A 115,343-nucleotide genomic window follows, 5' to 3' on the forward strand; every position below is an offset into this window, starting at 1 on the left:
AGGCCGGACTGGCCAGGCCGTGGCAGATCGACCTGGGTCACATCACCGGTCACCACGGCGGTGGAGCCGAAGCCCAGCCGGGTCAGAAACATTTTCATCTGCGCCACGGTGGCGTTCTGCGCTTCATCCATGATGATGAAGGATTCGTTCAGCGTGCGGCCACGCATGTACGCCAGCGGCGCCACTTCGATGATGTTGCGCTCGATCAGCCGCCCGACCTTCTCGAAGCCGAGCATTTCATACAGGGCGTCGTAGAGCGGACGCAGATACGGGTCAATCTTCTGGGCCAGATCACCAGGCAGAAAACCCAACCGCTCACCGGCTTCCACCGCCGGGCGCACCAGCATGATGCGGCGCACTTCGTCGCGCTCCAGCGCTTCCACCGCGGCCGCCACGGCGAGATAGGTCTTGCCGGTCCCGGCCGGACCAACCCCGAACACCAGATCATGACGCTGGATGCTGCCGAGATAATGCGCCTGACTGGGATTGCGCGGACGAATCACACCGCGGCGCGTGCGGATGCGCAGAGGCTCGGCGCTGTCTTCGGTGACCTGCTCGCGCGCCGCCATGTGCACGGCCTCGCGGTCCACCGTCGCACCACCATTGCCACCGTACAGGCGACGCACGGTCATGGCCGCCTGCTCAACCGCTTCGGCACTGCCGAGGATTTCGAAGTCATAGGCGCGGTTGCGAATCTCAACATTGAGATCCCGTTCGAGCTGACGCAAATGCTGATCCGCAGGACCACACAACGCAGATAGACGATCCTGCGACTCCGGCTGGAGTCGCAGCTGTTTGGAGGTGTTCACGAGCGCAAGGCAATCATCAGGCGGCGTGGGCTGCCGGGTTGACCAGCACGCCACGCAGGGAATTGGGCAAAGCCTCGGTAATTTCGACGTCAACAAAGCGCCCGATCAATTCCGGCTCGGCCGTGAAATTGACCCAGCGGTTGTTGTCGGTGCGCCCGGCCAGCTGGCCCACATCCTTGCGTGACAGACGCTCGACCAGCACACGTTGGGTGGTGCCGACCATGGCACGCGAGAATTCGTCGCCGCGCGCGCGCACCCGATCCTGGAGGATCTGCAGACGCTGTTTCTTGACCTGCGCATCGACGCCGTCATGCAGCTTGGCCGCCGGCGTGCCCGGACGGGCGCTGTAGACAAACGAGAAGGCGTGATCGAAATCGGCGAAGCCGACCAGTTCCATGGTCGCCTCGAAATCGGCGTCGGTTTCGCTCGGGAACCCGACGATGATGTCGGTGGACAGGCTGATCTCCGGCCGCGCCGCGCGCAAGCGCTGGACTTTGGAAATGTATTCCTGGGCACTGTGGCCACGCTTCATCATCATCAGGATGCGGTCAGAGCCCGACTGCACCGGCAGATGCAGATAACTGGCCAGCTTGGGCACATCGGCGTAGGCCTGAATCAGGCTGTCGGAGAACTCGGCCGGATGCGAGGTGGTGAAACGAATGCGTCCGATGTCTTCAATTTCGGCGATGTAGCGAATCAGCAAGGCCAGATCCGCCGTGGTGCCATCACTCATCTTGCCGTAATAGGCGTTGACGTTCTGACCCAGCAGGGTGATTTCGCGCACGCCCTGAGCGGCCAGCGCCCGGACTTCGGCCATCACGTCATCAAACGGACGGCTGACCTCTTCCCCGCGGGTGTAGGGCACGACACAGAAGGTGCAGTACTTGGAGCACCCCTCCATCACCGAAACGAAAGCGGTCACGCCCTCGGCCTGCGGTTCAGGCAGGGCATCGAACTTCTCGATTTCCGGGAAACTGATGTCCATGGCGGCGCGGCCGCTGCTGGCACGCTGCTCCATCAGCTCGGGCAGACGATGCAGGGTCTGCGGACCAAACACCAGATCGACATACGGTGCCCGCTCAAGAATCGCATCGCCTTCCTGGCTGGCAACGCAGCCGCCCACGCCAATCATCAGATCCGGCTTGGTCTGCTTGCGCTGTTTCCAGCGGCCCAGCTCGGAGAAGACTTTCTCCTGCGCTTTCTCGCGGATCGAACATGTGTTGAGCAGCAGGATATCCGCGTCTTCCGGATTGTCCGTGCGTTCCACCTGGTGTGACTTCTCAAGCACCGCCGCCATCTTGCCCGAATCGTAGTCGTTCATCTGGCAGCCGAATGTCTTGATGTAGAGCTTTGCTCCCACGGTAAAAAATTCAGCCAAAAGGGGTGAAAGTATACGTCAAACAGGCATGCGCCTGCCCCGGATCAGTCAGCCGATGCGCTGCAGCCACTGATCCACGCATTCGTCGAGCTGGGCATAGCAGGCTTCAAAGGCTGCTCGGCCGCGCCGGTAGGGGTCTGGCACGCCATCACGCGCCTGCCATTTGCTCATCAGATGAACGCGCCCACGGGTGGTCGGAAAACGCTGGTTGATCCAGTCCTCATGGTGTTTTTCCATCACCAGCACAAGGTCGTAAGCCTTGAGCAGCTCCGGCTTGATTTGCTGCGCCTGATGGGCCCGCATGTCGATGCCATAGTCATCCATCACCGCAATCGCATCGTCGTCGGCCGGCCAGCCCAGCATCGCACCAACCCCGGCGGAGGCCACACGGGCGCCAGATTTGCGCCAGCGATCGCGCAACAGGAATTCGCCCATCGGGCTGCGACAGATGTTGCCGGTGCATACAACCAGTAACGAAGAAAACATGACTTGTGGCCGGAGTTCTTGGGTGTGTCAGAAAAATGACGCAAAAACGCAGTTCTTCTCAAAAACTTCGCGCCTTAAGCGCGACGCTGCAACTCAAATATGCCCAAAACCGCACCCCGAGCGCCAGGAACCACGACCATGGATGTTGCCAACAAAGCCCCTTCCGCAAACCTCCACGTCCCAACCACACTGGGCATGTGGACATCGGCGCTGAAGATCGCCCTGCTGCCCGGCTTGGCCTTGATGTGCCTGATTGCCGCGCCGCTGGCCGGCTACCAGATTCCCGGCGAGATTCGCGGTGTCTCGGTACACACGGCCATCACGCTGGGTCTCGCCGCGCTGCTTTTCGCGCTGGTGCCAATGATCTGGCGCAGCGGCTATCGTCACGCCGATCATGGTGAAGAGCACGTTGATGCATCCTCGCTGCTGGAAGCCAATAAGCAACTGCACCTGACACGCTATCAACTGCAGAAACGCGGCAAGGAACTGGACGAAGCCATCGGTCAGCTCAAAGCGCAGCGCCAGGATATGTCGCGTATCAGCGTCGCCGCGCGGCGCAGCATGGCGCTGGCCGGCGTGACCATCAATTCCAGTGGCGAAGCGGTGGTCGTCACCGATATTCACGGCGTGATTCGCGGCATCAGCCCGGCCGCGACACAGCTTTGCGGCATCCATCGCGATGATGCCATCGGTAGCGCATTTGACGAAGTCATGCAGCTGTTTGACCCCGGCGCAGCGCGTCCGGAGCAACACCCAGTCAAGCGCATCGCACTGCGCGCCATTGATGCCGCCGACGCCGCACCACATCTGGAGAACTGCGTCCTGCGTGACCGCATCGGCAAAAGCTACTCGGTGCTGGTCACCTCCATGGCTGTCACCGACAAGGAAGGCACAGCTGTAGGCGCTTACATCAAAATGGAACGCGACGATCAGGCTGGGGGCGCGCCGATGCGCATCCCCAGCCAACTCGATCCGATCACCGGCCTGGCCACGCGAGACGCCTTCACCCGTCAGCTTGATGATTTGCTGCGCACCGCGCGTATCAAATCCGGCGAGCACCATCTGATGCTGCTGACACCTGACAACCTTGATTTCATTAGCGACCGTCACGGTTACCAGGCCGCCGAACAAGTGCTGTGGCAAATCGCCGAAACCTGCCGCGCGAGCACCGACGACAACGCCCAGTGCTTCGCCATCTCGGCCGGTCGATTCGCACTGCTGCTGCCCGACAGCCTCGACGGGGATGCCCGCAACTGCGCAGAAAATCTGCGCCAGGAACTGCAGCAGGCGACGTTGACCTGGCGCAACGAAAACCTGGAACTCAACGCCACCATTGCACTGCTTCCGCTCAACGGCGATTCGCCCAGCGTCAATGGCGTGATGGAACTGGCTGAAGCCATGCTGCGAGCCGGGCGGCGTGCCGGCGGCAACCGTGTTCACACCAGCGTCCCTGCACAAACCACCAGCGAATCCCGCTTTGACGATCGCGGCTGGGCCGAATGGCTGCAGCAGCGCCTGGGTGCCGGGCTGGGTCATCTGATGTCCCAGGAAATTCTGCCCGTTGATACGCAGAACCATCGGCGCAGCGTGGAATGCTATATGCGCATTGAAGACGCCGATGGCGTGTGGGTCTCACCGCGCAGCTTCCTGCCCGCACTTGGCCGTATCGGGGAAACCGCCATGATGGATCTGTGGGTGCTCGATCAGGTGCTGGAACAGCTTGCGGACAACCCCAACTTTGCCACCGAGTACGCCAGCTTCTCGATCAACATCGCAGCCGCCTCCCTGCAGGACACCACCTTCGCCCTGCGCGTGAGCGAGCGCCTCAACCGGCATGCCGCACACGCCGCTCAAGTGTGTTTCGAAATTGCCGAGAACACCGCCACCTCGATGTTGCGTGAAGTGGCCCAGTTCGTCGAAACCGTGCAGAACCTGGGCGCCAGGGTGGCCATCGACCAGGCCCGCGGCGTCGGCTTCGCCCAGCTACTGCAGAGCTGTCGTCCCAATGCGGTCAAGGTGGATGCCACCCTGATTTGCAGCGCCACACACGATGACCTGGCCCAGGCTCAGGTGCGCTGGATTGCGCAGAGCGCACATCTGCGTGGTGTGGAGTGCACCGCCTGCGGCATTGAAGATGCCGCCTGGATCGAGGGCATCAAGGCTCTTGGGGTCGATCACCTGCAAGGCTCTGGCCTGAACAAGATGGGCCCCTTGATGGTGTAAACACCTGAGCATCGGCAGGCGATAAAATGCAGCCCCCTTTCGCCTGCCGATGGTCATGCCGCAATCTGACGACTACCCCGCCCTGTGTGATGCCCTGCTCGACACCATCGGGCGGATTGCGGCGCGCCACTGGTGCCCGGCTACCGGCGGCAATTTCTCCGCCCGGATCGATGACCAGCTGCGACTGATCACCCGTTCCGGGCGCGACAAGACACGCCTGAGCCGCGCCGATCTGATGCTCTGCGACGCCCGGGGCAAGGCGCTCAACCCCGCTGACAAGCCCTCCGACGAAACCGCGTTGCATGCGCGCCTGTATCAGCTCGACAGCCGCATCGGTGCGGTGCTGCACACACACTCAAGCACCGCCACCGTGCTGTCACGCCTGTCGCATGGCTCAAGCCTGAGCATTCACGGCTTTGAAATGCAGAAGGCCATACACGGACAAACCAGCCATCTCGACGCCCTGGACGTGCCGATCTTCGACAACACCCAGGACATCGACGCGCTGGCCGAGCGGGTGGCTGAACGCTGGCCGGCAGACGCCACCGTGGTGCCTGCCCTGCTGGTACGCGGACATGGTCTGTATGCCTGGGGCCGCGACCTCAACGAAGCCTACCGCCACGTGGAAGGCCTGGAATTTCTGTTTGAATGCGTGTGGCAGGAGCGTCTGGCCACCCGGGATTTGTCATGAACACCCACAAGATTCGCGCCCTGATCACCGACATCGAGGGCACCACCACCGACATCGCCTTCGTGCACAAGGTGCTGTTTCCCTACGCCCGCGCCGAGCTGCCCACCTTCCTGCGCGCTCAGGCTGAGCAACCCCAGGTGGCCGCCGAGTTGCGCGCCGCCGCAGCCCTGGCCGAACGCCCCGAAGCCACGCTCGAGGAACTCATCGACCTGCTGATCCGCTGGATCGACGAAGACCGCAAAGCCACCCCGCTGAAAAATCTGCAGGGCCAGATCTGGAAAGCCGGCTACGAAAACGGCGACTTTCACGGTCACGTCTACCCCGACGCCCATCAGGGCCTGAGCCGTTGGCATGGGGAGGGAGCGCAGCTGGGCGTCTACTCCAGCGGCTCGATCCCGGCCCAGAAACTGCTGTTCGGTTACTCCGATTTCGGCGACATGCGGCCGCTGTTCCAGGCCTGGTTCGACACCACCACCGGACCCAAGCGCGAAGTCGCCAGCTACCGTTCGATCACCCGGGAGCTGGATCTTTCGCCGGCGGATATTCTGTTCCTGTCCGATGTCACAGCCGAACTCGACGCCGCCCGCGACGCCGGGCTGCAAACCATTCATCTGGTGCGCGATGAGAGCATCACCCGCACCGACCACGAGGCCGTCGCGAGCTTCGACGACATCCACCTGGAGATAGCCGCATGACCCACCTGCGCCACTGCCCTGACGATCAGCCGCACGCTGCGCTGCTCGACACCACCGACTACCCCCGCATTCAGGCTGCGCTGAGCGCTGTCGGCGTCCAGCTTGAGCGCTGGGAAGCGGCCGTCGAGCTGCCGCCTGAAGCCAGCCAGGAAGACATTCTTGCTGCCTACCAAAGCGATATCGATCGTCTGGTGGCCGAAGCGGGCTATCAGAGCTGGGATGTGGTCAGCATGGTGCCCGATCATCCCGACAAGGCAGCCTTTCGCAGCAAGTTTCTGGAAGAGCACACCCACGCCGAAGACGAGGTGCGCTTCTTCGTGCGCGGCCAGGGCCTGTTCACCCTGCACATCAACGGCCAGGTGTTCGAGCTGCTGTGCGAAAAAGGCGATCTGATCCGGGTCCCCGCGGGCACCCGCCACTGGTTCGACATGGGCCCAAACCCGGCATTCACCGCGATTCGTCTGTTCAACAACCCGGAAGGCTGGATTGCCCAGTTCACCGGCGACGACATCGCCCAGCACTTCTCCCGCCTGGACAACTGACACCTTGAACCCGCTCGACCGCCGCGCCACCAGCCTGCGTTTTATCGACCAGCGGCTGGACATCCTGGATCAGCGCCTGCTCCCGCACGAGGAGCGCTGGCACCGCTGCGACACACCCGATGAGCTGATCGGCCACATCCACTCGCTGGCCGTGCGCGGCGCGCCACTGATCGGTATCGCCGCCAGCCTGATGGTGGCCCAGCGGGCCCTGGCCGGCATCCCGGCAAGCCAGCTGCTGGACGAGCTTGAAGCGCTGCGCGCAAGCCGGCCGACCGCGGTCAATCTGATGAATTATCTGGATCGGCTGCGCCCGCTGCTGCAGCAAGGCGCCGACGCCGCCCACATTGCATCCTGCGCGCTGGCCATATTCGATCAGGATCAGGCGCTGTGTCAGGCCATCGGTGAAGCCGGCCTGTCTGTGATCCCGAGTGCAAGCCGGGTACTAACCCACTGCAACACCGGCAGCCTGGCCACCGCCGGCATCGGCACGGCCCTGGGCATCATCACCCTGGCCCACGCACGCGGGCTCAAACCCAATGTGTGGGTGGATGAGACTCGCCCACTACTTCAGGGCAGCCGCCTGACAGCCTGGGAGCTGGCCCGCGCCGATGTGCCGCATCGGCTGATCTGCGACAACATGGCAGCCAGCTTGATGGCCGCCGGCGAGGTCGACCTGGTTCTGGTCGGGGCGGACCGTATCGCCGCCAACGGGGACACGGCCAACAAAATCGGCACCTATGGCCTGGCCGTGCTGGCCCATCACCACAAGATTCCGTTCTACTTTGCTGCGCCGGTGACCACCATCGACCCGGCCTGCCCGAATGGCGCCGCCATCACCATCGAGCAACGCCAGCCGGACGAGGTGCGTGGCGCTAAAACCGCAGGTGGCGAGCTGCTGTTCAGCCCACCCGGCACCGCTGTCAGCAACCCCGCTTTCGATGTCACGCCAGCGTCGCTGATCAGCGCCTGGATAACCGACCGCGGGGTGCACCGCCAGGCCAGCGAACTGCCTGTGGGCGATCCGTACTGAATCCGATTCAGCTTACAGATTGCCGGCGATCAACACGCAGGTGCCGCCAATCTCACCGACGATCAAGAGCAGCATAAAGCCGCGCAGCAGCCACGGTGACAGCGTTCTGGAACCCAGCACATGGGGCTTGCGCAGCTGATTGTCGGTGTCCTGCAAAAACCCGTGGATGGCGTAACTCAGCACCGCCAGGGCAAAGAACACGATGGGGATCACCACCGCCGCGAGGTTGATGTGCGGCGACAAGCTGCTGCTCAAAGCCAGCTGCTGCAGCACCAGACAGGCAAAGGCATAAAGCAACGCCGTGCGATGGCAGATATCAACGTAAACCGGCGCCGTTGCCGACGCCGAGCGCGCCATATGCCAGTACTTCCAGATGCCGGTCAGCATGCCGGTCAGCAAAAACACCCCTGCACTGAGCAGGGCAAAACGTTCCGCACTCATGATTCCCCCTGGGCTGCGCGTCGCGCCGCCTCAACACCGGCCGCACGGGCCGTCTTGCGATAAACCATCTCACTGACCCAGTTCTGCTGGTGCCAGTAAGCCTTCAGAAACAGCGGCAAATGCGGTATCCAGAACCGCTCCAGCGCATCCTCACAAACCGGTGTCTGCGCGCCCAGCGCGACATCGGCATAGACCGTACCCGGCCCCTCCATCACATTGCGACTGGCCAGCACCTGACCGCGGCTGTCGACGATCTGGCTTGCCCCGACGTACTCGGTTTCATACGGCACCTGCAATCCCAGCCCAAGACGAAACTGCCCGCCAATCTGCCCACAATGTGAGGCCTGCACCACCGGCGCGCCCAAGCGACGGGCAAACTCGACCGGGGCCTGTTCGCTCAAATAGCGGTTGTACTGGCCGATCGAAGCCAGCATGCGACGCATGGCGCCCGGCCAGTTGTGCGGCAAGGTCCACCAGTGGGTGCCCGTCATCGCCAGTTCAACACGCCCACGCATGCGTTTCACCGTCTGGCTGCGGATCAGCTCCCAGCACACCGCCGCACCGACGCCGCCAAGCTCGGTTTGCCACACCCCGTCGTCGCTGCCGCCGCGGTAGAACGCACGCTCCCACATGGTCGGCAGATCCTTGTCATGAGCGTGCGTCTCACCTTTGGGCCCGACCAGCACATAACGGTTGTAGATCTCCCCGTCCTGCTCCACCAGCATCGAGCCGCCAACCCAGCCGCCGTGGCGAGCCGCTAGGCGGCTCATCATGTCAATGGCCGCATTGCGCGCCGGCAGCACACAGGCTGCGGTCTGCGCCCGCGGTGCGATGGCGCCGGTAAAGAACTCCGGCAAGGCAACAATCTGAGCCCCCGCCTGGAAGGCCTCTTCGATACGCTGTTCGGCATGCGCGATGTTGGGCGCTGCATCACCGACCACTGCGTGCATCTGTATCGCCGCCACCCGCCGGGTCTGCGACTGATCATCACGCGCTGTGTTCACTGCTTTCTCCGTTCTCAGGACGGCGCTAATATTGGCTGCATTCGATTCCGGGGACTTTCAAGATTCTGCTACCCAACCAGATTCAGGTCGCCGGTCGCACGCTGCTTTATATCGGCCATCTGCCACAAACGCAGTGGCATGCGCACTGTTGTGAAACCTGGCTGTTTGGCCTGGATGGACCGCTTCAGGTTCGAGTGGCCAACAGCAAGCACATCCATCGCGCGCGCAGCGCGGTGATCGCAGCCAACACCCAGCACATTCTGCACGCCCCGGACACCCGCGTGGGCGTGGTCTTGCTCGACCCGGTCATAAGCGCCACCACCCAGCCCGAAGCGGACGCGATCGGCCAACACCGTGATGCCGCACACTGGATCCAGGCCCTGAATCAGGGCGGCACAATCGACGCCGATGATGCCGTGTGGCGGCCCCATACAACAGCATACGCCGCACGTGATCCGCGCGTGCTCGCCGCCGCCGAGCAGGTCGACGCCCGGTTGTTCGAAAATCAGCCGGTCAGTGATGTGGCTAAAAGCGTGGCGCTATCCGAATCACGTTTACAGCATCTGTTCGCCTCGCAAACCGGCCTGCGTCTGCGCCAGTACCGCCTGTGGATGCGTGTACTCAAAACCGCTGGCGATGCCGCCCTGGGTCACAGCATGACCGACGCAGCGCACGCCAACGGCTTCTCAAGCTCGGCGCACTTCTCCAGCTCGTTTCGCAAAAGCTTTGGCCTGGCGCCACGCGAGATACTCAGTAGCAATGCGTTGACAGAAAACCCGAGTCTTATCGGCTCAGCAACCAACAGGTTGCTGGCATAACGTCAACCCGCCCAGGTCTCGTCGAAACACTCAGCCCCTCCCTGCAACGTGGCTAAACAGAGCGCCTGCCAAGCACAAAAGCAGGCGCTGCTTGTCGTTTTAGAAAGGAAACGGAATCTTCCAGATGCCTTCAACAAAACCACGGTTTGAAACGAAGTAGATTGACGCCTGATCATGACTCACAACAGGTAATGCGTCGAGAGAACCATTTGTAGTGAGCTGCCGAAGACCGCGCCCTTCCTTTGAGACCATCCAAATGTCGTAGTTGGAGAAGTTCTCGCTGTCCTTGCCATCTGCGGCTGCAAAAATGATGTACTCGCCATCTGGTGACCAAGTCGCATCCTTCTTCTTCATCAACTGCCCGGTCAGTTTATCCTTCGGTATGGCTGACGAGGTTAGCTGAACCGGATCACGACCATCGGTGCTGATAGTCCAAAGCTGACCATTTACACCAGTGAACACGATTTTTTCACCGTCAGGAGAAAGCGACGGATTAGATCCTTCACGTAGCTGCGTTGGGTATGGGTTACCCCCACCCAAGCTCCACAACTGTGGTTGAGTTTTTGTTAACGACAAGCCACGGCGACGATAATCAGGCAGGAAGGTAAAAACCATTTTTCCACTTGGATGTACCGTGGGATGGTAGTGGTAACCATCGACCGTTTGGCGAATCATTGAAACGCCACCAGCCCGAGAAGCGTCAATACGGAAAATATCAATACCGTCTGGTCTTGTGCGATTGGATGCAAAGGTTATGTGACCGCTCGGCCCATACTCCGGGTACATATCCAGCCAACGCCCAGTGGTCAACTGAGAAATACCTCCGCCATTGGTCGGAACACCACGCAGCGTCGCAGAATACTTACCCACGCTACCGGAAAACCCTGACTGGGTTTGATTTTGGGCTTGCTGCTCTTCAATAAGAGAGAAAACGACTTTGCTGCCGATGGGGTCGATCGTGATCTTGTTGATGCTCTGACCTTCTTCAACTCTGGTAATCAAGGTCGCCGCAGCAACATCACGCTCAATATCTTCGACCCAGGCACGTACTCTTTTGGGTGAAACCGCCAAGCCCTCGTCAGTAAATCCAGTTTCGACACGGTCAACCACTCGAACCATATCTGGTTTCTTATTGAACAACGCGCAACCGCTCATCAGCGGCACAGCCAGAACACCGACCAGAATTTTTTTCAAAGCACCCACCCCAATTGGCAAATCTGCGGTACAAGCAGTACCGCCCAAGAGCCTCCAATAATAGCGCTTTGTATACCGAATTGTCGGATAGGGATGGCCTGAGCCTAGCTTGGTGCTTGCCAGCAACCCTATAGGTGAGTTAATTCAGCGCCCCGACATGCCGCCATCCACCACCAGTTCGCTGCCGGTGACATAGCTGGATGCATCAGAGGCTAAAAAGACCACCGCCAGGGCGACTTCGCGCGGGGTACCGAGACGCCCCACCGAGGTCATGCTGTGGATGGTTTCGCGTGCGGCCGCCTCATCCGGCACGATGCCCAGATCGATCCAGGTTTCCAGCAGATGATCGCCCATCGGGGTTTCGATCAGACCGGGGTGCACCGAATTCACGCGTATGGCGTAGCCCAGGCTGCCGAACTCGGCTGCGGCGTGTTTGCTGTACGAACGTACGGCGCCCTTGGTCGAGCCATAGGCACTGTGAGCCAGGGTGCCGAACAGCCCGGCCACCGAGGACATATTGATGATCGAGCCACCACGCCCGGCCGGGCCATCCGGCTTCATCGCGCGGGCGGCGTATTTCATGCCCAGGAATATGGAATCGATGTTGACCGAATTGATGCGCCGGACCTGCTCCAGCGTGTCGGTTTCGACCAGCGCCCCGGTCAGAATTCCGGCGTTGTTGACCAGCACATCAAAGCCGCCGAGACGGTCGATGGTCTGCGACACCACTTCTTCCCAGGTCGCCTCATCGACCACATCCTGCTGCATGCAGTCAGCGTGACAGCCCTGCTCGCGCAGCCGCGTGACCAACGCCTGGCAGGCCTCCAGATCGATGTCGGTGATCATGACGGCAGCGCCAGCCTGGGCCAGCGCCTCGGCGCAGGCCGCACCGATACCACGGCCGGCTCCTGTGACCAGTGCAACCTTCCCGTCCAACTGATATTCCTGCAGCATGCTGTTCTCCTTATGTGCTGTCGTCGGCGCCGCGCCGTCTCTTCAAAACGCGATGTCCTGAGCTTGAGTGTGGTCCTGCACGGGCACACTGGCACCTAACCGACGATAGGGATTCACCCCTGGATGGTGGCCTGCATGGCCTCAGCCATCGGTTCGATGATGTCGGTAAAGGCCTGATCCAGCGGCGTGCCCTTGAAATCGGGCAGATGCAGGGCATTCCAGTTGGCCCACAACGGCATGCCTTCGGGGCATTCGGTGGCGGCCAGACCAATCGCCATGATGGCCTTGATCAGCGGATTGCTTTCCGCCGCGTGGGCCGCCCGCCAGTCTTCCAGCCCCAGATAGTTGCGTGCCACCTTGCGCCCGAGCGCCGCCTCGCGTGCATCCAGCAGTTCATTCCAGGAGCAGTAGGCGGTGGCTGCCACCGGGCAGACCGCATTGCGCGAAGCCGGATGAGCCAGCACATGCGGAATGATGCGCCCGACATCCTGGCCGCAGGACCAGGAAAATTTGCGCTCGCCATCGCCCATGACGCCGACCGGCTCGACCATGTAGTACTCCGGCCACAACCCGGCCGGAATGATCGTGAAGTCGAGGCCGGCCAGCTCGATCACCCGGCGGATAAAGGCTTTCTGCGCCGCCATCGTGCGGTGCACGCTGGGCGTGGGCCAGAACTGCTCCCATTCGTAGATGTAGCCGTACTCGGATGGCACGAAGCGCTCTACACCGGCCATCTTGGCCGCCCAGATCAGCGGGTACTGCGACTCGGTGGCAAACAGCGGCACACACGAAACCAGATAATCCGTACCTTCCAGCGCGGGGATCAGCTCCGAATGATCGGTGACATCGGCCTCGCGCACCTCCACGCCCTGGCGTGTCCATTCATCCCATAGCGGCTGCTTTTCGGCCACCCCCATGAGCACGCCGGAGGAGGATTTCTCCTGCTGGCCAGGTTTGCGCCGCAGCACCTTGACGTCGAATACGTCCTGCGCGAGCAGCTCGTTGACGCAGGCGCGCCCGGCCGTGCCGGAGGCCGCGAATACGGTGACAGTCTTGCGTGACATGCTTGTCTCCTGGTTTTGCTTTTAGCTATTGATGTGCATGACGTAGCCATCACGCCCATGCAGAAACTCACGTCCCAGCAGCGTCGAGGCGGTGTGATAGCCCGATGCCGGAGTGGCGGTATCAAACTGTTCAGCCGCCGCCACAACGCACTGAGCGGTCAAGAGGTAAACGCTGGGCGCGGTCAGCGTGCCGCTGACTTCCCGCCCTTGCGGATTGGTCACACGCCCCCAGAACTGCGTGCCCGCATTGGTCCGGGTTGCCTGTGAGGGGCCAGTCGGCAGCAACCAGCCCACCAGCTTGAGCAAAGCCTTTTGCATGGGCCGCGTGCCCAGCAGGCCGCGCAGGGGATGGGTCAGCTTCTGCGACCAGCACAGCAAGGCGGGCATGGCAAAGTAAACAATGGTGTTGCCGATACCGGTGGAGTGCTGGGCGGTGAACACATCGCCCCACGGAAAACTGACCGCCGATTGCGTACCGCGCGGAAAGTTCACCTTGCGAATGCGGTAGCCCAGCGGCACCGGGGTCAGCTCGCCCTGTCGCCGCACCATGCCGCCCGCCGGTATGGCCTTGACCGCGGTGCGTGCCGTGCCCTGGCTCGGCAAGGCGCCGAAATCGAAGGCCAGCTCCAGTTCGCTGGCATCCGGCAAGGCATGCGCCAGATTGGCTGCCAGCATGTCGGTGGGCACGATATCGAAGCCCAGCCCCGGGCACAGCACCACACCGGCGCTTGCAGCCTGCGCCGAAAGACTTTGTGCATGCTGGAAAACCGGGATCTCGCCGGTGATATCCAGATAATGTGTCTTGCTCTGCAGGCAGGCCTGCATCATCGGCGCGGCGGTTTCACCGAACGGCCCAGCGCAGTTGATCAGCACGTCGATATCGTCCAGCTGGCCGGCCGCATCCGCCACGCCGAACGCACGCCACTCCAGATTGTGCGATTCGGCCATGCGCTGCGTGCGCGCCGCATTGCGCCCCGCGAGCACCGGCATATGCCCCTTGGCCAGGGCTTCCAGCACGACCAACTCGCCGGTGTAGCCATAACAACCGTAGATCATCCAGCGCTGCGCACTCATGCAGCACTCCCCGCCGGATGGGTTTTGAGAAAGTGTGCAAAGAGCAGCGCAAAGACCAGATCACCCATGGCAACCCAGCCCAGGATGTATCCCTGCCCACCCTGGATGATGACCGGCAATACCACAGCCACCACCGCCAGCTTGCCGATCGTACCCAGCACCGCATACGGGCGGTACTTCACCGGATCCCGGCTGACCATGTAGTAGGCATAGCCGAAGGTCAGCACCAGCACGGCGCAGATGTTCAGAATCATGCGATTGCTGCCTTCGGCCGGGGCCAGCTGCATCAGATTCTGGACCAGCGGAAATGCCACCAGCCAGGACAGCCCTACGGCGACATTAAAAAGTGCCGCGATAACAAACAGGATTTTTGCGTGACCATTCATTGTTGTTCTCCCAGTCCACGTCCCACTCGTGAATAAAAAAAGGCGGCCTCCCTTAAGGGTTGCCGCCAGCATGTGCCGGACCTGCGATGGGGGCAGGTGCGATCGGACAAGAATCTGCCGTAAGGGGGGAGAAAACGGACAGACCTGTGCGCTTGCCCGGCGGAGCGTCTGGAGACCTTGAGGAGACAGCCTGACTGTCGCTCCGCACCCGGCACGAAACCATGAATCAACCCTCGTTGTGCTCGTGCGCCCGAGCACTCAGGGCTTGTTTGATGCTGCGCACCCCGGCGCCCAGATCAGCCCCCGCCCCACGCAGCTTGCGTGAGCCGAAAATCAACCCGACGATGAGTGCGATGAGCAGCAACTGCGGCACACCGATAGCGCCGATTCCCATATCTGAACTCCGAACCTGATGGTGTGATGGCGCGAGCCGGCCCGCGCCGGCTCGCGCCTCTGGGCAGGATCAGGAGGTGACCACACGCCAGGACAGGTAGCCCTGCTCGGCCAGGGTGGAGAGCAGGTTGCGTCCGCCGAAGGCTTCAGCCGGCGAAACAAAACCGGTCTTGTGAATCTTGCCAAGCAGGACGCGGTTGGCGGCATCAGCCTGCAGCGCACCGGTCTGGATGTACGGGCAGTTGCCACGAATGATCACGGTGACCGACTCGGTGTCGCCGCGGCCGTGGCAGGCAATCGTGCAACGGTTCAGGCTGGGGTCTTCGCGGCCCGGCTCGGCCGTGGTCAGATCCAGCGCCCAGCTGTTGGTGGTCGGCTCGTGCTGATCTTCCGGCAGATCACGCACCTCGGCTTCGAATTTCTCAAGCAGGCCGAGCACCGCACCAAACATCTCTTGGTTGCGGAACGACACCAGCACTGAGCAATTGCGCACGCGCTCGTCGGTTTCGTACCAGATCGGCTCGCCACCACCACTCCACGGCAGCGCCATCAAGCTTTGCACTTCGCCGGGCACATTCACGCTGTAGCCCTTGGCATACGGCCACATCACCAGTTCGTTGTGGACCAGCTTGTACTGCGGCTTGGTGCACATGCGCAGGAACGAGGCGGTGGAGGCTTCGGAGACGGCCGAATCGGCGCAGTAGACGATGTCCAGGGTGTCGATTCCGGGTGCTTCCAGCGCCACTTCGGCGGCGATGTTGCCCTCCGCCCACATGTAGGAGAACGCCGGCGAGAGGATCAGATCCTTGGCCTTGAACTTGGCCCCGTACTCCTCACGCAGCATCTTGACCCAGTCCATCTCGCCGGTGGTGTCGAAGTAGTGACAACCGGCTTCGAGGGCGGCTTCAACCACCGGGCGACCCAGCTGCATGAACGGCCCGACGATGTTCAGCACCACCTTCTTGCCACTGAACAGCTTGCTCAGTTCTTCCTTGGTGTTCTGAACTTCAACGATTTGATAATCATGCCCCTTGAGCTCGGGGACCAGGGCCATTTCCTTTTCCAGATTGGCCTGGCTGCGACCCGCCGCGATGAACGGAATGCCCGCTTCGGCCAGCTTCCAGGCGGTCAGTTTGCCGGTGTATCCGCTGGCGCCATACAGCACGACTTCGTAATTTGTACTCATGGGTTATCTCCTCCTAGGGGATTGTCAGAATCAGTGGCGCGCTTCGGTAACAACCTGCGCCTTGTCGTTTTCGAAAGCCTCGACACAGAAACGCTCTTGTGGCTTCTCCGAGGCGGTCTTGGGAATGGCATCCATGATCTGGATGTAACGCGGCACGAAATTGGATTCGAGCTTCTCGCGGCAGGCCCGGAACAGCGCCTGTGGGTCGAGCGAACCGTTGCTGGGCACCACCGCGGCGACCACATCTTTTTCTCCCGGCGCGCCGGACGCCGCGGTGACGCCATAGACGAACACGTCGTCCACCGCATCCTGCTCGGCGATCACTTTCTCGACGAAAGCCGGGTTAACGAAGTCACCGTTACAGCGGATGCCGCCGCCCTTGCGGTATTCGAAATACAGCCAGCCGTTCTCGTCTTCATGCAGCACATCACCCATGCGCAGCCAGCCACCGGCGCACTTGGCCGCCGAGGCTTCCGGCTTGCCGTAGTACTCGACCACAAAGGGCGAACCATCGGCATGCCGCATGAGCAGTTCGCCGGATTCACCCGGGGCCACTTCGTTGTCGTTTTCGTCAACGATCTTGTACTGCAGAATCGGGGCGACCTTGCCCACGCTGCCAACCGGACCAACACCCACCGGATTGACCACCAGACCGCCTTCGGCAGCGCCATAAAACTCCAGGATGCGCACCCCGAAACGTTGCTCGAAGTCCTCCCAGATGGCCTTGGGCATTCCGGCGGAGACGATGAAGCGCACCGGGTTGTCGGCATCATTCGGCCTGCGTGGCTCGGCATAGACCGCGGTGGTCATGCCACCCAGCAAGGTGAAGGTGGTGCAACCGTACTGGCGGGTGATGTCCCACAGGCGGCTCTTGGTGAAACGCCGCGACAGCACGCAGTGCATGTCGAGGATCAGTGTGGCCGCCAATGTCACCAGCTGGGCATTGGCATGGGTCAGTGACAGACCGGAATAAGGACGGTCGTCAGTGGTGTACTTGAACAGCTGACCGGCGGCTGCGGCCGTGCCGCAGAAGCGCGCATGGGTCATGATGATGCCCTTGGGATCACCGGTGGTGCCCGAGGTGTAGATCAGCTGCATGGCGCCCTGCGGATCTTCGATTGCGATGGGCAGCTCGGCGCCATCGAAATCCATCACCTCGGCCAGCGGCGTGATGGCGGGCTCATCCGCCAACGACTTGTCGCTTTCGTCGGTGGGCATCGCTACCACCCAGCGCAAATCCTCAAGCTCGCCACGCACGCCGTTGAGGTTGTCCAGCGCATAGTCAGCCGCGATCACACCAACGCTGCCGGCGGCTTTGAGCATGTAGGCCAGCTTGTCGCCCTTGGTGCGTGGATCGATCGGCACGAACAGGGCATCGAGAATGCCGGCCGCCACCATGGCGTCAACAAACTCCACGTGATTGGCCATCAGCAGGGCGAATTTTTCGCCACGCCCAAGGCCCAGAGATTTGAGGCCTCGCGCCAGCGCCTGGCCGTTGCGCCAGAGCTGGGCAAAGCTGCGGGTTTCGTCGTCCCGCTTGCCACCACCTTCGATGGTGAGCACCGGTTCCGGGTCGTGCCGATCGGCTTTGGCCCGGACCACACCGGCGAGTGTCAGTTCGTCAATGCTCATGACTTAAACCTTCTGCAACATGGAAATCACAATGGCGGCAACGTCATTGCCGATAAATCCGCCGCCGTTCTCGGCCAGCGCCAGCCGTGCGCCATCAACCTGGCGGGCACCGGCTTCGCCGCGCAGCTGGGTCACCAGCTCCACAATCTGTCCCGCACCGGATGCGCCGATGGGGTGCCCCTTGCGCAACAGACCACCCGACGGGTTGACCGGCAGGCGGCCACCCAGGCGAGTCTCGCCATCCTCGATCAGACGCACGGATTCACCCTTGGCGCACAGGCCCAACAATTCGTAATAGATCACCTCGGCCGGCGCCGAAGCATCGTGCAGCTCAACCACGCTGAGCTCATCCGGCCCCAGGCCTGCTTCGGCATAGACCTGATTGACGGTCATCTCCGGCGCATCCGGCTTGCCCGGATCATCGTGTCCGGAAGCCAGCACCGAAGACAGCACCCGAACCATGCGCCCCAGCCCCAGCTGGCGTGCCTTGCGCTCGGACACCAGCACCACTGCCGCGGCCCCATCACCAATCGGCGAGCACATCGGCAAAGTCAGCGGATCAACCACCGGGCGCGCCGCCAGCACGTCCTCGACGCTCAGCTCGTCCTGATACTGGGCCTTGGGATTGAGGCTGCCGTGGAAAGAATTCTTGGCCGAGACCATCGCGAAATGGCGCTGGGTCGAGCCATAGGTTTGCATGTGGGTGCGCGCCATCGAGGCGTAGATGTCCATGAACATGGACCGGGTGCTGCCGGCACCTTCGATATCCGCGGTGGAACCTGTGGCCCTGGCATTTTCCGCCAGGCGCCGCTTGACCCCTTCCATGTCTTCGGTGTCGACCGCACCCTGAAACACCGAGAAGGTGGCCAGCTTGTCTTCGCTGTAGAGTTTTTCGGTCCCGCACACCAGCACCACGTCATAGGCACCGGCACTGACCATGGCCGCCGCCTGCTGGAAAGCGGTGGCGGAGGTGGCGCAGGCGTTCTCTACATTGACCACCGGAATTTCGCCGATGCCCATGCCACGCAGCACGCACTGTCCCGGCACCAGCACCTGGCCGGTGACCACGGCCGCGCCGCCATTGCCCATGTAGGCGGCCTGAATATCGGACTTGTCCAGCCCGGCATCGGTCAGCGCCGCGCTGATGGCTTCCTGGCCGAGCGATTTGAGCCCGCGGTCCAGATATTTGCCAAAGCGCGTCATGCCCACGCCCGCCACGTAAGCGTTCATTTTCATGATGAATCCTTGAAGGTGAGGGGCGCACGCCGGGTGCGCCCCAGGTATCGATCTGAGTCTTAGAGCAGATCCGGATCCATCAGGTAGTAGCCACCCTTGATCGCCAGCACGTCATTGGTGCCGTCTTCGATCAGCGAGGCACGCGAATCACGCATGATCTTTTCCATCGGGTACTCGTGGGTCAGACCGTTGCCGCCGAAGATCCCCAGAGCCTCACTGGACACCTCAAAGGCGGTTTGCGTGCCCAGTGTTTTGGCGCACATGGCGGCCTGCAGGGCCGGCACATCACTGGTCATGTTGTAGTGCACGACACGCCGGGTCAGGCTTGAGGCTGCCTCGACACTGCGGAACATGTGGAACAGCTTGTAGGCCACCAGCTGGTGGTTGAAGATCGGCACCCCGCCTTGCTTGCGCTCGTGGGCGTAAGCATGGGCCAGGTGATAGGCCGAGCGCGCAGCGCCGGTCCAGATTGCGCCCATCAAGGCATTGGCTTCGGAGTGAATGCAGTAAACCGCACGCAGATAGTCCTCGGGGCCGGCGAGCACGTAGTCAAGCGACACTTCCACGTCATTGAAGAAGATTTCGCCTTGAGGGTCGCCACGCTGGCCCAGTTTTTCCAGCGGTTTGCCACGGCTGATGCCCGGCAGATCCAGCGGAATGACCAGCACGCAGCCACCTTCCACGCTCGGGCCATCACCGAAATCAGCCGCGCAGTAGAGAATGCAGTGCTTGGCGCAGGTGCCGTTGGAGACCCAGGCTGACTTCTGCCCGTTGAGGATGATCTTGTCCTTGTAGAAGCGCGCCACGGTGTTGGGCCTGCCGTACTTGGCCCCGGGATGGCGCACCATGCCCTGCGGGTCGATCGAGTCCGACCCGTGATCCGGCTCGGTGATGCCCCAGCAACCCAGTTCGGTTTCCGGAAAGCGCTCCATCAGGAACTGATTGCCGAACAGCATCGACACATAGGTCGGCAGCATGCCCGCGGCGACCGAAATGGCCAGACCGCCGTCGCCATAACCCAATTCTTCAAGCAGCACACAGAACAGATTGGCGCGCGCTTCCGGCTCCATCTGGGCGAGCATGCTCAGCTCCACGCCCAGCTCCTGATAGCGTTTGTGGAAGGTCCAGAACTCCGATCCTTCGGCGATGATCTGGTCGGCCGGCAAGCGGTCCAGGCGTTGACCGATCGGGCGCATGACCTCGACGGCGAACTTGCGCAGCTGCGGCTGGAACTCGCGGGTGATGTCGTCCAGCGGCGGCTGAATGCCAAAGCCATCGATCTTCGACTTGGGATTCTGCGGCCAGCCATGAGCCGGCGACTGACGCGACATCTGCGGGAATTCAGGGGGATTGCTGGTCATGCTGCTTGTCTCCTTCAAATCGGCCTTGGCGACGCGGTGCTCCGCGTTCGTGTGGTAGCTACTATCGCGACCAACCCCCCAGCCTTGGCCCTAACGATCGAAGGGTTTTGCCCCCCCTACCCCACCTCAGCCCCCCATGGCCTCGGCAAACAGTGCAGAATGCCAATCTCACGACAGTCCTTATTTACCGATTGAATCGTTGATCGCAGCCCATGTCGCCCAGCCAGCCCCAAACCCCACTCCTGGAGTCGAAATTCAACCCCGCCATCAGTGCGGCACAGCTGATTGAGCGTTCGCGGCTGGATGTACCGGACACCTTTCTGGACGCCAAAGCCACGGTTGCCGGAATCAGCGCGCCCGCGGGCTATGGAAAATCGACCATCCTGGCGACCTGGCAGCAAACGCTGAGCGAGCACGGCATTCGCGCGGCGTGGCTCAGCCTGGACGAGAACGACAACGATCCGGCACGCTTCATGCGCTATTTGGGCGGCGCCCTGAGTCGCGCGCTGGATACAGAGTCGCGACACTGGTCGGCGGATTTGAACAGCGACGATCAGCGGCTGATTACGCTGGAGCGCCTGGCCGCCCAGCTGGCCACACTGGATGTGCGTGTGTGCCTGTTTCTGGATGACCTGCATGTGCTTGAAAACAAAAGTGTGCTGGACACCGTGCACTGGTTGGCCCACTACGCGCCTGAGCAACTTCAACTGGTCCTGGCAGGCCGATCGCTGGCGGCCCTGCCACTGAGCCGTTTGCGCGTGCGCCGCAAGTTGGTGGAACTGGGCGAAAGCGATCTGAAATTCACCACAGAAGAAGCGCGCAGTTTCTTCTCCAGCCGCGGCATCAGTGCGCTCAGCGATGCCAATCTGCATATGCTGATGGCGCGTACCGAAGGCTGGCCAGCTGGACTTGAACTGGCCGGCATCCTGCTGGAAAGCGCCAGCGACCCGCGCTCGTTGATTGAGGACTTCACCGGCAACGAGCAAAACGTGATGGAGTACCTTGGCGAGGTGCTGCTTGAACAGCTCGACCAGGACACCCGCGAATTTCTGTTTGCTACGGCTCAGTTCCGCCGCGTCAATGCCGAACTGGCACAGCAGGTCACCGGCCTGACCAATGCCCAACAGCGCCTCGACGAACTGCATCGTGGCAATTTCTTTCTCAGTCGCATGGATGGCGACGGGCGATGGTTTCGCTACCACCAGCTGATCCGTGATTTCCTATGCGAGCGGGGTCAGCAGGAAAACCCTGAGCAATCACGAGAAACCTTGATTCGCGGCGCCAATCATTATTACGCGCAGGATCTGCACTACGAAGCCATCCAATGCGCAATGCGTGCCCAAGCCTGGGACGTGGCGGGCGCTTGGCTTGCCCAACATGTGGAAGATCTGGTGTTACGCCAGGGCTACCTGCAATCCATCATGGACTGGATGCAACGGCTGCCGCAGGAGTGGGCTGACCGCTACCCCAAAATCCGCATCAACTATGCGTTCGCGCTGACTTTTTTCGGTCGCCATCAGGAGACCGAAGCCCAAATCCAGCAGTTGGAGGCGCTACGCGATCGATTGGCTCAAGCCGACCAGCCCAACCATAAAGTCATCGACGAGTTGGAATGCGCCATCGGCGGCCAGCGCAGCTATCTGTATGCCTTGATGGATAATCGCGAAGGCGCCTTGAGCGAGTCGAAAGCCTGGCTGGAACGGTGGCCGGACGCGCCGGCTGATCAGCGTGGCGGCATTTCCAATGTGCTGACCTTTGCCTACAAGTGCTTTGGCGAGCTCGATACCGCGATGGCGGTGTCCAACGACGTGATGCGCTGGGTGCCCAGCAAAACGGAAGGCTATTACGTCTTTTCCTGGTTTTACTGCGTACGTTGTTATCTGCTGCTCAAGCGCGGTGAATTCCATGCCGCACGGCAGACGGCCATCGAAGCCCTGGAAACGCTGGAGCGCCGCGCCGGACGAGCCGACTGGCTCAACAGCAGCTATCTGCATGGCGTGCTTGCCATGGTCTATTACGAATTCGGCGAGATGCCCAAAGCCGAAGCGCATCTGGAAATGGGTCTGTCCGAAGACGACAACTACATCCAGGCCGATCATCACATCGTGCGCTATCTCACCCAGGCACGCTTCCAGCGCTGGCGTGGCGACACAAGACAGGGCCTGGCCATCATGCAACAGGGCCGCGCCATCAGCGAGCGGCTCAATCTGCCGCGCCCGGCCATGAGCCTGGTCGCCGAGGAAATCACCTGGTACGCCCGAGATGGTCAGCTGGACAAAGCCCGTGAACTGGCCGCGCGCTATCACCTCGACGTCATGCCGGAAGGTGCCAATCTCGATTTACGCGAGGAAAAGAGTTACCGCACAGTGGCGCGTTGCCAGTTACAGGAATGTCCGGAGCAAGTCGCCAACATGCTCAACTCTGGCATCCAGCACTGTGTTGCCAAAGGTCTGCCGCATCGCCAGCTTGAGTTGATGATGCTACAGGCCATGGCCCTGCAACAGGCCGGCGATGTTGATCAAGCGGTTGAGGTGGTCACACAAGCGCTGATGGTGGCAGCACCACGTGGCTACTACCGGGTTTTTCGTGATGAAGGTGAGCCCATCGCCAAGCTGCTGGCGCGGGTCAAACTGAGCGATCAGCAGCAGGCAGCAGCGGCGCTGCTCAAGCGTTTGCTGGACGAATCTTCACAGAGCAGCCGCCCGCGGGGCCAAGATGGCAACACGGGCCTGGTCGAGCCTTTGACCCAGCGCGAACTACAGATTCTAGGGCGCCTGCAATCAGACCTGAGCAATCGCGAGATCGCCGAGGCCATCTTTGTCTCCGAAGGCACCCTCAAATGGCATCTGCACAACATCTACGGCAAGCTCGGCGTGCGCACCCGCTCGGGTGCGCTGGCCACCGCCAAGGATCTGGGCCTGGTCTAGGCCTCAGGCCGTATGGCCGCCATCGATAATGAGATCGGCACCGGTCATGAAACTGGATTCGTCCGAGGCCAGGAACAGAATCCCGTTAGCAATTTCTTCCGGCTGCGCCATCCGCCCCATCGGGATTGAGGCCAGCACCTTGGCGGTGAAGGCCTCGGCCATGGCCGGCTCCATGCTGGCCACCGCATCGCGCACCATCGCGGTCTCGACAAAGCCCGGGCACATGCAATTGACGCGGATGTTATAGCCCTCAAGCGCACACAACTTGGCCGCCGATTTGGAAAAGATGCGCACCCCGCCCTTGGAGGCGTTGTAGGCCATCACCAGCGGTTCGCCGAGGATGCCTTCAATGCTCGCCACGTTGATGATCGAACCACCACCGGACGCCTTCATCGCCGCAATACCTTTGCGTGTGCCTTTCATGACCGCGGTGAGATTGATCGCGATAGTCTGGTCCCATTCCTCGTCGGTCTGGGTTTCAATCGTGCCGGGCAAGCCGATACCGGCGCTGTTGACCAACACATCGAGACGCCCCCAACGGCTGTTGACCTGATCCAGCACCGCGCTCCACTGCGCATCATCGACCACATCGTGCCGCGCGGTGGCCACGTCACCGTTTAATGTCTGGGCCGCGTCAGCCAGGGCTTGTTCATGAATGTCGCTCAGCATCACCTTGGCGCCTTCCTCGACGAAGCGGCGCGCTGTCGCCAAGCCAATGCCGGATGCTGCGCCGGTAATCAAACACACTTTGCCTTGTAATCGGCCCATTTTTGTCTCCTGCTGATGTTTTGGAATTAGAAGATCCGAGTGCCAGCGTGCTCAACCGCCCAGCGCACCCTGGTGATACAGCTTGGCCAGGTGCAGCCGAATTTCGCTCTCCATACGCGCCTGTTCCTGATTGATCTGCTGACCGAGCTGCGCCAGGGACTGCAGCAACAAGTGCTGAACCTGCGCCTGCTGTTCCGGCCACGCCGATGCACGCACCTGCATATCGAGCAACGCACGAATCTGTTCCTGAGCCAGCCAGCGAGCCAGCGCATGCGTAGCCAGCGGCGGCAATTCAGCGCTGTCACGCAGCTGTGAAAACGCCTCGTCCGCTCCGGCCAGCGAGGCAAGCACGTATTCGCGCAACCATTGTTGCTCCTGCGCCGCCTCTTGCTGGCGTTGCTCGAGTATGTCGATGGCCCGCTCCAGCATGTCCTGGGCCGGCGCGCGCCGACCCGCTTCAATCAGCGCCACGGCAGCTTGCAAGCGCGCCTCTTGCGTCGCCAAATCGGCGCCGCCACGTTCGGCGACCAGCAACCAGCTACGCATCGCCCGTTGCTCACGCTCCTGCGGGCTGTAGTGCTCACCAGCCTGATCAAAGGCGCGCGTGCGCGTGCACACCGCGTCATCACCCATGGCCTGCTGATACTGCTCGCAGGAAATAAACCCACCGCGGTATTTGGCTGCCAGGGTGGATGCGGTTTCGGCCTGCAGAAGATTGGTCGCATCCGCTGTCTGATTGCGCAGCTGGCGCTCCCCAGGGGGCGCCACCAAGGCATAGCCTCGCCCCAGCAATGCAGTTGCCGCCGCATCGCCGTGCAAATCCACGCGATTGAACACCGCCTGTGCGGTCAGCCCCTGCTGGCGGCGCAGAAACTGCCAGCCGAGCATGACATTGGCTCGATCACGCAGCGCAGCCACGGCTTGTGAGCTGGGCGTAACCTGACCGATTTGATCCAGCAGATTGAGTGCGTCTTCGCCTCGCTGAGCGTGCAGCAAGGCGACCGCGAGATTCAAACGCATGGTCTGGAACAGCAACTGCAAATCGGCATCGCCCACCAGTGTCTGATCGGCCTGCATATGCGGACCTTCGCGCAGATAGGTGAGCGCAGCTGCAATGTCGCCGCGCGCCAGCATCACGCGTGAGACCAGATCGCGCCAGCGCGCTTCCTGGCTGGCGGTTTGCTGCAGCGGGGCACGCCGGGTTAGGGCCTGCAACGCACGCGCACTATGACCATGCGCGATATCACGCCGCAACACCCTGAGCATTACATCCCACCCGCGCGATGAAAGCACGCCATCCGGCCAGGCGTTCAGCACTTCATAGACCACCGCGCGCAGATCTAGCGTCGCCGCACAATCCAGCAAGTCGTCGACCAGATCAGTGTCCAGCAAGCGGGTTCGGTGGGTGTGCAACATGCCGGCCAACCCTTGAATACGGCCCGCGGCACATTGCGCCTGAGCAGCCCGATAATCGGGCCGCTGGCGCGGCTGCTCGGCCAGCAATCGCTGACGCGCGCCATCGGGTACAACCCAATCCAGCGCGGTCGACCACCAGCCCGGTGACTCATGCAACCAATGGGTGCTGTCCAGGCCAGGCGCTCTGACCAGGCGCTCCTCAAGGCGCCATTCAACCAGCGCCGTGGCCGTGGTCCAGGGCAACTTCTGATCCAGTGTGATGGTGCTGCCTTGCACCTTCACCTGCAGCTGCGCCATGTAAGCACCGGCATCCAATCGGGGCAGCTGTGCTTTCCATAAACGGGTCGATGGCACCGGGCTGAAGTCGAATGTGGCGACAACGCCTGCGTCGTGCTCAGACCTAATCGCCACCCGGAGGCCTGAAAGCGGCACCCCGAGCTCGCTTTGAAAATAGATCGCAGGATGATCCGTGACCTGATCGAGCTGCGTGAGCGCTGTGCTCAGTCGATTGCGCTGGCGCTCGGCCAGCGCACTGTCGAGCGCACTCAAAGCTTCACTGGAGACGGCAGATGCGGCGCTGCTTGCGAGCAACAACGCCGCCGCCAGTGTGGGCCGATGATCACTCATCATGCGACCTCATGTTGGAAAAGAAGCCCGCCCAAAATGGCATTCGCGAAGGATGGCGGGCTTAAAGGGACACCTAGAACTGATACGACACACGCAAAGTGAATTCCTCAGCAAAATCAATCGTCGACATCAGATTGTCATAACGGTTGCCCCACAGATCATCCGATATGTGGTTGTAAAACCCTTCGACGGTCACCCCATGGCCGGGATTCCAGCGCAAGCCCGTCTGCACGAAGGCACCGCCTTCGGTGTCGATCAATGAGGCAAATTCAAGCTCATACAACTTGTTCGGCCATGGCTGCAGGAAGCCCAGCACGACATAGGTTGAACCATGGGTGATCGGTCGCGTGGTGCGCGTGTCGCCCGGCTCCAGCTCATCAAAGGTCTTGCTGCCCATGCCCGACAAATGACGCCCGACCAGATCCGCCCGATTGCGATGCAAGGCCTGCATCACGATATAGGTCCCCGGGAAGCTGTCGAAGAAGCGGTGCCACTTGTCCGCCACCAGGGAAACCATGATTTCGTCCTGGCGAATGTAGTTACTCGACAGCGACGGATTGGTGTAAGTGCGTTCCGGGGTGTACTGGGCTTCCAGATTCAGGATCAACTGATTGAAGAAATCGATATCCGACTCGATCACATAGCTGACCCCGGCCATGAAGTTGTCTTCACGGAAGTACTCACGCGCAATGTGCCCACGCAAACTGCCACCGGAGGCAACAAAGAATGTGCTCAACTGCGCCACGGACTCTTCAAAAGTCTCTGAGGGCGATGCATAAACATCTTGTGCACCGGGGAACTCATTGACCGCCGCGTTCAGCCCCAAAATGCCGTCAAGACGCGCTTCCGCCGCATAGCGAAACCACTCTTCGGCACTGTAAACGCCACCGGTGCCGGGATGAAAAGGTGCATGTGCCAAGGCTTCCGCTGTGCTTTCGTACATACGACAGCGCGAAGCATCGTAGGTCTCGGGATCGTACTCATCGACCGGGCACAGCCCCGTGCCGACCGGCGACTTGATGTTGTAGCTCAACATCGTCGCAGCACCGAGTGACAGATTGTTTTCCAGCAGGTCACCCAGTATGGGCAGTTGATTAACCAGATCCGCCGAGCCCAGCACATTGGGCCCAATACCGTTGTACAGCGGTTGCTCCACCCCGGTTTCGGTCCAGCGGAAAACCCCTTCGGTACCGTAGCGGTTGGCGTAGCCAAGCTGGAAACCCCACTGGCCGTAGTCGCCCTTTATCCGGAAACCACCGACGATTTCATCATCATAACCACCAGCCTTGTAGCGATCCTGCACGGTGAACTGGGTTGGGATGATGTTGTACGGCGTATTGGGATTGCCGAATACCGTGGGCTGGAATTTGCCGACATAGCTGTCGAGCAAAATGTTGTTGGTCAGCTGATAGGTCACGCGCGCCGACAACATGGGCACACGCTTGTCGGAGAACTCCTCCATGGCCCGGTCGAGGATCGAGTGACGGCGCAGGTCGAGACCATTCGGCACGTCGAACACCCGGAAGAAAATCGACTGTCCCCAAGCAATCTGCTGATTGCCGATGCGGAAATTGAAGTCGCGATTGTTGTATTCGAGAATCGCCGCCGGCAGATCAATCATGTAATCGCGACCAGCGATTTCCAGCGGATTGCCATTCTCAAAGCCACCCTTGCCATCGGTGACCGAATACTCGAAATAATTGGGTTCGGTCTGATACAGCGCGGGGTCGGCCCACGGCCCAGACTGGATGCCTTCCTGATCGTAGTTGTTAAGCACTTCGACCGAAGCGGCATCAAACTCATCGTAGATGGTCGGGTCGTAGATACCACGCAGACGCGTCACGATGCGCCACTTGCGATTGAAGCGCAGCTGGCCTTCGACTTCACCACGCAAAATGGTGTAGCTGAAGTCGTTCTCGGTGCTGGGAATCATGTCACCGCGACGCAAGTCGTCGCCGTAGACCGGCCCCAGAGACAATGATGTCCAACTCGGCGTGACCACACCGGACACCAGCGGTGTGTAGGTTGGCGGCAAGTAAGGTGTACGCCGCACCGTGACGTCGTTGAAGTAGTTCCCGCCCTGGTTGTACGGGTTCTCATCACCGATGTGATAGGCCCCTTCCAGACGCAGGAAACCACCGTAACTGAAGCGAATCTTGGCATCCACCGCCGTGCTGTACGTTACCGCCAACAGACTTGTGGCCAAGCCGGCTGACAACATTGCTCCGAAAGTCGTTCTCATCCGTGATGTCCCCTGCTAATGATTAGTTGATGATTTGCAGTACCTTGCCGCCGACACCGACGGTGACTGCATGAGCGCCGTTGCCCCCCGGCGTTACCCCGTGAAACCAGCCGGTGGAAATACCGTTGCCGTACACCGGATAGAAGTTGCGTCCGTCATCACGGCTGATCTGCATGTCGCGCATCCCGGTGATCACCACCACCCCGTCATGCGAGCTTGTAACCCCGAGCAGATTCACCGCTGTCGGTCGTTTTAGTGCCTGCCAGGTCTGTCCACTGGTGCGGGTTTTGAGCACATAGCCTTCCTGGCCCACGGCGAATCCTGTGCCGTCACTGCGCACGTGCACGGCTGACAGCGTCGGCTCAACGCCCTCACTGTCGTTGCCACCGGCATGAGTGATCTGCCAGGTCTCTCCACCATCGGGTGAACGCATGGCCAAAGCCAGCTCGCCAACGACCCAGACCCGATTGTCCTCATTGACCTGAACGCCGTAGAGGCTGGGCATGAAAAAATCGCCCAGGCGCATATCGCCGTCACGGAACACGCCTTTCCAGTCACGCTCAATGGGCTGCCAGCTCACGCCACCGTCGGCGGTGCGCAACAAGGCACCAAATGCACCCACCGCAACGCCGACCCCGCGGCTGTTCACCGACACATTGAACAGCCGTTCCTTGGTGCCACTTTCAACCGGTGTCCAGCTTGCGTCGCTTTGACGCCGCAGGATGATGCCCATCTGCCCAACGGCAACAATGTGCTCGCCCGCCGCAGAAACGCCGAGCAATGCAGCCGGCCCTGGGGTAGGCTCGCGCACCCAGGTCTTGCCGCCATCCTGACTGTGCAGGACACGACCGGCCGCACCCACCGCGAACAGGCTCTTGCCACTCCCGGTAACCCCAAACAGGGCCTCGTGCGCCGTGCCTTCAAGCAGCAATTCGCTGTCGGCCGAATAGGCCGCCGCCCCTTCGGGCTTGGCCTGCAGCGGCGCCTGCATGAGCAGCCCCGCGGCGAAGACTGCCAAAGGCAGCCTCCGCCACGCGCGCCCTGCCGGTTTGAGCATGGGCACCATGGATTACACCTGACCCAGACGCTGCAGCGCCTGCTGGGTGAAGAACTGGCTGTAGACGTCGTCCGGATCGGCCTGGAACAGGCTCTGATAGCCGCCCGCACATTCCTTCTGGTGGCTGATGCGGCTCATGCGCTTGTTCTGGATGTCGTAGGAGTGCACGAACACCCATGACCAGGCCGGGTTCTTGCCATCCGGGCCCAGCACCACGGTGTCGCCATCGACATACTGACCATAGCCGCCTTCGAAGTTGACCCAGGGCTTGTCCTGGCGGTCGTAACGCAGGCAGCTGCCAGCCAGATTGATCCGCGTATCGACATAGGCCACACGCCGGCCCACCGGTGAGCGCGGATACTGCGTCGGCTTGGATTCGACCAGGGCCACTTCCGGCACCAGTTCGTACTCGTAATCCCAGAACATGTCACCGTTGGGGCCACCATTGGTGGTGTTGACCCAGTTGTTCTTGGAGTAGAAGTTGGTGTTGTTGGCGGTCAGCATGGGCTTGCGCTCCAGCACCTTGAAGTCACCCCAGGTCCGCATCGGGTCACCCGCAGCCCAGGCATCCGACAGGAACCAGGTCACCCCCGGAATCAGCGGCTCGAAACGCTGGTTGGTCGGGAACTGGCGCACCCGGCGGAACTGCGGCAGATAGCCATACAGATCGGGGAACTTGTTCTGGTCGTAGTACCAGGTCGACAGGAACGAGCTGCCCGCCACATCCTGGGTGGCGGTGAACAGCACGGTTTGCAGACGCAACAGATCGTCGCGATCATCAAACACCTTGCCGTCGCTACGGCCCTGCACCTGGAGTTCGGCCCACACCAGATCATAGCTGTAGGCCTGCGAACCATCCGGATTGAACACCGTGTCGTTGACCGCGTACTGGTTGTAATCGTTGCGCCCCCAGGCCATGGCCAGATTGGCTTGGAATTCTTCGCCGGTCTTGGCGTTGGGGAACGGCAGACCACCGCGCCAGTTCTCACCCTTGTTGTTGATCACGTTGCCGTTGGCGTCCCACTGCGCGGTCACGCCATCGGCCATGTTGCGCAGGGTCTGCTCGTAGTACTCGTGCGGGAAGAACTTGCGGAAATCGGTTTCGGTGGCCTTGATCTTGATCTTGCGACCAACATTCTTGATCTGGTCGTACACGATCGGGTCGAACAGTTCCTTGACCAGATCGACATTACCGGCATCGATGATGTCACCGGTGCTGATCTTGCCCTTGGTGTAGTTCTCGATCGACAGCAGCTCTTCCGGGTAGGCCCTTTCCAGGGTCTGCTCGGCGGCAAAAACCTTGTCCAGCGGTGCCAGCACGCCTGCGCCCAACCCCAGCGCCGCGTTCTGCATCAGTTTGCGGCGACCGTAGTCGAAATCGTATTTGCGAACTCTCATAGTGTGTCTCCTTTCCTGGAAATTAAGCGCTAGGCTGGCGTGGGTTTACGCCGGAGCCCCGGCGGGGCTCATCGCAGCCTGGCCACGCGTGAAGCCGGGATCTTTTTCAACGTCCTTGAACTGCGACAGGTCGATGCTTTCGCCCACCATCAGATCGTCACGCGCGGCAAAACGGGGCTTCATCAACCAGATCAGCAGCGGCAGAACAACCAGCGCCAGCACCATGTTGATCAGCATGATTGCCACCAGCAGCAGCCCCATGTCAGCCATGAACTTGAGATCAGAGAGCACGTACCACGGGAGAATGCCGATCAGCATGATCGTGGCCGTGAACAAGATGGCCTTCCCGGTTGTGGTCAGTGACTCGGTGATCGCTTTACCCCAGTCATGGCCCTGAGCGGTGTACTCCTCGCAGATGCGAGAGAGCAGATAAATGCCGTAGTCGATACCCACACCAACCCCGAGCACGGCCACCATGACCGAGTTGATGTCCAGCCCGATGCCCATCACGTGCATGGTCGCGGTGAGCAGGAAGTTGGACAGGTTGACCGGGATGAGCACGATGATCGCTGCGGCGATCGAGCGGTAGGCGTACCAGCAAATGAAGAAGATGGCGCAGTTGAGCAGCCCAAGAATCAGCCAGTGGTAGCGATTTACCACCAGGTTCATGGCCTGCTGCAGGGCGATGTTGCCGCTGGCCAGGCGCACGCGGAAATTCTCGTGTTCGGCGCCGACAATATCGACCGCACGCTGCGCGCTGGCCAGTGCCGCATCCACGGTTTCCTGCTTGTTGTCCTTGTACCACAGCGACACGGTCGAGTTCTGGAACTCGAAATCGGTGATGTGCGAGAAATTGACCGGGTTGGTGCCGAAGGTGATGGCGTTGGATGCTGCCGCCACGGCGCGTGCGGACATGTCCAGCGGGTACCACTTGGGATCGCCGCCGGAGAACAGGCGGTTGCCCTCCATCATGTAGTCGGCGAACGACAACGTGGCGCGCGGCGGCATGGTTTCATCCGCTTCGACCAGGGCCTGCAGCTGCAGCGAGGCCTGCACCACTTCGGGCGTGCGGGCGATGCGGTTGTTGATGTCGCGGGTCTTGGCTTCGAGGATCAGCTCCAGGGTGTTGACCCCGGGAAAGTGGGCGTTGATGGCGCGAATCCCGGTGTTGAATTCGGAGTCCTCCCACAGCAGATTGCTGCCTTCCACCGGATTGCCGATCTTGATCTGCGAGGCCAGATACACCGCCCCTGCCCCCACCACCACCACGACCACGGTGGTGATGCGTGCGGTGGGTCCGAAGCACAGCTTGGCAATGCGTCCCAGCACGCGCTTTTGCACCGCATGAAAGCCGGTGTTGTCCTCGGCCACGATGCGCTCGATGTTGCGCGGTGACGGCAGGTAAGACAGCACGATGGCGATCAAAAAGACCCCGGTCGGGACGATGCACAGGGCCCAGAAGCCGCAGAACAGGGCGAAGCGTTCCATTGCTGGAATCGGTGCGATGGCGATGAAGAAAATGCCCAGCGCATCGGTAATCACGCCCAGAATCGACGGCGCCATCATGGCCGCCATGGTGACCTCGGCAGCCTTTTGCTTGTTGCCGATCTCGGCGTAGATCTCGTAGAAACGCTCAGAGAACTGCACACAATGCGAGAACGATCGCGCGATCAGCAGCAACGGCACGATCATCAGCAGCGGTTCAATCGGTGACTTGAGCCAGCCGACCAGCCCGAACCCCCAGATCGCCGCCACCGAAGAGCAGATGATCGGCGTCAGGGTGCCAGCCACATTGCGCATGTACAGCGCCAGCGCCAGCGCCAATGCGCCCAGGGTGATGGCGAAAATGGTGTAGGTCTGCTGCTGCAGCTTGTACACCCAGCCGGTCAGGATCGGCTGGCCCACCACATGAATTTCGTGGTGCTCGTCGCGGTACTGGTCAGCCAGCGCCTGCACCTCACGGAACACCACACCGTAGTCGAGCAGATTCTCCAGAAAGGCCGCGGTGATCAGCGTGGCGCTTTCATCACCGGACACATAGAAGGTGCGCACATTGGGACTTTGCTCAACCCGGCGCCGGAAGTCCTTGATCTCGGCCGGATCGGTCGGTACCGAATCTTCCATGATCGGGCGCATGTCCACGCCGTAGGGTGTGGCTTCGGCGTAGCGGGCCTTTTCCGTGGCGATCGAGATCAGGCTGTCATGGTTGATACCTTCAACCAGGTCGATATCGCGGGTGAACTGCCACACCTTGGACAAGGTATCGTGATTGTAGATATCACCCTGGGTGTTCTTGATCATCACCGTCACGGTGAGCGGATTGCCGAAGTTGTTGTGATCCTTGTAGACCTGAACGAACGGATCATCGGCAGGCAGCAGATCGGAGAACACCGTTTTGATGGTCAGCCCAGGCAAACCCACGGCGAACCCAACCGTCACAAGCAGGAATATCAGGGCCATCGCTGCGCGGTGGCGCATGACCCATGCCGCCACCCGGAATCGCATAGATTCCAGCCCGGGTCCGAGGTTCTTACCCTGATCTGCCGCTGCCATATTGTGGTCTCCTCGTAACGACCCGAAGGCCGCCCGACGTTGCATTGTTTTATTCGATTGTTTGCGGGCGCCGGATAAAACGCCCCGAACTTGCGTCGATAAGCTACTGGCCGGGGGATAGGGGCGTGACCTAACCATCGTTAGGTCTTTTACCCAACCCGGCGGGGCAGCATGGTGGGGTTGCTCACACCGGGACTCCCTCGTCATGCATATCCGGCGCTTTGACCGCGGCTACAGCCGGCGCAAATTCCTTCGCGATGCCGCTCTGGGCACGCTGGCCACCGGCGTGCTCAAACCGCTTTGGGCGGCGATGGCCGAGGACGGCGACATCCGCGGCGCCTATCCTGAGGAGTTGCTGTCCATCGACAACTACAGCGGCGGCAAGATCAGCACTGGCGATGTGATCGACGCGAGTAACGTGGAACAGGTTAAGGACCTGCTTGAGCCCATTCGCTACCAGCAGATTCGCGACCACGGTCGCACCCTGACGGTGGTCCCGACCACCACCGACCCCTACCGTCTGTCACCCTGGGAATATGTCGAGGCGACCCTGCGCAATGCCGGCAAGGCGCGCTTTGACGCCAACGGCAATGTGGTCACTGCCGACGGCCAGCCGTGGATCGGTGGCACGCCCTTCCCCGATCCCACCGAAGCCCGCCACCTGTACGCCTCACAGGTGCTCAGCTGGGGCCGGCATGACGCCAGCTTCTACGCCATCAAGATCTACAACGTGGATCTCGACGGGCGCATCAGCTTCGAATACAACGGCGGCTGGGCCGAGCTCAACACCGTGGCGCGGGTCTCCATGGAGCCCAAACCCTACTGGCCGGAGCACCAGGACAAGCTGCGCTTTCAATCGGTGTTCTTTCTCGAACCGTTCAATTTTCGCGGCACCAGCTTCCTTAACATCTGGGACTACGATCAGAACAAGTTCCCCCTGCTCTATGGCTACGTGCCCGAGTTCCGGCGCATTCGCCAGTTTCCAACCAGCCAGCGCTTCGAACCGCTGCTGCCCAAAACCACGCTGTATCTGTCTGATGCCTGGGGCGCCGGCGACCCCATGGGCACCTGGGGCAACTTCCGCATCGTCGGGCGCGGGCCGTTTCTGGCCGGCCTGTCCGGCAACTTCAATGCGGCACACGACAACTGGGAACATGGCAGCCACGGTGGCGCTCTAGACCAGAGCTTCTGGGACACCAAGGTCGAACTGGTGCCGGAAGCCATCGTCATCGAATGTGAACCGACCGGCTTCGCCCGCGCCCCGATCTCGAAAAAACGCCTGTGGTTCGATGCCCGCAATCAGGCCCTGATCGGCATGGTCACCTACGACCGTCGCGGCGAACCCTACCGTTCCTTTGACGGGGCCTACTCGCTGTACGAGGCCGGCGACAAAACCGTGATGGACGGCCAGCATCCCTACTGGAGCTGGACCCAGGTGATTGCCTCCGACATTCAGACCGGCAAGGTCACCCGCATGGAGCAGGTGCGCCAGCTGGAAGACTTTCATTTCAGCGGGGCCAACAACCCCGATATCTATGATGCCTATCTGACCCAGCAAGCCTTGCAACGCCTGGGGCGTGTGTGAGCAGAGCGCGTCTGCTGGCGGCCCTGGCGCGCGCCCTTTTGCAGCGCCCCCGCGCCAGCCTGGCCGTGTTCGCCGTGATCACCGCCGGCTTTGCTGCCGGCCTGCCTGGCGTCGAGCTGCGCACCATATTCAATGACCTGTTGCCGACCGATGACCCGCTGATTCAGGTCTATCGCGATCACCCCAGTTTCGGCAGCCCGTTGACCATGACCGTGGTGGTCAAACGCCGCGACGGCGACATCTACAACCCGCAGACCCTGGGCAAGGTCTGGCAACTGACCCGCGACATCGACCTCGCGCCCGGGGTGGATCACGCTCAGGTCGTGTCCATCGCCACCGAAAAAGCACGCTACTCGCAAGCCACCGCCTACGGCGTCGACATGCGCCCGCTGATGGACGACGCCAGACCGGCCAGCGCCGCAGAGATCGCGCAGATCCGCCAACGCGTGGAGCAATCACCCAACGTGCGTCAATTCCTGATTTCGGCAGATCACAGCGCCACCCTGATCCGGGCCACCTTCATCGAACATCAGGTCGACTGGGGCGAGGCCTTTGAGTACGTCCAGGGACTGGTGGACGCCGCTCGCGACGAACAGCACGCGGTGCATCTGGCCGGTCGCCCGGCCTTGATCGGCTGGGTCTACCGCTACGAATGGGAGATGGCCGGTATTGCGGCGATCACCATCGGCATACTGATCGTGGCGCTGTGGCTGGCCACGCGGAGCCTGATCGGCGTGCTCGCGCCGGTGATCAGCTCGGCAACCGCCGCGATCTGGGCCTTTGGCTTCGTCGGCCATCTGGGCATCGCAATCGAACCCCTGCTGCTGATCGTGCCGCTGTTGCTGATCGCGCGTTCGTTCTCGCACGGCGTGCAATACAGCGCCCGCTATCTGGAATGTCTGGATGACGGCTTGGGCCGGCGCGCCGCGGCCCAGCGCACCTTCGAGCTGATGGCCCAACCGTCTTTGCTGTCGATCATCACCGACGTGCTGGGTATCGCCGTGGTCATTGCCGCCCCCATACCGGCAATGGTCAGCCATGCCATTTTCTGTGGCTTCTGGGCATTGTGGCTGATCCCCACCGGCGTGCTGATGATGGCCCCGCTGCTGGCCGTGCTGCCTGCCCCCGGACGCAGACATCAGACACATCAGTCGCCCCCCCGCATGCTCGGCGTGCTGGGCCGGGTACTGACCGGTCGCGGGCGCCACGCCTTGCTGCTGGGGCTGATCGTGCTCAGCCTGAGTGCGTGGTGGACCGCCGCGCAGATTCGCATCGGCAATCCGGTGCCGGGCAGCAACCTGCTGCACCAGAGTTCCGAATACAACACCGCAATCCGCGCCATCAATGCCGACTTTCCCGGCGCCAACACGCTGGAGATCGTGCTGGAGGCACGTGAACCGGACAAACCGGCCTGGACCTCGACCAGCGTGGATGCAGTGCATGTCATGCAGGCCTTGCAGCAGCACATGGAGAACAGCGCCGCGGCGCCACGCGCCAGCCTGTCGTTCGCCGACTACCTGTCCGAGGTCAATCGTCTGTTCAATGGCGGCGACCCGCGCTGGCTGCCACTGGATCCGCGCGAGCGCGCCCTCAACGCCGCCGCCGTGGGCGCGATGATGGGGGCCAGCTCCACCGCCTACAGCCATGTGGTCTCGGATGATCTGCAGCACGCCACGGTTTCGCTGTGGTACGCCGACAACACCCAGGCCACCGTGGATGCCGCGCTGGCGGCGGCTCATGCGGCGGTTTCGGCCGTGGGCATCGAACACCCCGACTTCCGGGTTCGCCTGGGCACCGGCACCATCGCCATTCAGGAAGCCATCAACCGCATCATCGAGCGCTATCACCATGTGGTCGTGGGTCTGCTCAACCTGGCCATCGTGGTACTGGCCAGCCTGGCCTTCCGCTCCCTGATGGCCGGCTTGCTGTTGCTGGCACCGGTCAATCTCGCCCACCTGTGCATGATCGCCTGCATGCATGTGCTCGGCGTCGGGCTCGACGTGAACTCCATGATCGTCGCCGCAATCGGCCTGGGTGTGGGCATTGACTACGGCATCTACCTGATCTCGCGGATCGGTAACGAGGTCGCCGCCGGGCACAGCCTGGACGGCGCCCTGATCCGCGCCCTCAACACCAGCGGCCGCGCCATCGCCTTCACCGCCAGCATCGTGGCGCTGTCGCTGCTACCGCTGTGCCTGCTGTCGGGGCTCAAGTTCGTCGCCGACATGGGTGTCCTGATCATCGCCATCATGGCCATCAACATGGTCTGCGCGCTGATCGTGCTGCCACTGCTGGTGCGTCTCGTCAGGCCTGCTTTCCTGCTGCGCCAGGTCGGCCATTGAACCGCGCCCTGTGACAACTATCGTTTTCGATAGTATCGTTTTACAAGCTTAGCGCTTTCGGCACAGCAGCAATCTATTGCAGTGCCAAGCGCACTCCATTCATTCGCACTGTGCACGTCAACACATGGGAATCGCCCAACACCCCAACTGGGGCAAGCTTGTCCGCGCCAGCAAGTACATTGATGGCAAGCTGGTTCAGCGTTACGCCGCCTCGCTCGACGAAGCGCGTCAGATTCAGAGCGAGTTGGATCAGCAAAAAGATGCCGCCGACCAACAGGCGCAAGTCCAGCGCAAGCCAACCAAACGCGGCGGCAGCACCCCGCTGCGCGGAATTTATCTGATACCGCGCAGCAAGAAAGGGCGCGAAGCCTTTGGCGTGCGCCATCCGGCCACCACCACCTCAATCATCAAGTTCGGTGCGGCCTGTGCCTGGTGGCAAAGCTGTGGCGTCATGGCTCAGGCACTGGGATTTGACGAAACCCCAAGCGCTTGGCTGATGCACCTGCCATTGATGATCGAAGGCCGTATCCGCTTCATCGAAGTACCAGAAGACGAAATCCATGTTTATGCGCCCTACTGGGCCCATGAAGGACGCATCCGCGCAGCCCATTTGCTTGATCAGGAACCGCCTGCGCCCATGGCCCCGGGTGAGGGGCACCGACTGCGCAGCAGCTCATCAGCCGAAGCCTTTCTGTTCGCCGGCGCGTAAAACACGCACCACGGCTTGAAACCAAACGTCTGCCCGGATCGTGTAGTCAACAAATTTGCGACGTTCAGCGTCGCTTTTGTGTGACACCATCAAACGCATAACAGCGTAAACAAACACATCCGAGGAGACCTTTGATGAAACCAGCCCATTGGCGTGGTCTTGCCAGCCTGTGCGCCACAACTTTGCTACTCGCCGCCTGCCAGGGCGGGGTTGTCGATAACCAAAGCAGCGCGCGTGACGCCGACGATCCGCCCTCGGATCCACCCAACGAAGGGGTGATCCTGGTCGAGGAACTGGCCCATATGGTCGAGCGCGCCGGGCTCTATTCGCTGCCCAGCGACCCGGCCAAGATCATCGAATCCCTCACCACCCTGCCCGATGGCCTGGGTGATGTGGTGGCCATGCATCTGGGCCGCCTGTACCCCACCCCGCATGAATTCACCCCTGGCATGGGGCCTTTGATGGACCTGCTGCAAGCCCGCGCCAACCTGCTGCTGGACGGTGGCCAGCCGCTGCGCCTGCTGCAGGACAGCATGGATGGCGAGGTTTCGATCCTGCTACTGCCGGTGGATGCCACCACGGTGATCGTGATCCTCCCGACCCAGGTGGTCAAAGCCAACCCGGCCTCGCCCGACCTGCCCGCCGCGCCGGTGGATCTGAGCCAGCTGACCTACGAGATCAATGGCCGCACCCGCAGCGTGGCCGAGTACATGAAAAGCGGCTCGACCAACGCCATCGCCTTCATGCACAACGGCCAGTTCATCTACGAGGACTACCAGAACGGCTTCAATGACAACACCCGCGCCCACATGTGGTCGGTGACCAAATCGGTCACCACCGCGCTGGTCGGCATTGCCGTGGCCGAAGGCCTGGTCGACTCCATCTATGACCCCATCACCAAATACATTCCGGACGCCAGCGGCACGGTGTGGGAAGGGGTCAGCGTGGAAGATCTGCTGCAGATGGAATCCGGCACTTACTGGGTCGACGTGCCGGTGCACCAGCCCGAACAGCTGGTCCTGATGGGCGCAGATTTTCACTCCAATGGCCTGTATGGCATGACCCGTGATGAATACCTGCTGCGCCTGACCCGGGTCTCGCCAACCGGCGACCACTACCGTTACAACAGCGGTGACGCACAGATGCTGGCGTGGTTGCTGGAGAACGTCTACGCGCGGCCCTACGCCGAAATTCTTGCGGAGAAAATCTGGCAACCGGCCGGCATGCAGGACGATGCCCTGGTCATGATCGACCGTCTGGGCAACACCTTCGCCTCGATGGGCCTGATGGCCACACCGCGCGACATGCTGCGGTTTGGCGAAATCTTCCGCAACGGCGGACGCAGCATCGACGGCAAGCAGATCGTGCCCGAAGCCTGGGTCGCGGCCTCGCACAACTACGACAAGGACAACGGCGGCGGTCCGCGCGGCTACATGTGGCCGCACTGGGGTGGTGTCGAATCCGGCAACTACACTGCCGCGGGTTACGGCCATCAGCGGGTCAGCGTGGCGCCCTCACTGAACATGGTTGGCGTGCGCTTCGGCAATGATCCGGTCGACACCATTGCACCGGCCGAGTGGGAAGCGGTGCTCACCGCCGTGGGGCAGTATCTGCAGAGCGGTACGACCCGGTAGGCCTTGGCGCAACCCGCTGCGGCAAGCCGGTCAAGCGATCGGCTCGCCGCAGCACGCAAGTCATCATGTTCCGCACTGATCCTCAAACATCGACCTCTTCTGCTCGCAGCCGCTGGCTCAGACGCGGCACCATCGCGCTGCTGCTGATCGTGCTCACGGGCACCAGTGTTTTTGAAAAAAGTGTCACTCTGCTGCTCTGGTTGCTGTTTATTTTCAGCCTGGTGTTCGCACCGATCGCGGTGTGGCGTAAACGGTTGGGCTGGCTTGAATGCGGCGCTGCCACCGGTATCACTGCGGCGTTGTTTGCAGTCCTGATCAGCCGTGTTTATCTGGCACCCATGCAGTGCGAAACCCCGACTCAGCACCCCTATGCGATCACTCTTGTCCGCAGCGGAGAACCAGCCAAGAACGCTGCGGCCTCAGTCGACAACGATGGCCAGAGCATCTCATTGAGTTTGTCGCTGGGCGCTGATCCGGCGCGTCGGTTCGTCGCACTTGACCGCATTGACCCAAGCACAATCCAGGCGCGCGCAGGTGTCACGGCCGAGTTGCTGGAGAGCCACACAAGCTTCTATGTACCCACTGATCTGTGGATCGCTGCCGCGGAGCCAGCCAGCATAGAGGCCGATCAAATCACGGTATGGCGCATGCCCGTGTTCTACCGCGCGGATGACGATTTTCACCCTGCTGGTGACGTAACCGGCGTGGTCACACTGCCGGCACACAGTGCTGTACAAGCCAAGCCGTTTCATCTTTTGCGCAGCCTGCCGGGGAATGCCGGCAGCACGCGCAAACGCGAATTGGGCCGTTATTCATACGATGCCTGGCTTGAATCGGTGTTCAGGACCGCACGCCCACCCTCGCATCTGGAAAAATATCGCGCGATCAAAGATCGTTGTTGGCCAGACTGGATAATTGATCAGGACATCCCATCATGATCCGCCATCACTTCATCATCGCCGTCATCCTCAGCTTGAGCAGCATGTGGATGACAAACGCCACGGCCAGCGAGCCCGGCTTAAGCAGCCAGGATGTCAAACAATGGCTGCAGCACCGCATCGCCCTGGCGCATATGCAGAACGATATGCGACGCAATGCAGGTGCCTATCAGGATCTGCCGCGTGCCTATGCGGAAAAAGAGCGCGCCTATCTGCAGAATCACGGCTACAGCGTTGAACGTTTCCGATCCCACGAAACACGCATTTACAACGCCGCAGACGCCCTGCAACAGACCGCAGACTCAGCCGCTCAAGCCACCCCGCCGCCGCGCAGCCAGGCCGCATGCGAAAACGAAGTGGCCGAAGGCATTCGCGGCGCCACCGTAGCGCCAGATGAGCTGGAACAGGAACTCGCCCAGATGCGTGCACTGGGCCTGCCCGAGGCTCAAATTGAGCAGATCCGTCAGGCCCAGCTGCAACTGCGCGGCAGCGCCAACGACACGGCACGACAAACTTGTGCGCTGGAAGCTCAGGCGGCCAAACAATTGACCGACCACAATAAGGCTTTTATGCAGGCCAGCCGTCCGGACTGGGCTGGTGTGGAACCTTGGCTGGGCACCTTGGAGCAGTTCAGTCAGTGGTACGCCGGGAACACGCCAGACGCACCAACCGTCGATTAAAGCACGCGCATACGAAAGGCGATGTAGCCGGCAATCTCCTGCTCATCCAGCGTCAGGTAATACTGGAAGAATTCGACTTCGTAGTAAGTCTGGCCATCCGCAGCGCGCACCACGTAGGTCGCGCTGCGCGGACGAATAGTGTGGTCGAGAAAGCCTGAGCTGAAACCCGCGTAGTTGTACCAGCCGAAGTCACCAAGCAAGTCACCATCATCATCACCGGCGGAGCGCGGCGGCTGGCTGGTCATTGCCAGGCTGCGTCCATCTTGGTGATACACAACCGTGGTGGGAATGGGCAGCAAAACACCTTGCGGGATCTCGACACCGCCCTCTGCAGGCGGCTCGGTTCTCTCTCCGAAAGTGCCATTGAGTAGGTCGTGAGCGCCAGCTGCACCCGGACCGCTGGAACCCCCATTAAGCATGATATCGGTGCGCTTGAAGGCGATGTCCCAATCAAGGCTTAAGGCAGCCTCGTCGTCGTTGGCGTAGACACGCTGATCCAAACTGCCCAGATTGAGGTAGATCCAGCTGTCTTCAGCTGATGCGTTGACCTGCACGGTGTAAATCTCATCGTCCTGCTCAACCTCAACCGTGGGAATCACCACGTCGTCGCCACAGCCACTTGCGCCCAAAGCGATCTCATCGGTGCTCCAGCCGCTGGCATGATTGGCATACTTGAATTGCGGATAGCCCGCGCCGCCATGGGCGCTGCTGTAATAACCAAGAAATTCGACCTTGTAATACGTCCCGGCACTGCTGCGGACAGTGAAGATAGTTTCAGGCCGTGGCGACAGGCGGTGACTTTGATCGTCATACACAGGCCAGCCATCGACAACGGCTTCCGACAGCCCGTGATCTGGGTCCACCGGGTAGCTGTTCAGAACGTGCCCGTTGCCATCATTGTTGCCGCCCTCAGGATCAGGGTCTGGGCCGTCCTGGCGGAACTGGCCGCTGCCATCTGTAGAACCGTCATCGGCCGGTTGGGCGACGCTGTCAAAGCTGGCGCCGCTGCCTTGAGTGAACGCGACCGCCACGGTATCCGGGCCACCCTCACCACCATTCGAGCGCACCAGAAAGCGTCGAAACGCAAGGTCCCAGACTTTTGTGCTGTCGTTCTCGGACACCTCTTCGGCGTTGTCCATGTCGAAGTACACCCATGCGTCATCGTCGCTGGCATTGGCTTCAACAAGAAAAGCACTCTTGTCTTCTAGTGCGCTGATTGAGATCGCCGAACAGGCCTGCTGATCATCATCGCCGAGCGCGGCCGACGGGCTGATATCGCCCGCACAGGCGCTGAGCACCAGCGCGGCGGCACAAAGGGGCGCACCGCTGAACCAGGATTTATGCAGATCGGTCATCAGAACGTCCGTTTCAGTTCGAGGTAAGCCGTGCGCGGGGCAATCGGCAGGTAAGTGGAATCCCCTTCATCCAGCAGATTGTCGAGACCCACGGCAAGATCAGCCCATCGCCATTTAGTCCAGTCAAAGCGCAGATCAAACAGGGTGTAAGGGTCTGCCCGACCAGCAGCTGTCGGTGGCCCTGTGTTCACTTCTGCGGTGAATTCCCGGTCACCCACCCAAACGCCGCGCAGGCCAATGGCGTAGTGCGTCTGCATCCAGTAAACGGCCAGGTTGGCGCGATGCGCCGGTCGCCCGCTCAAGCGCTCACCGGTATCACGGTCGCGGCTGCGCAAGTAGCCATAGCCCAACTTCAACTGCAGCGGCGCGATGGGGTGCCATTGGGTGTGCAAATCAACACCGCTTAAACGGGCCGACGCCACATTGTTGTAGGTGAACACCACGCCAGCATCGGTATCCGAGGTGGTTTGCTCCACCTGAATCAGGTCATCCACATCCTGGTGATAGGCGCTGACATGCAGACTTGATGTCGTGCTGGCGTACCAGGTCGTGCTCAGGTTAAAGCCGCGGCTACGTTCCGGACGCAAGGCCGGGTTGCCCTCAACCCGATAACCCACGGCAGGGTTGTCAAAGCGCAGCAGCAACTGCTTGAAGTCCGGCGCCCGAAAGCCTTCGCCCCATCCGGCACGCAGCATCCAGTTGCTGGTGAGGTCATAGCGCACTGCGATTTTGGGGGTGGTCGCATGACCAAATTGCGAATCATCGTCAAAGCGCAGGCCAGGCACGATGGTCAAACCGAGCATGGGCAAGTTCCACTCGTCCTGCACAAACACGGCGACCCGGTCGCGCTCCGCCGTCTCATCAATGCGATCGGCTTGCAGGCGCTCGGTTTGCAAATCCAGCCCCAGGGCGATGCGGTGATCTTCAAGCTGATGATCAATCTGCGCGCTGCCAGCCACGATCTGATCGATGGTTTCTTCATCCGCAGTGGTCGCGTTTGAATTCACGCTTTGCTGCAGGTACTGATCGAAGTAACGGTGATAGTAGAGATCCGTTTTCAGTGTTGTGGCGTCACCCAGCTCAAACTCGGGTGACAAACCACCGCGGACCTCTTCAATGCGTTTGCGGGTTTCGAACAGGCCCGCTTGGGTCGCACCGTCCAGCCGCTCCGTATCCTCCAGAGAATAGGCGAAGTGCGCCCCCAGATTGGCCCGGCGGGACATTTGCCAATCACCACTGAGCGAGAAGAAACCAGCTTCGCTGTCGACACCGTCCTCGCTGGGTGTTGATCGATCGCGGTCAAACGCCTGCACCCGGCTGAGCCCGCCGCTGGCCTGCACGCCAGCATCGCGGCCTGCCCAGCCAGCATAGGCAAACATGTCGGCGTCACCCCGCTCGCTGCCACGCAAAGTGAATGTCAACGGCTCGGCGCCTTTGCGGGTGATGATGTTGACCACGCCGCCCAGAGCGTCTGATCCGTACAGCGCCGAGGTTGCACCTTTGACGATCTCCACCCGCTGGATTTCGGCCACCCGGATGCGGCTCAGGTCGATGGCGCCATTGACCCGCCCAATCAAGCGACGCCCGTTGATCAGGATGAGCACATGCTCGGACGACAGCCCCTGAATTTCGATCGTACTGCCACGCCCGGCAGCGCGGGTAACATGCACAGAGCCCTCGCGCTCGAGCAGCTCAGCCAGATCTCGCGCGCCGGTTCGGGCGATGTCCTGTGCGGTAATCACCTGAACTTCCACCGGGCTGTCCGACAGCCGATGCTCGGTGCGTGTCCCTGTCACGACAACCGGATCCAGCGCCACTGCGCTTGGCGCGTTGCGCGTTTCCGGCAATTCGATGATGGGCACTTCAGTGTCGGATGACGTCGCTGGCGTTTCCGTGCCCTGAGCCAGCGCATACCAGGGCGCCAGCAGACACAACAGCCCACTGCAGCACAAAACGGATGAACTCAAGACCGGCCGGGTCATCACAATAGTCCCCTTATGCCGCGCTGGGCTTGGCCCAATAGTCCGGTTTGCACATGGCAATGGTTTCCTGACGCAACCCATCCATGCTGTCGATGGGCTGTTTGAACGCCAGGCGCTCCACCTGGCGACCAATGCGCAGATAAAGCGCTTCTGCATCAACGCCGACCATCTGTGGCGTATGTCCAGCGCAGTCGATCCCGGCAAACCGGCAATAGCTTGCAATGGCATCGGCGTGGTCGTTATTCATGTGCGTGCAGGCCGCATCTTCACCCCGCCCGGCGAACGGATTGGCTTGCAGCAGCTCGTCTGGCTCCATCCAGTGGATGTTGCCGAAGCCACCGATGTAACGCAGGCGGACCGGCTGCAGCACCCAAAAATTGAAATCGTGGGTTTTGAGATAGCCCTGAGCTTCCGGGAAAAAACGCATATACCGGGCTGCTGCTGCCTCACTTTCCTCGGCATTCAGCGGCCGCGCGTCGGCCAAGACGGAGAGGCGCCCGTGCGCCTGCACCTCACCTTTGTCCTGTTGGATGATGGTCAGGCTGCAACGTGGATCCTGTTTCAGATTGGCCGTGTGCTGGGCAATCTCTGAAATCAGAATAACGGGCAGTCCTTGGTCGTTAAGCACATACGGTGTCAACGAACCCAGCGGATACCCCGGCAAGGCTACCGACATGGTGGCCAGCACTCCGTGGGTACGCTCACACAGCAGTGCGCGCGCTTCCTGGCATGACTTTTTCAACTCTTTTCCCCTGGTAAATCCGGATGGTCAAAGGCTTGACCGGCTTGCGCTCGCCGCAAGCGCGGACCACGCATATTTGTCGCAAGTATATTACGATCGCGAACAATTCTCACTATCGTTAGCGAATAGGGTCTCTGTTCGCCCCGCCTTGCCGCACATCCATCAAGATCCGCACTGGAAAAGCCGGGATAGCGTAGGCTCTGTTTTTTGGTTTAAAGACGGACTCGGGACGCCCACGCATGCAAACCATCCTCGGTGCCAGCGGGCAGATCGGCCGCGAGCTGGCCGTCGCACTCAAGCACCTCAATCGCGATCAACTGCGTCTGGTCAGCCGTAACCCACGCAAGGTTCACGCGGACGATCAATTGCACAGGGCTGATCTGCTCGATGCTCAACAAACCCTGGACGCTGTGGCCGGGTCTCACACCGTCTATCTGACCGCGGGCCTGCCCATGGACACGCAGCGGTGGGTGGCGCAATGGCCGCTGCTCATGCACAACGTGATTGAAGCCTGTGCGACACACAGAACACGGTTGGTGTTTTTCGACAACACTTACATGTACCCGCAAACCTCTACACCGCAAACCGAAGACACTGCATTTGAGCCGTATGGCGAAAAGGGCCGCGTACGCGCGAAGATCGCCATGCAACTGCTCGATGCGATGCATGCCGGCCGCATTGAGGCATTGATCTGCAGGGCGCCGGAGTTCTACGGCCCCGGCCTCACTCAAAGCATCACCAACAGCACCATTATTGATCCGCTAAAGGCCGGCAAAAGCGCCAAAGTGTTCCTGCGCGATGACACCCTGCGCAGCCTGATCTATACCCCGGATGCCAGTCGCGCGATGGCCCAGCTGGGCAATACCGACGATGCCTACGGGCAAACCTGGCACCTGCCCTGCCACGACACACGCCTGACTTACAGGCAGCTCATCGAACTGGCTGCCAGCATCTTCGACATGCCTGTGCGCTACCAGGTGGTCAAGCGCTGGCAGCTCAAACTGGCCGGTATTTTCAACCGACAGATTCGCGATGCCGCAGAATTACTGCCGCGTTACGAAGTCGACAACCTGTTCGTATCCGACAAGTTCAAACAGCGTTTTCCGGACTTCAGGATCACCAGCCTGCGCGAGGGCCTGAATGCCATTTATGCCGAGCACATTTCAGCCGGCAGCGAGACGCAGTAAGGTTTGGTAAAACTCGATCATGCGCAGGTATTCCTGGACGCCGATGTGCTCATCGATACCATGAATCTGTGTTGCGGTTTCCGGGGTGTAGGAAAACGGCGCAAAGTAGTAACCGTTCTCGCGCACCGGTGCATAGTGGCGATTATCCGTCGTTGCCAGCACAATGCCGGTCGCCACCAGGGCTTCCGGGAAGCTTGTACTGACCGCTTCACGCAAAACCTGCATGGCGTCCGAATCAACGTCAGACAATGGCGGTGCCTCGGAGAAAAAACCGGGCTCAACGCTCACTGAGATCTGCTCATCGGCGATGCTTGTGGTGATGTGTTCAAGCACATCATCAACCGTGTCGCCAGGCAACAGACGAAAGTTCAGCACCGCTTCAGCGTGATTGGGCAGCACGTTGTCCTTGACCCCGGCCTGCAACAGGGTTGGCGCCATGGTGGTCCGCAACAACGCCGCCGTCGTCGGCGATTTTTCCAACTGCCCCAGCAGAATCGACTCGAACAACCAGCGGTTGTTGATCAAGAAACGAGCCGGCCAGGGCATTTCAGGTGCCAACGCATCAAGCAAACCACCAACCGCCGGGATCAGACGACGCGGCATGGGGGAAGCCTCCAACGCGCTCAAGGCATTGGCCAGGCGAAAAATCGCCGTGTCCTGCGACGGCGTGGAACTATGCCCGCCCGTGCCAGAGGCACGCAGCCGGACAGACAGATAACCTTTTTCCCCGGCCATGATTGTGGCGACGGGCTTATCAACGCTGTCGATCACGTCGCGCGTAACCGCTCCACCTTCATCCAGCGTGAACCAGGCGTTTTCATTTCGGGCCTGAAGATACTCGACGATTTTGGCCGCGCCACCGCGACCATCGATCTCCTCGTCATGGCCATGGGCCAGCAGAATGGTCCGGCGCGGACTGAACCCGGCAGCCATCAGCGCATCGACAGCTTCAAGCTGCGCCAGCACGCTGGCCTTGTTATCCAGGGTGCCGCGGCCCCAGATGGCGTCTTCGACAATGGCGCCTGAAAACGCAGGGTGACGCCAGCTTTCTTGCGTTGCCGCTTCAACCGGCACGACATCCATGTGCGCAAGCAATATGAGTGGAGCCAGGTCGGCTTGTTGTCCTGGCCAACGGTAGAGCACCGAATAGCCGGCATCCGGCACGGCCTCGCGCAAGGCCCAAACGCGCGGAAAGCTATGGCGTAACAGATCATGAAAGGCAGCGAAGGCTGTGGCGCCCTGATCCGACAACGGTCGCTCAGCCACCGTCTGAATCTGAACGGCTGCCGCCAAACGCTCAGCAGCGCCCAACGATGCCGATGGCACCGCCAGCGGCATCCACCCACACAACAAGCTGACCACCGCCAGCACACGTATCAACATCAGCACCCAGCCTGTAGCGAAAATCGAATCAAGCGTAACGGAATTTTCCGGATGCTCACGCAGCAGCGCCACGGCCAGCCACAAATCAGCCGATGAGCTTGCCCGGATTCAAAACGCCACGGGGGTCGAACAGCGCTTTCATCCCACGCATCAACTCAATCTCGGCCGGGCTGCGGGTGTAGTGCAGATAGTCCCGTTTGAGCAGGCCAACGCCATGCTCGGCTGAAATGCTGCCGCCGTGGCGCACCAGCAGATCACCCAGTTCATCGGTGACGGCGCTGCAGCGGGACAGAAAATCATCCTTCGACCAGCGCTCGGGTTTGAGAATGTTCAGATGCAGATTGCCGTCGCCGATATGCCCGTACCAGACCACTTCACAGTCCGGGTAGCGCGCCGCCATCAGTGCATCGGCCTCGACCAGGAAAGCCGGCAATCGACTGACCGCGACCGAGATATCGTTTTTGTAGGGTGTCCACGCAGCCAGGGTTTCCGACAGGTATTCGCGCAGCTTCCACAGCTCCGCGGCCTGCCCCAGCGACTGACTGATCACACCATCACTGACCCAGCCCTGGTCCACGCAATACTCGAAAGCCGCGACCGCCTGCTCGGCTGCACCGTCGCACTCATCCACCTCAATCAGCGCATAGTAGGCAGCGGGCGTGCTCAAGGGGGGGGCCAGCTGATGTGCCGCACAGACCTTACGCAGGCCGTTGTCGGAAAAGCATTCGAAGGCGCTGAGTGAAAAGCGTTGCCGGAAGCTGGCCAGCACTTCGAGCACATCGGCAAAGCGCGGCACACCAAGCACCAGCACCAACGGATCTGCCGGTGCCGGAGCCAGCGCCAGGTTGGCTTCGCAAATCACCCCCAAGGTGCCTTCCGAACCCACGAACAGATGCCGGAAGTCATAGCCGGTGTTGTTCTTGAGCAAACCGCGGTTGAGTTCCAGACGCTCGCCCTTGCCGGTGACCACACTCAGGCCACGCACCCGGTCGCGGGTCATGCCGTAGCGTATGACCTTGATGCCACCGGCGTTGGTCGCGATGTTGCCGCCGATCTGGCTGGAACCGGCCGCGGCAAAATCCACCGGATAGTACAGGCCCTTGTCGCGCGCGTAATCCTGCAGCTGCGCCGTCACCACCCCGGCCTCGACCCGCACGCTGGCATCAACCGGGTCGAAATCGACAATCCGATTCATGCGCTCCAGCGACAACACCACCTCGCCGTTGCTGGCCACAGCGCCCCCTGACAAACCGGTCCGTCCGCCTGACGGCACCAGCGCAAATCCGTGCTCGTTGGCCAGCTGTACACAGCGCTGGACCTCGTCGATATGACGTGGCCGGACCACCGCAACCGCTTGCGCGGGCCAGATGGTGGTGCGATCACAGCCATAGCTTTGCAGTGCCCACGCCTCGGTGGTCACACAGTCCTGCGGCAGTGCCGCAGCAAGCAGTTCGGGAATCTTCATGCCTCGGCCAGGCGCTCCAGCAACAGCGCGCTGAGCTGGGCTCGCGGAACCAGACTGCGTACATCAAGGTATTCATCCACGCTGTGAATCTTGCCACCCTGCACGCCCAGCGTATCGATATTGGGCACGCCCAGCGCGGCCAGATTATTGCCATCGCAACAGCCACCGGTCGGCGCCCAGTTCAAGTCCAGATCGATCTGTTCGGCACAGGCGCGGGCCAGCTCAAACAGGTGCTCAAGCGGCGCGGTCATGAGCTTGGGCGGACGGGTGAAACCGCCATGCAGCTCCAGCGCAATGCCGTCACGCTGACGGATTGGCCTCAATGCAGCCTCGATCTGCTGCTCGCACCACGCGCAATCCTGCGGCTGCTGCATGCGCACATTGAAACGCGCCACAGCGGTGTCCGGCACCACATTGACCGCTCCACCGCCGTGGATGAAACCGGGATTGAAGGTGACACCGCATCGCTGACCGTTGAGCTGATCGATCGCACTGATCGCATCGGCCAAAGCCCGAATGGCATTGCGCCCGAGATGATGTTCGCGTCCGGCATGCGCGGCGCGGCCGCGCGCAACCACAGTGAAATTGCCTGAACCCTTGCGCGCCCCGGCCAGCGTGCCGTCCGCCATGCACGGCTCGTACAGCAAGCCGTACTGAGCCCGCTTTGCGGCGCGCTCGAACAAGGCCATTGAAGATTGCGAGCCGATCTCTTCGTCCGGGTTGAGCACCAGTTGCCAGCCCAGCCGCGCCCGTTGCGCGCTCATTTCGAACGCCTGCAAGGCGGTCAGCATGACCATCAAACCACCCTTGAGGTCGGCCACCCCCGGCCCGTTGAGGTGATGCTCGTCCAGCCAGCTCAGCGACTGAAAGGCGTGATCCTTGGCGAACACCGTATCCAGATGACCGGACAGCACCACCTGCACCGGCGCATCGGCACGCTTGCTGGCGATCAGCGCGCGGCCCAGCGGGCGCTGTGTGGCATCGCCGTGATCATCGATGGCGGCAAAAGGTGGCACCTCGACCAATTCCAGCGTGTCGGCCAGCGGCGCAATCCACTCGGCCAGTTGCTGGCCCACCCGGTTGACGCCCTCGACATGAAAACTGCCTGAATTGATCTCGGCCAGCCGCATGGTTCGGGCAAGCATCTCGTCATGCCGACCGGCGATCCAGTTGAGCATGGGCGTTGCGTTCATCTCATTCACCCGGCCTTGTCGGCCCCGGCATGGGTACTTTCAAAAATCTTGTCGGCCGACGCCTCGACAAAGCCCTGATACAGGCTGCCATCGGCCTGCGGGTAGCGGTAGGCGAACTCGTAAAAACAGGCCGGAATCGCGAACTCACCGTCATCAAACTCGACCGCAACGCGGTCGGCCAGGGTGCTCGACTGCTCCAGCATGACCGCCGGCGAGCCCTTGATCTCGCCACCGGCACTGTTCAGGGCAAAACCCTCCCGCTTGAGCGCCGCATTCACCTGCGCCACCGAGTCATAACCTGCCAACTGGTTGATGCTGACCGTGAAATGATTGGCGCGAAAACCGAATGCCGACAACCAGGCGGCGTATTCGCTCTCGGCCAACAGCCCCTGATAATCGGCGTGACTCAAGCGCCAGTGACGCCCCGAATACAGCAAGGCAGCCTCGGCTGTAGCATCCATCTGCCTGAGCTGGCGTGCGACCTGCTGCTGCAGGCTGGCACTGAATTGCTCCAGCAGCAGCTCACTGATGAAAATCTTGGGCACGTGCGGATCGGCATGCTCGTAATGGCGCGCTTTGAGCTTCTTGGCCTTGAAGACATATTCGCCACCACGCCTGTAGCCCATGGCCACAAACACCGGTTCCATCGCATCCAGCCCGAGTTGCGGCGTGTTGAAGCTGCGCAAAGCAATGTGATCGTTGACGATGGGCTGACCGCCGCCCAGCACCTGATGAATCCTGCCCGCCGATGGCGCGTGCTTGAGGTAGTCGGCCCACAGGGCGGAGAAAAAATGCTCGACATTCATGCGAAAAAATCCAGGCCGGGGCTCAGAGTGGCGGGCAGACTGACCCGCTCGGCCTCCATCGAAGCCACCGGATAAGCACAGTAATCTGCGGCGTAGTAGGCGCTGGCGCGATGATTGCCAGAGTCGCCTATGCCGCCAAATGGGGCCGAACTTGCCGCGCCGGTGATCGGCCGGTTCCAGTTGACGATACCGGCGCGTATACCGTGCAAGAACTCGGCGTAGCGTTCAGCATCATCACTGATAAGACCGGCTGACAGACCAAAACGGGTGGCGTTGGCCATCCGCAGCGCGGCATCGAAGTCGCCATAACGCACCACCTTGAGCAGCGGCCCGAAATGCTCCTCATCGGGCAGTGCATCACCCAGCGCGGTGACATCAACGATGCCCGGCGTGACAAAGCCGGTGTTGGGATCAAGCTGGCGCATAGCCAGCAGCGATTGGCCACCGGCCTTGATCAGACCCTCATGCGCGGCAAGCAAACCGGCCGCCGCCGCTGCGCTGATCACCGCACCCATGAAAGGCTGCGGGTCTGCATCGGGTGGGCCAACGCGCAGGCGCGCGCTGATAGCAACCAGCCGATCAAGCAGCGCATCGCCCCACGCCTCCTGCGGCACGAACAGACGCCGTGCACAGGTGCAGCGCTGCCCGGCGGTGACAAACGCAGACTGCACGATGTCATGCACCGCGGCATCCAGATCAGCCACCTGCTCCACGATCAGCGGATTGTTGCCACCCATTTCCAGGGCCAGAATCTTGCCCGGATGGGCGGCAAACTGTTCATGCAGCAGGCCGCCCGTACGCGAGCTGCCGGTGAAGAACAGGCCATCCAGATCCGCATGGGTGGCCAGTGCCTTGCCGGTCGCTGCGGCGCCCTGGACCAGATTCAGTACACCGGCGGGTATACCCGCCTCATCCCACAGCTTGAGCGTCTGCACAGCCACCCACGGGGTCAGCTCGCTGGGCTTGAACACCACGCTGTTGCCGGCCAGCAAGGCCGGAATGATGTGCCCATTGGGCAGGTGGCCGGGGAAGTTGTAGGGCCCGAACACCGCGACCACACCATGCGGGCGATGGCGCAGCACCGCACGCCCGGCGGGCAGATCGGATTGCTTGTGGCCCGCGCGCTCATCCTGAGCCTGCACCGAAATTGCGAGCTTGCCGGCCATAGCGCTGACTTCCGTACGCGCCTCCCACAGCGGTTTTCCGGTTTCCTCGGCAATGCACGCGGCGAGCGCCTCATGATGCTGTTTGAGCAGCGCCACGAAACGCTCAAGCACCTCCAGGCGCTGGGCCCGCGATGTGCGCGCCCAGCCCGGCGCCGCAGCACGCGCAGCGGCCACCGCCGCATCCACCTGGGCGGCGCTGGCTGCATGACCGTTCCAGACCGGCCGATTGCGGGCCGGATCCACTGAAGTCATAGCCTCAGCCTCACCAGCCAGCCACTGACCATCGATATACAAGTCGCTCATGTTCACTCCATGCTCGCGACGCGCACGGGGTCGCCGCTGCACACATCCAGTGCGCGCGCGGTGGCGTCGTCAATGTTCAAGATGTTGTCGCCCTGCTGCGCGGGCATCAGCACCGCGCGAAATGCGGCCTGGCGGGTGTTGGTGATCAGACTGGTCGGGCCATTGATGTGCGGTACAACCTGGGCCCGCAACTCGCAGCTGCGGGCTGCGGTGGCAATCGCATCGCGCTGCGCCTCCACCGTGGGTCCGGCATCAAACGGGTCGATGTAACCGCGCCAGCCGAAACCCTCACGTTGCAGCAGCTTGAGCGCCGGTGCGGTGTCATCATGCACCTGGCCAATGGTGGCCTGGGCGTCGTCGTCGAGCAGACTAACGTAGACCGGATAACGCGGCATCAGCTCGGCAATAAAGGATTTCTGCCCCATCCCCACCCGATGCACCGCATCGGCCAGATCCATGGAAAAGAAATGCTTCTGCAGCCAGCCCCAGAACGGTGAGCGCCCCTCGCTGTCACTGCGCCCGCGCATTTCGGCAATCACGGTGTCGGCAAACAGCTGCGGACGCTGGGCCATGAACAGAAAACGAAAGCGCGACAGCAAGTAGCCATTGTGTCGCGCCCGCGCCGCACCGGTCAGAAACAGGGTGCAGATCTCGGTGGCGTTGGAATAGTCATTGCACAGGGTCAGCACATCCACGGTGTTGTGGATGTCCAGCTCACGCGAAGAATGCACCACCCGGCTGAGGTGATAGTGGTACAGCGCATCCTCGATGCCCACGCGCGCTTCAATACCGCTGGTGCCAAGCACTTCGCCGGAATCGGCATCTTCCATCACGAACAGAAAACCTGCGCCACCCTTGGCGTTAGGGCCGTCATGAAAAGCCACCTCGGCACGGTCGATCTTGGACTGCAGCTGGGCGTCGTGCTTGGGCAGGGAGGTGAAGCCATGCCCGGATTCGTGGGCAAAGCGCACCAGTGCCGGGAAGTCGCGCGGCTCGATCGGCCGGATGAGGTTCATCCCGCTACGACCTTGGCGACGGCCTGGCCGAAACGATGCATGCCGGTGTCAATGTCATCCTCGGCAATGATCAGCGATGGCGCAAAGCGCACCACATTGGGTCCGGCCACAAGACACATCACGCCCTGCTCCACGGCGGCCGCCAGCACGTCACGCGCGCGCCCATGGTAGGCCGGCTTGAGCGCCGCCCCCAGCAGCAGCCCGGCCCCACGCACCTCCTCGAACAGGCCATGCTCGGCGTTGATGTCCTCAAGATGCTGGCGGAAACGCTGGCCGCGCGTCAGCACGCCTTGCAGCAGCGGCACCTGATTGACCTCATCCCAGACCGCCTCGGCCACCGCGCAGGCCAGCGGATTGCCGCCATAGGTGCTGCCATGGGTGCCCACTTTGAAACTGTCCGCAACCTTGGCCGTGGTCAGCATTGCGGCCACCGGAAAACCGCCGCCCAGACCTTTGGCGCTGCTCAGTATGTCCGGGGTGATGTCGTGATGCATGTAGGCATACAGCGCGCCGGTGCGGCCCACACCGGTCTGCACTTCGTCGAGCACCATCAGCGCCTGATATTTGTCACACAGCGCACGCACACCTGCAATGAAACCGGGCACTGGTTCGATCAAACCGCCCTCGCCCTGCAAAGGCTCCAGCAGCACCGCGCAGGTGCGCTCCGACATGGCCGCCTCCAGCGCTTCAAGATCGTTGTAGGGCACATGATCGATCGCGCCCGGCTTGGGACCGAAGCCATCCGAATAAGCCGGCTGCCCACCTGCGGTAACGGTGAAGAACGTACGCCCGTGAAAGGCTTTGTCGAAGGCAATGATCTGGTCTTTCTGTGCGCCGAAATGATCGACCGCGTAACGCCGCGCCAGCTTCAGCGCCGCTTCGTTGGCCTCGGCGCCGGAATTGCAGAAATAGACCCGTTCGGCAAAGGTGTCTGCGGTGATCTTGGCGGCCAGACGCAAGGCCGGTTCGTTGGTGTAGACATTGCTCAGATGCCACAGCTTGTCGGCCTGCTGCTTGAGCGCGTCAACCAGCGCGGGATGACGGTGGCCCAGGCAGTTGACCGCAATACCGCCGGCGAAATCGATGTACTCACGGCCCTGCTGATCCCACAGGCGTGCGCCCTCACCACGCACAGGAATCACCGCCGAAGGGGCGTAATTGGGAACCATGACCTGGTCAAACAGGGCGCGATCAATCGACATGGACGTCTCCGGCGATAAAGAGCAGCAACAGGGACGTTCATTATCGGTCGGCTCAGATGTCAATTTGAACAAACGCTTTTAGCGAATTTGATAAATTGATATACAAATTGACAAATAAGTGAACCACAATGACAAGCTCGCTGGATGACCGCCTGCTCAGCGCTTTGCGCCGCAACGCCCGCCTGAGCACCAGCGAGCTGGCCCGTCAGCTCGATGTTTCACGCGCCACGGTGCAGAACCGCATTCGCAAGCTGGAAGACGCCGGCATCATCGAGGGATACACCGTGCGTCTGGGTCAAAGCTGGCGTGACAAACGCATCCGCGCCCACGTGCTGGTCGAGGTCGAGCAAAAACGCAGTGCCGAGGTCACCCGCCGCCTGGAGCAGCTCGACAGCGTTGCCGCGCTGTATGTGATCAGCGGCAACTACGATCTGATCCTGGAGCTTGAGGTGGACAGCACCGGCGCGCTGAGCCGCCAGCTGGATGACATCGGCCTGCTCACCGGCGTGCTGCGCACCACCTCATCAGTGATTCTGGAAACCCGGGTCCGCCAGTAAGCGCGCCTTCAGACCTGCTGAAACGGATAGATCGCGCCGAGCTTGAGGATGCCGGTCAGCTCGTCCAGCGCGCTACAGCATTCCTGGTGCAGCTGCGGATCGGCCAGATCCTGGACATGCAAGCGTTCGCGGTAGTGCCGTTCAACCCAGGCCTTCAGGCGGGCGTACAAGGTCTCATCCAGCAGCGCCGCTGAATTCAGCGCAGCCTGCTGCGCCGGGGTGAGCACCACGCGCAGGCGCAAACAGGCCGGGCCGCCGCCGTTGCGCATGCTTTCCGTCAGGTTGAACACTTTGAACTGCTCGATCGGCCCGTCACTGTCCAGCAAGCCCTGCAAGTAAGCCCACACTGCCGGGTTGTCACGGCATTCCTGGGGCAGGATCAGGGCATGACCACCCGCCGGCAGCGTGACCAGCTGGCTGTTGAACAGATAGCTGCTGACCGCATCCTCCACACTCACCGCTGCGCTGGGCACCTCAATGCAGTGCAAAGGTGAAGCGGTCTGCCAGGCTGCCGCCAGCGCGGGGCGCGGGTCCTGCACGAAAGCCTGTTCGTGAAAGAACAGCACATTGCGGTTGCCCACCGCGATCACGTCATTGTGAAACACGCCCTGGTCGATCACCGCCGGGTTCTGTTGCAGAAACACGCAGGCCTGCGGGGCCAGACCGTGCAGCCGCGCGACCGCCTGTGACGCCTGCAGGGTGTGACGCGCCGGATAGCGCTGCGGGCCATGTTCGGGCGCACCCGCATCCTTGCCGTAGACGAACAACTCCAGCCCCGGCTCGCCGTACTCGGCGCACAAACGGGTGTGATTGGCGGCACCCTCGTCACCAAAATCATCCACCGCAGGCAGCGCGGCATGATGGGCAAAATGCTCACCCTCAGGAAAGATCGCCTGCAGCGCTCTTGCGGTGGTCGGCACTTCGATCGAGCGGTGAAACTTGTTGACCAGATTGGCCGGGGTGAAGTGAACCCGCCCATCGCGGGTATCGGCGCTGGGCGAAACGGTGGCCGCGTTGGCCACCCACATGCTGGATGCCGAACTCACCGCGCCGAGCAAACGCGGCTGCGTACGTGCCGCCTCGCCCAGCACCTCCGCATCACTGCCGGCAAAACCCAGCCGCCGCAGTGCCGCAAGGTCCGGGCGTTGCTGCGGCGGCAACACGCCTTGCATCAAGCCCAGGTCGTGCATGGCCTTCATCTTGGCCAGCCCCTGCAATGCGGCCGCCCGCGGCGAGGATTCACTGCCCAGATTGTTTTGCGAGGCGACATTGCCGAAGGACAGGCCGGCATAGTTGTGGGTCGGTCCAACCAGGCCATCAAAGTTGGCTTCAAGCGTGGTCGCTGTGTTCATGACGAGGCATGCTCCGGATGTTTTTCAGGTTTGAGCGCAACCGCACGTACGGGCTGCCCGTGGTCACAACCCAGCGCCCTGGCCTGCGCCGTGCCGACGCGCCAAACATCACCCTGCCACTGCGCCGGCGCCAGCACGCAATGAAACGCGTCCCAGGCGGTGGTCGCAACCAGATGCAAGGGCGTATCTTCGGGCAGATCGGCCATCTCGCAGGCCCCCACCTGACTTTGCGCCACCGCACGAATCTGCCCGAGCTCGGCCTCCAGGGTCGGACCGGCATCAAAAATGTCGACATAACCCTTGTGCCGGAAACCTTCGGCCTCAAGCAGCTTCAAGGCGGGCCGGGTGTTGTCGTGAACCTGGGCAATCACCGCCTGAGCATCGGCCGGCAGCAACGGCACGTAGATTGGATGACGTGGCATCAGCTCGGCGATAAAGGCCTTGCTGCGCGAACCGGACAGGCGGTCGGCCAGCGGAAAATCCATGGAAAAGAAATGCTGGCCCAGGGCTTCCCAGAAAGGCGAGCGACCCTGCGCGTCCGAAACGCCGCGCATGTCGGCAATCAGTGTGGATGGGAACCGTAGGCCGTGCTGGGCCAGAAACAGAAACCGGCATTTCGACAGCAGATGCCCGTTGCCGCCGCTGCGATAACCCGGCGCCAACAGCAAGGAGGCCAGTTCCGCGGCACCGGTGTAGTCGTTGCTCAGGTACAGGGTCGGCATCACCTTGTGCACGCCCAGTTGCGGCGATGCGTGCACGATCTTGTCCAGACGATAGCTGTAAAACGGATCGCTCAACCCGATTCCGGACTTGATCGCCGTGGTGCCGGCCAGCGCGCCCGTATCGAGATCCTCGGCCACGAACAGAAACTGCGTCTCGCGCGGCTGCGCCGGGTCATGTGGCGCAGCAAAGCTGCTCAGCGACAGCTCGATCTTGCTACGCAACAGCTCGACATCGCCGGGCAGCGAGGTCATGCCGATGCCTGCCGCACCGGCCAGCTCGACCAGCGCCGGCAGATCAGATTCACGGATGGGACGTATCAGCAGCATGCGGTGATGAATTCTGCGGCAACGCGACGATTGTAGACCCGCGCGGAAGAATTGCACCTGCTCATGCGCCGCCCAACAAAAAGGCCCGCGATTGCGGGCCTTGAGCGTTGGCTGAAGCCGGAATTAGAACGGAATATCGTCGTCAGGGTCGATCTGCGGTTCATTCATCGGGCTTGACGGTTGCGGCTTGCTGTCACCGTAGCTGTCATTGCCATAGCCGCCACCGCCACGGTTACCACCGCCACCGCCACCGCCGCCGTAGTTGCCGCCGCCCTGGCCACCACCGCCGCCGCCGCGACCGCCGAGCATCTGCATCTCGTTGGCGACGATTTCCGTGGTGTAGCGGTCCTGGCCGTCGTTGCCCTGCCATTTGCGCGTGCGAATCTGGCCTTCGATATAAACCTGACTGCCTTTGCGCAGATACTCGGCCGCCACTTCGCCCAGGCGATTGAACAGCACCACGCGGTGCCATTCGGTGCGCTCCTGCATTTCCCCGCTCTGCTTGTCCTTCCAGCTTTCGCTAGTGGCCAGGCGCAGGTTGGTCACGGCGCCGCCAGACGGCATGTACCGGGTTTCCGGATCAGCACCCAGATTGCCGACCAGGATGACTTTGTTGATTCCGCGACTGCTCATTCGCACTCCTTGGATTGTGATCGTTGCGGGTCGCCACCGGCAGTCTGCACCGCCGGTTCGTCCCGCACAGTTGATAACGGATTGGCGCCCATTATGCGGACAGCGAGCAATCCCAGCCACAGGCAGCCCCAACAGGCGGCCGACAATATGACAACGCTGGGCCCAGCGTACTTCAGAACCAGACCACCCAGCGCCGCACCGCAAAACGCACCGAGGAACTGCGCGCTCGAAAACACCCCCATGGCCCGCCCGCGCGAGGCCGCCGGGGCCCGCCGCGAAACCAGCGACGGCAGACTGGCTTCAAGCAAATTGAAGGCACAGAAGAACATCCACAAGGTCAGCGGCAACCACAGCCACTGCTCTCCAATCAGCACGCACGCCAGGGTCAACACCATGACGGCGACAGGAATCGCGGCAACGATGCGTCCGCGACGCTCCAGATAGCGGATCAGAGGAAAAACCGGCAACAGGGACGCCAACATGACAGGCAGGTAAACCTTCCAATGCGTAGCCGGCGGCCAGCCCCATTCCTGCTGCAGCATCAGCGGCAGCCCAACAAACAGACTCGCCAGCATGGCATGCAGGGCGAATACACCGCCGTCAAGTTGCAACAGGTCAGCGCGCAAAACAGAGGGACTCGCCTGCTCCGCGGCCGGCTTGATGGGCGGCGCCGGTGGCAGCAGCAGAACCAGCACCATGGCCAGCAAAGCCCCCACCGCCGCGATGTCAAACAAACCAGGCACCGCCGTAACACTGAGCAAGGCCGGACCAACAATCAGCGCCAACAGGAATGCACCGCCGATGCTTGCGCCGATAATGGCCATGGCCGTTGTTCGCACAGATTCGCGCGTGAGATCAGACAGCAGCGCGGTGGAGGCCGCAGCAATTGCCCCGCCCCCCTGCAACAGCCGGGCCATCAGCAAAGTGTCGATGTCTTGAGCACGCGCCGCAACCAGGCTGCCGAGTGCAAACACGGCCAAACCGAAAAGCATGACCGGCTTGCGCCCGACCCGGTCAGACAGCCAACCGAATGGGATCTGCAACAAAGCCTGGGTAAGACCGTAACCGCCAACCGCCAAGCCCACTGCAACACCGGGTTGCCCAGCCAGAGACAGGGCCCAGGGCGCAAGCACCGGGAGCACCATAAACAAAGCTGTCATCCGCAGCACCAAAATGGCAGCCAGAATCAGCGTTGCGCGGCGTTCAATCGGGGTCATTCAAAATCCGTACGGTCAGATGGCGCATCTATGCGGCAGCAAGGCCACGCCGCGAACAAGCCCATCAGCAAACCAAAAAGTTTAGCAGCACTGAGCCACGTAAGCGCCACCAAACACTCCTTTTGCGGCGAACTGCAGGCAAAAAAAACCGCCCTCGAGGGGCGGTTTTTCCAGCACTGAAATTTATTCTTCCATGCCGAAGTCGCAGTCGTCTTCAATCGCGGCAAGTTCTTCTTCGCTGAAGACCACGCCGTCAACGCTGACCACGCCGTTGGAAATCACCACACGATGGCTGCCGCTGCCAGCAATGGTGATCTGAAAGTCACCGCTCACCACCGTTTCATTTTCGGTGTAGGTGTTGCTGGTCACCATCGGCTGGATGGTTTCGTAGGTGGCATCAAACGAGCAGCTGGTGCCCACCACTTCACTCTTCATACGGCCATTGATCACATGCGTGCCAGTGCCACCCGTTTCACCAGCCGAGCTCATACTCAGCATATCGCTGAGGCTGCTGCCCATGGTCATAATGAAGCGCTGCCCATCGAAGGTCATGTCCATATTCATGAAGGCTTTGATTTCGATGTCGGATTCAGCATCTTCCGGATTGGCACAGCCATCACACAGATGCATGGTGCCGTCCATGGCCATATCGATGGCACCAAAGAAACTGCCGCTCATCTGCGACACATAGTTGTCGGCCACGATATAGCTGACCGTTTCGCTGGCCGCATCGCCGAACTCGATATCGCCATCGGTGAAGGACTCAAACGAAAAACCACCTTCGCTGGAGGACAAACGGCAGTTGTCTGCCTCAATCCGGCTCTTGGTGAAATCACCGCTGTGGTACGGCGAAGCCTGATTGCCGCTGGGGCCCGGCCCGGTTTCATCGGTGGTGGTCAGACTGCCGCTGTCGCACTGCTCAGTTTGACTGGCTTTGGCCATCTGCTGATCTTCCTCAGCCTGATCGGCCATGGAAATGCCGGTTTGGGCCAGACTCAGCGCCGCCACACCTGCGAGCGCTGCCTTGGTGTCGGAATTGACGCCGCCACCACCGCCACCACCGCCGCCACTGCCGCCACAAGCCGCCAGTGCAGACGCTGCAGTCAAAGCCAAGCTCAGATCACGCAAATTCGAATGCTGTTTCATTTCATGTCCTCCGAAAGGGTTGTGAGCTGTTCCCCACAGCTCGTGACCGATAGTCTAGTGTTGGTCCATCCGGGCGACTGTGATCTGCTTCACGGGATTCTGCGAAGTCCTCCGATCGGTGTTCGCGGCCCGTTTCTGGCTGGCGAAATGACACAGCTCTGATGCACACTGCACGGTTCAAAGCCGCGATCGACCGATTGCCGGCTCATCAGCTCCGTGACCTGTTCAGATGCAAACCATCGAAATCCGTGGTGCGCGTACGCACAACCTGAAAAATGTCGATCTCGACATCCCGCGCGACGCGCTGGTCGTGATCACCGGCCTGTCTGGTTCAGGTAAATCGTCTCTGGCCTTCGACACCATCTATGCCGAGGGGCAACGACGTTATGTGGAGTCACTGTCGGCCTATGCCCGGCAGTTTCTGTCGATGATGGAGAAGCCGGATGTTGACCGTATCGACGGTCTCTCGCCGGCCATCTCCATCGAGCAGAAATCAACCTCGCACAACCCGCGCTCGACGGTTGGCACGGTTACCGAAATCTACGATTACATGCGCTTGCTGTACGCCCGCATCGGCACACCGTATTGCCCGGATCACAATGTCTCGCTGAATGCGCAGACCATTGGCGAGATGGTCGACACGGTGCTGCGCCAGGAGGCGGAAACCGCATGGCTACTGCTCGCGCCGGTGGTGCGCGGGCGCAAGGGCGAACACGACAAACTGCTCGACAGCTTGCGCAGCGAGGGCTTCATCCGCGCACGCATCGACGGCGAGGTCGTCGAGCTGGACGACACGCCGCCGCTCAACCCTAAGGTCAAGCACGACATCGAAGTGGTGGTCGACCGCTTCAAAGTGCGCCCGGACATGAGCCAGCGCCTGGCTGAATCGTTTGAAACGGCGCTGCGCTTGTCCGATGGCCTGGTTCAGGTGGTGCCCTATCGGCATGATGCCGAAGAACTGCTGTTCTCGGCCCGCTTCGCCTGCCCGCATTGCGGTTTCGCCATCAAGGAGCTGGAACCGCGGCTGTTCTCCTTCAACAGCCCGCACGGCGCCTGCCCGGATTGCGACGGCCTGGGCACGCAGTCGGTGTTCGATGAAGAACGCGTGGTCACGCGCCCGGATCTGAGCCTGTCGGAGGGCGCCATTCGCGGCTGGGATGCCCGCAACGGCTATTACTTCCAGATCATTCGCGGTCTTGCCGAGCATTACGACTTCGATCCGGATATCCCCTTCAACACCCTGCCCGCCAAGGTTCGCGAGGCCATCCTGTACGGCAGCGGCAGCGAGCGTATTGCCTTCAAATATCCGCGCGCACGCGGCGGTTTCCGTGAAAAGCGCCATGCCTTTGAAGGCATCCTCAACAATATGCAGCGGCGCTACCACGAAACCGAGTCACAGATGGTGCGAGAGGAGCTGGCCAAATTCCGCTCGGAAAAACCCTGCGCCAGCTGCGCTGGCTCGCGCCTCAACCGCGCCGCCCGCAGCGTGCGCGTTCAACACACGGCAATGCCGGCCATCGCCCGGCTGTCGATCCGCGAAGCGATCGGCTGGTTTTCCGAGCTTCAACTGGCTGGCCAGCAGGCCGAAATCGCGGCCCGCATCCTCAAGGAGATCGTGCTGCGGCTGGAGTTTCTGAACAATGTCGGGCTCGACTACCTGAGCCTGGACCGCGCGGCAGAAACCCTGTCCGGCGGCGAAGCCCAACGCATCCGTCTGGCCAGCCAGATCGGCGCCGGTCTGGTCGGCGTGCTCTACGTGCTGGACGAGCCATCCATCGGCCTGCATCAGCGCGACAACCAGCGCCTGCTCGACACCCTGATTCACCTGCGTGATCTGGGCAACACCGTGCTGGTCGTCGAGCACGACGAAGAAGCCATCCGGGCTGCCGATCATGTGCTCGACATCGGTCCCGGGGCCGGCGTGCACGGCGGCGAAGTGGTCGCTCAGGGGCCGCTCAAGGACATTCTGACCTGCCCGGATTCACTGACCGGAAAATACCTCTCCGGCGCGCTGGAGATCGCCATTCCGCATGAGCGCACGGCGGCTGACAGCAACCGCATGCTGCGGGTCAATCAGGCCAGCGGCAACAATCTGCACGAGGTCACCGCCGAATTTCCGCTCGGTCTGCTGACCTGCGTCACAGGGGTGTCCGGCTCGGGCAAATCGACGCTGGTCAACGACACCCTGTACCCGGCCGCGGCCAAAACCCTGAATCGCGCCACCACGCGCCCAGCTCCATGTGCGGGCATCGACGGCTTTGATCAGCTTGACAAGGTCATCGGTATCGATCAGAGCCCGATCGGGCGCACGCCCCGCTCCAACCCGGCAACTTACATCGGCGTGTTCACCGCCATACGCGAACTGTTTTCCGGCACCCCGGAATCGCGCGCACGCGGGTACAAGGCCGGTCGTTTTTCCTTCAACGTCAAAGGCGGTCGCTGCGAGGCCTGCCAGGGCGATGGCGTGATCAAGGTGGAAATGCACTTTCTGCCCGACATCTACGTGACTTGCGAGGTCTGCAACGGCAGTCGCTACAACCGCGAAACCCTGGACATCAAGTACAAGGGCAAAACCATCAGCGACGTGCTCAACATGACGGTGGAGGAAGCTGCCGAGTTTTTCAGCGCGGTGCCGGTGATCAAGCGCAAGCTCGACACCCTGCTGGATGTGGGCCTGACCTACATCACCCTGGGCCAGAATGCGACCACCCTGTCCGGCGGCGAAGCCCAGCGCGTCAAGCTGGCCAAGGAGCTGTCCCGGCGCGACACCGGGCGCACCCTGTACATCCTTGATGAACCGACCACCGGCCTGCATTTCCACGATGTTGCGCAACTGCTGCGGGTACTTCACCGGCTGCGTGATCACGGCAACACACTGATCGTGATCGAACACAATCTGGACGTGATCAAGACCGCCGACTGGATTGTCGATCTGGGCCCGGAAGGCGGTGATGGTGGTGGCCGTATCGTGGGCTGCGGCACGCCCGAACAGGTTGCCCAGGTGGAGGGTTCGCACACCGGGCGATATCTCAAACAGATGCTGGACGCCTAACCACGCTCAAAAGGCGCATCCCAAGCGCCCGCAACTGCAGCCCCGAACGCCGAACTGTGCCATCATTTCATGGCTAAATTGCGTTCTTGGGTCGTCACGTTACATTGGGCATGGGAAAAGGACCGTCCGCCAGAGTCCACCCTGTTCAGGAGGGGAAGATGTCAGAGTTACAAAAAGCCGATACGCGCATCCGCCGCGCCGAGCGGCGGCCACGCTTGTTCGATTTGGCAGCACGTTTGCCCGGCGCTGGCCTTGCTCGAGAAGCCTATGAAGGCATTGAGCACTTCGCCCTGACCGAACTCAAGAACCGGCTGGATGCGGTCAACCCGCCAACACCCAGCCCCGGCGACACCACATCGCGCACCCTGTCTCAGCGCACTCACCCGCGCGTACTACTGTCCGCCTTGCTTGACGAATCCACCGAGCAGGATCGCGAAGCCGCTCAACGCGCGCTGTACACCGCCATTTTGCTGCAATTGACCTCGGACGAGGCCTGCATGCTGGCGGCGCTTTCCGATGACAGCGAGTTTGCCTTGGTCAATATCACGGTCGGCACTCTGCGGACCGGCACCCGCGTCGCGGCGCGTAATTTTTGCTCGATCGAACGCGGCGCCCCGATCAAACTGCGTGACTACGTCCCAGCCTATATCACCCACCTTTACAACCTGGGCCTGGTCGAAATCACCAGCGAGAACCGCGATCTGGAAATGAAGTATCAGATTCTGGAAGCCAGCCCGCGTGTCAGCGGCATGGTGCGCGAACTGTCGCAGCACAATCGCAATGTCAGAACACAGCGTCGGACCCTGCGCATTGCACCGCTCGGTCGGGATTTGTGGTCCTACTGCGACCCGGCCAAAGCAACGCCTGACGAATAACCCCTGCCCCACTGACAGCAAGCGGATTCGCCCATGTTCGAAGCAGCGTGGTCTGATTTTCAGGCCAATATGTGGCTCTACCTTTCCATGCCCATCACCAGCGGGCTGGTCGGTTATGTGACCAACGTGGTCGCCATAAAAATGATGTTCCACCCACTGGAATTCTTCGGCAAGCCGCCGTTCCTGGGCTGGCAGGGCATCGTGCCGCGCAAAGCCGGGAAGATGGCCACCATCGCCTGCAACACCATCGTGCCGCAACTGGTCAGCGAGCAGGAAATATTCGAGCGCCTGGATCCCAAACAGGTCACCGAGGAGATCAGTGGTCCGATCCTGGAACTGGTCGATCAGATCGTCGAAGAGGTGATGTACGAATACGAACCGGCCTTGTGGGAAACCTTGCCGGTCACGGCCAAGAACCTGATCATCAAACGGGTCAAGGATGATGCGCCGGAAGTGGTTGAGGCGGTCATGGCCAGCTTGCGCGACAACGTCACCGAGATGTTCGACCTCACCGACATGGTGGTGACCACGCTGGCGCGTGACAAACAGCTGATCAACAAAATCTTTCAGGAAACCGGCCGGCGCGAGTTCCAGTTCATCGGCCACTCTGGCTTCTATTTCGGGTTTATATTCGGTGTTATTCAGATGGTCGCCTGGACCTTCTACAAAGGGGATTACCAGCTTCCACTGTTCGGCCTGGCCGTGGGTTATCTGACCAACTTCATTGCACTCAAGCTGATATTCCGCCCACAAACGCCGATCAAGATTGGCGGACTGCGTATTCAGGGGCTGTTCCACAAACGCCAGCCGGAAGTCTCGCGCGATTACGCCAAACTGATTGCCGACGAGATCGTAACCCCCTCCAACATCATTGAGGCGGTACTCAAAGGGCCCTACGCCGATCGTGTATTCCACATGATTGCCAAGCATGTAAAACGCGTGATCGACGCCCAGTCCGGCATGGCCAAACCGTTCGTGGCCTGGACCATTGGCACCAAGCGCTACATTGACATGAAAAACCTGGCGGTCGAGCGCATCGTTGAGAAGCTGCCCGACACCGTGCGCTCGGTTGACGCCTATGCAACCGAGGCGATGGACATTGCCAACACCCTGTCGGGGCGGCTCAGTGATCTACCGCCGGACGAGTTCGAGGAGATGCTGCGCCCTGCCTTTGAAGAGGATGAGTGGATACTCATCGCTGTCGGCGCTGCCCTGGGCTTCTGCGTGGGTATAGGCCAGCTGATCGCGTTTAAGGCGCTGGCCAGCGTACCGGCGATCAGCAGCGAAGCGGTTCAGCAAATGTTAAGCCTTACGACCCTGTTCTGATCTGCGTGCGCCTGTGCCTTAGCGCATAGGTCGCCAAGGCCAATCAGTCTGGTTTGAGTCCAGCGCCAGCAGCCTAAGGGCCGCTGGCGCTGATTCATTCACGGTTCAGAGTCGCGCTGCGAGCTGGCTGGCTTGCAAAATGGCGCGCTTAGCGTCGAGCTCCGCGGCAACGTCGGCGCCGCCCACCAGATGCGTTTGCACACCGGCCTGCTGCAGTTCATCCAGCAGATCACGGCGCGGTTCTTGCCCGGCACAAATCACCACATGGTCAACGTCAAGCACCTGAACGTCATCGCCCACACGAATGTGCAAACCTTGGTCATCGATCCGTTCATAGCTCACGCCCGGCATCATGTTGACGTGCTTATGCTTGAGCGAAAGGCGATGCGCCCAGCCGGTGGTTTTGCCCAGGCGCTTGCCAACTTGCTCGTCCTTGCGCTGTAACAACCAGATTTCACGCGGCGACGGCGTGACCTGGGCTGCGGTCAAACCGGCGCGCTGGGTCAGGCTCATGTCCACGCCCCATTCGGAACAGAATTCTTCTGCGGATTCGGCCGGCGAATGGTCATGCGAAAGATACTCGGCCACGTCGAAACCAATCCCGCCAGCCCCGATGATGGCGACCTTCTTGCCCACTTTGGCGCCTTTGAGCAGAACGTCGATATAGCTCAGCACTTTGGGGTGCTCAATACCCTCGATCCCAGGCGTTCTCGGCGTAATACCGGTGGCCAGAATGACCTCATCAAAACCGCTGGACAGTGCCTCGGCATTAACCGGCGTCGACAGACGCAAATCCACGCCCGTCAGTTCGATCTGGCGCCCGAAGTAACGGAGTGTCTCGTGGAACTCCTCCTTACCTGGAATGCGCTTGGCGATGTTGAACTGCCCGCCAATTTCATCGGCGGCATCGAACAGCACCACCTCGTGACCGCGACGTGCCAGGTTGGTAGAAGCCGCCAAGCCAGCCGGACCAGCGCCGACCACGGCAATCTTCTTGCGACTGTTGGTCGGCATGAAGTTCAGCGTGGTTTCATTGCACGCACGCGGGTTGACCAAGCAGGTCGACTTCTTCATCTGGAAGGTGTGATCCAGGCAGGCCTGGTTGCAGGCGATGCAGGTGTTGATCTCGTCGGCGCGATTCTCTTCAGCCTTGCGCACGAACTCCGCATCGGCCAGGAATGGCCGTGCCATGGACACCATATCGGCCTGGCCACTGGCCAGAATCTTTTCAGCCACGTCCGGCATGTTGATGCGGTTGGTGGTGCACAGCGGCACATTCACCGACCCCTTCATCTTTTCCGTCACCCAAGCGAAACCGGCCCGCGGCACGCGAGTGGCGATGGTCGGAATGCGCGCTTCGTGCCAGCCGATCCCGGTGTTGATGATGGTCACGCCGGCAGCCTCCAGCCCCTGGGCAAGCTGCACGATCTCCGGCCATTCGCTGCCGCCTTCGACCAGATCCAGCATCGAAAGACGGAAGATGATGATGAAATCACGGCCCACCGCTTCACGCATGCGTGAGACGATTTCCAGCGCGATACGCTGGCGATTTTCCACGCTGCCACCGTAGCGGTCATCACGTTTGTTGGTGCGCTCGACCAGGAACTGATTGATGAAATAGCCTTCCGAGCCCATCACCTCAACACCGTCGTAGCCGGCCTCTTTGGCCAACTCGGCGCAACGCACGTAGTCGTCGATCTGTTTTTCAACCCCGCGGGTCGACAAACCACGCGGCTTGAACGGCGTGATCGGTGATTTGACCGGTGATGCAGACACCGAAAACGGATGGTAGCCGTAACGCCCGGCGTGCAAGATCTGCATACAAATCTTGCCGCCTTCTTTGTGCACCGCATTGGTCACCATGCGGTGTGGCAGAACATGACGCTTGCTGGACAACTCGCCAGCCAGCGGCGAGACCCATCCATTGCGATTCGGTGCAATCCCACCAGTTACGATGAGGCCCACGCCACCACGTGCACGCTCGGCGAAGTAAGCCGCAAGTTTGGGGTAGTTCCAGAAGAAATCCTCCAAACCGGTGTGCATGGAGCCCATCAGCACGCGGTTTTTCAGCGTGGTGAAGCCCAGGTCCAGAGGTTGCAGCAAATGAGGATATGGCGAGGTCGTCATGTACGAGGATCCGCGAGCAAAAACGCTAGTTTACCGAACGGTAACATCGGGGCGCAGACCAAGCGGTCAATTCCCCTCAGATCCTCGACCGGCCGGGCTTAAGTCGGGCTTAAATCCAGCTGATCACCAGCGGCCGGCGCAATCACCCGGGTTGATGAGCCCAGTTGCGCCATCTGTGCACGGGCAAAGGCCAGCTTACGATCAATCGCGTCATCATCCTGATCAGGGTCGTGATGAAAGATGCAAAGGGTCTTGATATCGGCCCGGTGCGCCAGTGCGACCACCTCGCTGACACTGGAATGGCCCCAGTGCTGCTTGCCATCGGCGTACTCGTCATCCATGTACGTGGTATCGGTCACCAGATAGTCGGCACCGCGCACAAAATCGGCCAAGCGCTGACGATAGGCTTCGTCATAATCAGGGCTATCCGGCGGATACAACTCATTGTCTGTGACGTAGCAGAACACCGCACCGCCACATTCCAGGCGATACCCCAGGCAGTGACCGGGATGGTTCAAACGCAAGGTACGCATACGCACACCATCGAACTCATAATCTCCTTGTTCGAGGTTGGTGTAGGTCACCGAGGCCGCGAATTCATTCAAGGTTACGGGAAAATAGACCCCGTCCATTTGCCCCGCAATAAGCTCGCGCATGCCCTTGTCCTGCTGGGCCGGGCCGAGCACATCAAAGACATTCCCCTGAACAAACAACGGGGTGAAGAAGGGTAAGGCCTGAATATGGTCGATGTGTGGATGGGAAATAAATATGCGGGCCTTGATGTGCTTTCGACCGGCACGCTTGAGGGCATCCGAGAAACTCTTGATACCGCTGCCAGCATCGAAGATGAACAGCCCGCCGTCAGCAAATTCAACGCTGATACACGAGGTGTTGCCACCGTAACGCAGGCTGCCGCGACCGGTAACGGGCAAAGTGCCGCGCACTCCCCAGAAGGTGACTTGCGGAAAAGGCGGGCTGTGCATCCCCATCAGTGATCACACCACCCTGATGGGGCGATGGCCCGGATGCTTGCAACGCCGCCGAAAACGGCACGCCACAAGGCGTCGTTATTCGCTCTCCGGTTTCCCATGCCGGCGCCGCCCCCTGTCGTTGTCAGGAGGTCTACAGTACGGCAGCGTTTGCCCCGGCGCCAGCACAAACTGCCAACAGCGTCACACTCTGGCGTGGTCTACATATCGGGTTTGCGCATGGCGCGCCACAGCAAACGAAACATCGGGTTGGCTTGATCCCTCAAGCCCGCAGGCTGCCCACGCAGCACCCACATGGTGATGGCCCGGGACGCAAACCCTAGAAGCAGATCAAGCAATACCCGTTCATCAACCTCGTCGGTCAATATGCCTTTGTCACGCCCTTCCCGAAGCACGCGAGTGAACACAGCAAAAAGTTCAGGCTGACGGAAGGTGTCATTGCGGCTCCAGGTGTTGAGATATACCGAACTGGCCAGTATGCGGCCGACCCGTGGGTTGGACTCGAAGTAGTCGAGAATCACCCAGAACACCTTACGCATGCGGTCTTCGTAGTTCTCAATGCCTTCCAGATGATCAATCAAGCGCCCCGCCAGGGCACCCAAATGCGTATCCAGCGTGCCAAACAGCAGCGCTTCCTTGCTGCCGTAATACTTGTAGATGGTCTGCAAGCTGACATTGGCCTGGCGTGCAATTTCAATCAAGCTGACTTTGTGGAACTCCTGCTCGGAGAACGTTGCAAGCACGGCCGCTTCGATACGTGCCTGTATCGCAGGGCTGATCGCTGCAGGGCTCTTTCTGACCAAGACTGCACCTACATATGAATAACAAGGTAAGGATTGTTACACGCCAAACCGCACAGCTCAAAGCCTTTTAAATCTTATTTTCAAGCACTTCGACATCGGTCAGCTCTGACAGAGAAGCACAGGAAAGGTAACCCTTATTACTTCCAAGACTCTGAGCCGCAGGAACGCCGAGCGAAATCCACGGTCAACACAACGCCCCAATCACGAGCCCCGCGATGCGTTTTGCCATAACCGTCTTGATGCTATTTGCCCCCGCCTTTGTTCTGGCTGCTGACATCGCGCAACGCGCCGAAGATGTCACCCCCCTGAACGCCGGCACCGAGCTGCCCGACGTTCCCGTTCGGACCCTGGACGGGGGCGAGACCACCTCGCGCACCGCACTCGCCGGAAAGCCAGCCGTGCTGGTGTTTTTCCGCGGCGGCTGGTGTCCGTATTGCAACCGGCATCTGAGCAGCTTGCGCAAGATCGAAGATGATTTGCAGGCGCTCGGTTATCACCTGATCGCAATCAGCCCGGACAGCCCAGCCTCGCTGCGCGCTGGACTGAAGGAGCACAAGGCCGAATACACCTTAATTTCCGACAGCTCAGCGGCCTTCATCCGCGCACTTGGAATTGCCTTCGAGGTCGATGCAACGACCCGGGAAAAGTACCGCGGCTACGGCATTGACCTTGAGAAGGCCTCTGGCCAAGACCATCACCTGCTGCCGGTGCCGGCTGTCTATGTGGTGAACAGCGAAGGTGTCATCCAGTACCGCTACGCCAATCCCGACTACAAAGTCCGCCTCGACAACCAGGAGCTGCTTAAGCAGGTGCGCGCCGCCAACTCGGCGGGTCAGTCTGGGTACTGAGCCAGCGCATCAACCAGACGCGCTCGCACCGCCGCACGCAAATCTGCTGGCCCTTGAACCTCGACATCAGGGCCATAACGCAGAATTTCTCCAATTAACTCAGCGCTCTGCGCGTATGGCACCCGCAAACGGTAACGCCCATCCTGCAACGGTTCACCGCGCTGCTCGGGGTGCCAGGTTTCGGTCGCCACCCAGCGCGCGGCATGGGCGCTGAAAAGCAGATCTGCTTCGGCTGTCGGCTTGCCTGAAAAAATGCCATAGCTGTGAGCCAGCTGAGCGTCCAGCTCATGCTCGGGCAACTCGCGCGCCGCCTCGCTGCTTAGCTGTGCTGAGCGGATTTTGTCCAGTGAAAAGGTGCGCAAGCCTTCGCGGCTGTGGCACCAAGCATCCAGGTACCAGTTGTTGCGGTAGTTGACCAGACGCTGCGGCGACACCGTGCGCAGCGATTCTTCATCGGCGCTGCGGCTGTGATAGGCCAGGCTGAGCTTCTTGCGGCGCACTGTCGCATCGGCCACAACCTGGAAATACGCCCCCTGATCACGCGTGTTGGTCGAAACGATCTTGACCCGGCGCAGCAACTCACCCGCACCCATGTGTTTTTGCTTGAGAATCTCTTCCAGGCGCATACGAAACGGACGCACCATTTCCGACAACAGGCCCTGCCCGGACTCGCCCAGAAACTTGATGCCAGCCATGAGCGCCACCACCTCGCGCGAACTCAACCACAAACCGGGCAGCTCCCAGCTGCGACCTTCACCGGCGTAGATATAGCCGTTGCGCTCACGATCGTATAAAAGCGGCGCATTGAGATGATCGCGCAACAACTCCAGGGTCCGCGTCACTGTCGCACGCGAGCACTCCAGCTGCTGCTGAAGGTCTTCATGCGAAATCGGCGTACGCCGCCCGGACAGGATCCGGTGCATGGCGTAAATACGGTCAAATTTGTCCATCGCTTGGCAGGCTCTGTGGAACGTGTACCCATTTTCCGCTTACGCGGCATCCCGATCGCAAGCTCTCACGGCGAATCCGGTAACATGCCGCAACGCACATGCGTGCGTTGACGGCATTGTTCCACAGCTTAAAGCCCTACCGCTGAATGCAAGCTCTTTTCGTTCTCGCCCTGACCCTGGCGGTCTTCGCGGCACTGATTCTGACCCGGCACTCGCCGGACCGTATTCTGCTGCTTGCGCTGGCGGCACTCGCGGCCTCGGGCATCATCAGCCATGCCGATCTGCTCAGTGGCTTCGCCAACCCCGGACTCGCCACCGTGGCCTTTCTTTATGTGGTGGCTGCCGGCATCCGCAACACAGGCGGTGTCAGCTGGGTCTCGTCACGTGTGCTCGGGCGCCCAACCAACGAACTCGGCGCCCAGCTGCGCATGATGATCCCGGTCACGCTGCTCAGCGGCATCATGAACAACACGCCGATTGTGGCGACCTTGATTCCGGCCATCAGCACTTGGTCGCGTCAGACCGGCATCGCAGTCTCGAAGCTGCTGATTCCACTCAGCTACGCAGCGATCCTTGGCGGCACCCTGACTCTGATCGGCACCAGCACCAACCTGGTCACCGCCGGGCTGTATACCAGCATGACCGGCGATGACAGCCTGGGCCTGTTCAGCATCACACCGATTGGCCTGGTCGTCGCTGCCTGCGGCCTGACCTACATGTGGCTGGTCGGGCGCCATCTGCTGCCCACCCACCAAAGCGTGGAAGACAGTTTTGGCGACCCACGCGAATATTCAACCGAGATGAGCGTTATCCCCGACGGCGGCCTGGTTGGCAAAACCATTGCCCAAGCCGGATTGCGCGACATCCGCGGCCTGGGTTTGTATCTGGTCGAAATTGTGCGCGGCGACAAGGTCATCAGCGCGGTATCGCGTGAAGAACGCCTGCAAGCCGATGATCGGTTGATTTTTGTTGGCGACACGCGCGGCGTCCTGCAGCTGCAGGAGATGCTCGGCCTGCGGGCCTACAGCCCGGATAAGGTGGCGCTGAGCGAATCCTCGCCGGAACGCAAGCTGGTTGAAGTGGTGCTGTCGCCCTCATCGCCCATCATCGGTCAAACCATCGGCGACGCCGATTTTCGCAAGCGTTACGGCGCCGTGGTGATTGGTGTCGCGCGTGAAGGCCGCCGTATCAAAGGCCATATTGGCGGCATCCGGTTGCAGCCGGCCGACACCCTGCTACTGGAAACGCGCCCAGCCTTCCTGAGCCGGCAAAAGTACAACCGCGACTTTCTGCTCGTCACCGACACCGAATCACACCAGATCAACCGCGAGGGCGCCCGTCGCGCCGGCGCCATCATCCTGGCGGTCATCCTCTCCGCAGCCACCGGGTTGACCGATATTTTCACAGCCTCGCTGGTCGGGGCCATGGCCATGGTGGTCACGCGCTGCCTGAGCTTCAACCAGGCCAAGAGTGCGCTGGATGCCCAGGTTCTTCTGACCATCGCCTGCGCCATGGCGCTGGGTGTTGCGCTGCGCGAATCGGGCGCCGCCAGCCTGATTGCCAACGCCATCTTCAGTGTCGCCGGCACCCACCCGTTAAGCCTGCTCATAGCCAGCTACCTGATGACACTCGCAGTCAGCGAACTCATCACCAACAATGCCGCCGCAGCACTGGCGCTACCCATCGTACTGGGTGCTGCCGAAGCCGCTGGCCTGGCACCGCAACCTTTCGTTCTCACCGTCATGGTTGCCGCCTCCGCAGCCTTCGCAACCCCCCTGGGCTATCAGACCAACTTGATGGTTTACGGCCCCGGTGGCTATCGCTTTGCTGATTTCCTCAAGGTCGGCCTGCCATTGAACCTGATTTGCGCCGTGGCCGGGGTGAGTACGATCTACGCTTTGTGGTTCTGAACAACAGGTAAGTGAGTGGACAAGGACAGCACGCTCGACAGCACCCCAATCAGCGACCAGCCCAGCGCGCTGCAGGGCCTCGCCGACACCATCGCATTCCTGAGCGCACACCCGCCCTTCTCGGCCATGCCCGAGGACGATCTGGCCACGCTGCTCGCCCACGCCCGCCTGCGTTACTACCCTGAAGGCGAGAAAATTGATCCGCAGACCGATGCACCGCCGGCCTTCATTGCGGTGGTCTATCAGGGGCTGATCGGCGGCCTCACCGGTGCCGGCGGCGACTTCAGTGTTGGCCCGGGCGAAATGCTGCTTAATGTGGCCGCGTATGAAGGGCGTGCAAGTCGCTCTAACTACACCGCGCAGCGTGACTCGTTTCTGATTGAAATTCCCAGCCCGGATTTTCTGGCCGCGGCCCGTGAACAGGAACCGCTCAAGCGCTATTGCGAGCGCCGTGCCAGTGAACTGATCGATCTGTCGCGGGCTCAGGCCAGCCGTCAGGCCATGCTGGACCTGCAGGCTGAAGCCTCTCTCGACACACCGCTACGCGCACTGGCCAGCCACCCTGCCCTGGAATGCTCAGCCGATACGCCGGTCACCCGCGCCGTGGCGCAAATGCATGAAGCCGGCGTCGGCAGCATCATTATCAGCAATGGCCAACGCCAGGTTCTGGGTATCTTCACGCTGCATGATCTGCGCGATCTGGTCGCGCGGGGTGCAGACGCCATCCACGGGCCGGTCGGCGCGGTCATGACCGCACAACCGCAAGTCATTGAAGCCGATGCACCTGTGTACGAAGCTGCCGCCATGATGGCCGAACGCCGCGTGCGCCATTTGCCCGTTGTGGCTCACGGCCGCCTGTGGGGCATCGTGTCCGAGCGCGACCTGTTCACCTTGCAACGTGGCGGTCTGGTCCACTTGTCGCGGGCCTTGTCACGTGCAAACAACACCGACGAGATGCGCCAGATCCTGCGCGAAGTCCATGCCCTGTCGCGCCAGATGCTGGCGCACGGCGCCTCGGCACGCCAACTGACCGGCATCATCACCCGGCTTAACGACGCCGCACTGTCACGCGTGATTGCACTGATCACGGCCCAGCAGCCCTGGCCCTGCGACGTTATCTGGCTGACCTTCGGCAGCGAAGGGCGCGGTGAGCAAACGCTGGCCACCGACCAGGACAATGGGCTGGTCCTACTTGACGACCTGACTGACGCTGGCCGCACCCAGGCGTTGAAAATCGCCGGCCAGATCAACCAGGCACTGGACGACATTGGCTTCCCCCTGTGCCGCGGCAACACCATGGCCAGCAACCCCAATCTGTGCCTGAGCCTGGAAGAGTGGCGCGCACGTTTTGCACGCATGATCCAGTCGCCGACGCCGCAACACCTGTTGGACGCGACCATCCTGCTTGATGCTCGCCCCGCTCATGGCCCGCGCGAGCCCTGGCATGAGCTGATGCTGGAGGTGCGGGCGCAAGCCGCCGGCAACAGCCGCTTTGTTCGTGCGCTGGCCCGGCATGCGCTGGAATGGCGCCCAGCCCTCAACTTCATGGGCCGCGTGCGCACCCATAAAGTTGAAGATCAACGTGTCGTGAACCTGAAAAAGGGCGCCCTGCAACCGATCATCGCCGCAGCCAGAACCCTTGCCGTCGCCCACCAAGTCGATGCCATCAACACCGAGGATCGATTTCACGCCCTGGCCACCGCGCACGCCATCAATGCGAATGATGCGCGCGCCTGGGTTGAGGCTTTCAGCTTTGTGCAGTTGCAACGCATGAAGCTCAATCAGCAGCAAGCTGAAGCGGGCGAAACCATGGACAACGACCTGGATCTGACAACCCTCAACCCGCTGGACAAACGCATATTGCGCGAAGCCCTGCGCCAGGTCGGGCGGCTACAACGCCGTCTGGACCTGGACTACCCGGCGTGACGGCCCAGCCAAAACCACAACACCAAGACCAGCGGCGCTGCCAGCGTGATTCGCACCACCAGTTGTGGCACATAAGGCAAGCTGAAAACGACTGCGCAGGCAGCCATCGACAAGCAACCACCCCAGACGCCGAAAACACCGACTGAGAATCCCCAGACAGTCGCCCCTAGCGTGGCTGACAGCCCAAGAAGCAGTGCTGCCACACCGCGCAAGGCGCGCACCCGATACGGGCTGGGCTTGTATTCAAAGACCTGTTGATGATGCCGATTCATGGCCAGCGCGAGCATCACCAGCGCAGCATAATTAAGCATCAACACCATCGCGGCTGCCAAAGCCCCAGGCATCATGCCTGCTGCTCCAGCGCCCTCGCCCTGGTGACACGCTTCGACCGTCGGTGTGACGCAAGCGCAGGCCTGCTCAACTTGCGCGCCACCAAAGCGGACACCATAGCGCTGCATAGCAACACCATGGCCACCGCCACCACCGGCCAGGCTGGCAGCCCATTGGCGAACCAGTACGGCAAATAGCTGAGCGGCAGCGCCGCATACATCACAGCACAAATGGTCCACTGCTCAAGCCAAGCTCTGCGGTAGGAGCGCAGCGCTGCATGCAACAGCGCCAGCAACCAGACAATAAAGAACAGTCGGATCTCCCACAGCGAGCGCGCCGTGAGTTCGACACCGAGCATGCGGTTCGCCCAGAAGTAGCCTGCGATGGCCATCACCATACCGCTGACGGCGGCCACATTGAGCACCTCGACCAACCGATGACCGCGTGGCGTAGATCCCAGCTTCTTACGTTGTGGCTCACGCTTGGAGACCCACAGCAACAGCCCGGATGCGACCATGATCGTACCCATCAAACCGGCAACAAAGAACAGCCCGCGCAGCCACGGTCCAGCGAAACGCAACAGGTGCAAAGCCGTGAAGCTGTTGTACAAGCCACGTACCACATCGGTATTTTCAGGCTCCTCGTGGCTGAGCAGTTGCCCGTCACGCCCGGAGAAGCGCAGGGACTCTGTCGCACCGCGATTAAAGATACTGTGCCCCCAGGCGGCTCGCAGCTCGACCACTGGCGCCGGACCATGCGGCCGCTCCACGCTGATGCGCGAAACCGGGACACCCGGCCACAGGTTTGCTGCATAGGCCAGCATGGGGGTCACCGGCGCCAGGGCATAACTGCCGTCTGCGCCCTCATCAATGGCGATTTCTGGCTGGCCTGCCCCTCGCGAACCGCGCAACTCACTGACATAGCCACGCACACCTTCCTGTGGGTAGACCGCTTGAATACCCCAGGGCATCAGCTGGTACATCAGCAAAAGCAAGCCGCTGTAGGTGATCATGAAGTGAAACGGCAAAGCCAGCACCGCCGTTGCGTTGTGTGCATCGAGCCAGGAGCGCTGCCCTTTGCCAGGACGAAAGGTGAAGAAATCCTTAAAGATTTTCTTGTGTGTGACCACCCCGGTGACGATGGCGATCAACATGAACATAGTGGCGAAACCCACAATCCAGCGCGCCACACCACGCTCAAGCGCGTAAAGCTCGAAATGGAAGCGATACAGAAAATCGCCACCTCGCGTCTCGCGCACAGACAACAGCGCTCCGCTGCCCGCATCCATCCATGCACGCGAAGTACCCCGCCGTCCGGAGGACGCATCCGGATCACGCCAGCTCAGGCGTACGCCAGGATTGCGTTCGCCGGGCAGGTCTACAGACCAGCTGCTGGCCGCAGGCGCAAGAATCGCAAGCTGGTCAAGCGCCCGCTGCGGCGTGTGAGCATCCGCGCGCGAGGCATGCAGTTCGGGCTGCATCCAGACGCTGATCTCATCACGGTAAAAGCTGAGCGTGCCGGTCAGAAAAATCGCGAACAACAGCCAGCCCACGAGCAGGCCAGTCCAGGTATGCAGCCAGGCCATGGACTGCCGAAAGCCGCCACGAAAACCCCGTTCATCGACCGAACTCATGCGCCCCCTCCGAATGAGGCGTGCAGCCAAAGCAGCGCACCCAGAACACCGCACGCGCCACCCAGGCTGATCCAAAGCCGCCGCAAATGTGGTGTGTAGAACGCCCACATCACCACACCGGTGAACACAAGAAACGACAACATGGTGGCCGATAGCACCGCATTGACGCGTGTCATGGGCAAGCTCGTAGCCAGCAGCGCGGTAGCCAGAGCGCACAACACATAGCCACCCATGCTCGCCAGCAGGATGCGCTGCAGCAGCGACCAATCAAGCGCAGCAAGACGCATTTTCACCCCGCCCAGTGTCGCTCGGGCAGGACCACGCTTGCTGTGCTCAGCCATGCCCACACCCTCAGAACTGATAGGTTGCGCGCATGTAGTAGCGACGGCCGTCCTCAACACTGCCGCGTAAGTCGTAATCCCACCATTTGCGGTTGAGCAGGTTGTAGACGCCTAAGTTGAAACGCAGATCATCGTTGACCTTGACCGTGCCGCCCAGATCAACCATCGACAGCGATGGGCAGCTGTCATCATCAAAACAGCCAGGCGAAGGCCGATTACTCGCCCGCAAACGACTGCGGTAGGAATACGACAACCAGGTGCTGAGCTTCGCATTCAAAGTCCAGTCCAACGTACCGACCGCTTTGTGCTTTGGCGAACCGCTCAGCGGACTGCCTTTGTTGGGTCCAGTCTGCTGTTCCGATTGCAAGAACGTGTAAGAAGTCTTGAGCGCGACACCACTAAACAGCGGTGTTTCGGAGATCAGCTCGATCCCGCGTGACTCGGCCTCGTCAATATTGACACGCTCACTCCACGAACAACCGTACGCGCCTACTGCATCGGCGCAATAGCCACTTGGATCCAGATTCCCCACTTGATCATATGGAGCCAACTCGTCAACCACCTCGTAGCTGAAGCTGCTCAGCTTGTCCTTGTAGTCCGTCTGGAACACAGTCAACGAGATGTATCCACCGTTGTCCTGCTGCCAGATCGCGCTGACTTCGTAGTTGATGCTGGTTTCAGGTTCGAGGTCCGGATTGGCGTAGGTGTAGCTGTATACACCCGACGTGGTGTCCTCGCTTTCTGTGACCAGGCCCGGGGCAACATAGTCCGCGCGTGGTGCGATGAACCCAGTCGCCACCCCCGACTTCAGGATAAGCTTGTCGGTGACATCCCAGACCAGATAGCCACGCGGGCTCACATGGCTGGCGAAATCATCAGGATTGTCGAAACGCACCCCCGCCGTCAGTGCCATGTTGGACTTGAATTGCCACTCGTCTTCAACGAAGACGGCCTTGTTCTTTTGCTCAATCACATCAATGACCTCGCCGGTCACAACTGTGATATCCCAGCTGTTCACTTCATTGCTGGTGAGCTGAGCACCAACGGTCGTGGTGTGCTGGCCAACGCCTTGCCATGGCAAAACGGCCTTGGCATCGAGTGTCCAGTTATCCGCTTCAATCGTGCCCTTTCGGGCATCTTCCTTCTGAAACGCGACGCTGGTGTTGCCAAAGCCCCAGTACCCCTGGTGTGAGACCGACCAAGCGTTGCGGCGCGTATCCTGGTTCCACAGCGTACCCGGACTGCGCCCGGCCACCATGGCGTACATTTCAAAGTACTCCTGGCTGCGTTCGATCATGATGTTCTGGTTCTCGCTTGGATTGATCCAGATACGCCCGGTGAGATTCCTGTTGGTCCGCCGCGGTTCACCTCGCGGCACGTCATCTTCTTCACGCAACTGGTGTCTGCCGGCAAGCTGCAAACCCAGCTTTTCGCCCAAAATCGGACCATTGAGGAAAAAACTGCTGCCTCGCGCGTCACCGAACCGTGATTCTTCCTGCGCCAGATAATCAGTGGTGATTTCGCCCTGCCATGCGTCAGCTGATTTCTTGGTGATGATGTTGATCACGCCACCCATGGCATCCGAGCCATAGATCGTCGACATCGGCCCCCGGATCACCTCGATGCGCTCAATCGCCGAAGACGGCGGCAAAAAACTCTGCTTGACGTTGTTGTTGCCCTTGCGCGCGATGCCGGTCAGATTCTGGCGCTTGCCATCAATCAGGATCAGGGTGTATCCGGCCGGCATGCCGCGCAAACTGATATCGACGTTGCGCCCCTCACCATTGGTCAACGAGGCACCGGGGATTTCCCGAATCACATCGGTCACATCAGTAATCGGACGTTTCTCCAGGTCTTCAGGGGTAATCACCGAGATGCTGGCCGGGGCATGAAACATGTTTTGTTCAAAACCGGCAGCAGAAACAACAATGCGTGGCAGCAAACGTGCCGCGTTGGGTTGGGTCGGCGCCTCCTCCTGCTGGCGCACAGCACGAGGCGTAACCACAACAACGTCACCATCGATGCGCGCTTGCAATGGGCTATCTGCAAGCAGTTGATCCAGCGCCTCGCGCAAGGTCGTGGCGGCCGCAACCGCGGGCGCCTGAAGATCGTCGACCAGAGCCTGATCAACCAGGATCGACACACCGGCCTGCTGCCCCAAGACGAGCAGCGCGGAGGACATAGCCTGAGCTTGCACCGAATAAACCGGTTCTGCGGTTTGCGCACGCAACGGTGCGGAAGCGAGCAACAAACTCATAGCGGTCACATAGACAACAACCAACTGACGGGGCACGCGCTTGAATGCGAAACTGGGCATGGGTCAAACAAGTCCTGTGTTGAAAATGGCTTTCAATCACAAGACACCCGCAAGCGCCCCTGCCTGATGTTGAATGCGAATTATTTTTATCTGCAAATGAGCCGCAGGCTAAATCGACAGGCCCGGCGCGCTATCGGGGCTCGACGAATATCGTGTTGTGATTGCGGTAAACCCTCACCGGCAAGACCTCAGGCAAGGCCATCAAAGCGGGCTCTACGGCCGCGAGCTTGATCGACATGGTGAGCCTCAGATCCGCCACAACCGGCGATAACTGAATGGTCCCCCGATAATGGCGGCCCATCGCGCGAACCGCCTCAGCCAGAGCCGCACCCTCAAAACTCAACTGACCGGTACGCCATCCAGCCACACCATCCGCCGACTGAGACTGAACGTCCGGCGCTTTTCCGCGTGCCAGGCTAGCCGCCGTTCCGGGGACAATTTCAACACTTTGATTGAGCCCAGCCGACTGCACTGCCACCCGCCCGCGGGTAACGGCAACACGTGCCCCGCCAGGCCAAGCATCCACCTCGAAAGCGGTACCCAAAACACGGACCTGACCTTGCCCGGTATCAACCACAAAGGGCCGCCGTGGCTGGTGCGCTACATCAAAGAATGCCGCTCCGGAAATCAGCGCCACCGATCTCTTCCGGGAGGTATACCGAACCTGCAATCGGCTCGCACCATCGATCATCAGCATAGTGCCATCCTCCAAATCTACACGCTGTGGATATCCTTTTGCTGTTTGCACATGCCGTGTATTTACGATGGCACCTGAGTCATCCGGCATCAGCAACCAGGCCAATCCCAATGTGAGCATTACCATTGCGGCGGTGGCGACCGTCCAAGGCTTGGAATAACGAGGCTTCGGAGCCTGGAACAGGGGACTCAGTGGCTCTATGGCCTGCCATTGCTGCTCGCAGCGCAACCACGCCTGACGATAGTCTGGACCTTGATCCAGCCAGCGCTGCAAGTCATGACGTCGACGCAGCTGCTCCCTGCTATCTGCGCAGGGCTCGCGCAACGCCATGAAATGGCGCAAAGCTTGATCGTCTAGCGACTCATTGCGATCCGGCATAGCCCAGAACACGCTCTCTATCGACCTAAAAAACGCAGTATGTCAGGTCAGCGAAACGGCAGATAACTACGCATCCGTATCCATCACCGCGCGACAACTGCGCATCGCGCGCATCACATGACGCTCCACCATATTGCGTGAAATCCCTAACTGTTCAGCAATCTGTGCTTGTGACAGGGACTTAAAGCGATACAGCACAAAAACCTCACGGCAGCGTGGCGGCAAATCAGCAATGGCACGCAGGACATCCAGCAGCTGTTGTTGATCCACGCACACCCTCTCCGGGCCGCAATCATCGCGCTCTGACGATTGCCACAGCACTTGAGAACACGCACGCTGCTCGTGCCGATTGCGCCTCGCGACGTTTCTAGCGATATTCTGCGCAGCGCGAAACAAATATCCGCCGGGGTTTTCCACGCGGTCACGGTCGGGTTTGGAAAACCATTTCAGGTAAGCCTCCTGCACTGCTTCGGAGGCCGTATTCTCACAACCCGTTTCACGTAAAAGGAGTTGCCACAATTGATGCCATTGCCCTTGCAGCTCCTGGTCCGGCCGCCATTCAGAAGTCAGGGGGGTCGACATTGATGGTGTGCTCAGCAACTTATTCGATAATGATAATCGTTATCATATCAGGCCTTGTACACCTGTCCCAAATCACCTCCTTCAACAACCCAAAACAGACATGGTGAAATGGCTCCGCTGGTCACAACGCCCGGCTCCGACAGCGCTGCACAAAAGCCGGCTGGTCGTGTTCGACCTTGAAACCACTGGTCTGAACCTGCGCAAGGACAAGCCGATTGCTGTAGGAGCGGTCGCGATTGAGAACAGCGCACTGCCGCTGGCGGACCAGTTTCAGGCGCACATCCAGCAACATGTCGAAAGCTCGGCTCAAGCCGCGCTCGCCCATCGGCTGGCCCGTGATGAAATTGGCCGAGCCGCACCACCCGCGGAGGTCTGGCCTGGCTTTCTGGAGTATCTGGCGGATGCGCCACGGTTCGCCTACCACGCCGCCTTTGACGACGGTTTCATGCAGCGCAGCCTGAAATCCAGCGGTATCAGCCGGCGCTGGGCTGCGTCTATCGATGTTGCTCAATGGGTGCTGTGGTTACACCCGGAACTCGGCCCTGCGCCCCCGACCCTGGATCGCGCACTGGCCTTTGCCCGAATCCGGCGCAGCGGGCGGCAACGCCACGACGCTCTGGTCGACGCCAGTCTGACGGCACAATTGATTCTGACCCTGCTACCGGCGACCCGCGCACGCGGCATTTATTCGCTGCACGAGTTGCGTCAGGCGATCCGGTCTTCGGCACGACTGCGCCAGATGCGGACACAGTAACGCCTGTCACAGGCTTTTCGCACAGCCCGTTCAAACTGGCGGCTTTTGCCGTTGATTGGGGAACGGGTCGATGACTCAGAAGAAAACCGTACGTTCGGCGCTCACGCGCCGTGATCTGCTCGTCAAGGGCACTGCCGCGGCGCTGGCCGCACCCTTTGTCAGTGCTTGCGGCGGCCGCGCACAAACCACGGCCAGTGCCAACGGCCTGGCCACCGAAAGCCCATTCAAGCATGGCGTTGCATCGGGTGACCCGCTGAGCGACCGGGTCATCCTGTGGACCCGTGTGACGCCGCTTTCACTGGACGACGGCGATATCCCCGTGTTGGTCAGCGTGGCTGAGGACGCCGAATTCACCCGCAATGTGGTCAGCTATGCCGACGCCGCTGTGCGGGCGCGCGACTGGACCGTCAAAGTGGACTTCAGCGGCCTGAATCCCGGGCAAACCTATTTCTACCGCTTCGAAGCGCTGGGCCAGATCTCGCCGGTCGGCCGCACCCAAACGGCCGGACTGGACCCCGATCAACTGCGCTTTGCAGTTGTCAGCTGCTCCAACTTCCCGGCCGGCTACTTCAACGCCTACCGCTTTATCGCCGAGCGTGAGGATCTGGACATGGTGCTGCATCTTGGCGACTACCTGTATGAATACGGCGGCGGTGAAGGTGAGCGCGCACATGAGCCACCCCACGAAATTCTCACACTGGAGGACTACCGCACCCGCCACGCGCAGTACAAAGCTGACCCTGACCTCGCAGCGGCCCATGCAGCACATCCATGGATTACGGTTTGGGACGATCACGAATCGACCAACAACTCACGCCGCGATTCCGCCGACAACCACAGCGAAGGTGACGAGGGCGTGTGGGCCGTGCGCAAAGCCTGGGCCCAGCAGGCCTACGACGAGTGGATGCCCATTCGCCTGCCCGAGCCCGGCAATCCCAACCGCATCTGGCGCCGCTTCCAATTCGGCACACTGCTGGATCTGTGGATGCTCGATACGCGGCTCTACGATCGTGACGATGAAGCCGCATTCTTCTCGCCGGACGTATTCGACCCAATCCGCCGCCTGATCGGCCCGGAACAGCAGCAATGGCTGTTCGAAGGCATGCGTACCACCGATGCCACCTGGAAGGTGCTGGGCCAGCAGGTCATGTTCGGGCCGCTCAAAGCCACGCCACTGCCCGATATCGACTTGCCGCTGGGAGCGCTGGGCGAGCTGCCCATTCCCATCCTGGGGGCGGGTGAAGGCTTGCGTGATCTGTACGTCAACCCGGATCAGTGGGATGGCTATCAGGCCGAACGCAAGGCTGTGCTGGAGCACCTGCGGCGCTACGAGATCGACAACACCGTGGTTCTGACCGGCGACATACACTCCAGTTGGGTGATGGATCTGCCACGCGATCCGGACAACCTGCTTGAATACAACGCGCTGACAGGCTCGGGCTCGCTGGGCGTGGAATTTGTCACCACCTCGGTCACCTCAACCGGCTTCGATCAGGTACCTGGACTGACCCAATTGCCTGAGCTGGTCATGGCCATTCGCGCTGTGAATCCGCACATGCAGTACATCGAAGGCACACGTCGCGGTTATCTGGTGATGGACGTGACCCAGGAAAAAACCACCGGCGAATACTGGTACGTCAGCACCATCAACGAACGCGGCGGCAGCGAAGAGCTGGCGGCGAGCTACAGCGTTGATGCAGGCGTGAATGCCATAACGCGCGGCCGCGGCTGATTGGAACCTCTGGCCAGCATCAGCCGTGTAGTCACGTGCATTCATACTGTAAAACAGGAGATTGACTATGAAATGGCTCTGTCTGGCACTACTGACGATGGGCCTTGGCGCCTGTGCCAGCGCTGGCCCTGTGTATACCAGCGCTGACAAAACCGGCGCTTATGGGTATTCCGAAACGAAACTGGCCGAAGAACGCTATCGGGTCAGTTTCCAGGGCAAGAGCAGCACGCCCAGCGATGCGGTCAAGAATATGGTTCTGCTGCGCGCGGCCGAGCTTGCGATGAGCAAGGGTTACGACTGGTTCCAGGTGTTGCGTCAGGACACGGACAAAGAAACACGCACAACGCCGCAAACGGTGGGCAGCTACAGCACTGGCACCCGGGTTTACCGTGACTGCGGCCTGCTCGGCTGCACCACCACGGTGACGCCGGACTACACCGGCGTGGGCGTGGTCACGACCCGCCAGTCTGATCGCTATCAGACTGCAGTGGAAATTTTGCTGGGCAAAGGCGAAGTGGAGCAAAGCACCAACGTCTACAACGCCCGCGAGCTGTACAACAATCTGATCGAGATTTATCGCGACTAGATTTTTGCCTGCCGCTACACAGAAAAAGCCCCGCCTAGGCGGGGCTTTTTGGTGTGGGGGCTCAGCTCAATGCGCGTGTGCTTCGCCGGCCCCGCGGGGGACTCGAATGGACTCCACCAACTCCTGGATATGCGCGGGCGGTTGCGCAGTGACGCGCGACACCACTATCGCCACGGTGAAGTTAATCAATGCACCAACGGCACCGAAGGACTCCGGCGCGATACCCAACAACCAGTGTTCCGCGTCATTGGGCAGCCAGTTGGTGCCGACCACAAAGAACCAGCCTTTGTAGACGAAGATGTAGACCAGAGTCGAAATCAGGCCTGCCAGCATGCCGCTGATCGCGCCAATGTTGTTCACGCGCTTGGAGAAGATCCCCATCATCAGCACCGGGAAGATCGAGGATGCGGCCAAACCGAAAGCCAGCGCCACCACCTGGGCGGCAAATCCGGGTGGATTCATCCCCAGATACCCGGCCACCAGAATGGCACCGGCCATCGCGATGCGGCCGGCCATCAACTCGCCTTTTTCGGAGATGTCCGGCATGAATGCGCCCTTGAGCAAGTCATGCGAGATGGCCGACGAAATGGCCAGCAACAACCCCGCTGCAGTCGACAAGGCCGCCGCCAGGCCACCGGCAGCAACCAGCGCAATCACCCAATTGGGCAGTTGGGCAATCTCTGGATTGGCCAGCACCATGATGTCGCGATCGACCTTGACCATCTCGTTGCCCTGCCAGCCATAGGCTGCGGCTTGCTCGGCGAAAGCCGGGTTCTTGTCGTTGTAGTACTGGATACGACCATCGCCGTTCTTATCTTCGTACTGCAACAGACCGGTGGTCTCCCAATTCTTCATCCACTGCGGACGATCCTCGTAGACCAAGTTGCCTTCAGGACTGCCGATCTCACCAACCTGAATCGTGTCCATCAGGTTCATCCGCGCCATCGCACCTACAGCCGGTGCTGTGGTGTAGAGAATTGCGATGAAGACCAAGGCCCAGCCTGCCGATTTACGTGCGTCAGAAACTTTGGGCACGGTAAAGAAGCGAATGATCACGTGCGGCAAACCCGCAGTACCGATCATCAGGCTGGCGGTCAGCAGAAACACGTTGAGCTGAGAGCCACCGGGTTCGGTGTACTTACTGAAACCAAGATCGGTAACAACCTGATCCAGCTTGTCGAGCACCGCCATACCCGACCCGTCGGCCAACGTGCCGCCCAGGCCTAACTGCGGCAGCGGATTGCCAGTGAGTTGTAGCGAGATGAACATGGCCGGCACGGTGTAAGCAAAGATCAGCACGCAGTACTGTGCAATCTGCGTATAGGTGATGCCCTTCATGCCACCGATCACGGCATACATGAAGACGATGCCCATACCGATCAACACACCGGTCTCAAAATCCACTTCCAGGAAGCGCCCAAAGGCCACACCCACGCCCTTCATCTGACCGATCACGTAAGTCACAGAAGCCACAATCAAGCACAACACCGCAACCATGCGGGCGGTCTGCGAATAGAACCGGTCACCGATGAATTCGGGTACGGTGAATTTGCCAAACTTGCGCAGATACGGGGCCAGTAACAGGGCCAGCAGAACATACCCCCCGGTCCAGCCCATCAGATACGCGGAGGCGTTGTAGCCAAGAAACGCAATGAGACCAGCCATGGAGATGAACGAAGCGGCAGACATCCAGTCCGCAGCCGTGGCCATACCGTTGGCAATGGGGTTAACCCCGCCACCGGCCACGTAAAACTCTTTGGTGCTGCCGGCACGGGCCCACAGCGCAATGCCGATATACAGGGCGAAAGTGCCGCCCACGGCAAGATAAATCCAGGTTTGAAGTTCCATGTTGACCACCTAGTCTTCGTGTACGTCGAACTTGCGATCCAGCTTGTTCATCTGTCGCACGTAGATAAAAATCAGCACGACGAACACATAGATCGAACCCTGCTGGGCAAAGAAGAAACCCAGCTTGTAGCCACCAATGGAAATCTGGTTGAGCAGATCCACCAGCATGATGCCGAAGCCATAGGACGCCACGAACCAGACCACCAGCAACTTGGTGAGCAGACTGATGTTGGCTTTCCAGTAGGCCGAAGCTTTTTCCTGGTCAGACATGATTGTCTCCTTGTCAGAATCTTGTAGTGCCCTGCCAATCTACGGTGAGATGAGCAGGCGCAAAACCCCTACTTTGGTCGATGACACAGCCACGCCGTGACACCCTTGCATGGATTAAAAGCCCAACTTGGCGGAGAACTGCAGACGGTTCATCGAACCCTCCGAGCCATCGGCGTTTTCACGCAGCGCATGGATGAACTCAACCCCATAGGTCAACGCTTTGACCGGAGAGTAAAGGTAGTTCAGGTGGACGCTGGATGCGGTTTCAATATCACCGTCGCCATCGAAGGTGCCCAGCACCAGCGAACTGCGTGCCTTGTCGTTCCAGAAATGACGGTAGGCCACAAACGCCGCCACGCTGTCGATCGGATCAATCTCGCCATTGCCATCAACGTTGGCGTCCAGATTGGCCAGCACACCGAGGTAACGGCCCAGGCCGGTGCCGGCCGTAACCATGTACTTGATGTCATCGCGACCCAGCTTGACCTTGCCAGACACGCTCAGCCCGCCGGCTATGGTGGAATCTTCGACGCCCCCCGCAGGGCCATCCTGCGATTCCAGCGAACGCGCCAGCGCGGCGACGACCAGGCTTTCCGACACATTGAAGCGCGCGACGAAATCAGGAATACGGTTGTCATCGGTGGTGGCCACCGGCTCGCCTGCCAGGCGGGTTTCCGGATTCTCGACAGCCAGCTGGAAGCGCCCGGTGGTGTAACGAATCATCGGCTGGCGAATGAACACGGTACTTTCCGTGGGACCGATGAAGTCCAGCGTCTCAGGTAGCGCGCCGACATTCTGGAAGGTCGACCAAGCCTGACCGAACAACCAGTTGCCGTAAGTCAGAAAGGCCTGACGCAAACGTGGTGAATAGGAATGACTGATCGTCTCGTTGCCCTGACCGCTGTTCTGAAAATCCAGCTCAAGATGAGTGCCCAACGTCTCACCATTGCTCAGTTTGGTTGCTGATTTGATCCACAACCGGGATTGTTTGACGTGAAAATCGGTCAGGGTCACGCCGCCGCTGCCGTCATCCAGCGGTATGCCACGCGGGCCGACATAGTAGTCGCGACCCAGCGGCTCCAAGGAGGCGGACGGTCTCGCCTCATAGTCGGACACCATGGCGTCCAGCTTGAGATAGCCCCCAAGTGTCAGGGTGGTGTCGCCAAGCTCAATGCTCGCAGCCGAACTCAGCGCAGGTACGGATATCCCAAGCATGGCCACAGCGCACAGTTCCAGCGTCTTAATTTTCATGTCTCACTCCTCGCAACAACCAATATGTGCAAGGCCAGAATCGACCCGGAGTCAGATCACGTCCATTAGCCCTTGGTCTAAAGAGGGCGTAATTACGACCAAAGTCGTAGCTGTTGAAAGCCTGGTCGAAGCGCGGCGCTGGGTGCGCGCAACGGCGAATCAGCGTTCGCGCTTTGTCCCCGTCACCATGGCGCGCACCAGATTTTCGCGATGGTCCCAGCTTGAGGCCAGCACCCCGGCGATGTGCACCGCGACCAGCATCAGCATGAGGTTGACCATCAACTCGTGCAGCTCGTGCCACACCGCGTCATCGTCATCATCATGCTCATCGTGGTCAGTTTCATGCGCGCCGGGAAGATGATCGTGCTCGGGTGTGCTGCCAGCGCGGCTATCCGTGACCGAGACCGCAGTCGGAGCCATCACGGCGGCCAACACACCCTTGCCTTCGGCCGCATAGTTGGCCAGGCCCGTGAGCGTGGTCAGGGCGATCACGGCAAGCAGGGCCAGCACCATCCAGCCACCGGCGGGGTTGTGCCCCAATGTTCTGGGCGCACGCCGTGCGGGCAACGCTTTGAGGTAGGCCAGCGCGGCAAGCGGCGATGTGACAAAGCTGCAAAACCGTGCGTGAGGGGCGCCAATAAAACCCCACACAACGCGCATCACGATCAGGATCAGCACCGCATGCCCGGCCCACACATGCAGCGTTTCACTGCGTTCGGCAGACACATAAGCGGTCACGATCAGCAACACCAGCGACCAGTGGAAAAACCGCACAAAGCGGTCCCAAACCTTGATCATTCGCATATCAGCGTGCAACCCAGTGAGGCACCCGTTCAAGCGCCAGGAAACGTTCGGCCGCCGCGCCGTTGAGCAAGGCCAGCGTGGCCAGACTGCCGGCTTCGATGCAGCTCGGCGCAGCCACCGTCACGGCGTGCGCGGCGTGTTGAACCGGCCAGCCGGTGCGGGCATCGAGGACGTGCGAATAACGCACCCCATCGCGCAACAGATAGCGATTGGCATCACCACTGGTCGCCAACGCCCCGCTTTGCAGCAGCAGCATGGAACCCGCCTCACCCTGCCCCTCGGTATCCACTCCAATCTGCCAGGCAGCACCACCGCGACGCGGGCTGCTGCAGCACAGATCACCACCGAGATTGACCAGGATCGGACTGTTACTGTGACGACGCGCGCGCATCAAGGCGCGATCCGCCGCGTACTCCTTGCCGATACCGCCAAAGTCGATCTGCATCCCGAGCGGCAGACGAATGCGTCGCCCATCCCAGCTCACTTTGCTCCAGCCCATGAAAGGCTTGAGCGCATCGACCTCCTGCTCGCTCGCAACGCGATCGGAGCCGTCGAAGGTCCAAACGCGGCGCAGAACACCACAGGTCAAATCGAAGGCACCCGCGCTCAGGGCATAGAGTTCCTGACCGTAGTCGAGCAAACGTGCAGTTTCCGCATCAACCTCGAAAGCGGCTCCGCGTGCGGCCTGGATGGCGGCCACCACACTGTCGTCACGGTAGCGGCTGAACTTGCGTTCAATGCGCGCCACCTCGTCGGCGACCACGCGACCCACCCGCCTGGCCTCATCAGCATCCGGCGTATCGACCAGCACTTCACAGGGGCTGGCCATGGCTTCGAAACGCGCTACCGACAAACAACCCGACCGCCGTAACTGCGGCGCAGGCCGGGTTACCACAGGGGACTCAGAGCTTGAAATCATAGTTAAAGCGAACCATCACCGCGTCGACCGCCGGCGTCAGTTCCAGGCCTGCCAAAGCACCGGGTTTGCCGCCAGGTTCATCTGGCGTTTGCCGGTAGTACTCAAGCGCGACCCGCCAGTTGCCCCAGAGGCCTGCCGTCCGCCCGACTTCAATACCGGCGGTCAACGCTTGCATATCACCCAAACGGTAATCGGCGGAGACCTCTGCGGGCAGCGGCTGACCATCGATCAGGAAACCTTGATAGAAATCGGACGCGGACTGCATGTAGTAACGCAGGTGTGGCTGCAAGAACCACTCGCCCAAGCCCCAGCGATAGCGCATATCGGCGGTGTGCGAGGTCATGCCCCAATCATCGAACAGATAGCGGTACGACAGATCGAGCACGTCGTCATCGCCAATCGCCCGCTTGCCGCGGACAAAAACGCTGTGCTTAGCGCGGGAGTCCGGACGGTTTTCGTAGATCTGGCTCAGCGGCGCGCCGCTGCTGCCATCGACCACGCTGACCACCTTGAAAGGGTCCGTGAGGTAACCATCGGACAAACTCAGCGAATAATTGACCTGCAGCAAGCTGCGCCGATCAATCACCTGAGTCACGCCGAGCAACAGATCGATGACGCTCTTGGACGCGCTGCTGTCACGCATCGCCCTCTCGGCGTCGTCTGAGCCGTCCTGCAAGGCGTAGTTGCTCTCGGCCTCATCGGCGCTGTTGCCGCGTGCGTAGCTCTGCGGCGCCAGCGCTGTGGGAATATCGCCCTCCGGAGAGACCTGATCCTGGGCATAACCCAGCCCCAGGGTCAGCGTGGTGTTCTTTTTGTTGAAATCCCAATCCAGCACGCTACTCGCGCCCAGCGACAAATAGTCGTATTCCTTGGAGATATTCAAACCAAAACTGCCGCGCAGGTTCTGAGCCAAAGGCTGCGCCCAGCTGGAGGACAAGGCCAGGCGGGTATCCCGAAACGTGTCATCCAAGGGCACTTCACCCGGTGCAACGGTGAACGAACCGCGCCCGGACGGTCGGGTAAAGGTCTGAAAATCCTGTGACGGCACAGCGCCGTTGGCCGACGCCCCGGTCAGCGCATCCACCACCAGTTTGGCGCTGAAAATGCGGTCATTGTTGAAATAGCGACTGGCCTGAAATACCGGTTCGATCGCGCTCACACGATCGGCTTCGCTGTAGAACAAAATGGCACTGTTCAGCTCCCATTCGCCGGGTTGCGCAGCGGCCATCGCCGCGGGCGCCGCTATCACGCCAGCGATGGCCAATGCCGGATCCATATCCAGACTGCGTCGTTGCTCCAGCACGCGTTCCGATGCGCGGCGCAGGCGCGCCCCGATACGTCGTTGTTTCAGTTGCATCCGCAACCTCCTCCACCAAAGCCACGCCCACCGCTAGAGGCTTCCTTGGAAAAGTAGATGTGGTCATCCAGTCCGGCGGTAACCGGGTCGTGGCCCAGACTCATCTCATCGCGGGCAAGGATGTCGCGTTGCCACGGCTGAACACCAAGACTGGCGCAGCCACTGAGGGTGCCGAGCACAACCAGCACGACGCTGCAGACGGCCAAGGCTTTCATCGCTGCAAAGCCTCTTCGATGGCATGTTCCAGTTCGGGGATGTCCTGGTCACGAAAGCCGCTATGCGCATACAGCACTTGCCCATCGCGTCCAATCACGAATGAGCTGGGCATACCGGCCAGGTCATAGCGTGTTGCGATTTCGCCTTCGGGATCGTGAAACACGGTCAGTGCGCTGGCATGTTTGACCAGGAAATCTTCCGCATCGTCGCGCTGTGTATCCACGCTGACCGTGATCACACGCAAACCATCACCGGCACGCGTCTGCTGCATGTGGGCCATCCAGGGAAAAGATTCATGGCAAGGCACACACCAGGATGCCCAGAAATCCAGATACACCACCTCGCCCCGATAATCAGCCAGGTTAAAAGTCGACACGGGTCGAATCTCCGCCGAGGCATATACGGTGGGAAAATTCAGCAACGCCATCATCGCCAGAGCTCGCAACATGGTCAGCATCACCAACAAATGAGGCTTGAGCATGCGCGGGGACGGGTTAACAGTCGGTTAAGCCCAGCTCAACGCCCCGTTAATGACTGACAGCGAACTCCACGATCACTGCAAATCCACCCTCACGCGGGCGTTCAGCGCGAATTTCCCAGTTCTGCCGGCGGCAAATTTCCGCAGCAATGTACAAGCCCAGCCCAGCGCCTTTGCTGTGACTGCCGCGCACCGACCATTCGAAAGCACGCTGCAAAACGGCCGGATCAATACCCGGCCCCTGATCACGCACCTGCAGGCCACGTGTGCTGAGACTCACAGCAACCGCCTGACCATCACCGTGCTCACAGGCGTTACGGATGAGGTTCACGACCAGCACCGTCCAATGTGCAGGAAGAACGTTCAACCGCAGGCTGGACGGGGCGTCCAGCTCAATCGGGACCTCTTTTTGCTGCGCATCGCGTAGATCATCCACACACTCGCGCAACAGAACCGCGGCATCACAGTCGTCCAATTCCACGGCGTCCTGATCCCTGGCGAGCAGCATCAAGCCATCGAGAATCTCGCTCAAACGCCCGGCCTGCCTGAGCGCCCGCTGCAATGCCTGACGCGAGGCTGGATTGGGAATGTCATCCATGGCGACCAGTTCGAGCGCATTGCGCACGACGGTGAGCGGCGTGCGCAGCTCATGGCTGGCGGCGGCCGAAAAACTGCGTTCACGCGCAATCAGGGTGGTCAGACGTTCGATGTAGGCATCCAGGGCGCGGGCGATACTGGCGGCCTCGACACCGTTGTAGCGGCCGAGAAATGCTGGTGCAGCCTGCCCCGGTTCCAGGGCATCCAATTCATGCGCCATGGATTGCAGGGGCATCGCCAATCGACGGATCAGCATGCGCCCCGCCAACGCGAGCAAGACCAGCAGCCCAAAACCGCCGCTGACCACCACAAGCTGCAAGGTCGATTCGCGGGCCTCGATGGCGCTGATATCGACCGCCACGGTCAGCACGCCCTGGGACAAATCTTCCCGCAGCACATGCAGGCGCCGGCCATCCATCTCGACACCATGCGATATCCCGAAGGGCAGGCCACTGAGCGCTGGCGGGGCATCATCGCGCTGCCCCGCCGCAAACCATGCGAGCGTGAGCATCTGCTCCGGCAATTGAGCACCGGGATCGTCCAGCAGGCGGTTGCGGATGAGCTCGGCCTCATTGCTGACCAAGCTGTCGAGCAGATGATGTTCGAGGCGTTCGCTGGCCACAATAATGAGCGTCGCGTAAATCAGCAGGGCCAGCGACAACAGGGCCAGCAAGGTCAGTTGAATCTGCCGACCAAGGCGCAGATTGCGCCACAGCGCGATCATGTGTCGAGGTCAGCCAGGCGATAGCCAACGCCACGGATGGTATGCAGAAGGGCCTTCTCGCCGGGGCCATCGATGGCGTGACGCAAAGCGTGGACATGAACGCGCAAGGCATCAACCTCAGGCACATCCTCACCCCACATGGCGTGTTCCAGGGCCTCGCGGCTCATCGCGCGTCCATGCGCCCGCAGCAAAATCTCGAGCAGGCGCCGCGCCATGGGCTTGAGTTGTATGCCGCGTCCACCACGCTCCAACTCAAGGGTACGCGTGTCGAATCTAAGATCAGCCACCTGCAGCACACCTTGCGGACCACCGCGCGCCCGCTTGAACAGCGAGTGCACCCGTGCTTCAACCTCTAACAGTGAAAACGGCTTGACCAGATAGTCGTCCCCTCCAGCTCGAAAACCAGCCAGGCGGTCATCCAGCGTGTCGCGTGCGGTGAGCATCAGTATCGGCGTACCCACAGCCTCGACTTCGCGCAATTGACGGGCGAATTCCAGGCCATCCAAACCGGGCAGCATGATGTCGAGCAAGATGACATCAAATTCCAGCGTGGTGGCCAGCTGTAAGCCCGCCAAGCCATCCTCCGCGAAATCCACGGCATGCCCACGCCCCTCGAAAAAGGCCCCCAGATTAGCCGCGATATCGGCGCTATCTTCCACGATCAGTAGTCGCATTCTGGCATGCTCACACAGCCCAAGTTTACGCAAGGTTAACGCCCACCCTCGACCAATGTCGGATAGCGCGGTGTGCACGCCTCTCCTAGAGTGCGGCTACACGATTCACGGAGCGAGACCCATGACCACGAATACAGCACACCCGGTTCCTGATGATTTTGCCCAGCGCGCCTGGACGGATGCTGATGGCTATGAAGCGCTTTATGCCCAGTCGATCGAGGACCCGCAAAGCTTCTGGGCTGAACAAGGCAAGCGCCTGGACTGGATACGCCCTTACAGCAAGGTCAAAAACACCTGCTTCGACAAGGGTGCGGTCTCCATACGCTGGTACGAAGACGGCCAGCTCAACGTCGCCGCAAACTGTCTGGATCGTCATCTCGAAACACGTGCAGAGCAGACCGCCATCATCTGGGAGGGGGACGATCCGGAGAAAAGCACCCACATCAGTTACCGCGAGCTGCACGCTCAGGTCTGCCGCCTGGCCAACGGACTCAAAGCCCGCGGCATCCGTAAGGGCGACATCGTCACCATTTACATGCCCATGATCCCCGAAGCCACGGTGGCCATGCTGGCCTGCGCCCGCATCGGTGCCGTGCATTCCGTGGTGTTTGGAGGGTTCTCACCCGATGCACTGGCGAACCGTATTGAAGACGGTCAATCCGTCGCCGTCATCACCGCTGACGAGGGCATACGCGGTGGCAAGACCGTTCCGCTCAAGGCCAATGTCGACGCAGCCCTGAACCTAGACGGCACGGGCAGCATTCACAGTGTGATCGTAGTCCGCAACACCGGCGCAGATATCGACTGGGCAGACAACCGGGACATCGACTACGACAAGCTGACCGCCGCGCAAAGCAGCGACTGCCCGGCCGAACCCATGAACGCCGAAGATCCGCTGTTCGTGCTCTACACCTCCGGCTCAACCGGCAAGCCCAAAGGTGTGCTGCACACCTCGGGTGGCTATCTGGTCTACGCGGCCATGACACACCAGCATGTCTTCGACTACCACGACGGCGACATCTACTGGTGCACCGCGGACGTCGGCTGGGTCACCGGCCACAGCTATATCGTCTACGGCCCGCTGGCCAACGGCGCCACCACTTTGATGTTTGAAGGCGTGCCCACCTACCCGGATGCCAGTCGGTTCTGGCAGGTGGTGGACAAGCACCAGGTCAATATCTGTTACACCGCGCCCACCGCCATTCGTGCACTCATGCGTGAAGGCGATGACCCGGTCAAACGCACCGACCGTTCAAGCTTGCGCCTGCTGGGCAGTGTTGGCGAACCCATCAACCCTGAAGCGTGGAACTGGTACCACACGGTGGTCGGTGACAGCCGCTGCCCGATCGTCGATACCTGGTGGCAAACCGAGACCGGCGGCATTCTGATCACGCCGCTGCCAGGTGCCACGGCGCTCAAGCCGGGCTCGGCAACCCGGCCATTTTTCGGCGTACAACCCGCTCTGGTCGACAATGACGGCCAGATCCTGGACGGTGCAGCCGAGGGCAATCTGGTCCTGCTTGATTCCTGGCCAGGACAGATGCGAACGGTCTACGGAGACCATGAGCGTTTCGAGCAGACCTATTTCTCGACTTACGACGGCATGTACTTCAGCGGCGACGGTGCACGCCGAGACGAGGATGGCTACTACTGGATCACCGGGCGTGTGGACGATGTGCTAAACGTGTCCGGGCACCGCTTGGGCACAGCCGAGATCGAATCGGCCCTGGTCGCCCATAGCAAGGTGGCCGAGGCTGCAGTGGTCGGCTGTCCGCACGACATCAAAGGCCAGGGCATCCATGTGTATGTGACCCTGAATGTCGGCGAGCAACCCAGCGAAGCGCTGCGCGCGGAACTGCGCCAATGGGTGCGCGACGAAATCGGCGCCATCGCCTGCCCCGATATCATCCAGTGGGCGCCCGGACTTCCCAAAACCCGCTCAGGCAAGATCATGCGCCGCATTTTGCGCAAGATCGCCGAAGGCGAATACGCCGCCTTGGGCGACACCTCCACCTTGGCGGATCCGGGTGTAGTCGATAATCTGATCTCAGAGCACAAGAACGTGATGGCTGCATGAGTGAGACCACCGTCCTGATTGCGGATGATCATCCGCTGTTTCGCGCCGCGCTGACCCAGGCGGTAGAGCAGAATTTGGACGGGGTTCGCATTCACCAGGCTGAGAACATGGGCCAGCTGGAGACGCTGGCCGCCGAGCAGCAGGACGCCGATCTGGTCCTTCTGGATCTGAAAATGCCGGGTGCCAGAGGTTTCTCCTCACTGGTGCATTTACGTAGCCATCATCCGGCGATTCCTGTCATCGTAATCTCCGCCGCCGATGACACTGCAGTGATTCGCCGCGCCATGAGCTTTGGCGCGGCCGGTTTTCTGTCCAAGTCTGCACCACTGGACGCCATTGGACAGGCGATCCGCAACGTGCTGGCCGGCGACACCGTGTTTCCGGACAACACCGAGGAAAATCAGGACGACAACGCACTGGCGGCCAAGCTGGAAAGCCTCACACCGCAGCAATTTCGGGTCTTGATGATGCTCGCCGACGGCTTGCTCAACAAGCAGATCGCCTACGAACTGAAGGTTTCCGAAGCCACGGTCAAAGCTCATATGACAGCGATCATGCGCAAGCTGGGCATCTTCAGTCGAACCCAAGCTGCACTGATCGCGCAGCAACTTGATGTCGACGACGCGGCCCTTAATCCAGCAGATTCAGACCAGTCTTAAGCGTGAAATCAGGGCCCGCAGGGCCGCCGGTTTCAAAGGCTTCTTAAGCACCGGGCAGTCCAGTTCAGCCGCCGCTGCATCGGCATCTCCGCTGTGATCGGCGGTGACCAGAATCGCTGGCAACGGGGCCATGCGTTCGGCGTTGATGCGGCGAATGACGGTGCTGCCGAGCAGGTCGTCATCCAGATGAAAATCCATGATCACCAATTGAGCACGCTGCGCCTGAGCCAAGGCCTGCGAGACATCCGACGCAATCAGCACCTCACAGCCCCACTGGCTGAGCAAGGCTTCGGTTGCCTTAAGTACACCGGGATCATTTTCCACAACCAGCACACGCAAACCTGAAAAATTACGCCGCCCTGCCAATTTGGCCGCGACCGGCGCACGTGGCTGGCCTGGCTGGGCACGTGTCAGGCTGATACAGAATGCACTGCCGCGGCCAGGCACGGAGCGCAAAGACAAGCGGTGCTCCAGCAGCCGGGCAATGCGCTGACAGATCGCCAAACCCAGGCCGAAGCCGTGATTCTCGGCACGCCCCAGCCGCTGAAATTCACCGAATATGCGCTCGTGGTCCTTGCTGTCGATACCCGGACCGGTATCCAGCACCTCAATACGTACCTCATCGCCGCCCAGCCGGCGCACCCCAAGCACAACCCGACCAGCGCGTGTGTAGCGCATGGCGTTGCTCATGAAGTTCTGCAACACCCGCTTGAGCAAAGCCGGATCAGAGCGAACCCAGATGCGGGTGGGCTGCACTCGCAACTCAATGCCTTTGCGCTGCATTTGCAGGCTGAACTCGGTGGCCAGCGCATTGAACACATCCGCGAGTGGCAAATTTTCCGGGTGGGTATCAAGCACACCGGCATCCAGTTTGGAAATATCCAGCAAACTGCCAAGCAGTGCTTCCATCGACTCCAGCGACTGTTCGATGCCGGTCACCAGCTCACCGACATTGGCGCCGTCCCCGCGGGTTGAGGCCGCCGTAGCAAACAGACGCGCCGCGTTGAGTGGCTGCATCAAGTCATGACTGGCCGCGGCCAGAAAACGCGTTTTGGACAAATTGGCCCGCTCGGCCTCGGCTTGAGCGGCTTGCAATTCACGGGTGCGCTGGGCGACACGACGCTCCAGCACAACATTGGCCCGCTTAAGATCGGTGATGTCGGCAAAGCTGGTCACGAAGCCGCCGCCAGGCATCGGCTGGCCCTGCACATCAAGCACCCGGCCATCGGGTAAAACCCGCTCGCTGCGATGCGCTGATTGCTGACGCAGATGCTCCAGCCGACGCGCCACCTGCTGATCTGCATCGCCCTCGCCCAGCAGGCCACGCTGGGCGTTGAAACGCAGAATACTTTCGATCGGCTCACCAATTTTGAGCAAGGAATCCGGCAGGGCAAACAGTTGCTGGTAACCACGGTTCCAGGCCACCAATCGTTGATTGGCATCGACCACACTGACCGCCTGCGTAAGATTGTCCAAGGCCGACTGCAACAGCTCGCGATTGAACTGCAACAGGCGCGAGGTCTGATCCAGTACCTGAGCCAGTTCGCTGACCGGCGCGGTGCGCGCGCCCAGCATGGCATCCATCAACGCGGTTGCCGTGGCCCCGCCCATGGCTCCGGCCAGCAAACGCTCGACATGCTCGGCCAGTGCGTCCGGGGCATGCGCCGCGTGGCGATCAATAACGTGGTCGCTGTTGCGTTCAAAATCTGCGATCAGAGCATTGGCACGCTCGGCTCCGTAAAACCGTTCGAGCAGGAGAATCAGATCGGCAACCGACGCACTGCGGGTCCGGCGATGGGCGGTGGCACTGATAAAGCGGGCGGCATCCAGACGCTCCTGCAGCGGCGTTTCAGTGAACAGCGAAAACACGATATAGACCGCCAGATTGGCGCTCAGACTGATCACTGCGGCGTGCACAACAGGATCAAGACCAACCAGCCCGAACAGCGCCTGAGGCGCCAGGGCGGTCAGTCCCAGTGGACCGTTGTCGATCCATCCTGCACCGAAGCTCATTGCGGGTAACAACAAGGTATAAACCCACAACGCACTGCCCACGATCATGCCCCAGAAGGCTCCGGCACGATTGGCCCGACTCCAGTACATTGCACCCAGCAAGGAAGGCGCCAGCTGCGCGATCCCAACGAAAGCAATCAGACCGATGGCCGCCAGGGATGAAGCCTGTGCTAGAAAACGGTAGACCACGTAAGCCAGCGTAAGGACCAGCACGATCGACAAACGCCGGGTCAGTTTCAGCACCCTGCCCAGATCATCGCGCTCGCTCAAGCGCCCGCTGCGCAACAAGGCCGGCATCACCACCTCATTGCTGACCATGATGCTCAACGCAATCGATGACACCACGATCATCGCAGTGGCGGCGGAAAAGCCGCCCAGGTAGGCCAAAACCGCCAAACCATCGCTGTCTAACCACAAAGGCAACCGTAGCACGTAGGTGTCGGCGTTGACGTCGGCCGGCAACACCGCCAGACCAAGTTGCGACAGCGGCAACACCAGCACACTTATCAGCAGCAGGTAGAGGGGGAAGTACCAGCGTGCCCGATCCAGATCACGGGTATCGGTGTTTTCCACCACGGTGATGTGGAACTGGCGAGGTAAGCAGAAAATGGCCAGCGCTGCGAGCACAGTCTGGACCCAGAATGTGGCCAGATCAGGTGGATCATCCTGCAGCCTTTGCAGAGCCGGGCGCACACTCAACTCGGGCGCATGAGCGACCGCAATGGCACAGATCAGCACCAGCACCAAAAGCTTGAACACCGACTCGAACGCGATGGCCAAGGTCAGCCCGCGATGACTTTCGCTAGCGCTGATATGGCGTGTTCCGAACAGTATGGCAAAACCGCCCAAGCCTATTGCAGTCAGCAGCGCGATGTCCCAGCCCAATGCGCTCTGTGGCTCAACCAGAACAAGAAAGGTCTCGTTGATGGCCTTGAGCTGCAAAGCGATATAGGGCAACACCGCGAGCACCGAAATCAGGGTTATCAGCACGGCAATGCGTGGCGCCCGTCCGTGGCGCGCGGCGACAAAGTCGGCCGCCGACGTAAGGCGTTGTTGTTTGGCCAATTCGATCATACGGCGCAGTGCCGGATAACCGAACAGGAAAACCAGCGCAGGCCCCAGATAGATCGGCAGGTACGACCACACCGAGCTGGCCGCACGCCCCACCGCCCCGTAGTAGGTCCAGGACGTGCAGTACACGGCCAGCGCCATGCTCCAGATCAGCGGCTGGCTGGCCACCCTGCGATGCACCGCAGAGCGTTCGCCGTAGCGTCCGATGGAGAACAGCACCAGCACATAGGCCACCACCACCAGGATCAGAATGCCGGCACTCATACGCTGTCTCTGAGTTGCTGCGCCTGCGCGCGGATACGTTGCCGCTCGGATACATCCTTGCGCGCCAGATTGCGCAGTTGCATGCGCATGCGCGGGTGGTTCTCGAAACGGGCCTGATGGCGATCAAGAAAATCCCAGTACAACGTGGTGATCGGGCACGCTGATTCGCCCTCGGCCAGTCGCGGATCGAAGCGGCATTCACGGCAGGCGTTGCTCATGCGTGAAATGTAAGCTCCACTGGCCACGTAGGGCTTGCTGGCAAGCACACCACCATCAACAAACTGGCTCATGCCCAGGGTGTTGGGCAGCTCCACCCACTCAACCGCATCGACATAGACGGCGTGATACCAGGCGTGAACCTCGTGCGGCCGGACCCCCAGCAGCAATGCGTACAGCCCGGTCACCATCAGGCGCTGGATATGGTGCGCATAGCCAAACTTCAGAGTCTGGCCCAGCGCATCGGCCAGGCAGGCCATGTCGGTTTCGCCGTTCCAGTAAAAGCTCGGCAAGGGCTGCTCGGCCTGCAGGCTGTTTTCCTCAAGCCAGCCCGGCATACGCAACCAGTAAAGGCCGCGCACATACTCGCGCCAACCCAGAATCTGGCGCACAAAACCCTCCACCGCCGCCAGGCTTTGATGGCGCGCCGGGCTGGCCAGCGCGGCTTCGATGACCTCACGCGGATTGAGCAGATGCAGGTTGAGCGCGGCGGACAAACGGCTGTGATACAGATACGGCTGGCCCAGCCACATGGCGTCCTGGAAGTGACCAAAACTGGCCAGCCGCTGATCGACAAAGTCCTCCAGCGCCTGCAAGGCCTGATCGCGCGTCACCGGCCAGTCAAAATGTGCGGTGCTGCCCGGATGATCGGCGTAGTGCGCTTCGATCTCCGCAATCACCTCACGGGTGATGGCATCCGGCTCAAAGGTCTCGGGTTCGGGGACCCAGCCGGGCCCGTCGGCACCGAAAGCCGCGCGGTTATCGGCATCGAAGTTCCAGCGCCCACCCTCGGGCTGGCCATCGGCATCGATGAGTAGCGCGTGCTTACGCCGCAGTTCACGGTAGAAATACTCCATGCGCAGGCTCTTGCGCCCCTGCGCCCAGTCCGCGAACTGCTCCGGCGTGGTCATGAAGTGGGGATCTTCGCGCTCGATGCAAGCCGCCGCACAGGCCTCAATGGCGGCCCGCAAAGTCTCGCGCACATGCCAGTCACCAGGACGCATCAGAACCACCTGCTGCGGTTTCAAACGCTGAATATCGGCAGCCAGCAAGGCTGCCAGACTGGATGACTCAGTCGCGTAATCGGCCTGGCGATAGTGCAGCGGCATGCCGCGCTGGCGCAGGGCCTCACGAAAGTGACGCATGGCAGCGATGAAATATACGATGCGGGCTTTGTGCGACCAGGTTCGCCGCGCCTCTTCTTCGGACTCCGCCATCCACAGGGCATCCTGGGCGGGATCAAAGGCCTCATCCAAGACCGACTCCAGATCAAGCTGGTCGCCCAGAACCACATACAGACGCCGCATCACCAGGCCACCGGCTGGCCGTCCCAGGCCAGAAACTGCAAACCTGGTTCCGTCTCACGACGCCGCACCACCTCGACGAACTGATCCGCCGCACGCGCCGTGCTGAACAGTTTGTGCGGCGCCACCCCACGCTGGAAAGGCGCAGACAGCGCCGTGTCGGTGGTGCCCGGGTGAAACAGGGTCAAGGCACACGCCGGATGGGTGCGCTGCAATTCCACCGCCAGGGTCTTGAAACCCATGTTCAACGCCGCCTTGGCGCAGCGGTAGCTGTACCAGCCACCGAGGCGGTTATCCGCAATGCTGCCAACCCGGGCAGAGACCGCTGAAACCTGGCTGGGCCCATCACGTGCGAGCAGGGCTTTGAGCTGGCCCATCAGACACAGCGGCCCTAGGGCATTGACGCGCATGACCCGTGTGTAGGCATCGGCCTTGAGCGCTTCGATGCGACGCTCTGGCCGCACCCCAATGGCATGCAGCAAGCCGCTGCAAATGAACACGCTGCGCAAGGCAGCCCCGTCCAGACGCGATGCCAGCGCGGGACCGAAAGCGGCCACGCTGGCGTCATCTTCGAAATCTAGCTGCAGATCTGCATCCGATCCGCGCCGACTGGTCGTAATCAGCGTATGACCCAGCGCGCTCAGCTGTTGTGTCAATGCCGCGCCGATACCACCGCTTGAGCCCACCACCAGGTGAAGCGTGTGCTGCGCAGGATTGAAGAGCGACGTCGGCTGATCCATTGTTCGACTATAACCAAACCCGCTGCCTCATGGACTTCGACCTCATCATCATTGGCGCCGGCGTGGCCGCCGCCTCGGCCCTCGACACACTCGCCGGGCGCGGCCTGCGCATCGCGCTCATCGACAAGGCTCGCTCGGCCGGCGGGCGCTGCGCCACGCGCCGGCTCAGCCGCGATCCTCAGTCGCCCTGGCTGGACAGCGGTGCGCAGTACTTCACCGCCCGCTCCGCAGCCCTGCGCCAGCCGCTTGAGCGCTGGCGGGCGCAGGGATGGCTGCACAACTGGTCACCGCGCATCGCCTGCCTCGATGAGCAGGCCGTGCCGCAGCCCAGCCCGGATCAACAGACTCGCTGGGTTTCCCCGCTGGGGCTCAACCGTTTCGTGCGCCAGGTGATCGCCGAGCACAACCAAAGCATTGAAATGCTGCTCGGAACGCGGGTGCTCAGCGCCCGCCCCAGCGCACAAGGCTGGCAGCTTGAGGATGACCAGGCGCGGCAGTGGCAATGCCGACGCCTGCTGGTCACCGCGCCACCGGCGCAAGCCCGCGACCTGCTGCCGGCCACGCTGGCCACCGCGCTACCGGCTGTGGAGATGCAGGCTTGCCTGGCCGTGCTGCTGAGCTGTGAACACGCACTCGACTTTGACGCCTTGTTCGGCGGCCGCAACACCAGCGGCATCGGCTGGGCCGCCAACAGTCTGAGCAAACTTGAGCGCGCCCCGGCGCGGGGGCTGTGGACGCTGCATGCCGATGCCCAGTTCAGCCACGGCATCGTCGATCCTGAGCAGGCGGCGCAAGACTTGACCGACAGATTTGCCAGCGTCTGCGGCCTGCCGGCGCACGCCTTCACCCCTGTGCATCAGCATTTGTGGCGCTACGCCCGCCCGGCCCAGGCCCAGATTCACGACACCCCTAGCATGCTGCTGGCGCAGCAGCTGGCCATCGCCGGCGACTGGATGCACGGTGGGCGGGTCGAAGGTGCCTGGCTGTCAGGCCAGGCCGCTGCGCGCGCGCTTTATGCGGGGTGAAACGCAGCCTCGAGCGCAGCATCCACCCGCGGATAGCGAAAGGCGAAACCGGCATCCAGCAAGCGTGCGGGGCGAACCTGCTGATCAACCAGCACCAGATCGGCCATCTCGCCCATCATGATCCGCAGCAGCGGCCGCGGAAAACGCCACAACACAGGCCGATGAACCGCCCGCCCCAGCGCCTGGGCAAAGGCGCGCTGACTGACGGCCTCGGGGGCGACCAGATTGTAAACACCCTGAAACTGGCTTTGTTCCAGGGTCTGCACAATCGCCGCGACGGCATCATCCAGCGCCACCCACGGCATATGCTGTGGTCCTGGCCCCATCACCGCACCCAGGCCCAGACGGAACGGCCAGCGCAGTTTATCCAGCATGCCACCATCACCGATGACCACGCCCAGCCGCACAATCACCAGCCGGGCCTCACCGGCGGCCCGCCTTGCGCTGTCTTCCCAGTCGGCACAAAGATGCGCGGCAAAATCGTCACCGGCCGGGCTGCGCTCATCGAGTACACGCCCCGGCGCATCGCCGTAGAACCCCACGGCAGAGGCATTAATCCAGTGCGCCGGACGCTGACCACTGGCCTGCAGGGCCTGACCCAGCGCCTGGGTCAGCGCGATGCGTGAATCACGCAGGGCCTGCTTGCGCGCCGCCGACCAGCGCCGCGCACCGATATTCTCACCGGCCAGATTGATCACCGCATCAAGCGGTTGATCAATCTGCGCGACATCGTGGATCGCCCGTGCATGCGCCGGCAGGGTCGCCGGACCACGCACCAGACACCACACCCGATGGGCCTGAAGTCGGGCCAGCAGGGCCTGGCCTATGAACCCGGTGGCACCGGTGAGCAGGATGTTCATGTCAGCCCGCTACCAGCCGCAACTGCGGTTCTGGTTCTGCTCGGCCAGCCACGCCGTCAATGGCTGGAAATACTCCAGCAGGGCTGATGCGTCCATGCTGCGGGTGCCGGTCAGCTCGAACAGCGCCTCCTGCCACGGCTGACTCTGGCCCGACTGCAGCATGGCCCACAGGCGCGCACCCGCCTCTTCACTGCCGGCAAAGCTGCATTCATGCAGCGCGCCCTGGTGTCCGGCGGCATCGCACATGGCCTGGTAAAACTGGAACTGCAGAATGTGCGCGAGGAAATAACGCATGTACGGCGTGTTGCCCGGAATGTGGTATTTCGCCCCCGGATCGAAGGCGTCCTCCGGACGCGGCTTGGGCGGCACCACTCCCTGGTACTTGTACTTCAGATCCCACCAGGCGCGGTTGTAATCCTGCGGCCCGACCTCACCCGAGAACACCTGCCAGCGCCATTTGTCGACGAGCAATCCGAAAGGCAGGAAAGCAACCTTGTCGAGCGCCATCTTGAACTGCTGGTTGATCACCGCCTCATGACTCTGCGACGGCTCAGGGGCCAGACCCACCGAACTCAGATAGCGCGGCGTCATGGCCAGCATCATGGTGTCGCCAACCGCTTCATGGAAGCCGTCATGCGCACCCGACTGGAACAGCACCGGCTGCGGGTTGTAGGCGAGGTCGTAATAGATATGCCCCAGCTCGTGATAGATGGTCATGAGCTGTTCTTCGTCCGGCACGATGCACATCTTGATGCGCACGTCGCCCTGATAATCGATGTCCCAGGCGCTGGCGTGGCATACCACATCACGATCGCGCGGCTTGGTCAGCATGGACTTCTCATAGAAGCTCTGCGGCAGGGCCGGGAAGCCGATGCTGGTGTAGAACGCCTCGGCCTGCTTGACCATACGCTTGGCGTCATAGTTCTGGGCTTTGAGCGCGGCCGTTACATCCAGATCCGATACGCCCGGATACGGCTCCATGCGCGGGTACAGCTCACCCCATTGCTGGGCCCACATATTGCCCAGCAGATGCGCCGGTATGGGCTGCTGCTGGGGGACGGAGGTCTGACCATATTGCTCACCCAGCTCGGCTCTCACATGACAATGCAACGCCTCGTAAAGCGGCTGGACCTGCGCCCACAGGCGCTCGACTTCGGCGCTGAACTGATCCGCCGGCATGTCGTAACCGGCCCGCCACAGAGCGCCGGCATCGGCATACCCCAGATCGCGCGCACCGATGTTCTGCAATTCGGCGAAGCGCACGTAATCCTGCTGCATGGCCGGAGCAACACTGCGCCAGCCTTCCCAGGCCATCAGCAGCTGATCCGGCTCACGGCTGCTGCGGATGATGTCTTCCAGCGCTTCCAGATCCAGACAGGCCGCCTCATCCTCACCGGGCGGACAATAGCGACCGGCGCCATACGCCGCTTCCAGACGCGCGCCCAGCTGGGTCAGCTCGGCCAGCTGAGCCGGGTCGCTGGGCACGCCGGAACTCAGTTGCAGCAGCTTGAGCAAACGCGCAGTGCGTGCATCCTCGCTCTGCGGGTCATAAGCTCGCGCCAACCGCGCCTGCTCGGACAAATAGGCCAGCGCGCGCTCCATGGCTTTGGCCGCCAGAATCTGAGTGTCCTCGGTGATGAACGTGGACTGCACCCAGGCGGCCCGCGCCGCTTCTATGCTGACGTCGCGCGCCTCAACGTCGAAGCGCTCAAGAAAGGCGCTGGCACTCTCACGCCCGCCGCCCAGTTCCATCCAGCTCGCGCAGCCGCTCAGCGCAAGCAGCGACACCACACCCACATGCCTGATATTCATCGATTGGTCTCCTGAGCCAGTTCCTCACCGATCGCATCCGGATCAATGTCCGCGGCGTGCCCCATCAACTTCTTGAGCAGCGGCGTCAGCAGCAGCAGGACAACCGCAGTCCCCAAGCCAACCCACAGCAACTTGTCGAACAGGGTCGCGTAGACCTCGCGCGCCGCATCAATATTCAGCACCTCGCCATCGTGCATGTCGATGGCCGCCAGCTTGGAAATCTGCGCGGCGATGAACTCGGAATATGCGGTGGCCAGAAACCACGCGCCCATCATCACCCCAACCACGCTCGGCACCGCCAGCTTGGTCACCGCCGACAAGCCCACCGGCGACAGACACAGCTCGCCCGTGGTGTGCAGCAGATAGGCCAGCACAAACCAGATCAGGGCCACCTTGCCCGCCTCATCCGGCATTGATGAACCCATCACCAGCGCCCCGAAGCCGAGCCCGGCCTGGGCAATCCCAAGCACGAATTTCATCGGCGGACTGGGGTCCAGACGGCGCCGCCCCAGGCTCTGCCACAACCAGGCGAAAAACGGCGCCAGCATGAAGATGAACATGGCGTTGAGTGCACCCAGCTGCGCCGCGGTGAACTCGACACCAAAGGCGCTGCGGTCCAGCACACGATCAGCGAACAGGGTCATGCTGGCCGCTGATTGCTCGAACAGCGCCCAGAACACCACGGTGAAGATGGTCAAGGTGGCCAGCACGATCATGCGCCCCCGCTCCTCGGCATTGCAGCGCGTACTGAGGAACCAAGCCAGCCACACCAGCACGCTGAGCGAAAGCAGATTGAGGGTCCAGTGGACCACCGCTTCGTACTGCAGCATCTGCCACACCACGAACAGCGAACCGACAGCCCCGAGGTAGATCAGCCATTCGCGCGACAACGGCCCGAATACTTTCTCGGCCAGCATCTTCGGATCGTGCGGCTCGGCGTGCCCGTGCAGGTACTTCTGTCCGCCAAGGAAGGTGATCAACCCCAACACCATGCCCACGCCGGCGGCGCCGAAGCCCCATGACCAGCCGTAGGTCTCCCCTAGGTAGCCGCACAGCAAGGTCGCGGTGAAGGCGCCGATATTGATGCCCATGTAGAAAATCGTGAACCCGGCATCACGGCGTGGGTCGCCATCGGCATACAGACGCCCGACGATGGTCGAGATATTGGGCTTGAGAAAACACACGCCGACGGAAATCAAGGCCAGCGAAAAGTAGAACACCTGCAGGGCCGCGGTATCACGCACGATCTGGCCGTCGATGACCGACGCCTGGTGCCCTTCCACGGCCATCCCCAGATGGCCCAGACACAACAGTATGGCCCCGAAAGTAACGGCCTTGCGCATGCCCAGATAGCGGTCGGCCAGCATCCCGCCGATCACCGGCAGGGCGTAGGCCAGGGCCGCGTAGGAGGCGAGGACGCCAAGGCCCATCTCATCGGTGAACAAGTGGTATTTGGTCAGGTACAGCAGAAGCAGATACTTCATGCCGTAGAACGAGAAGCGCTCCCACAATTCGGTCGCGAAACAGATAAGCAGGCCCCGGGGATGCCCGAAGAAGGCGCGGTCTGGTGTCGTGGTGGACATGTTTTCCTCACGCCGGACGTCGCCCTCCCCCAATGCGATGGCCTGTACCGTCCGGGTTTGATCAGCGTCCGAGTATAGCCATCGCCCGCGCGCACGAACAAGGCATTAAACACAACTGCACGGAAGTTTTTGCGCAAACGTCGCGCAATAAAAAAGGCCACAAGTTGCGATCAGCACTTGTGGCCCCAACCGGGTACTCGTGGTCCCGGATCTCCCCCAAACACACCTCGGCGGGTGCTCGAAACCCGGATCGTGGCCGGGCTCCAGAATCGGTCAGAACTTCAGTGGAACGTGTGCGGCTGTGCGATCAGCCCCAGGCTCAATGCGCCTGGCCCCATATTGACGCCGGCGGTCACACTCATGACCGATGCCAGCAATTCCACCCCGGCCTCCTGACAGGCCGCCGATAGTTGATCATAACCGGGCAGCGCACGCAAGTCCTTCATTTCTCCGGCAAAACTGACCGAAAGGTAAGGAGCCATCAATCCCTGCTCGATTTTCCGCACGGCATACGCAAAAAGCTTGCGTGCAGCGGGCTCGAAGCCGCGCACCTTGTCGACCGGCTTGGTCTCGTCGCCGTAGCCGCACAGAATCGGTTTGATATCCAGCGCCGAGCCCAGCGCCGCGCTCAGCAAAGACACGCTGCGATCGCCCTTGAGTCGGGCTCGCGCACGCAGATAGTAAAGATCGGTGGGAATGGCATAGGCGCGGGTGCAGTTCACCAGCGTCTCGATGCGCTTGCGAATGTCGTTCGGGTCCATACCGTCGGCAATCATGCGCACGGTTTCGGCCGCCAGCACACCCTGCCCGGCAAACAGCGTCCCGGTGTTGATCACACGCAAGGCGAACGGCCCCTGCACACCGGCCGCTCGGCGCGGTTCGTGATATTGCGACAGAATGGAGAACGACGCTTTGGTGGCATTCTCGAAAATCGGACTGCGGGAGCGCATCACGGTCTGACAGAACACGAAATCAAACTCGCTGACCAGTCGCTCCAGAAACAGCGCATTGATCTGCTCAGTGGTGTACGGCACCGATTCGGCATCGTGGGCCTTGTCACCGATCTGGCTGCGGTAGAACGCCAGCGCGGCCTGCTCGCTGCGCTGATCGATCAGCTGATCATCACCCAGACGAATGCTGACCGGCAAAATCTCGATGCGGTGCTGGCGCACGAAGTCCTCGGGCAAATCACAGCTGGCATCGACCACCAGCCCCACGCGTGATGCCATCAATGCACCGCCGCATCGTCGGATGGCGGCGTGAACAACGCGTCGGCGCGGGCGGCATCAAAACGATATTCCTGACCGCAGAATCCGCATTCGACGCTGACGCTACCCTGCTCTTCGACGATGGAACGAACTTCATCCTGGCCCAGACCGACCAGCATGCGCGAAACACTGGATTCATTGCACGGGCAATGTATGCGCACCGTCTGCGGCTGCTCGCTGACACGCAAATCCATACCCAGCATGACCGACAGCCACTCACCGGGCTCGTCCGGCAGCATGTCCACGGCCATGGCATCCATGGCGGCCTGCCAGTCAACATCCTCGGCCTCTCCCTGGTCCGGAACGGCCTGCAGCATCAGGCCCTGCGCACCATGTTCATCAGCGCACAGAATCAAGCGGGTCTCAACCTGCTCCGACTGGTGGAAATAGCGTCGCAACCAGGCCGCCGGATCATCGCCGTCCAGGGCCACGATGCCCTGGTATTTTTCATTGCTGTTTTCCGGCTCCAGGGTCACCACCAGCTGCCCGCTGAGCGCGCCGAGGTCAAAACTGGGTGCATCGCTCTTGATCAGCCCACGCAAGGCGCCGTCGGTGCCCGCCTGGGCGGTCAGTAACTTGACCTCACCGGCCTGACTGATCTGCAGGCTCATGCGCGCCGGGTTTTTCAAATGGGTGGCCAGCAGCGGCATGGCCACCATGACCTGCCCCAGCAAGCCGGCCTGATCGGCACTGTAGGCACGGCTGGCGACCAGCTCGGCCCAGTCGTCACCCAGGCTGACAAACGCGCCACGCACCGGCTGATCCGGCAGGCTCAGCGACCACAGACGTCCCTTCACAGCTTGGACTTGAGCAGACGATTGACTTCACCGGGATTGGCCTTGCCCTTGGACAGCTTCATGACCTGCCCGACAAAGTAGCCAAAGACCTTGTCCTTGCCACTGCGATATTGCTCGACCTGCGCCGGGCTGTCGGCAATCACCTGATCAACCAACGTCTCGATCGCACCGCTGTCGGTGATCTGCTTGAGCCCGCGCGCTTCGATCACGCTGTCGGCATCACCTTCGCCAGCCCACATGGCGGCGAACACATCCTTGGCGATCTTGCCGGAGACGGTGTTGTCGAGCACCCGCTTGAGCAGTCCGGCCAGCGCATCCGGCGTCACCGCCGAGGCCGCGACATCCAGGTTGTGCTCATTCAGACTCGCGGTCAGTTCGCCCAGACACCAATTGGCCGCCAGTTTGGCGTTGTCTTCACCCAGTGCGGCAACCAACGCCTCGAAGTAGGCTGCCAGATCGCGCTCGGCGACCAGTGCATCGGCATCGTAGGCGGGCAGACCGAAGCTCGCCATGAAGCGCGTGCGGCGCGCCTCGGGCAGCTCCGGCAAGGCATCGCGAATGCTGCTGACAAACGCGCCATCGCACACCACCGGCAACAGATCAGGATCGGGGAAGTAGCGATAGTCCATCGCTTCTTCCTTGCTGCGCATGGTCCGGGTTTCGCCTTTGTCCGGATCGAACAGACGGGTTTCCTGATCCACGCTGCCACCGCTTTCGAGCACGTCGATCTGACGCTCTATCTCGAACTCGATGGCCTTCTCGACGAAACGGAAGGAGTTCAGGTTCTTAGTTTCGGTACGCGTGCCGAGCTCTTCCTGCCCCACCGGCCGCACCGAGACATTGGCATCGCAGCGGAAGGAGCCTTCCTGCATGTTGCCGTCACAAATCTCCAGGTAGCGCACCAGCGAATGCAACTTCTTGAGATAGGCCACCGCCTCGCCAGCGGAGCGCAGATCCGGCTCGCTGACCACCTCGATCAAGGGCGTGCCGGCGCGGTTCAGGTCAATGCCTGAGGCCGCTTCAAAACCTTCGTGCACCGACTTGCCCGCGTCCTCTTCGAGGTGGGCACGCAGAATACGGATACGCTTGCTGGTCTCGCCACCGTCCGTGCTGATGTCGAGATGGCCATGCGCCACGATCGGCAGCTCGTACTGCGAGATCTGGTAGCCCTTGGGCAGATCCGGGTAGAAATAATGCTTGCGCGCGAACACGCAGCGCTCGGCAATCTGGGCACCCACCGCCAGGCCGAACTTGACCGCCATCTCCACCGCTTGCTGATTGAGCACCGGCAGCACGCCCGGGAAGCCCAGGTCGATCGCACAGGCCTGGCGATTGGCTTCGGCCCCATAGGTGGTGGCCGCACCGGAAAAAATCTTGCTCTGGGTCTTGAGCTGAACATGCACTTCCAGCCCGATCACCACTTCCCAACCGGGATAACTCATTGGGCCACCTCCGCGCGCTGCAGATGCCAATCGGTGGCTTGCTGGTAGGCATGGGTGGCCGCCAGCAGGCGCCCCTCGGCGAACTGCGGGCCGATCAGCTGCATCCCGACCGGCAGCCCTTCGACCATACCGCACGGTGCTGACAAGGCGGGCAGACCAGCCAGATTGGCCGAGACGGTGTAAATGTCATCCAGATACATGGTCACCGGATCGTTGTTCTTCTCACCCAGCTTGTAAGCTGGCGTCGGGGTGGTCGGCCCGATGATCAGATCCACATTGGCAAAGGCGCGCTCGAAATCGGCGGCGATCAGCTGCCGCACCTTCTGCGCCTGAAGGTAGTAGGCGTCGTAATAGCCATGCGACAGCACATAAGCGCCGATCATGATGCGGCGCTGCACCTCACGCCCAAAGCCCTCGCCACGCGAACGGCTGTACAGGTCTTTCAGGTTGGCCGGGCTGTCCGCACGGTGGCCATAACGCACGCCGTCAAAGCGGGCCAGATTGGACGAGGCTTCGGCCGGCGCCACCACATAGTAGGTCGGCACCGACAGCCCCACATTGGGCAGGCTGATGTCGACGATCTCGGCCCCGAGCTGACGATACTGCTCAATCGCCGCGTCCACTGCAGCGCCGGTGGCCGCATCCAGCCCGGCCGCAAAAAATTCGCGCGGACGCCCGATCTTGATACCGGCCAGAGGCTGCGCCAGCTCGGCCAGATAATCCGGCACATCCTGCTGCGCAGAGGTTGAATCCTTGGGATCAAAGCCGGCCATGGCCCCCAGCATCAGGGCCAGGTCTTCGGCGCTGCGCGCAAAGCCACCCGCCTGATCCAGGCTCGAGGCGAAAGCCACGATGCCCCAGCGCGAGCAGCGTCCGTAGGTCGGCTTCAGCCCGGTCAGACCGGTCAGCGCTGCGGGCTGACGCACCGAGCCACCGGTGTCCGTGCCGGTCGCCAGCGGTGCGAATCCAGCCGCCACAGCCGCGGCAGAGCCGCCGGACGAGCCGCCGGCAATACGCTCGGCGTCCCACGGGTTGCGGCTGGCGCCGTAGTAACTGGTTTCGTTGGACGAGCCCATGGCGAATTCGTCCATATTGGCTTTGCCCAGGCTGACCACGCCGGCCTGCTTGAGCTTGGCCACCACCGTGGCATCGAACGGCGCCACGAAGTTGTCGAGCATGCGCGATGCGCACGTGGTGCGAACACCTTCGGTCAGAAAGATGTCCTTGTGCACCAGTGGAATACCGGTCAGCGCACCCGCGGTGCCGTCGGCCAGCGCCGCATCGGCCCGGCGCGCATCATCCAGCGCCTCGTTTTCGGTGCAGGTGATCAGAGCATTGATGTGCCCGTCATGCGCCTTGATGCGGGCCAGGAAATGCTCGGCCAGCTCAACTGCCGAATAGGATTTGTCGCGCAGCCCCTGAGCGAGCTCGCTGACACTTAATGTATGCAATGCGTTTGTCACGATGGCTTACTCAATCACCCGGGGCACCAGGTAATGCCCGCCCTCAGCTTGCGGCGCCAGGGCCTGAAACGCCTCCCGGTCCGGTTTTTCGGTCACCGCATCCGCACGCAGACGCTGCACCATATTGAGCGGGTGAGCCATCGGCTCGACGCCCTCGGTGTTGGCAGATTGCAGCTGGTCGACCATATTCAGAATGCTCGACAATTCTTGGGCGTAAACCGGCAGTTCAGCGTCATCGACAGCCAAACGGGCCAACTCGGCCACGCGGCGCACCTGGTCGGCGTCCAGACTCATGGATATCCTCGGGTAAAGCCAATCGCAACGGGGGCGCGGAAATTACCATAATACGTGTCCTTGCCCAAAACCCATGGCATTGCTACATTTCCTCGCTTACCAGCTCAGCCCCGATTCCCGCCCTCGCGGAAGATTTTCCTTATGATCAATCAGTTACGCGGTCTGTTTGTCAACGACCTGTCCATCGACTTGGGTACGGCAAACACACTGATCTACGTGCGCGGCGAAGGTATCGTCCTCAACGAGCCCTCGGTTGTCGCGATACGGACTGATTCGCGCGGCGGCAAACGTATCGAGGCGGTCGGCCTGGACGCCAAGCGCATGCTTGGCCGCACGCCCAACAACATCTCCACCATTCGCCCGATGAAAGACGGCGTGATCGCCGATTTCACGGTGACGGAGAAGATGCTGCAGCACTTCATTCGCAAAGTGCATTCGCAGCGGCTGTTCCGCCCGCTGACCCGCGTCATCATCTGCGTACCCTACGGCTCAACCCAGGTTGAACGCCGCGCCATTCGTGAATCCGCAGCCAATGCCGGTGCGCGCAAGGTTCAGCTGATAGATGAACCGGTTGCGGCGGCCATCGGCGCCGGCATTCCGGTTGGCGAAGCGCGCGGCTCCATGGTCCTGGACATCGGTGGCGGCACCTCGGAAGTTGCGGTGCTGTCGCTCAACGGCATCGTCTATGCCGAATCCGTACGCATCGGCGGCGACCGTTTCGACGAAGCCATCGTCAGCTACGTGCGCCGGCAGTACAACATGCTGATCGGCGAAACCACGGCCGAGCGCATCAAGCAGGAAATCGGCACCGCCTTCCCGGGCCACGAAGTGCAGGAAATCGACGTGGTGGGGCGCCATATGTCGGCCGGCGTGCCGCGCAGCTTCACCCTCAATTCCAACGAAATTCTCGACGCCCTGCAGGAACCGCTGGCGCAGATCGTCGCGGCCTGCAAGGTGGCCCTGGAGTCGACCCCGCCGGAACTGGGTTCGGATGTCGCCGACCGCGGCATCGTGCTGACGGGTGGTGGTGCCCTGCTGCGCGATCTGGACAAGCTGATTTCCGAAGAAACCGGCCTGCCAGTGATCATCGCCGACGATCCGCTGACCTGTGTGGCCCGCGGCGGTGGTGCTCTACTGGAAATGGAAAACGAGAAAGCGACCAGTTTCATTCTGGATTAGCGCGACCCTCTGTTTGTCCCTTGGCGTCAGTCGGCCTATCGAATGACGCACATCTTTAGAATGCAAACATCGGCCCACGGATTTTTTCCAAGAATTCAGGGGCTTGGATCTGTTCGCCCGGAGTAACGCGCGACCATTTTAAGAAGCTGCATTGCGTTTGCCGTATAAACCTTTGCTGCGCAAGCATTTTTGTCTATGCTTTGGTCATGTAGTTTGTGGGGCCGCAGACCCGTGGAGGAGAATCGGTGAGCGCTTACCAGTTTGACGACGATGCCCGGCCGATTTTTTCGCGCGGGCCGCTGCTCGTTCTCAAGCTGGCCGTGCTACTGGGCTGCTCGGCCGCATTGATGTACTACGATCGGGTCGCGCAGGATCAGGAACTTGCCCCGTTACGCGACACGATTGCCGTAGCCCTGACCCCGGTATTCTGGATCAGCGACATACCGCGCCAGGTCAGCAACATGCGCGAGCACCTGCACAGCCGCGAGCGCTTGATCTCCGACAACGACGATTTGCGCCACGAACACCTACGGCTGAACGCACGCCTGCAGAAACTGCTATCGCTCGAAGCCGAAAACCACCGCATCCGGGCCCTGCTCGACTCCTCCCGTCAGATCCACGAAGCCGTGATGATCGGCGAGATTCAGTCAACCAGCCTGGATCCCTACCAGCAGCGCCTGCGTATCAATCGCGGCAAACAGGATGGCGTCATTGAGGGGCAGGCCCTGATTGATGCGCATGGCATCCTCGGCCAG

General features: G+C 61.2%; 96 protein-coding genes (2 of these 96 cut by a window edge). 29 read left to right on the forward strand and 67 right to left on the reverse strand.

The window, feature by feature from the left end:
- From ATO7_RS09560 to ATO7_RS09570, 3 genes are all read right to left on the reverse strand, one after another.
- A protein-coding gene (locus ATO7_RS09560; RefSeq protein WP_083561495.1) for a PhoH family protein crosses the window boundary here: on the reverse strand, positions 1–809 show its 5' portion. Its footprint begins 151 nt before the window's first position; the window shows 809 of its 960 coding nt (coding positions 1–809); the start codon lies at positions 807–809; its stop codon lies off the left edge, out of view.
- A 16-nt stretch (positions 810–825) separates the two neighbouring features.
- Complete coding sequence (miaB, locus tag ATO7_RS09565) at positions 826–2,169, reverse strand: tRNA (N6-isopentenyl adenosine(37)-C2)-methylthiotransferase MiaB (RefSeq protein WP_083561811.1); 1,344 nt, start codon at positions 2,167–2,169, stop codon at positions 826–828.
- 66 nt (positions 2,170–2,235) lie between these two features.
- Positions 2,236–2,673, reverse strand: a complete 438-nt coding sequence (locus ATO7_RS09570) for a low molecular weight protein-tyrosine-phosphatase (RefSeq protein WP_083561496.1) — start codon at positions 2,671–2,673, stop codon at positions 2,236–2,238.
- A gap of 138 nt (positions 2,674–2,811) precedes the next feature.
- Between ATO7_RS09570 and ATO7_RS09575 the strand changes: the two genes are divergently transcribed.
- The 5 genes from ATO7_RS09575 to mtnA are packed head-to-tail and all read left to right on the forward strand — an operon-like array spanning position 2,812 to position 7,854.
- On the forward strand, positions 2,812–4,896 hold the full coding sequence (locus ATO7_RS09575) for an EAL domain-containing protein (protein ID WP_158523141.1): 2,085 nt from the start codon (positions 2,812–2,814) through the stop codon (positions 4,894–4,896).
- Positions 4,897–4,951: 55 nt separating this feature from the next.
- Positions 4,952–5,587 carry a methylthioribulose 1-phosphate dehydratase gene (locus ATO7_RS09580; protein WP_146680265.1) on the forward strand — a complete coding sequence of 212 codons (636 nt, stop codon included), beginning with the start codon at positions 4,952–4,954 and terminating at the stop codon, positions 5,585–5,587.
- Positions 5,584–6,282: an acireductone synthase gene (gene mtnC / locus ATO7_RS09585; protein ID WP_083561500.1), complete on the forward strand. Its 699-nt coding sequence runs from the start codon at positions 5,584–5,586 to the stop codon at positions 6,280–6,282. The genes ATO7_RS09580 and mtnC overlap by 4 nt, the downstream gene beginning before the upstream one ends.
- Positions 6,279–6,824: a 1,2-dihydroxy-3-keto-5-methylthiopentene dioxygenase gene (locus ATO7_RS09590; RefSeq protein WP_083561502.1), complete on the forward strand. Its 546-nt coding sequence runs from the start codon at positions 6,279–6,281 to the stop codon at positions 6,822–6,824. Before mtnC ends, ATO7_RS09590 begins: the two co-directional genes overlap by 4 nt.
- 4 nt (positions 6,825–6,828) lie before the next feature.
- Complete coding sequence (gene mtnA / locus ATO7_RS09595; protein ID WP_083561504.1) at positions 6,829–7,854, forward strand: S-methyl-5-thioribose-1-phosphate isomerase; 1,026 nt, start codon at positions 6,829–6,831, stop codon at positions 7,852–7,854.
- Positions 7,855–7,866: 12 nt separating this feature from the next.
- Here the strand turns inward: mtnA and ATO7_RS09600 are convergent, their stop codons facing one another.
- Both ATO7_RS09600 and ATO7_RS09605 read right to left on the reverse strand, forming a co-directional pair.
- On the reverse strand, positions 7,867–8,295 hold the full coding sequence (locus ATO7_RS09600) for a hypothetical protein (protein WP_083561506.1): 429 nt from the start codon (positions 8,293–8,295) through the stop codon (positions 7,867–7,869).
- Positions 8,292–9,299, reverse strand: coding sequence for a carbon-nitrogen hydrolase family protein (locus ATO7_RS09605; RefSeq protein ID WP_206044865.1), 1,008 nt, complete (start codon positions 9,297–9,299; stop codon positions 8,292–8,294). Before ATO7_RS09605 ends, ATO7_RS09600 begins: the two co-directional genes overlap by 4 nt.
- A 194-nt stretch (positions 9,300–9,493) precedes the next feature.
- On the opposite strand from ATO7_RS09605, the gene ATO7_RS09610 reads away from it, so the two are divergent.
- Complete coding sequence (locus ATO7_RS09610; protein WP_158523142.1) at positions 9,494–10,117, forward strand: helix-turn-helix domain-containing protein; 624 nt, start codon at positions 9,494–9,496, stop codon at positions 10,115–10,117.
- Between the two features lie 99 nt (positions 10,118–10,216).
- Here ATO7_RS09610 and ATO7_RS16805 read toward each other — a convergent pair whose 3' ends face one another.
- The 10 genes from ATO7_RS16805 to ATO7_RS09660 all read right to left on the reverse strand — a co-directional run bounded on the left by ATO7_RS16805 (position 10,217) and on the right by ATO7_RS09660 (position 20,597).
- On the reverse strand, positions 10,217–11,359 hold the full coding sequence (locus tag ATO7_RS16805; RefSeq protein ID WP_146680266.1) for a TolB-like translocation protein: 1,143 nt from the start codon (positions 11,357–11,359) through the stop codon (positions 10,217–10,219).
- Between the two features lie 96 nt (positions 11,360–11,455).
- A complete protein-coding gene (locus ATO7_RS09620) occupies positions 11,456–12,265 on the reverse strand; it encodes a glucose 1-dehydrogenase (RefSeq protein WP_206044866.1) in 810 nt (269 codons plus the stop codon).
- A 113-nt stretch (positions 12,266–12,378) separates the two neighbouring features.
- Positions 12,379–13,329 (reverse strand): NmrA family NAD(P)-binding protein, encoded by a 951-nt coding sequence (locus tag ATO7_RS09625; protein WP_083561511.1) that lies wholly within the window; start codon positions 13,327–13,329, stop codon positions 12,379–12,381.
- A 21-nt stretch (positions 13,330–13,350) separates the two neighbouring features.
- A complete protein-coding gene (locus tag ATO7_RS09630; protein ID WP_083561512.1) occupies positions 13,351–14,403 on the reverse strand; it encodes a saccharopine dehydrogenase family protein in 1,053 nt (350 codons plus the stop codon).
- Positions 14,400–14,789, reverse strand: a complete 390-nt coding sequence (locus tag ATO7_RS09635; RefSeq protein ID WP_083561514.1) for a hypothetical protein — start codon at positions 14,787–14,789, stop codon at positions 14,400–14,402. The genes ATO7_RS09630 and ATO7_RS09635 overlap by 4 nt, the downstream gene beginning before the upstream one ends.
- Positions 14,790–15,015: 226 nt before the next feature.
- Entirely contained in the window at positions 15,016–15,183 is a 168-nt protein-coding gene (locus ATO7_RS09640) for a twin-arginine translocase TatA/TatE family subunit (protein WP_206044867.1), read from the reverse strand.
- A 69-nt stretch (positions 15,184–15,252) separates the two neighbouring features.
- Positions 15,253–16,368, reverse strand: coding sequence for a saccharopine dehydrogenase family protein (locus ATO7_RS09645; protein ID WP_083561516.1), 1,116 nt, complete (start codon positions 16,366–16,368; stop codon positions 15,253–15,255).
- Between the two features lie 30 nt (positions 16,369–16,398).
- On the reverse strand, positions 16,399–18,000 hold the full coding sequence (locus ATO7_RS09650; RefSeq protein ID WP_083561517.1) for an AMP-binding protein: 1,602 nt from the start codon (positions 17,998–18,000) through the stop codon (positions 16,399–16,401).
- 3 nt (positions 18,001–18,003) lie between these two features.
- A complete protein-coding gene (locus ATO7_RS09655) occupies positions 18,004–19,236 on the reverse strand; it encodes a thiolase family protein (RefSeq protein ID WP_083561518.1) in 1,233 nt (410 codons plus the stop codon).
- A gap of 59 nt (positions 19,237–19,295) precedes the next feature.
- Entirely contained in the window at positions 19,296–20,597 is a 1,302-nt protein-coding gene (locus ATO7_RS09660) for an acyl-CoA dehydrogenase family protein (protein ID WP_206044868.1), read from the reverse strand.
- Between the two features lie 212 nt (positions 20,598–20,809).
- On the opposite strand from ATO7_RS09660, the gene ATO7_RS09665 reads away from it, so the two are divergent.
- The gene (locus ATO7_RS09665; protein WP_083561520.1) at positions 20,810–23,524 is read left to right on the forward strand and encodes a LuxR C-terminal-related transcriptional regulator; all 2,715 of its coding nucleotides are present in this window, start codon (positions 20,810–20,812) and stop codon (positions 23,522–23,524) included.
- Between the two features lie 3 nt (positions 23,525–23,527).
- Here the strand turns inward: ATO7_RS09665 and ATO7_RS09670 are convergent, their stop codons facing one another.
- From ATO7_RS09670 to ATO7_RS09695, 6 genes are all read right to left on the reverse strand, one after another.
- Positions 23,528–24,292: a glucose 1-dehydrogenase gene (locus tag ATO7_RS09670; RefSeq protein ID WP_083561522.1), complete on the reverse strand. Its 765-nt coding sequence runs from the start codon at positions 24,290–24,292 to the stop codon at positions 23,528–23,530.
- A gap of 51 nt (positions 24,293–24,343) precedes the next feature.
- On the reverse strand, positions 24,344–26,338 hold the full coding sequence (locus tag ATO7_RS09675; protein WP_083561524.1) for a hypothetical protein: 1,995 nt from the start codon (positions 26,336–26,338) through the stop codon (positions 24,344–24,346).
- 70 nt (positions 26,339–26,408) lie between these two features.
- A complete protein-coding gene (locus tag ATO7_RS09680; protein WP_206044869.1) occupies positions 26,409–28,526 on the reverse strand; it encodes a DUF1302 family protein in 2,118 nt (705 codons plus the stop codon).
- Between the two features lie 73 nt (positions 28,527–28,599).
- Entirely contained in the window at positions 28,600–29,595 is a 996-nt protein-coding gene (locus tag ATO7_RS09685) for a WD40/YVTN/BNR-like repeat-containing protein (protein WP_083561528.1), read from the reverse strand.
- Positions 29,596–29,646: 51 nt separating this feature from the next.
- On the reverse strand, positions 29,647–31,032 hold the full coding sequence (locus ATO7_RS09690) for a DUF1329 domain-containing protein (protein ID WP_083561530.1): 1,386 nt from the start codon (positions 31,030–31,032) through the stop codon (positions 29,647–29,649).
- Between the two features lie 45 nt (positions 31,033–31,077).
- A complete protein-coding gene (locus ATO7_RS09695) occupies positions 31,078–33,585 on the reverse strand; it encodes an efflux RND transporter permease subunit (RefSeq protein ID WP_206044870.1) in 2,508 nt (835 codons plus the stop codon).
- Positions 33,586–33,790: 205 nt separating this feature from the next.
- Between ATO7_RS09695 and ATO7_RS09700 the strand changes: the two genes are divergently transcribed.
- The 6 genes from ATO7_RS09700 (at position 33,791) to ATO7_RS09725 (ending at position 41,473) form a co-directional block, all read left to right on the forward strand.
- Positions 33,791–35,170 (forward strand): DUF1329 domain-containing protein, encoded by a 1,380-nt coding sequence (locus ATO7_RS09700; RefSeq protein WP_083561532.1) that lies wholly within the window; start codon positions 33,791–33,793, stop codon positions 35,168–35,170.
- Complete coding sequence (locus ATO7_RS09705; protein WP_206044871.1) at positions 35,167–37,512, forward strand: efflux RND transporter permease subunit; 2,346 nt, start codon at positions 35,167–35,169, stop codon at positions 37,510–37,512. Before ATO7_RS09700 ends, ATO7_RS09705 begins: the two co-directional genes overlap by 4 nt.
- Positions 37,513–37,636: 124 nt before the next feature.
- Complete coding sequence (locus ATO7_RS09710; RefSeq protein WP_083561533.1) at positions 37,637–38,221, forward strand: hypothetical protein; 585 nt, start codon at positions 37,637–37,639, stop codon at positions 38,219–38,221.
- A 134-nt stretch (positions 38,222–38,355) separates the two neighbouring features.
- Positions 38,356–39,855 carry a serine hydrolase domain-containing protein gene (locus tag ATO7_RS09715; protein WP_083561534.1) on the forward strand — a complete coding sequence of 500 codons (1,500 nt, stop codon included), beginning with the start codon at positions 38,356–38,358 and terminating at the stop codon, positions 39,853–39,855.
- 65 nt (positions 39,856–39,920) lie between these two features.
- The gene (locus ATO7_RS09720; RefSeq protein ID WP_083561536.1) at positions 39,921–40,793 is read left to right on the forward strand and encodes a hypothetical protein; all 873 of its coding nucleotides are present in this window, start codon (positions 39,921–39,923) and stop codon (positions 40,791–40,793) included.
- Complete coding sequence (locus ATO7_RS09725) at positions 40,790–41,473, forward strand: hypothetical protein (protein ID WP_083561538.1); 684 nt, start codon at positions 40,790–40,792, stop codon at positions 41,471–41,473. The genes ATO7_RS09720 and ATO7_RS09725 overlap by 4 nt, the downstream gene beginning before the upstream one ends.
- On the opposite strand, the gene ATO7_RS09730 is transcribed toward ATO7_RS09725, so the two are convergent.
- Genes ATO7_RS09730 through ATO7_RS09740 form a run of 3 tightly spaced genes read right to left on the reverse strand, consistent with a single transcriptional unit; the run spans position 41,470 to position 45,552 of the window.
- Positions 41,470–42,828, reverse strand: coding sequence for an HmuY family protein (locus tag ATO7_RS09730; RefSeq protein ID WP_083561539.1), 1,359 nt, complete (start codon positions 42,826–42,828; stop codon positions 41,470–41,472). The genes ATO7_RS09725 and ATO7_RS09730 overlap by 4 nt on opposite strands.
- On the reverse strand, positions 42,828–44,810 hold the full coding sequence (locus tag ATO7_RS09735) for a TonB-dependent receptor plug domain-containing protein (RefSeq protein ID WP_158523143.1): 1,983 nt from the start codon (positions 44,808–44,810) through the stop codon (positions 42,828–42,830). Before ATO7_RS09735 ends, ATO7_RS09730 begins: the two co-directional genes overlap by 1 nt.
- A 13-nt stretch (positions 44,811–44,823) precedes the next feature.
- Positions 44,824–45,552, reverse strand: a complete 729-nt coding sequence (locus tag ATO7_RS09740; protein WP_206044872.1) for a HugZ family pyridoxamine 5'-phosphate oxidase — start codon at positions 45,550–45,552, stop codon at positions 44,824–44,826.
- Positions 45,553–45,791: 239 nt separating this feature from the next.
- Here ATO7_RS09740 and ATO7_RS09745 point away from each other — a divergent pair, with 239 nt between their 5' ends.
- Entirely contained in the window at positions 45,792–46,739 is a 948-nt protein-coding gene (locus tag ATO7_RS09745) for an NAD-dependent epimerase/dehydratase family protein (RefSeq protein WP_083561543.1), read from the forward strand.
- Here ATO7_RS09745 and ATO7_RS09750 read toward each other — a convergent pair.
- From ATO7_RS09750 to ATO7_RS09780, 7 genes are all read right to left on the reverse strand, one after another.
- Positions 46,716–48,122: a M20/M25/M40 family metallo-hydrolase gene (locus ATO7_RS09750; protein ID WP_206044873.1), complete on the reverse strand. Its 1,407-nt coding sequence runs from the start codon at positions 48,120–48,122 to the stop codon at positions 46,716–46,718. The genes ATO7_RS09745 and ATO7_RS09750 overlap by 24 nt on opposite strands.
- An 85-nt stretch (positions 48,123–48,207) precedes the next feature.
- Complete coding sequence (locus tag ATO7_RS09755) at positions 48,208–49,587, reverse strand: FAD-binding oxidoreductase (RefSeq protein ID WP_083561545.1); 1,380 nt, start codon at positions 49,585–49,587, stop codon at positions 48,208–48,210.
- On the reverse strand, positions 49,584–50,780 hold the full coding sequence (locus ATO7_RS09760; RefSeq protein WP_083561818.1) for a hydrolase: 1,197 nt from the start codon (positions 50,778–50,780) through the stop codon (positions 49,584–49,586). Before ATO7_RS09760 ends, ATO7_RS09755 begins: the two co-directional genes overlap by 4 nt.
- Positions 50,781–50,785: 5 nt before the next feature.
- Positions 50,786–51,586 (reverse strand): DUF1338 domain-containing protein, encoded by an 801-nt coding sequence (locus tag ATO7_RS09765; RefSeq protein WP_083561546.1) that lies wholly within the window; start codon positions 51,584–51,586, stop codon positions 50,786–50,788.
- Positions 51,583–53,055: a succinylglutamate-semialdehyde dehydrogenase gene (gene astD / locus ATO7_RS09770; RefSeq protein ID WP_083561547.1), complete on the reverse strand. Its 1,473-nt coding sequence runs from the start codon at positions 53,053–53,055 to the stop codon at positions 51,583–51,585. Before astD ends, ATO7_RS09765 begins: the two co-directional genes overlap by 4 nt.
- Positions 53,056–53,057: 2 nt before the next feature.
- Positions 53,058–54,071, reverse strand: a complete 1,014-nt coding sequence (astA, locus tag ATO7_RS09775) for an arginine N-succinyltransferase (protein WP_083561548.1) — start codon at positions 54,069–54,071, stop codon at positions 53,058–53,060.
- On the reverse strand, positions 54,068–55,273 hold the full coding sequence (locus tag ATO7_RS09780; protein WP_083561549.1) for an aspartate aminotransferase family protein: 1,206 nt from the start codon (positions 55,271–55,273) through the stop codon (positions 54,068–54,070). Before ATO7_RS09780 ends, astA (ATO7_RS09775) begins: the two co-directional genes overlap by 4 nt.
- A gap of 128 nt (positions 55,274–55,401) precedes the next feature.
- On the opposite strand from ATO7_RS09780, the gene ATO7_RS09785 reads away from it, so the two are divergent.
- A complete protein-coding gene (locus ATO7_RS09785; RefSeq protein WP_083561550.1) occupies positions 55,402–55,830 on the forward strand; it encodes an Lrp/AsnC family transcriptional regulator in 429 nt (142 codons plus the stop codon).
- Between the two features lie 8 nt (positions 55,831–55,838).
- Here ATO7_RS09785 and astB read toward each other — a convergent pair whose 3' ends face one another.
- The 5 genes from astB to ATO7_RS17020 all read right to left on the reverse strand — a co-directional run bounded on the left by astB (position 55,839) and on the right by ATO7_RS17020 (position 61,227).
- A complete protein-coding gene (astB, locus tag ATO7_RS09790; protein ID WP_083561551.1) occupies positions 55,839–57,182 on the reverse strand; it encodes an N-succinylarginine dihydrolase in 1,344 nt (447 codons plus the stop codon).
- Positions 57,179–58,231 carry an arginine N-succinyltransferase gene (gene astA, locus ATO7_RS09795; protein WP_083561552.1) on the reverse strand — a complete coding sequence of 351 codons (1,053 nt, stop codon included), beginning with the start codon at positions 58,229–58,231 and terminating at the stop codon, positions 57,179–57,181. Before astA (ATO7_RS09795) ends, astB begins: the two co-directional genes overlap by 4 nt.
- A 123-nt stretch (positions 58,232–58,354) precedes the next feature.
- A complete protein-coding gene (ssb, locus tag ATO7_RS09800; protein ID WP_083561553.1) occupies positions 58,355–58,864 on the reverse strand; it encodes a single-stranded DNA-binding protein in 510 nt (169 codons plus the stop codon).
- Complete coding sequence (locus tag ATO7_RS09805) at positions 58,861–60,081, reverse strand: MFS transporter (protein ID WP_083561554.1); 1,221 nt, start codon at positions 60,079–60,081, stop codon at positions 58,861–58,863. The genes ssb and ATO7_RS09805 overlap by 4 nt, the downstream gene beginning before the upstream one ends.
- A 183-nt stretch (positions 60,082–60,264) precedes the next feature.
- Positions 60,265–61,227 (reverse strand): hypothetical protein, encoded by a 963-nt coding sequence (locus tag ATO7_RS17020; protein WP_083561555.1) that lies wholly within the window; start codon positions 61,225–61,227, stop codon positions 60,265–60,267.
- A 229-nt stretch (positions 61,228–61,456) separates the two neighbouring features.
- Here ATO7_RS17020 and uvrA point away from each other — a divergent pair, with 229 nt between their 5' ends.
- The 3 genes from uvrA (at position 61,457) to ATO7_RS09825 (ending at position 66,480) form a co-directional block, all read left to right on the forward strand.
- The gene (uvrA, locus tag ATO7_RS09815) at positions 61,457–64,279 is read left to right on the forward strand and encodes an excinuclease ABC subunit UvrA (RefSeq protein ID WP_083561556.1); all 2,823 of its coding nucleotides are present in this window, start codon (positions 61,457–61,459) and stop codon (positions 64,277–64,279) included.
- Between the two features lie 158 nt (positions 64,280–64,437).
- Complete coding sequence (locus ATO7_RS09820; protein ID WP_158523144.1) at positions 64,438–65,154, forward strand: Abi-alpha family protein; 717 nt, start codon at positions 64,438–64,440, stop codon at positions 65,152–65,154.
- A gap of 33 nt (positions 65,155–65,187) precedes the next feature.
- Entirely contained in the window at positions 65,188–66,480 is a 1,293-nt protein-coding gene (locus tag ATO7_RS09825) for a DUF445 domain-containing protein (RefSeq protein ID WP_083561558.1), read from the forward strand.
- Between the two features lie 105 nt (positions 66,481–66,585).
- Here ATO7_RS09825 and ATO7_RS09830 read toward each other — a convergent pair whose 3' ends face one another.
- From ATO7_RS09830 to ATO7_RS09840, 3 genes are all read right to left on the reverse strand, one after another.
- Positions 66,586–68,607, reverse strand: coding sequence for an NADPH-dependent 2,4-dienoyl-CoA reductase (locus ATO7_RS09830; RefSeq protein ID WP_083561559.1), 2,022 nt, complete (start codon positions 68,605–68,607; stop codon positions 66,586–66,588).
- A 98-nt stretch (positions 68,608–68,705) separates the two neighbouring features.
- Positions 68,706–69,596, reverse strand: coding sequence for an MBL fold metallo-hydrolase (locus ATO7_RS09835; RefSeq protein ID WP_083561560.1), 891 nt, complete (start codon positions 69,594–69,596; stop codon positions 68,706–68,708).
- Between the two features lie 200 nt (positions 69,597–69,796).
- On the reverse strand, positions 69,797–70,399 hold the full coding sequence (locus tag ATO7_RS09840) for a TetR/AcrR family transcriptional regulator (RefSeq protein ID WP_083561561.1): 603 nt from the start codon (positions 70,397–70,399) through the stop codon (positions 69,797–69,799).
- A gap of 215 nt (positions 70,400–70,614) precedes the next feature.
- On the opposite strand from ATO7_RS09840, the gene ATO7_RS09845 reads away from it, so the two are divergent.
- Positions 70,615–71,247, forward strand: coding sequence for a peroxiredoxin-like family protein (locus ATO7_RS09845; RefSeq protein WP_083561562.1), 633 nt, complete (start codon positions 70,615–70,617; stop codon positions 71,245–71,247).
- Here ATO7_RS09845 and ATO7_RS09850 read toward each other — a convergent pair.
- The gene (locus ATO7_RS09850) at positions 71,232–72,197 is read right to left on the reverse strand and encodes a helix-turn-helix transcriptional regulator (RefSeq protein ID WP_083561563.1); all 966 of its coding nucleotides are present in this window, start codon (positions 72,195–72,197) and stop codon (positions 71,232–71,234) included. The genes ATO7_RS09845 and ATO7_RS09850 overlap by 16 nt on opposite strands.
- Positions 72,198–72,343: 146 nt before the next feature.
- Between ATO7_RS09850 and ATO7_RS09855 the strand changes: the two genes are divergently transcribed.
- Together ATO7_RS09855 and ATO7_RS09860 are read left to right on the forward strand one after the other, a co-directional pair.
- Entirely contained in the window at positions 72,344–74,107 is a 1,764-nt protein-coding gene (locus tag ATO7_RS09855; RefSeq protein ID WP_083561564.1) for an SLC13 family permease, read from the forward strand.
- 15 nt (positions 74,108–74,122) lie between these two features.
- Positions 74,123–76,033, forward strand: coding sequence for a DUF294 nucleotidyltransferase-like domain-containing protein (locus tag ATO7_RS09860; protein WP_083561565.1), 1,911 nt, complete (start codon positions 74,123–74,125; stop codon positions 76,031–76,033).
- On the opposite strand, the gene ATO7_RS09865 is transcribed toward ATO7_RS09860, so the two are convergent.
- The 6 genes from ATO7_RS09865 to ATO7_RS09890 form a co-directional block, all read right to left on the reverse strand.
- Entirely contained in the window at positions 76,021–76,344 is a 324-nt protein-coding gene (locus ATO7_RS09865) for a DUF3325 domain-containing protein (protein ID WP_158523146.1), read from the reverse strand. The two genes, ATO7_RS09860 and ATO7_RS09865, sit on opposite strands and share 13 nt — an antisense overlap.
- A 32-nt stretch (positions 76,345–76,376) precedes the next feature.
- Entirely contained in the window at positions 76,377–77,996 is a 1,620-nt protein-coding gene (locus tag ATO7_RS09870; RefSeq protein ID WP_083561567.1) for a PepSY-associated TM helix domain-containing protein, read from the reverse strand.
- A complete protein-coding gene (locus ATO7_RS09875) occupies positions 77,993–78,337 on the reverse strand; it encodes a hypothetical protein (RefSeq protein ID WP_206044874.1) in 345 nt (114 codons plus the stop codon). The genes ATO7_RS09870 and ATO7_RS09875 overlap by 4 nt, the downstream gene beginning before the upstream one ends.
- A 10-nt stretch (positions 78,338–78,347) precedes the next feature.
- Positions 78,348–80,594, reverse strand: a complete 2,247-nt coding sequence (locus tag ATO7_RS09880) for a TonB-dependent receptor domain-containing protein (RefSeq protein WP_158523147.1) — start codon at positions 80,592–80,594, stop codon at positions 78,348–78,350.
- Between the two features lie 190 nt (positions 80,595–80,784).
- Positions 80,785–81,729: a FecR family protein gene (locus tag ATO7_RS09885; RefSeq protein ID WP_158523148.1), complete on the reverse strand. Its 945-nt coding sequence runs from the start codon at positions 81,727–81,729 to the stop codon at positions 80,785–80,787.
- A 66-nt stretch (positions 81,730–81,795) separates the two neighbouring features.
- Entirely contained in the window at positions 81,796–82,311 is a 516-nt protein-coding gene (locus ATO7_RS09890; RefSeq protein ID WP_083561570.1) for an RNA polymerase sigma factor, read from the reverse strand.
- A 100-nt stretch (positions 82,312–82,411) separates the two neighbouring features.
- Here ATO7_RS09890 and ATO7_RS09895 point away from each other — a divergent pair, with 100 nt between their 5' ends.
- The 3 genes from ATO7_RS09895 (at position 82,412) to ATO7_RS09905 (ending at position 85,383) form a co-directional block, all read left to right on the forward strand.
- Positions 82,412–83,065, forward strand: a complete 654-nt coding sequence (locus tag ATO7_RS09895) for a 3'-5' exonuclease (protein WP_083561571.1) — start codon at positions 82,412–82,414, stop codon at positions 83,063–83,065.
- Between the two features lie 70 nt (positions 83,066–83,135).
- Entirely contained in the window at positions 83,136–84,797 is a 1,662-nt protein-coding gene (locus tag ATO7_RS09900; RefSeq protein WP_083561572.1) for an alkaline phosphatase D family protein, read from the forward strand.
- A gap of 67 nt (positions 84,798–84,864) precedes the next feature.
- Entirely contained in the window at positions 84,865–85,383 is a 519-nt protein-coding gene (locus tag ATO7_RS09905) for a CC0125/CC1285 family lipoprotein (protein WP_146680271.1), read from the forward strand.
- Between the two features lie 66 nt (positions 85,384–85,449).
- Here the strand turns inward: ATO7_RS09905 and ATO7_RS09910 are convergent, their stop codons facing one another.
- The 10 genes from ATO7_RS09910 to ATO7_RS09955 all read right to left on the reverse strand — a co-directional run bounded on the left by ATO7_RS09910 (position 85,450) and on the right by ATO7_RS09955 (position 94,521).
- A complete protein-coding gene (locus tag ATO7_RS09910) occupies positions 85,450–87,231 on the reverse strand; it encodes a sodium:solute symporter family protein (protein WP_083561820.1) in 1,782 nt (593 codons plus the stop codon).
- A gap of 9 nt (positions 87,232–87,240) precedes the next feature.
- On the reverse strand, positions 87,241–87,501 hold the full coding sequence (locus tag ATO7_RS09915; protein WP_083561574.1) for a DUF4212 domain-containing protein: 261 nt from the start codon (positions 87,499–87,501) through the stop codon (positions 87,241–87,243).
- 114 nt (positions 87,502–87,615) lie between these two features.
- Complete coding sequence (locus ATO7_RS09920; protein WP_083561575.1) at positions 87,616–88,752, reverse strand: DcaP family trimeric outer membrane transporter; 1,137 nt, start codon at positions 88,750–88,752, stop codon at positions 87,616–87,618.
- Between the two features lie 159 nt (positions 88,753–88,911).
- Positions 88,912–89,556 carry a cytochrome b/b6 domain-containing protein gene (locus tag ATO7_RS09925; RefSeq protein ID WP_083561576.1) on the reverse strand — a complete coding sequence of 215 codons (645 nt, stop codon included), beginning with the start codon at positions 89,554–89,556 and terminating at the stop codon, positions 88,912–88,914.
- Position 89,557: 1 nt separating this feature from the next.
- Positions 89,558–90,385 (reverse strand): FAD:protein FMN transferase, encoded by an 828-nt coding sequence (locus ATO7_RS09930; protein ID WP_206044875.1) that lies wholly within the window; start codon positions 90,383–90,385, stop codon positions 89,558–89,560.
- A gap of 73 nt (positions 90,386–90,458) precedes the next feature.
- A complete protein-coding gene (locus ATO7_RS09935; RefSeq protein ID WP_146680272.1) occupies positions 90,459–91,832 on the reverse strand; it encodes a DUF3570 domain-containing protein in 1,374 nt (457 codons plus the stop codon).
- Positions 91,823–92,047 carry a DUF4266 domain-containing protein gene (locus tag ATO7_RS09940; protein ID WP_083561578.1) on the reverse strand — a complete coding sequence of 75 codons (225 nt, stop codon included), beginning with the start codon at positions 92,045–92,047 and terminating at the stop codon, positions 91,823–91,825. Before ATO7_RS09940 ends, ATO7_RS09935 begins: the two co-directional genes overlap by 10 nt.
- The gene (locus ATO7_RS09945) at positions 92,044–92,424 is read right to left on the reverse strand and encodes a TlpA family protein disulfide reductase (protein ID WP_206044876.1); all 381 of its coding nucleotides are present in this window, start codon (positions 92,422–92,424) and stop codon (positions 92,044–92,046) included. Before ATO7_RS09945 ends, ATO7_RS09940 begins: the two co-directional genes overlap by 4 nt.
- Before the next feature lie 151 nt (positions 92,425–92,575).
- Positions 92,576–93,847 carry a sensor histidine kinase gene (locus ATO7_RS09950; protein WP_083561579.1) on the reverse strand — a complete coding sequence of 424 codons (1,272 nt, stop codon included), beginning with the start codon at positions 93,845–93,847 and terminating at the stop codon, positions 92,576–92,578.
- Complete coding sequence (locus ATO7_RS09955) at positions 93,844–94,521, reverse strand: response regulator transcription factor (RefSeq protein ID WP_083561580.1); 678 nt, start codon at positions 94,519–94,521, stop codon at positions 93,844–93,846. The genes ATO7_RS09950 and ATO7_RS09955 overlap by 4 nt, the downstream gene beginning before the upstream one ends.
- A 121-nt stretch (positions 94,522–94,642) precedes the next feature.
- Between ATO7_RS09955 and acs the strand changes: the two genes are divergently transcribed.
- Complete coding sequence (gene acs, locus ATO7_RS09960; RefSeq protein WP_083561581.1) at positions 94,643–96,598, forward strand: acetate--CoA ligase; 1,956 nt, start codon at positions 94,643–94,645, stop codon at positions 96,596–96,598.
- Positions 96,595–97,257 (forward strand): response regulator, encoded by a 663-nt coding sequence (locus tag ATO7_RS09965; protein ID WP_083561582.1) that lies wholly within the window; start codon positions 96,595–96,597, stop codon positions 97,255–97,257. Before acs ends, ATO7_RS09965 begins: the two co-directional genes overlap by 4 nt.
- On the opposite strand, the gene ATO7_RS09970 is transcribed toward ATO7_RS09965, so the two are convergent.
- Genes ATO7_RS09970 through ATO7_RS09980 form a run of 3 tightly spaced genes read right to left on the reverse strand, consistent with a single transcriptional unit; the run spans position 97,243 to position 102,865 of the window.
- The gene (locus ATO7_RS09970; protein ID WP_083561583.1) at positions 97,243–100,605 is read right to left on the reverse strand and encodes a hybrid sensor histidine kinase/response regulator; all 3,363 of its coding nucleotides are present in this window, start codon (positions 100,603–100,605) and stop codon (positions 97,243–97,245) included. The two genes, ATO7_RS09965 and ATO7_RS09970, sit on opposite strands and share 15 nt — an antisense overlap.
- Complete coding sequence (locus tag ATO7_RS09975; protein WP_083561584.1) at positions 100,602–102,128, reverse strand: cryptochrome/photolyase family protein; 1,527 nt, start codon at positions 102,126–102,128, stop codon at positions 100,602–100,604. The genes ATO7_RS09970 and ATO7_RS09975 overlap by 4 nt, the downstream gene beginning before the upstream one ends.
- On the reverse strand, positions 102,128–102,865 hold the full coding sequence (locus ATO7_RS09980) for an SDR family NAD(P)-dependent oxidoreductase (RefSeq protein WP_083561585.1): 738 nt from the start codon (positions 102,863–102,865) through the stop codon (positions 102,128–102,130). The genes ATO7_RS09975 and ATO7_RS09980 overlap by 1 nt, the downstream gene beginning before the upstream one ends.
- A gap of 29 nt (positions 102,866–102,894) precedes the next feature.
- On the opposite strand from ATO7_RS09980, the gene ATO7_RS09985 reads away from it, so the two are divergent.
- Positions 102,895–103,890 carry an NAD(P)/FAD-dependent oxidoreductase gene (locus ATO7_RS09985; RefSeq protein WP_146680273.1) on the forward strand — a complete coding sequence of 332 codons (996 nt, stop codon included), beginning with the start codon at positions 102,895–102,897 and terminating at the stop codon, positions 103,888–103,890.
- Here ATO7_RS09985 and ATO7_RS09990 read toward each other — a convergent pair.
- The 8 genes from ATO7_RS09990 to gatC form a co-directional block, all read right to left on the reverse strand.
- Positions 103,878–104,750, reverse strand: a complete 873-nt coding sequence (locus ATO7_RS09990; RefSeq protein WP_083561587.1) for a TIGR01777 family oxidoreductase — start codon at positions 104,748–104,750, stop codon at positions 103,878–103,880. The genes ATO7_RS09985 and ATO7_RS09990 overlap by 13 nt on opposite strands.
- Positions 104,751–104,759: 9 nt before the next feature.
- Entirely contained in the window at positions 104,760–106,562 is a 1,803-nt protein-coding gene (locus tag ATO7_RS09995) for a M2 family metallopeptidase (RefSeq protein WP_083561588.1), read from the reverse strand.
- Entirely contained in the window at positions 106,559–108,145 is a 1,587-nt protein-coding gene (locus ATO7_RS10000) for a peptide MFS transporter (RefSeq protein WP_083561589.1), read from the reverse strand. The genes ATO7_RS09995 and ATO7_RS10000 overlap by 4 nt, the downstream gene beginning before the upstream one ends.
- A gap of 281 nt (positions 108,146–108,426) precedes the next feature.
- The gene (locus tag ATO7_RS10005) at positions 108,427–109,374 is read right to left on the reverse strand and encodes a DegV family protein (protein ID WP_083561590.1); all 948 of its coding nucleotides are present in this window, start codon (positions 109,372–109,374) and stop codon (positions 108,427–108,429) included.
- Positions 109,374–110,210, reverse strand: a complete 837-nt coding sequence (gene hslO / locus ATO7_RS10010) for an Hsp33 family molecular chaperone HslO (RefSeq protein ID WP_083561591.1) — start codon at positions 110,208–110,210, stop codon at positions 109,374–109,376. Before hslO ends, ATO7_RS10005 begins: the two co-directional genes overlap by 1 nt.
- Positions 110,207–111,652: an Asp-tRNA(Asn)/Glu-tRNA(Gln) amidotransferase subunit GatB gene (gene gatB / locus ATO7_RS10015; protein ID WP_083561592.1), complete on the reverse strand. Its 1,446-nt coding sequence runs from the start codon at positions 111,650–111,652 to the stop codon at positions 110,207–110,209. The genes hslO and gatB overlap by 4 nt, the downstream gene beginning before the upstream one ends.
- Positions 111,649–113,103: an Asp-tRNA(Asn)/Glu-tRNA(Gln) amidotransferase subunit GatA gene (gatA, locus tag ATO7_RS10020; RefSeq protein WP_083561593.1), complete on the reverse strand. Its 1,455-nt coding sequence runs from the start codon at positions 113,101–113,103 to the stop codon at positions 111,649–111,651. The genes gatB and gatA overlap by 4 nt, the downstream gene beginning before the upstream one ends.
- An 18-nt stretch (positions 113,104–113,121) precedes the next feature.
- Entirely contained in the window at positions 113,122–113,409 is a 288-nt protein-coding gene (gatC, locus tag ATO7_RS10025; protein ID WP_083561594.1) for an Asp-tRNA(Asn)/Glu-tRNA(Gln) amidotransferase subunit GatC, read from the reverse strand.
- A 141-nt stretch (positions 113,410–113,550) separates the two neighbouring features.
- Here gatC and ATO7_RS10030 point away from each other — a divergent pair, with 141 nt between their 5' ends.
- Positions 113,551–114,588, forward strand: a complete 1,038-nt coding sequence (locus tag ATO7_RS10030) for a rod shape-determining protein (protein WP_083561595.1) — start codon at positions 113,551–113,553, stop codon at positions 114,586–114,588.
- A gap of 245 nt (positions 114,589–114,833) precedes the next feature.
- A protein-coding gene (gene mreC / locus ATO7_RS10035) for a rod shape-determining protein MreC (protein WP_158523149.1) crosses the window boundary here: on the forward strand, positions 114,834–115,343 show its 5' portion. It continues 405 nt past the right edge of the window; the window shows 510 of its 915 coding nt (coding positions 1–510); its start codon is at positions 114,834–114,836; its stop codon lies off the right edge, out of view.

Origin of the sequence: Oceanococcus atlanticus, assembly GCF_002088235.1 — a bacterium.
Taxonomy (GTDB): Bacteria; Pseudomonadota; Gammaproteobacteria; order Nevskiales; family Oceanococcaceae; genus Oceanococcus; species Oceanococcus atlanticus.

Bases quoted from the DNA above. Each gene is read 5' to 3' on its own strand.
- ATO7_RS09875 (WP_206044874.1), bottom strand. From the start codon at position 78,337: ATGGCTGAGCACAGCAAGCGTGGTCCTGCCCGAGCGACACTGGGCGGG.
- ATO7_RS09695 (WP_206044870.1), bottom strand. From the start codon at position 33,585: ATGGCAGCGGCAGATCAGGGTAAGAACCTCGGACCCGGGCTGGAATCT.
- ATO7_RS09870 (WP_083561567.1), bottom strand. From the start codon at position 77,996: ATGAGTTCGGTCGATGAACGGGGTTTTCGTGGCGGCTTTCGGCAGTCC.
- ATO7_RS09785 (WP_083561550.1), top strand. From the start codon at position 55,402: ATGACAAGCTCGCTGGATGACCGCCTGCTCAGCGCTTTGCGCCGCAAC.
- ATO7_RS09730 (WP_083561539.1), bottom strand. From the start codon at position 42,828: ATGACCGATCTGCATAAATCCTGGTTCAGCGGTGCGCCCCTTTGTGCC.
- ATO7_RS09750 (WP_206044873.1), bottom strand. From the start codon at position 48,122: ATGTTGATACGTGTGCTGGCGGTGGTCAGCTTGTTGTGTGGGTGGATG.
- ATO7_RS09700 (WP_083561532.1), top strand. From the start codon at position 33,791: ATGCATATCCGGCGCTTTGACCGCGGCTACAGCCGGCGCAAATTCCTT.
- uvrA (WP_083561556.1), top strand. From the start codon at position 61,457: ATGCAAACCATCGAAATCCGTGGTGCGCGTACGCACAACCTGAAAAAT.
- astA (WP_083561552.1), bottom strand. From the start codon at position 58,231: ATGCTGCTGATACGTCCCATCCGTGAATCTGATCTGCCGGCGCTGGTC.
- ATO7_RS09630 (WP_083561512.1), bottom strand. From the start codon at position 14,403: ATGAGTGCGCAGCGCTGGATGATCTACGGTTGTTATGGCTACACCGGC.
- ATO7_RS09620 (WP_206044866.1), bottom strand. From the start codon at position 12,265: ATGCTGCAGGAATATCAGTTGGACGGGAAGGTTGCACTGGTCACAGGA.
- ATO7_RS09930 (WP_206044875.1), bottom strand. From the start codon at position 90,385: ATGGCCAGCCCCTGTGAAGTGCTGGTCGATACGCCGGATGCTGATGAG.
- ATO7_RS09950 (WP_083561579.1), bottom strand. From the start codon at position 93,847: ATGATCGCGCTGTGGCGCAATCTGCGCCTTGGTCGGCAGATTCAACTG.
- mtnC (WP_083561500.1), top strand. From the start codon at position 5,584: ATGAACACCCACAAGATTCGCGCCCTGATCACCGACATCGAGGGCACC.
- ATO7_RS09645 (WP_083561516.1), bottom strand. From the start codon at position 16,368: ATGAGTACAAATTACGAAGTCGTGCTGTATGGCGCCAGCGGATACACC.
- ATO7_RS09820 (WP_158523144.1), top strand. From the start codon at position 64,438: ATGTCAGAGTTACAAAAAGCCGATACGCGCATCCGCCGCGCCGAGCGG.
- ATO7_RS09625 (WP_083561511.1), bottom strand. From the start codon at position 13,329: ATGTCACGCAAGACTGTCACCGTATTCGCGGCCTCCGGCACGGCCGGG.
- ATO7_RS09670 (WP_083561522.1), bottom strand. From the start codon at position 24,292: ATGGGCCGATTACAAGGCAAAGTGTGTTTGATTACCGGCGCAGCATCC.
- ATO7_RS09760 (WP_083561818.1), bottom strand. From the start codon at position 50,780: ATGAACGCAACGCCCATGCTCAACTGGATCGCCGGTCGGCATGACGAG.
- ATO7_RS09955 (WP_083561580.1), bottom strand. From the start codon at position 94,521: ATGCGACTACTGATCGTGGAAGATAGCGCCGATATCGCGGCTAATCTG.
- ATO7_RS09940 (WP_083561578.1), bottom strand. From the start codon at position 92,047: ATGAAAGCCTTGGCCGTCTGCAGCGTCGTGCTGGTTGTGCTCGGCACC.
- ATO7_RS09980 (WP_083561585.1), bottom strand. From the start codon at position 102,865: ATGGATCAGCCGACGTCGCTCTTCAATCCTGCGCAGCACACGCTTCAC.
- ATO7_RS09780 (WP_083561549.1), bottom strand. From the start codon at position 55,273: ATGTCGATTGATCGCGCCCTGTTTGACCAGGTCATGGTTCCCAATTAC.
- ATO7_RS09650 (WP_083561517.1), bottom strand. From the start codon at position 18,000: ATGAGCATTGACGAACTGACACTCGCCGGTGTGGTCCGGGCCAAAGCC.
- ATO7_RS09735 (WP_158523143.1), bottom strand. From the start codon at position 44,810: ATGACCCGGCCGGTCTTGAGTTCATCCGTTTTGTGCTGCAGTGGGCTG.
- ATO7_RS09855 (WP_083561564.1), top strand. From the start codon at position 72,344: ATGCAAGCTCTTTTCGTTCTCGCCCTGACCCTGGCGGTCTTCGCGGCA.
- ATO7_RS09935 (WP_146680272.1), bottom strand. From the start codon at position 91,832: ATGCAACTGAAACAACGACGTATCGGGGCGCGCCTGCGCCGCGCATCG.
- ATO7_RS09825 (WP_083561558.1), top strand. From the start codon at position 65,188: ATGTTCGAAGCAGCGTGGTCTGATTTTCAGGCCAATATGTGGCTCTAC.
- ATO7_RS09765 (WP_083561546.1), bottom strand. From the start codon at position 51,586: ATGAATGTCGAGCATTTTTTCTCCGCCCTGTGGGCCGACTACCTCAAG.
- ATO7_RS09835 (WP_083561560.1), bottom strand. From the start codon at position 69,596: ATGGGGATGCACAGCCCGCCTTTTCCGCAAGTCACCTTCTGGGGAGTG.
- ATO7_RS09905 (WP_146680271.1), top strand. From the start codon at position 84,865: ATGAAATGGCTCTGTCTGGCACTACTGACGATGGGCCTTGGCGCCTGT.
- ATO7_RS09830 (WP_083561559.1), bottom strand. From the start codon at position 68,607: ATGACGACCTCGCCATATCCTCATTTGCTGCAACCTCTGGACCTGGGC.
- ATO7_RS09970 (WP_083561583.1), bottom strand. From the start codon at position 100,605: ATGAGTGCCGGCATTCTGATCCTGGTGGTGGTGGCCTATGTGCTGGTG.
- ATO7_RS09635 (WP_083561514.1), bottom strand. From the start codon at position 14,789: ATGAATGGTCACGCAAAAATCCTGTTTGTTATCGCGGCACTTTTTAAT.
- gatB (WP_083561592.1), bottom strand. From the start codon at position 111,652: ATGAGTTATCCCGGTTGGGAAGTGGTGATCGGGCTGGAAGTGCATGTT.
- ATO7_RS09590 (WP_083561502.1), top strand. From the start codon at position 6,279: ATGACCCACCTGCGCCACTGCCCTGACGATCAGCCGCACGCTGCGCTG.
- ATO7_RS09925 (WP_083561576.1), bottom strand. From the start codon at position 89,556: ATGCGAATGATCAAGGTTTGGGACCGCTTTGTGCGGTTTTTCCACTGG.
- ATO7_RS09665 (WP_083561520.1), top strand. From the start codon at position 20,810: ATGTCGCCCAGCCAGCCCCAAACCCCACTCCTGGAGTCGAAATTCAAC.
- ATO7_RS09720 (WP_083561536.1), top strand. From the start codon at position 39,921: ATGTTCCGCACTGATCCTCAAACATCGACCTCTTCTGCTCGCAGCCGC.
- ATO7_RS09900 (WP_083561572.1), top strand. From the start codon at position 83,136: ATGACTCAGAAGAAAACCGTACGTTCGGCGCTCACGCGCCGTGATCTG.
- ATO7_RS09885 (WP_158523148.1), bottom strand. From the start codon at position 81,729: ATGCCGGATCGCAATGAGTCGCTAGACGATCAAGCTTTGCGCCATTTC.
- ATO7_RS10005 (WP_083561590.1), bottom strand. From the start codon at position 109,374: ATGGCATCACGCGTGGGGCTGGTGGTCGATGCCAGCTGTGATTTGCCC.
- ATO7_RS09745 (WP_083561543.1), top strand. From the start codon at position 45,792: ATGCAAACCATCCTCGGTGCCAGCGGGCAGATCGGCCGCGAGCTGGCC.
- ssb (WP_083561553.1), bottom strand. From the start codon at position 58,864: ATGAGCAGTCGCGGAATCAACAAAGTCATCCTGGTCGGCAATCTGGGT.
- ATO7_RS09600 (WP_083561506.1), bottom strand. From the start codon at position 8,295: ATGAGTGCGGAACGTTTTGCCCTGCTCAGTGCAGGGGTGTTTTTGCTG.
- ATO7_RS09805 (WP_083561554.1), bottom strand. From the start codon at position 60,081: ATGACCCCGATTGAACGCCGCGCAACGCTGATTCTGGCTGCCATTTTG.
- ATO7_RS09890 (WP_083561570.1), bottom strand. From the start codon at position 82,311: ATGTCGACCCCCCTGACTTCTGAATGGCGGCCGGACCAGGAGCTGCAA.
- ATO7_RS09675 (WP_083561524.1), bottom strand. From the start codon at position 26,338: ATGATGAGTGATCATCGGCCCACACTGGCGGCGGCGTTGTTGCTCGCA.
- ATO7_RS09660 (WP_206044868.1), bottom strand. From the start codon at position 20,597: ATGACCAGCAATCCCCCTGAATTCCCGCAGATGTCGCGTCAGTCGCCG.
- ATO7_RS10000 (WP_083561589.1), bottom strand. From the start codon at position 108,145: ATGTCCACCACGACACCAGACCGCGCCTTCTTCGGGCATCCCCGGGGC.
- ATO7_RS17020 (WP_083561555.1), bottom strand. From the start codon at position 61,227: ATGAAACAGCATTCGAATTTGCGTGATCTGAGCTTGGCTTTGACTGCA.
- ATO7_RS09715 (WP_083561534.1), top strand. From the start codon at position 38,356: ATGAAACCAGCCCATTGGCGTGGTCTTGCCAGCCTGTGCGCCACAACT.
- ATO7_RS09865 (WP_158523146.1), bottom strand. From the start codon at position 76,344: ATGCTTAATTATGCTGCGCTGGTGATGCTCGCGCTGGCCATGAATCGG.
- ATO7_RS09895 (WP_083561571.1), top strand. From the start codon at position 82,412: ATGGTGAAATGGCTCCGCTGGTCACAACGCCCGGCTCCGACAGCGCTG.
- ATO7_RS09725 (WP_083561538.1), top strand. From the start codon at position 40,790: ATGATCCGCCATCACTTCATCATCGCCGTCATCCTCAGCTTGAGCAGC.
- ATO7_RS09915 (WP_083561574.1), bottom strand. From the start codon at position 87,501: ATGTCTGACCAGGAAAAAGCTTCGGCCTACTGGAAAGCCAACATCAGT.
- ATO7_RS09985 (WP_146680273.1), top strand. From the start codon at position 102,895: ATGGACTTCGACCTCATCATCATTGGCGCCGGCGTGGCCGCCGCCTCG.
- ATO7_RS09975 (WP_083561584.1), bottom strand. From the start codon at position 102,128: ATGCGGCGTCTGTATGTGGTTCTGGGCGACCAGCTTGATCTGGAGTCG.
- ATO7_RS09990 (WP_083561587.1), bottom strand. From the start codon at position 104,750: ATGAACATCCTGCTCACCGGTGCCACCGGGTTCATAGGCCAGGCCCTG.
- ATO7_RS09920 (WP_083561575.1), bottom strand. From the start codon at position 88,752: ATGAAAATTAAGACGCTGGAACTGTGCGCTGTGGCCATGCTTGGGATA.
- ATO7_RS09910 (WP_083561820.1), bottom strand. From the start codon at position 87,231: ATGGAACTTCAAACCTGGATTTATCTTGCCGTGGGCGGCACTTTCGCC.
- ATO7_RS09965 (WP_083561582.1), top strand. From the start codon at position 96,595: ATGAGTGAGACCACCGTCCTGATTGCGGATGATCATCCGCTGTTTCGC.
- ATO7_RS10030 (WP_083561595.1), top strand. From the start codon at position 113,551: ATGATCAATCAGTTACGCGGTCTGTTTGTCAACGACCTGTCCATCGAC.
- ATO7_RS09580 (WP_146680265.1), top strand. From the start codon at position 4,952: ATGCCGCAATCTGACGACTACCCCGCCCTGTGTGATGCCCTGCTCGAC.
- gatC (WP_083561594.1), bottom strand. From the start codon at position 113,409: ATGAGTCTGGACGCCGACCAGGTGCGCCGCGTGGCCGAGTTGGCCCGT.
- astD (WP_083561547.1), bottom strand. From the start codon at position 53,055: ATGAGCGACTTGTATATCGATGGTCAGTGGCTGGCTGGTGAGGCTGAG.
- ATO7_RS09655 (WP_083561518.1), bottom strand. From the start codon at position 19,236: ATGAAAATGAACGCTTACGTGGCGGGCGTGGGCATGACGCGCTTTGGC.
- ATO7_RS09575 (WP_158523141.1), top strand. From the start codon at position 2,812: ATGGATGTTGCCAACAAAGCCCCTTCCGCAAACCTCCACGTCCCAACC.
- ATO7_RS09880 (WP_158523147.1), bottom strand. From the start codon at position 80,594: ATGAGTTTGTTGCTCGCTTCCGCACCGTTGCGTGCGCAAACCGCAGAA.
- astB (WP_083561551.1), bottom strand. From the start codon at position 57,182: ATGAACACAGCGACCACGCTTGAAGCCAACTTTGATGGCCTGGTTGGA.
- ATO7_RS09640 (WP_206044867.1), bottom strand. From the start codon at position 15,183: ATGGGAATCGGCGCTATCGGTGTGCCGCAGTTGCTGCTCATCGCACTC.
- ATO7_RS09690 (WP_083561530.1), bottom strand. From the start codon at position 31,032: ATGAGAGTTCGCAAATACGATTTCGACTACGGTCGCCGCAAACTGATG.
- ATO7_RS09850 (WP_083561563.1), bottom strand. From the start codon at position 72,197: ATGGACAAATTTGACCGTATTTACGCCATGCACCGGATCCTGTCCGGG.
- ATO7_RS09710 (WP_083561533.1), top strand. From the start codon at position 37,637: ATGGGAATCGCCCAACACCCCAACTGGGGCAAGCTTGTCCGCGCCAGC.
- astA (WP_083561548.1), bottom strand. From the start codon at position 54,071: ATGAACCTCATCCGGCCGATCGAGCCGCGCGACTTCCCGGCACTGGTG.
- ATO7_RS09570 (WP_083561496.1), bottom strand. From the start codon at position 2,673: ATGTTTTCTTCGTTACTGGTTGTATGCACCGGCAACATCTGTCGCAGC.
- ATO7_RS09845 (WP_083561562.1), top strand. From the start codon at position 70,615: ATGCGTTTTGCCATAACCGTCTTGATGCTATTTGCCCCCGCCTTTGTT.
- ATO7_RS09995 (WP_083561588.1), bottom strand. From the start codon at position 106,562: ATGAATATCAGGCATGTGGGTGTGGTGTCGCTGCTTGCGCTGAGCGGC.
- acs (WP_083561581.1), top strand. From the start codon at position 94,643: ATGACCACGAATACAGCACACCCGGTTCCTGATGATTTTGCCCAGCGC.
- ATO7_RS09755 (WP_083561545.1), bottom strand. From the start codon at position 49,587: ATGAAGATTCCCGAACTGCTTGCTGCGGCACTGCCGCAGGACTGTGTG.